Here is a 115,343-nt window from a genome sequence, read left to right as displayed (position 1 = left end):
TACATTCACTTAAGTCATAGGAGAATAGACATGGCCGATACATTCAATGTCGTCGTTGAGATCCCTCGCGGTTCGAAGAACAAGTACGAGGTCGATCAGGAGAGCGGCCGCGTGTTCCTTGACCGTACCCTGTTCACCGCTATGGCATACCCTGACGATTACGGCTACATCGAGGGCACGCTGGGTCAGGACGGCGACCCGTTGGATGCACTCGTCATGCTGCCGAATTCCGTATTCCCCGGCTGCGTGGTGGAGTGCCGCGCCGTAGGCTTGTACCACATGGAGGACGAAGAGGGTGGCGACGACAAGGTGCTGTGCGTGCCGGCCGACGTCCGCTTCGACGATATCAAGGACATTGACGATGTCAGCTCCTTCCACAAGGATGAAATCAAGCATTTCTTCGAGCAGTACAAAGCTCTGGAACCAGGCAAGGAAGTCATGCCTGGAGATTTCTGGACCGGCGCCGACGAGGCTTGCAAAGAAATCGAATCTTCTCGCGAGCGTCTGGCCGCTTCGAAGAACTAACAACCTGCGTGGGCGCAGAAGACGCTCACACCGCACGGTTGCCTCGCGCGAAGCATGATGTGTCTCCAGCTGTTCTAAGACACGTCATTCAACCATTTAAGGGCAGGCCCACCAAACCAGGAGCCTGCCCCTGTGCGTTTCTTTTCTGCCCGATCGCCACAGCACTTCCATAGTTACTCACCTACATGCATGCGTACGGGGCACGATATGCCGCATTGCGCTTCACTGCAATATCCCGGCGCTATCGTTCACTGCTACATTGAGGACAGCCATGATTGTTACCATTCTGCTCATCGCCGTTTCCGTCTCCATGGACGCGTTCGCCGTCTCGATTGGAAAAGGTCTTGCAGTGAAACGCATCCTGCCACAAGATGCCGCTAAAAATGCGCTGTGGCTTGGTGGTTTCCAAGGTTTGTTCCCCGTTTTGGGATTCTTTCTCGCTTCAACGTTTGGTAAATACATCGAAACGGTGGATCACTGGATTATTTTTGCCTTGCTTGCCCTTATCGGCGGCAATATGATTCGTGAAGCACTCAGCGATGAGGAGGAGGAACAGACGGCGCAATTTGACTGGAAGCATATGCTTCCGCTTGCCATCGCCTGCAGTCTCGACGCGTTTGCCGTAGGTATCAGTCTCAACTTGATGAGCATCAATATCTGGTTCGCTGCGCTGAGCATAGGACTGGTCACCGGAGTGTTTTCTGTGGTCGGGCTATATGTGGGACGCGCTTTCGGCGCACGTTGGCAGAAGCCTGCGGAGGTTGCGGGCGGTGTTATTCTCATCGCAATCGGTTTGAAAATCCTGCTCGAGCATCTTGGCATCATTGCTTGGTAAGCATCATTGCACGGTGAGGGGCAACACACTCTTTTCAACCGTTTACATGCATGTGTCATAGCAGATAACACCGCTGGCACCCCACTCAGACCAGCAGCATCATCAACGCGCCCAAAAACACCACCAGTCCGCTGAACATCACCGGCAACAATGCGATGCCCACCATGGCACCAGCGCCACTGGGCTTCGCTCCGTTCCGCTCGACCGAGTCCCCAGCTGACTTGCCGTACGTACCGTTGCCACATGCACCGTTGCTGTACTCGCCACTTTCATGCGCGCCGACCGCCTCCTGAGGCACTCCCCAAGACAGCACAAGCCCCGACGCACCAGCATTGCGGTACCACCAGTACGGCAATGCCATCAGCACCAGTACCACCAACGCAACAAGCGCCAGCACTGCAAGATGCATCCCGCTGATTCCCATACCATCGCGCGCACGCAGTCCACGCAAGAGCACAGGAGTAAACAGCCATCCTGAAGCCGAAGCCATCGCTGCCCCACTCAGCAGACTCGAAGACAGCGAAGCAACCATATGCGACCGTTCACGCCGCACCATCTGCGACAGAAACCCGACCACGACCAGCAGGCACCACAGCGCAAACAGCCCTAGCGCCCAGTTATGCAATGCTTCCAACAGCGCTGCCGTGTCGACGTTGCCATGCTCGTTCACGCCGTCCACAGCGTTGGCTCCACGCATGGCACCGAGCAGATCCCGGTACCCCAAGAATGCGAGTTCCACCGCGCCGACCACACTGACAAGACGATCCAGCACCGGCGCACGAGTCGGCAAGACCCCAACAAACGCAACCAGCACAAGCACCACGATATTCATAGAAGCGCCGACTTGCGCCCCCGCCCCGCGCCACCACACAAGCACTGCCAGCAGTACCAATACCACCAGCGAGACCACATGCGTCAACACTATGGGGGCGATTGCACGAGCAGCAACCGGTTCCTGCCTGTTGTGCGGTGCACTGCTGCCACCATGTGCTGCCGGCGATGCGCCTTCTGCGTTCGAGTGTGCCATAAACCCTGCCTCTTGGTACAAGACTCCAGTGGACCGTGTCCACAACCTACGACTAGAATACAGACAACCGCGCCGAATCAGCACGGTTACCAACAAGCTGTCAGTAAGTTACGATGAGCAGGGGCACACCACCACATACGGCGGTGACACCGTTACTTATTACCAACTCTTATATCCGCAATGCGGTTCTTCCTCAGTTGAAGTACCGCGGTGCACGCGGAAGGGGGAGCGATGCTCGATATCACGCTGATGACGCTCACGGCCGATCCGGCCAGCGTTATTCCCTCATTGGCCTTACTCTCCTACCGTGTTCGAGTACTGCCCACCAATGCTGCAAGCATAGTGAAACTTCCTGAGCAGACCGTGCTGCTGCTTGACGCACGGGAAGATCTGGTTCTGGCAAAAACACTGTGTAACCTGATACGTACGTCCGGTTTGACCGTTCCTATTCTTCTCATTGTGACCGAAGGCGGATTCACAGCGGTCAACGCCCAGTGGGGTATCGCCGACATCATTGTTGATTCTGCGTCCCCGGCTGAAGTGGAGGGACGGCTCAGGCTTGTTGGCGAACGTGGCTCCAACCCATCGCAGTTCACAGACTCCCAGGGGGTTGCCGAAGTCGGTGACGGGTGCATCTATGCCGGGGACTTGGTGGTTGATGTGAAAGGATATACCACTACACTTAGGGGCGAGCCTATTGATTTGGCGTACAAGGAGTTTGAGCTGCTGAAGTACTTGGCGCAGCACCCGCATCATGTGTTCACACGCTCCCAGCTCCTGCAGGAAGTGTGGGGTTATGACTACTACGGCGGTACACGTACCGTCGACGTACACATACGACGGCTGCGAGCTAAACTGGGCGGAGAGTATGAGCATCTCATCGGTACGGTACGCAATGTGGGATACCGTTTCGACCCCACCGACGGTAGGTCAGAGACCGCGCAAGCCAACGATGCCGAGCACCCCGTCGCCGGTGACACCCCAACCATCGGCACTGCCGCCACCGACTCTGCTGTCTCCACTAACCCTGCTGAATCCACTAACTCTACCGATTCCACCGACTCCACCGACTCCACCGATGCCGATCCTGCGCTGAAAGCCGGCGCCTGATATGCCCGCGACCAAAGCAACCCGCACCGGCAGCGCTGCCGCATCCCGCACAACCCACAAAGCAGGTGGAGCTGCCGCACGTAAACCAGCAACACACCGATCGAAAGAAACCAAAAAAGCACGCATTGCCCGCATGCACGCACAGTACGAAATACTGCGTGAACTCATTCCCAATCCCAAATGCGCGCTGGACTTTTCCACTCCTTTCCAACTACTGGTGGCCACCGTTCTCAGTGCACAAACCACCGACGTACGGGTCAACAGCGTTACACCAGAACTCTTCGCACGCTTTGGCGAGCCTCGTTTACTGGCCGTGGCACCTGCACAGGTGGTGGAGGACATCATCCATCCTGTCGGCTTCTACCATATGAAAGCCGCGCATATCATCGACCTATCAGCCCAGCTCGTACGCCGCTTTGGCGGCAAAGTGCCGGCCAATATGGACGACTTGGTAACCCTGCCGGGAGTGGGACGCAAGACCGCGAATGTGGTGCTCGGCAACGCGTTCGGCGTTCCGGGATTCCCGGTAGACACTCATGTCACCCGGCTTACCGGCCGATTGCACTGGCGCACTGACTGGAACAAACCCCACCCAGACCCAGTACATATCGAACACGAAATCACCGCTTGCTTCGCTCCCGAAGAGTGGACCGACCTTTCTCACCGTCTCATTCTCTTCGGCCGCTCCACCTGCCACGCCCGCCGTCCCGACTGCGCGAATTGCCCACTGAACGATACCTGCCCTTCCGCCGGAATCAACTGATGGCCGCCACAGCAGCACAACTCAGCCCCATCAGCTAGACTGCTGCAGTATGGCACAACGAGAGAAACAGCACAAACGCGGCCCGGGCATCACCCGTGCCCTCGCGTTCCTCGTTATTGTCGCGCTCTTGGCAGCCGGTGTGTGGTTCGGCGTAAGTTGGTACGGGCGCAGCCACGTGCTTCCCGACTTCTTGTCGATCAAAACCGGCCCCACTGCCACGGTGGGTGTGCACGGACCGGCTCCCAAGTCCCTCGATATTCGTGTGGCCGGCAACACCGGGGACAACGCCGACGACAATAGCCTCAACAACTCCATGCTGCGTCAAGTTCTGGTCGGCAATGTGTATGAGACGCTTGTGGGACGCGACGAGCACAACAGGCCGGCTCCCGGCATTGCCAAAAGCTGGAAGATATCCAAAGACGGTTTGAAATATACGTTCACCCTGAACGAGAAGATGCGGTTCTCCAACGGAGACACCCTTGAATCATCCGATGTCATCAACTCGTTGCAGATCAAAACCGACGGCAGCGACCCGGCTGCGGAAACCGACGGCCTGGTCAATATGAAATCGGCCGAAAACCCTACCCCTTCGACCGTTGTCATTCATCTTTCCAAGCCGAACCCAAGGCTGCTGTACGCACTCTCCACCAGCTCCGGCATCGTCTACGATTCCTCGGCCAACATCGACTATGCCAAACAGGCATTGGGATCGGGGCCGTTCACCGTCTCCAGCTTCCATAAGGGCGATTCGATCGTACTGGAACGCAACCCTGTATATTGGGGTAAAAAAGCCGCATGCCAGCAAATCACCGTGCGATATTTCAACGATACAGGCGCTCTGAAAACCGCCCTGCATGACGACCAGATTCAACTGGCGGCACTGCGTCCCTACGACAATCCGGATGCCTTCCGCGACGACCAATCCCTCACTGTTTCCACAGGAGAAACCACCTCCAAAGTGGTATTGGCACTTAATTCAGGCCCCGATTCCATCTTCTCCGACGAGCGTGCCCGCAAAGCCGTGCGCTACGTCGTCGACAACGCGGCACTGGCCAAAAGTCGCCCGCAGGCCGCAACTGTGCTTGCAGGCCCGGTAAGCCCACTTGAACCGGGATATGAGGATCTGACGGGCCGTTACCCGCCAAACCTAGCCACCGGGCGCAATAACATCAACTACTTCTCCCCGTCGTACATCGGCACATCAAAGTTCATTTGCCCGCAAGAATACGCGGATTTAGGGCAGGCTGTGGCAAACCAACTCAACCAGACCCGCCTCAACGTGGCCATCGAGATCCTTGATGACAGCGCGTTCTACGCCCGTTTGCAAAGCGGCAACTATACCATGGCACTAACCACCATGAACCGCACCGGAGACGCCGGCAACTTCGCCAATTCGTTGTTCGGCTACCAGAACAGCGAGGCACAGCAGCTTTACAGCAAAGCCATCACGGCGAACGGTGACGAGGCCTACCAGAGCGATTTGCGCGCTTACGCCAGCGTGCTGTGCGACGATGCCGCCTCGGATTGGCTCTTCACCGAACACAGCACAATAGTGTCCACGCGCGGCACCACCGGCTTCCCTGTCGACATGACCGATCAGCACCTGCCGCTTTCCGGTCTGAAGGTGAGCTGACCCAAGCTCACACACCACATGCGCCATCACTCGTGCATGTCATTATTCATGCTTAAACTTGGCCTTTATGACTACTGAGGACAACAAGAGCATCCAGGCGAACCTCTCCGCGCTGCCCGACCGAGCCGGTGTGGACGGACTCGAGGACAAGTGGCGCGCCGACTGGGACGAGAACGGCACCTATGAGTTCCGCATTCCGCGCAACAGCGACGGCAAACCCGACCGAACCGCCGTCTATTCCATCGATACCCCGCCGCCCACCGTCTCCGGAAGCCTGCACGTGGGGCACGTCTTCTCATACACCCACACCGATGTGATCGCCCGCTACGAGCGTATGCGCGGCAAGCAGGTCTTCTACCCCATGGGCTGGGACGACAACGGCCTGCCCACCGAGCGGCGCGTGCAGAACTATTACGGCGTGCGCGTGGACACCTCGCTCAAGTACGATCCCGACTTCAAACCGCCCTTCGAGGGCACTGACGGCAAGAAAGTCAACGCCAAGGATCAGGTTCCCATCAGCCGTAAGAACTTCGTGGAATTGTGCGAGCGCCTGACCGCACAGGATGAGCAGCAATTCGAGGAGTTGTGGCGCTCCTTGGGTATGTCCGTGGACTGGAAGCAGACCTACCACACCATCGGCGAACATCCGCAACGCGTGGCTCAGAAGGCGTTCCTACGCAACTTGGCGCGCGGCGAGGCCTATCAGAAAGATGCACCCGGCCTGTGGGACGTGACGTTCCAGACCGCCGTTGCTCAAGCCGAGCTGGAAAGCCGCGAATACCCGGGCTTCTACCACAAGGTGGCATTCCGCTTCGAAGACGGCACACCGATTTACATTGAGACCACGCGCCCCGAGCTGCTCGCGGCGTGCACCTCGCTCATCGCCAACCCTGATGACGAACGATACCAGCAATACTTTGGACAGTACGTCTATTCGCCCCTGTTCAAGGTGAAGGTGCCGATTCTGGCGCACCCCGCGGCCGAGATGGACAAGGGTGCCGGCATTGCCATGTGCTGCACGTTCGGCGATGTAACCGATGTGCAGTGGTGGCGCGAGCTGAACCTTCCCACCCGCCCGATCATCCAGCGCAACGGACGCATCTCGATGAGCGTGCCGGAATGGATCGAGGACGAGGGCGGCCGCTCCATCTTCGAAGAGACTGCCGGTAAGACGACCTTCTCCGCACGCCAGATCATCGTGGATCATCTGCGCGAATCGGGCGACTTGGACGGCGAGCCGACTCCCACCAAGCGTATGACGAACTTCTACGAGAAGGGTGACAAACCGCTCGAAATCGTCACGTCGCGCCAATGGTATCTGAAGAACGGCGGCACGGACATGAAACTGCGTGCCGAACTGTTGGAGCGTGGCAAAGAGCTGGAGTTCCATCCCGATTTCATGCGCGTGCGCTACGAGAACTGGGTCAACGGTCTGAACACCGACTGGCTCATCTCCCGCCAGCGCTTCTTCGGCGTGCCGTTCCCGCTGTGGTACAAGCTTGATGAGCATGGCGAAGCGGACTACGCCCACCCCATCACCCCGTCCGAGGACCGTCTGCCCATCGACCCGACGAACGATGTGCCGGAAGGCTACAGCGAGTCCCAGCGCGATGTGCCCGGTGGATTCACCGCCGAGCAGGACATCATGGACACGTGGGGCACCTCGTCGCTCACCCCGCAGATCGTGACCCACTGGGCCGAGCCGGATCAGGAGAGCCAAGATCTCTTCGAGGCCACCTTCCCCATGGATCTGCGCCCGCAGGGTCAGGACATCATTCGCACGTGGCTGTTCAGCACAGTGGATCGCGCGCATTTGGAGAACGATTGCCTGCCATGGAAGCACACGGCGCTTTCGGGCTGGATTCTTGACCCTGACCATAAGAAGATGTCGAAGTCCAAGGGCAATGTGGTAGTCCCCAAGGAGCCGGTAGACAAGTATGGCGCCGATGCGGTGCGCTATTGGGCCGCTTCCGCGCGATTGGGACTTGATGCCACCTACGACGAAGGCCAGATGAAGATCGGCCGGCGCTTGGCCATGAAGCTGCTCAACGCCGCCAAGTTCGCTTTGGCCATCGGCCGTGAGGACGACAACCATCATGTAGGCTCCCCTGCTGTTGCCTCGTGGAATCCAGCCGATGTGACCGAACCGCTCGACCGCGCGGTAATGGCGCGTTTGGCCGCTGTGGTAGAAGAGGCCACGGCGTCCATGGAAGCCTATGAGCATTCCAAGGCGCTCGAAACCATCGAAACGTTCTTCTGGCAGTTCTGCGACGACTACATTGAACTGGTCAAGAACCGCGCCTACGGCACCGCCGATTCGACCGGTCGCACGCCAAGCGAAGCGGCAGTCAAGTCCGCTCGCACCGCGCTGGGTCTGGGCCTTGAGGCATTCACTCGTCTCTTTGCCCCCTACTTGCCGTTCGCAACGGAAGAGGTATGGCATTGGATGCACGCCGGCGAAGGTTCGGTGCACACTGCCAGCTGGCCGGATGCCGCGCCATACCAGGCCGCTGCAGGAGCCGCTCAGCCTGAGGTTCTCGTCTGGGCAGGCAAAGCGTTGACCGAGCTGCGCGGTTTGAAGTCTCAGGCCAAGGTTTCCATGAAAACGCCGATTCTTTCGGCCACGCTTTGCGTGCCGGCTCCAGGACTGGCTGCCGTTCAAGCCACGCTGGATGACATCGCGGAAGCAGGGCGCGTTACTGAATCTCTCACGGTGGAGATCACAGGGGGTACCGGTGCCATCGAGAAGAATTCCGAGGGAGCCGGCGCCACTGCCACACCTGCTGCCCCGGGAATGAATTCCGGCACTGGCACTGCAGATGAGGAACATGTTGCCGTCACGCAGTTCGAGCTTGGCGAAGCTCCGGCAAAGAAGAAGTAAGGCTATTCACGCGTAGGTGAAGGTGTTTGGGTCGTGGCCCATGATGCCTTCACCATCGAGTGCGCTGATTGCAGCATGCTCCTGCTCACTCAGAGAGATGCCGAAAATATCGAGGTTCTCACGCTGGCGATCCGAGTGCACCGATTTGGGAATCACAATGGTTCCTTCTTCAATGTGCCAACGCAGAATCACCTGAGCTGGTGAAACACCATGCCGGTGCGCAATGGATTGTACGGTGCCGTCCGCTAGGTCGGCACCGCGCGCCATTGGTGAGTATGCTTCAATGGCGATGCCGTGCTCCCTGCAGAACAAGACGACTTCACGCTGCTGATAGGTGGGGTGCAGCTCGATTTGGTTGACGGCAGGCCACTCCCCCGTCTCCTCGTGGAGCCGCTCCAAGTGCTCTGGGAGAAAATTGCATACACCGAGTGTACGTACTCTGCCTTCTGCGCGCAGCTTGGACATCGCTTTCCAGCTTGCGCCGCTGCGCCAGTTGAACGGTGTAGGCCAGTGCAGCATATACATGTCTACATAGTCCAAACCCAACAGTCCAAGTTGCCTGTCGAAGGCGTGCAGCGCACTGTCACACCCCTGTTCGGAATCCTTGAGCTTGGTCGTAATCCACAGATTCTTACGCGCTTCACTTGCATTGACCCCTGCGGCACTGAGCGCACGCCCTACTCCACCCTCGTTCTCGTACCCGGCCGCAGCATCAATGTGCCGGTAGCCGGCAGCGAGCGCCGATTCCACGACCGCCTGCACGTCATGGTCACTGATGCGCAGCACACCGAGACCCACCTGTGGTATCGCGTTACCGTCACGCAATACCATTGAAGTCGTAGTGCCGCCCCTAAGTTCACGTTCGTCCATGCCCCCTCCTCGAGTGTCAATTTCAGTCTACGGAAGCAGCGGGAGAACCGCATTCGGTCGCAGCGGCATCAACGCTGTTCCACAGCAGACCGGCCACGCAGATGACCGTAGATAAGGGGTACCGCCGGCATACCGAATGATGGCAGCGAACCACAGCAACACCTCATGCAGACATATGTTACGACACTCACTATAGATAAATGGCTAAAATCACATTGAGAGATATTTGTCAGATACCTTCATCGCCTCACTGCCGTAAGCCGCACAGTCCCACCCTCGGTTATCTCGGTTATTGCGCAACATACAACATACCGGACAATGCATTCCTTTTTGTCGAATAAAATGCATCTCTCTTGGGCACGTAAAGTAGTGATTACGCATGTATGCCAACAAACTCTTTTATTTTTGTACATACAATCTGGCTAATATCCTAGACATCCGCGCCACGAGAGCGGTATGAAGTTAGTACACCAAAACATAGGAAACGATACGCTCCATGAAGCACCAACGCACCACTTCGCGTAAAACCATGAATCGTGCACTCCGATTGGTACGTAACCCCCGTGCCGCCGCTACAGCATTGACAGCGCTCACCTGTGCCATAGCACTAACCCTCACCGCCACTTCCAGCAATGCCGAACCGCTACCCGACACCTCTATCGCCAATTCTTCCAGTTCCGACACCGCCGCACCCCACCAGATCGACACCGCTGACAGCACTGCCAATATAACAGTGCCCTCCGCCGGTCAGCAAACCAGCACGCCGATTACCTCAGCAGGCAGCACCGCGGATCACACCAACACCACCGACAAAACCGCCATCAAAGCCGTCCCTCAAACACAAGACCAACCCGCCTTTACCACCGACACCACATCGGGACCAGACCAAGGCGGCACCCGCATCGCCCTGACACCACACGACCCCGCCCCGGTCAGGTTCACCCAACTATCAGCCGGCTACTACCACAGCCTCGCCCTCACCGACTCCGGCAGAATCTACACCTGGGGATACAACAACGTCGGCCAGCTCGGCGACGGCACCGTCATCAACAAAACCACCCCTACACCCATCACCGTTCCCGGCAACCCCACCATCACCCAGATCAGCGCAGGCCAATACCACAACCTCGCTCTGGACAGCAACGGCCACCTCTGGGCATGGGGATGGAACAACTACGGCCAAATCGGCAACAACACCAAAACCAACCAAACCAAACCAACAGACATCACCCCCGCAGGCGTCACCTTCGCCCAAGCCAAAGCCGGAGGCTACAACTCCATCGCCCTCACCAGCAACGGCAGAATCTACACCTGGGGATACAACAACAGATACCAGTTAGGCAACGGCACCACTACATTCACTATCCAAACCGTGCCCCAACCCATCGCCGTCCCCAACCTGCAAACCGGAGAGACCATCACCACGGTCAGCACCGGCGAATACTCCGTCTTCGCCCTCACCAGCATAGGCCGCGTCTATGCATGGGGATGGAACCTGTATGGTCAACTCGGTAACGGCACCAAAACCGACAGTCCAACTCCCAAACCCGTCAGCCTACCCGCAGGAACCCGCATCGCCACCTTGGCCAACGGACGTAACCACACCCTCGCCCTCACCGATGACGGCAAACTCTACACTTGGGGATACAACAACCAATCCCAACTCGGCAACAACGCCAAAATCGACCGAACCACACCCGTACTCATCACCATCCCAGACCTGAGCTCCGGGGAGCAGATCGATATGCTGTCCGCAGGCGAGGCCAACAGCCTCATCCAAACCAACCAAAACCGCGTGTTCACCTGGGGATGGAACAACGTCGGCCAACTCGGCAACGGTACCAGCACCAACAGTCTGACCCCCAAACCAATCCTCAACCTCACCACCCGCAGCACCATCGCCTGCGGATACAACCACACCCTGGCCCTCACTGATAGCAGCAACGGCAACAGCAACCTGATCGCATGGGGATACAACAACCAATCCCAACTCGGCAACGGCACCAACACCAACCAAACCAAACCCACCACACTCAACAGCATCACCCCGAGCACGGCCGTCACTTCCGTCATCTTCGACACCACGCCAGGTGTCGATCTCGGCCTACACCAAGCCGACGGCCACTGGATCGTCTACACCCCCGCACACCCTGCAAGCCAAGTAACCATGACCATCAACTGGACACTCGACGGGCAACCCCAAACACCCATCACCACCCCTTACACCTATACTTTCACCCCCACCTACACCGTCACCTTCGACACCAAAGGCGGCAGCACACCACCAGCAGACCAACACATCCTACAAGGCAAAACACCAACCTGGCCAAGCACCAACCCCACCAAACCAGGCAGCCTGTTCAACGGATGGACCCTCGACGGCACCACACCATACGACTTCAACCAACCCGTCACCCGCGACACCACCATCACCGCCATGTGGGGCGAATTCACCGCAACACCCCTACGCGGACCCAAAGAAGGCGGCACCCAAGTCAACATCACCCCACCAGAAAATTCCAAATTCCTCACACTCAGCTCAGGCGGATACTTCACACTCGTCAGAAGCGCCACCGGAGACGCGTACGGTTGGGGACTGGATCATTATGGACAGCTCGGCAACGGCACCATCAATGGCAACGGATACAATCTCCCGCAAACGACCATGCAGCCGGCAGGCGTCAAATATACCGATATCATCGCCGGCGGATGCTCCTCCAACGCCATCGGTAACGACGGCAACACATATGCTTTCGGGAACAACATGCAAGGCGTGGCCGGAATCGGCGACTATGAGCACATCAATCTCACCGTCCCTCAAAAGGTACAGATTCCGCAAGGGATCACACTCAGCCACATTGCCAAAAGCAAAACCACCATGTGCGTTCAGGAGTTCGCGTTGGCCGTGGGAAGCGACGGCAACACGTATAGCTGGGGCAGCAACACGGACAATACTTGGGACGAAGACGAACCGTATGATCGTGAACCGTTGCCGGGAAACGGTACCTTGGGCAACGGTGCAACCGATAATTCGTCCGTACCGGTCAAGGTTATCCTGCCAGCAGGAGTGAGGTTTGTTCAACTCGCTGCCGGTGGCAACTTTGCACTCGGCCTTGGCGATGATGGCCTGATATATGCTTGGGGAAACAATTCCCTTGGTCAACTCGGCATCAACAACCCCGCGATCAGCGAATCCGCCGCTCCTGTTCGGGTTTTGACTCCAGCAGGAAAAACCTTCACTTCCATTAGCGCAGCATACAGCTCGGCCTATGCCATCGCTTCTGACGGCACGGCATGGGCTTGGGGAAACAACACCGACATATACAACGGCTCGAACATTCTGGGCGACGGCGTTCTAGGCGACGGCACCACCACCAATCGAATGGTGCCAGTGCAGATTACCCCTGCCGGAGTAAAATTCTCGCAAATCCGCGCGGGGCAGGAAAACGTCATCGCCCTCAGCGACAACGGTACCGTGTACTCATGGGGCAGCAACAACTCACATGGCATTCAAGGCAATGGCACCACACGAGCCAACTCCACACCAACGCCAATCAACAACAGCCTAGGACAACCGTTCGTAGCCGTCCAAATCGGCATAAGCGACGTTTCTTCTTATTTCACCACCACAGACGGCACCATGTGGGCATGCGGATACAACGAGGAAGGCCAGCTGGGCAACGGCACCAACCTCGACAGCAGCACACCGGTCAGAGTCAACATGCCGTTGGTCAACGTCACGCAGGTCAAGTTCGGCACAGGCACCGGCGCCAAGCCCGGCACACGGCTTGCTTGGGATTACCATAACGCAGTCTGGACAGTAATTTCTCCGGCTTATCAGCCTGGCGAAACCGACATGACTATCACTTGGACACTAAGCAATACAGCGCAAACACCAGCGGTCTTACGGTACACGTACACCACCGCTATCCCAGCACTCAGCGCCTTACCATTCACTGGCAGCGACATCACCGCGTTGAGCATCACTGTTCTCAGCTCCACCATAGCCGCAGTGTTCCTCGGGATAGCCATATGGCTTCGTCATCGACAACTCACCGCCCTATAAGCGCACCACTCGATCGGCGATCAGCATGGCCGAAGGGCGGTGGGACACCAGTACCATCGCTTTGCCTTGTTCGGTGGCGAACGCTCGGATAGACCCCAGAATGACGGCTTCGTTCAGCGTGTCAAGCCGGCTGGTCGGCTCGTCGAACAGCATGAGGTCGGCATCTGTCAAGAACATTCGAGCCAGACCGATGCGCTGGCGTTCACCTTCAGAAAGCCTTCCGCCAAGCTCACCCACGCGCGTGTTCAGCCCCTCAGGCAGACTCTCCACCAAGTCGGACACCGACGCCTGCCTCAGCGCCTCATACAGCTGTTCGTCGCTAGCCAAGGCATTGGCAACCCTGAGATTTTCTGCGATGGTGTCATCGAACAGATATGTTTCCTGACTCATCATGGTCTGCACCTTGCGGCGGTGAGAAGACTCCACACGTGGCAGAGGTACCCCGGAAAGCCGTACCTCGCCCCCTTGCGGATCCCAATAACGCATCAGCAACTTCAACATGGTGGACTTGCCGCGACCGGAAGGCCCTTGTATGCCCAGCACACCGCTGCTCGGCACATCCATATGCCAATCGCTCATTACCGGCGATTGCGGGGCACTGTCATAGGAGAACGATACCGACTCCATGGCCATGCCGGTATATGCCGGTCGTTCAGTTCCCTCTTCACACACTGCCGGATGCTCGTCCAACAGCGCAAACAACCGACGTGCCGATGCAAAGGTCTGCGTCAAACTGGCCGGCAGCGAGTTCAACGCAAGTGTGGGGCCAAACGAACTCGACAAGAGCACTACTGCCACCAGCGCACTGCCTGCAGACAGACCACCTCCGGCAACCAGCAACAGCGCCAGAGAAGCAACCACTATGGTACTTCCGGTAACCGCTACGCCACCCAAACCGTTGAATATGCCGTTGCGCCGGCTGAGCCTGTTCTGCTCATGCCATAGTCCGCGGCTTCGGGTCAGAATGCCTTCCAACCGTTCGTTGCTGCGACCAAATCGGATGATCTCGTCGAGGCCACGCATGTCGTCAAGCATCACGTTATCAAGCGCTGCAGCGTCGCGCCGCAAGCGCCCGCCCACACCGCTCACCGCCATGGAGAACAGTTTGGGAAGCAATACGCCAACCAGCAGATGTGCCACGATGAGCACCAGCGCAAACTCTAGCCGGAGCGTGGCCAGCATGATGGTGTAGACCACGGATGTTATCACGGCTATGACCACCGGCGAGATGGTATGAGCAAAGAATATCTCCAACTTTTCAACGTCAGTGGTGATGAGCGAAACCAAGTCTCCGCTGCCTTTGCCGTCCAGTTTGGACGGAGCCAGTTTGCGCAACGCCGAGAACGCTTTGGAACGGAACAGCGCGAGCAAGCGGAAGGCCAGATTATGGTTCATGAATTGCTCTCCATACCGTGCCACGCCACGCAGCAGCGCACAGAGCACCATCGCCGCCGCTGCGACGCCGAGCGATATGCCCCACACGGGCTGCCCAACCGCGGCCAACAGCACACACACGGCGAACACCGGCAGGAACGTACCGGCAAGATGTCCGATAACACCAAAGCAGCAGGCCGCCACCATGAACGGCGCCAACGGCCCAACCTGTCCCAACAACCGACGAATCACAGCGAAAGAGCCCATCGGTTTGGCATCAGGAGAAGAGCCGGAAGATGAGAGCGATGCAGCGGTACCGGATTGCGATGCGCCCATTGAGGAGTGTACAGACGAGTGTACAGAGGAGTGCGCCGGCTCAGTTGCCAGGTCCGGAAGCTGCTCGGCAAGCTCATCCTCAGCAGGCACCTGCGCATGCAATGACGCTGCATCATCACCGTATACAGTTCGTTCGATGCTGTTCTGCCCCTCATAAAGCCGTGCATACTGACCGTGGACACCAAGCAGCTCGCTATGCGTGCCACATTCCACCACTTCACCTTGACGGAACACCACAATCTGGTCAGCCTCCACGGCGTCCGCCAAACGATGCGTGACCATAAGCACTGTTTTGGATTGCGCCAAACGGCGTATGGTAGTGACAATCATGCGCTCACTTTCAGCATCCACACTGCTGGTCGCCTCGTCAAACACATAAATGGGGCTGTCTCGCAAGAGCGCCCGTGCGATGGCGATACGCTGGCGTTGTCCACCGGACAGATTGCGCGCATCCTGATCGATACGCAGGTCCAGACCATCGGCATGCGAGCGCACGAACTGGTCGATGTGGGCATCTTCCAGCGCCTGCCACAGTTGGGATTCGCTGGCCTGTGGGTTGGCCATGAGCAGATTGTCACGCAACGTGGCCGGGAACAGATGGCTTTGCGCCGACACCAACGTGATGGTGTTTGCCGATGCAGCGGAACTCAATGCTTTGATTTCGACAGTGCCGGGCACAGAAGAGGCTGTAGACGAGGATGCAGAAGGCTCAGAATCGAAGGTAAGTTTGATGGAACCGTCATAGCCGCACATCGAACCGGCGAGAAGATCGACCGCCGTCGATTTACCTGATCCGGAGGGACCTACGATGGCCGTGAGCGAATGAGGTTTCGCCTCAAAATTCACGTCGCGCAGAGCCACAACCGGTACAGTATCGGATTGTTTGGCATCATTGCCTCTTTCACCTCTGCGCGGTCGTCCGGTTGATTTGCCGGCATCGATGCCACTGTTGGTGTAGGCAAATTCCACGTGGGTGAAAGCGACTGCCACATCATGAGCGTCATGCGGCATCTCGGCTTGCCCACGTTCTGGCACCGGTGCGTCTAACAGGGCGAAGATGCGCTTGGATGAGGTCATGCCATTCATGGCCACGTGGAAATATGAGCCGAGCTGACGCAACGGCAGGAAGAAACTCACCGCAAGCAGCACGATGACCACTGCGGCGGAAAGGTCAATGCGCCCGGTGGTGAACTGCCAAATCGCCACGCCCATTCCGGCTGCGGCACCGCCATAAGCCACCAGATCCATCGCAGCCAATGACTGCAGTTCGATCTGCAGCACTTTCATGGTCGAAATGCGAAAACGCTCCGATTCCTTGTCCATCTTCTCGCCCGCCACCGCATCGGCGTCGAAAATCTTCAGTGTTTCAAGACCTTGCAGATTATCGAGGAACGTAGCTCCCAAATCAGTGTACGATGTCCAGTATTTGCCGAAAATACGAGCGGCGGTCATCGACACCAGTCCCAGCACCACAATGATCATGGGTGAGCAGACGAGCAGCACGAGCGCGGCGGGCACACTGATGGGAGCCAGTGCCACAAACAATGTCAGTGGAGCCAATACCGCAAAGAACAGTTGCGGAAGGAAGAGCTCGAAGAAACTTTGAATCTGGTCAATGCCTTCGCCGGCGGATTGCACCACATCCGAGGTGCGCACCTGCTGCGCATACGAGGGGCCCAAGTCAAGCATTTTCTGGTACAGTTTGCCGCGCAACGCCACCTTGGATTGCTCCGAAGCACGTGTACCGAAATACTGCCCACAGCGGGTGGCGATATATTTGAGCAGTACCACCAACACAAACACCACCACATACGCGCCCAACGGTGCCGGGTCAGACTGTGCGCCGCTTAAGGATGAAAGCGTACCGTCCACAGTACGCCATAGGGCTTGCACTGATGACTGACCGTGGGAATGCCAACCCAGCTGTAAGAACAGGTTGCCGGTGAAACCCACCAAGATGAACGCAAAGGCTATGTCGGTGAGCAACGAGACCCACAGCGAAAGGACTTTGGCGGCAACCAGCCAGCCTATTTGCGGGGTAAGAGAGAAGAGACGCTTATCGAACATTGCACCAATCCGGTCAGGTGGGCGCACAAGCCAAGCTAGGCCACACGCCCACAAGGAGCCACAACGGCCTTGTCAGGTTTCTTGATTGTAGCGGAGACGAGATGCAGATTCAATACTTTATGTGGAAAAATGCATAAATGACGGTTTCAGCAACATTGTTGAATACCGCCGGTATATCCCTCGGCACTGCCGTCAGCGATGTTGCGCGGCAGAGATGCACTGATGGTGTTTTTTGACCTCGGTCGTCACGAAATGCAGGTACTGCCTGGCAATGTCCGGATCGAGATCAAGCTGTTCGGCCTGCCGTTCGAGCTGCCGCCGCTGAGCTGCCTCGCGAGACCGATCTTCGGGAGCAAAACCGGCATCCGCCTTGAGCCGCCCCACCTGCGCCGTGCATGTAAAACGCTGTGCCAGCAGTTCTACAATATCAGCGTCGATGCGGTCAATGGACTTGCGCAAGCGCCCAATGGCCTTCACATCCTCAGCAACCTCAGGGTGAAGCGCAGCTTGAGTCTCATCAATGGTAGTGACCTGCCAGTCGCCTTCCTCACTGAGCTCGCCACCAGCCATTTGAGCGCCGTCTTGCAGTCGCACAGCATCACCATTGCGCTGTGCCGCAGCTCCAGCAGCCTCAACTGCACCACTATCGTTCACCTTGCTCATGCTCTTAAGAATACCTCACTCATCCGCATACGCCGGTGGCCGGCTCACGCATGTGCAAACCGGCCACTCTCGCGTATCACTCAGGCTGCGTCTGTCAGCCGTTCTGCTGCTGAACCAAACTCTGCAAAAAGTCGCGGTTCGTAGCCGTCTTCTTCATACGCGGCACCAGTGTCTGGTAAGCCTGCTCGGGTTCCATACCGCCCAACAGACGACGCAGTCGGTACACCACAGCCAACTCGTCGGCAGGGGTAATCAGTTCCTCGCGGCGCGTACCGGAAGCGTTCACATCAATGGCCGGGAACAGGCGCTTGTCCGCCAGCTCACGGTTGAGACGCAGCTCCATGTTGCCAGTGCCCTTGAACTCCTCGAAGATGACCTCATCCATCTTCGATCCGGTCTCCACCAGCGCGGAGGCGATGATAGTCAGTGACCCGCCGTTCTCGATGTTGCGTGCGGCACCGAAGAACTTCTTGGGCGGGTAGAGCGCCTGTGCGTCCACACCGCCGGAAAGGATGCGACCGGAGGCAGGAGCGGCAATGTTGTACGCGCGAGCCAGTCGAGTCATGGAGTCGAGCAGCACCACCACATCCTGACCAAGCTCCACCAAACGCTTGGCACGTTCGATGGCCAGCTCAGCCACCGCCGTGTGGTCGGAGGCAGGACGGTCGAATGTGGAGGAGATGACCTCTCCCTGCACCGTGCGCTCCATATCCGTCACCTCTTCGGGACGCTCATCCACCAGCACCACCATCAGGTGCACCTCAGGATTGTTCTCCGAAATCGAGTTGGCGATGTTCTGCAACGTTATCGTCTTGCCCGCCTTGGGCGGCGAGACGATAAGGCCACGCTGACCCTTGCCAATGGGAGACACCAAGTCGATGAGGCGGCCAATAAACTTGTTGGGCGCGGTCTCCTGCTTCAAACGCTCCTGCGGATACAGCGGCGTGAGTTTCGAGAAGTTCGGACGCTGTCCGACCTCTTCGACCGCAGTGCCATTAACCGTATCGATGTTCTGCAACGGCACAAACTTCTGACGCTGACGGCGCTGCTCGCCCTCCCGCGGAGGACGGATGGAACCGGTGACCGCGTCCCCCTTGCGCAATCCGTATTTGCGGATCTGCCCCATGGAGACATACACATCATTCGGTCCAGGCAAGTAGCCGGAAGTGCGCACGAACGCGTACGAATCCATGACATCGATGATGCCGGCTACAGGCACTAGGCCGTCGTTCTGCTCTTCACGACGATCGTTGCGGCGCGAACGCAAGTCAGCGTCTTCACGCTCGCCGCGATCACGGTCGTGACCCTCACGGCTCTCCATGTCACGCTCACCGTTACGGCCGCGCAACCTGCGCTGACGGCGCTCACCGTTGTCATGCTCGAACCTGTCATTGTGCTGACGCCCGCGGCGAGCAAAATCACGGCCGTGCGACTCATGGAGACGACCATCCTCATCGTACCCGTCATCGCTCTTGGGAAGCGTGGCGAGAATATCGTCCAAATCGCGCACCGAGTCTTCACCGGCATTGCGATCGCGACCATCACGTCGAGCATCATCATCGCCCCGACGGCGGAAATCACGGTCGTCGCGGTCGTTATGACCACGGTTCAGTGACTCGCGGCTGCGACGGCGTCCGGATTCCAAATTCAAACCATCAAGCAGATCATCATCGCCAGCACGACGAGAGGTGCGCTCGTCATCACGCTCGTCACGGCGGGTATACACGTTGCGTTCGCGACGCTGCACCCGCGCATTCCCACGGCTGCGTCCGGCATAATCGCCATCTTCGCGAGCACGTTCCCCAGCGGCCTGACCGGAACGCTCATCTTGAGATTCAGCAACATTCGACTGGTCGTTGTCCCCGTGCGCTGCGTCTCGCGCAGTCTCTTGCTCAATCGGCAGTTGTGCCTGATCGGACTCATCGGCCGGCGCGCTCTTCTTGACATTGCGCACCGAAGAACGGGCGGAGCGTTCCTTGGCCTGAGCTTTCTCAGACGCCGTCGCCCCTGCGCTCACACCACTGGGAGCGGCGTCTCCATTGCGTGCCGCCTGCAGCGTGGCCACCAATTCCTGCTTACGCATCGTTGACGTACCGCGAAGCCCCATCTGCTTGGCGAGCTGCTTTAGCTCAAACAGCTTCATATCCTCAATATTCTGGCCTGTTGCCACTGGTAATACCTTTGATACCTTTCCGTGACTCTCGGCGCACTATCCGCCCGGGAGTTATATGAAAAAGATGCGGTACCGATACCGCGATTCAACATTCGTTACCGTCTTACCTACAAGACTTCGAACTTGAGACCACTGTACAACCCCGCTCAGACCAGAGCATGAATCGTGTGCCGTGAGCAATATGCAAACGGCGGGCACCGATTACGATGCCCGCCGATACATAGCGCAACCAACCTGAAGAGACGCTACGCCTGCTTCTCCTCATGGTAGGACTTTTCGGTATTCACCGACCACACGTTAGCCTTGGATGTCTTGCCTGATTCGATGTTGCCAACAGCCTCGATGGCCGTGGCCATGGAATGATCCTGGTTGTTGTACCGGTGCTGACCGTTGCGGCCTACGCAGTACAGATTGCCGAAGGAGTCCAAATACTCCACCAGCTCGGGCATACGGTCGTACGTATCGAAGTAAGCGGGATATGCCTTCTTGACACGCTCACGATGAGAGTCGATCACATCGTCGGCACCGTTGATGACGCGCATGCGCGTGAGCTCCTTGATGGCGAACTCGGTGGCTTCCTCATCGCTCATGTTCCAGAAGTCGTCGCCCTCCTCGCAGAAGTACTCAAGACCCACCCACACGGTGTTGTCCACGTCCTTGACGAGATACGGGCTCCAGTTGTTGAACACCTGAATACGCCCCACCTTGTAACCGGTGTCCTGCACATAAATCCAGCAATCCGGCACGATCGGAGGGTTGCCAAGTGTTGGGGTATCGGTCGTGTTCTTCAAGCGCAGGTTCTTGACCAGCAGACCCACAGTGACGAAATCGCGGTAGGGCAAGCCGTTGGCCACTGTGACCATGTCTTGTGGCACCGGCTTGGCCGCAACCTCCGCCGTCTGTCCGTCCTCTTGCGCCGCGGCACCAACTGCAGGAGCCGCCAGAGCGTTGACCAGATCCTTGATCGGCATGGAACTGATGAACTCGTCGGCGCGCAGCACGGTCTGCTGACCCTGCGAATCGCGGTATACCACAGCGCTCACTGCGCCATTCTCCTGGCGAATCTCCACCACGTTGGCATCGGTGATGACCTTCGCTCCGGCGTTGGTGCAGCGTTCTTCGACGGTTTCCCAAAGCTGTCCCGGGCCGAGCTTGGGGTACCAGAACTCCTCGATGAGAGACGTCTCCACGTCCTTCGCATCACGCTTCTTGGGCAGGAGCTTCTGCACGGCGTTCTTCAGTACCGCCACCACACTCAGGCCTTTGACGCGCTGGGCGCCCCAGTCCGCGGAGATCTCGCGCGGGTGCCGACCCCACAGCTTCTCCGTATATCCTTCAAAGAACATGGAATAGAGCTGACGGCCGAACCGGTTGATGTAGAAGTTCTCCAGATTGTCTTCGGGCAGCTTGTGCACCATCGACTTCAGGTAGCTGAACCCGGCCTTCATGGTCAGCTTGAAGCCCAGCGCCTTGAACAGGGAGGGCGAAAGGGAAATCGGGTAATCCAAGAAGTGACGGTTCCAGAAGATTCGGGAGACGCGGTGACGCTTAAGCATCACCTTGTCGGTATGCTCCGGATCCGGACCACCTAGCTCCAGGTCGTGGTGGCGGCCGAGCTTCTTGTCATCGTAGGAGGGGGCACCCTGCAGCGGCAGCACGTCCTTCCACCAGTCCATGATGCGGTCGTCCTTGGAGAAGAAGCGGTGGCCTCCGATATCCATGCGATTGCCGTTATGCTTCACCGTACGGGAGATGCCACCGAACTCACGGGTGGCCTCAAGAACCGTAACATCGTAACGTTCGGCGCCGCCGTCCTTAACCAATTCCCAGGCCGCGGTCAAACCTGCCGGACCGCCGCCGATAATTACCACGGAGCGCTTGCTCGCCATAGTACCTCCTAAAACCAAATCATGCCTACCCTACACGAACATGTGACATGTTCGCCGCCCGCGTCACCAAACGCTACGCCAGCGAGTCAGGAATATCGATATCTGTTTTCTGCACTTCTTCTACATTGACGTCCTTGAACGTCACGATGCGTACGTTTTTCACGAACCGGGATGAGCGGTATACGTCCCATACCCAAGCGTCTGTCAGCTGCACGTCAAAATACACGTCCTGCCCGGCGGAGCGCACGTTGAAATCAACCTTGTTGGCCAAATAAAACCTGCGTTCGGTCTCCACTACATAGGTGAACAGTTTGATGACATCACGGTACTCACGGTAGAGCGACAGCTCCGCACCGGTCTCGTATTCGTCCAGATCTTCTGCACTCATTGAGACCCCTCCTGCTTACGCTGCCCCAAGTTACGCCACCAGGCACGCTTCGACTTCTTCTCGTGGTTCGCCGCATAGGGCCAGCGATTGCCTCCGCTCTTGCCGGATTCGACTCCGGTTGTATCCGAGTCGATGGCAACCTCGGCCACGGCCGGAGTTGTTGGCGCAGCCGCTTGCGCTTCCGGCTCCTGCCGTTCGGAAAACTCCACATGCTGACGGATCTCCACCGAATGCTCATGGGCGGCCAAAGCCTCGGCCACACCCGGATTCTGTTCGATGACATGCATGCCGAAGGCGTCAAGCGAACGGATGGGATCGTACTCGTCAGCCAACGTGTCCATGATGATGAGGTCCTGATACTTGTCAATCTCAGCATCCCACAAGGCGTCACGCGATGTTCCGGAAGGCACGAAACCCAACGACTGGTAGACCGAAAGTGAACGGTTGCTCTTTTCCGGCACCGCCACCCAGATTCGATGCATGCCCAAACCTGAGGGCTGAGAGGCGAATCCGTAGGTCATCACACGAGGCATGGCATCCCTAGAGTAGCCACGACCTCGGTAGTCCTTGCCCAACAGCACCTGGATACGCGCCGAACGGGCCCAGCCGTCGATGTCGATAAGGAAAATCATCCCGATGACATTATCAGTGCCCTCGGCATCCACCACACCGTCGGCGTCATGGTCGGCATCCGTAAGCACTGCCCAAGCGATGGTACGGCGTGATTGGGCGTCTCCCACACCGGATTCCTGGGGCTTGCTCCCGTTCTCCCAAGCCACCGAACGCTTGACCCACGCGTGCACCAACGCCCGTTCGGACTCGCTGTCCTTGCCGGTGATGCCGGAAGCGTTGTAGTACGCCTCAAGTTCATCGAGCTTGGGCAGATCTTCCAAAGTGGCTGGACGCAGATGAATCATCTCACCGCGAATTTCGGGAATGTTCAACCGCTGCTCAAGCTTGCGCAGCGTCTCCGTATCAGCTTGATCCCCGGGTTTTTCGGCCATGCTGTTTGCCCCTTGCGATTACGTGAAAACACTTTCAGCCTACTGCATCAGTATGACTATTAGCTGGGAATTCTGCGGGACCCCGGACGCTGCAACAAACCGGAAACGAACAGACACCACAGCACTGCAGAACGGGTCTAAAAACCGCGCACAGCAGTTCAGTAGATATGCCCCAGCCGGTACGCTTTCGAGAATGCGAAGTGCCACCCGCGAACGCATTGCAGCACGGATGGCACTTCTCAGGAATGATCTTGGGGCAATGTCATCGCACAGTGACACTGCCCCAGGCATCACTCAGCCTTTGATCTTCTTCATGACCAGCGCGGTGACGGCTTTGGCGTCGGCCTGGCCGCGCGTGGCCTTCATGACCGCGCCGATGATGGCGCCCATCGGCTTCATGTTGCCGCTCTTGAGCTTCTCGGCAATGTCGGGATTGGCGGCAAGAGCCTCGTCCACGGCCGCCTCGAGCGCGCCGTCGTCGGAGACCACCTCGTAGCCGTGCGCCTTGACGACTTCGGCAGGGGTGCCTTCGCCGGCCATCACGCCGGAGACGGTCTGCTTGGCCAGCTTGTCGTTGAGCTTGCCGTCAGCGATGAGCTTCTCGACCGCGGCCACGTCGGCCGGGGTGATGGGCAGCTCTTGAAGAGTCACGCCGCGCTCGTTGGCTTCGCGCGAAATCTCGCCGAGCCACCACTTGCGCGCACCGGCGGCGCTGGCACCGGCCTTGACCGTGTCTTCGACCAGGTCGAGCGCGTCGGCGTTGACCAAGTCGCGCATCTGCGTGGCCGTCAGATCCCACTCACCCTGTAGACGCTTGCGGCGCTCCGCGGGCATCTCGGGCATGGTGGCCGCGATCTCGTCGATGTGTTCCTGCGTGATGTGCAGCATGACCAGGTCGGGGTCCGGGAAGTAGCGGTAATCGTTCGCATCGGACTTGACACGGCCGCCCGCAGTGGTTTGGCTGGCCTCGTCCCAGTGGCGAGTCTCCTGCAGGACTTCCCCACCGTCCTTGAGCAGCGCGGCCTGACGGCGAATCTCGTACTGCAGCGTGCGCTCGATGCCGTGGAACGAGTTGACGTTCTTGGTCTCGCTTCGGGTGCCGAGCTTGGTCTCGCCCTTGGGGCGCAGCGAAATGTTGACGTCGGCGCGCATGTTGCCCTGCTCCATGCGGCCGTGGGAGATGCCCAGGGCGCGCACGATGTCGCGGATGGCACGCATGTAGGCACCGGCGATTTCGGGAGCGCGATCGCCCGCGCCTTCCACCGGTTTGGTGACGATCTCGATGAGCGGCACGCCGGCACGGTTGTAGTCCACCAGCGAGTGGTCGGCGCCCTCGATGCGGCCGTCGGCACCGCCCACGTGGGTGTTCTTGCCGGCGTCGTCCTCGATGTGCGCGCGCTCGATCGGCACGCGGAAGACGGTGCCGTCGTCAAGCTCCACGTCGAGGTAGCCCTCGCCGTTGGTGGGCTTGTCGAACTGCGAGATCTGGTAGTCGCGCGGCATGTCGGGGTAGAAGTAGTTCTTGCGGGAGAACTGGCTCCACTCGTTGATGTGGCAGTGCAAAGCCAGGCCCAATTTAATCGCGAAGTCCACGGCGGTCTGATTGACCACCGGCAGGCTTCCGGGCAGGCCGAGGCTCACCGGGGTGAGCTGGGTGTTCGGCTCGCCGCCGAATTCCACACCCGCCGGGCAGAAGAGCTTCGTCTTCGTGCACAATTCCACGTGGGTTTCCAAACCGAATACCGGGTCAAATTCCTTGACGGCATCGGCGTACTTCATCAATTTTTCAGCCATGATATGGTCTCCTTCGCCGCTTCCTACTTGCCCAGCCACGGGGTCTTGAGCCCCTGCCAGATCGGGCCACCCCACTGCTCTTCGAGCGCCGCTTCCAGCGCCGCAGCCGGCTTGTACATCACATCGTCGCGCTTTTGCGGGGCGATGAACTGGAAGCCGACCGGCAGACCGTCGTCCGACAGGCCCGCGGGGATACTCATGGCCGGGGTGCCGGCCATGTTCGCCGGGATGGTGGCGATGTCGTTCATGTACATGGAGAGCGGATCGTCCATCTTCTCGCCAAACTTGAACGCGGTAGAGGGCGACGTGGGGGAAATGAGCACGTCGGCTTTCTCGAACGCCTTGTTGAAGTCGTCGATGATGAGCGTACGCACCTTCTGCGCCGAGCCGTACCACGCGTCGTAGTAGCCCGCGGAGAGGGCGTAGATGCCCAGGATGATGCGGCGCTTGACCTCGTCGCCGAAACCGGCCTCACGGGTGTATGCCATCATGTTCGCGGCGGTCTGCGGGACGCCTGCTGGCGGCATGACGCGCAGACCGTAGCGCATGCCGTCGTAGCGGGCCAGGTTGGAGCTGACCTCGGAAGGCATGATGATGTAGTAGGCCGCCAGCGCGTAGTCGAAGTGGGGGCAGTCCACCTCCACGACCTCGGCACCCATGTCTTGCAGGAGTTTCACGGACTCGTTGAACCGCTGCTCCACGCCGGGCTGGTAGCCGTCGCCGCCGAGCTGCTTGATGAGGCCGACGCGCATGCCCTTGAGGTCGCGGCGCTGGCCTTCACGAGCTGCGGCGGACAGCGCCGGAACCGGCATCGGGATGGAGGTGGAGTCACGCTTGTCGTGACCGCCGATGACCTCTTGCAGCAGCGCAGAGTCAAGCACGGTGCGCGAGACGGGGCCGATCTGGTCCAGCGAGCTTGCCATGGCGATGGCGCCGTAGCGGGAAACCGCGCCGTACGTAGGCTTGACGCCGACGGTACCGGTCAGGGCGCCGGGCTGGCGGATGGAACCGCCGGTGTCGGTGCCGAGGGCGATCGGGGCTTCAAACGCGGCCACCGCAGCGGCGCTGCCACCGCCGGAGCCGCCGGGGACGCGATTGGTGTCCCACGGGTTGTGGGTGGGGCCGAAGGCGGAGTGCTCCGTGGAGGAGCCCTGCGCGAACTCGTCGAGGTTGGTCTTGCCCAAAATCGGCATGCCGGCGTCCTTGAGCTTCTCGATCACCGTGGCGTCGTAGGGCGGCACCCAGCCTTCCAGCATCTTCGAGGCGGCCGTGGTGGGGATGCCGCGGGTCACGATCATGTCCTTGACGGCGATCGGCACGCCGGCAAGTTCCGGCAGGCCCTCGGTTTGCCCGGCGGCATGCTTCTTGTCGAACGCATCGGCCTGGGCGCGAGCCTCGTCTGCAGACACTTCCAGGAACGCGTGCAGGCTCGGGTCAGCGGACTCGATCACGCTCAGCTCGGCGTCCACCAGCTCGCGGCTGGACACCTCATTGTCCTTGATTTTCTGCGCCATCTGCGCGGCAGAAAGCTGCACCAGCTCCTGCTCGTTGCTGTTACTCATCACTCATCACCTCCGAGAATCTGCGGGGCCACAAACATGCCGTTCTCCGTGGCCGGGGCACCGGCGAGCGCCTCGTCGCGATCCAATGGCTCGACCGGCACGTCGGGGCGCAGGTAGGCCTCAAGCGGCACGGGGTTGGCGGTAGGCTCCACGTCGTCGGACGCGACCTCCTGCACCTTGTTGATGGAATCGGCGATGACGTTGAGCTCGCCCTGCATGCGGGCTGCTTCCTCATCGGTGAGCGCTATCTGGGCCAGCTGACCCAGGTGCTCGACTGTTTCTCTAGTGAAAGTAGACATAGCGCAATTGTATGCGTCGATTGTGACACGCATGTTTTGAACCGGTAAGCACGGTGTACCGCCACCAGCTTAACCCTCAAGCAGGGTGTCACGCAGCTCCTCGACCTTGTCCGAGCCAAATCCCAACGCCTGCTCGGCATAGCTAAATACGTCGCCATAGGTGTCTTCCATCAGCGCCTTGGCAGAGAGCAGGTATTCGTCTTTGACATACAGTGCCACTGCGAGTGCGTCGAGCGCATCCTGGTCGAAACCGTTACCCCGGAACTGGTCAAGAATCTCATTATTGGCTTCCACGCGGTCCTCATTGGTCTGCAGATAGTCCCGCATCACTTCCTCATCGTCCACCTCAAGTAGCCACAGCACAAGCGCCGCCGCATACCCGGTTCGGTCTTTGCCGGCGAAGCAGTGGAAATCCGTGGCTCCCGATTGGTTGGCGAGCACGATGTCGAGAAATTGCGCATACCCCTGCTGAGCGCCGGGATTGAGCACCAAGTCGCGGTAGGTGCCACGCATGTGGTCATCCACTTTATCCACATAACCCAGGGAAGCCAAGTCGTCAAGACTCACATTCTTGGTGCCCGTCTGCCCCAGCAAATCAATGTTGGTGTAGTGCGCGCCCTCAATGTGGTCTTCGGGCTGTTCCGCAATCTCGGCTGGATGGCGAAAATCGACGATGTGCGTGACATGGTAGTCTCGCGCCAACGCTCGCCGGCTGTCTTCGTCCAGGCCCACAAGCTGACCGGAGCGCAACAGTTTGCCTGAGCGCACCGTCTGCCCATGCACGTTAGAAATACCACCCAAATCCCTGAAATTAACGACGTTCATCAACCCGTTCCTTCCATTTCTCGTGTTTTCCTTCACACTAGCAGAAGGAAACGGAGCACTCCGACTACCGTCAGTTATGCGTCTTGGTATGGGTCAATGGGCAAATTGTCAGCCATGCTCCCCAGACCTACAAGACGAGACTGAGCGATAGCACCAGCGCGAAGATACGGCCACACTGCCCGCAATACCGCATTGAGATCATCATCCTCAAAATGCTGCGCCGTCACCTGATATTGTACAGTCACTTCTGCATCAACTTCACCGTCATCATGCTCTCCTTGAGCAGAATTCAATGTCTTCGTAAAACGCAACTGCAGCTCAGTCAAAATCTGGACTTCATCCCCCATCGAGGCTGACATCTTATATGCCGTACGCCACTGAACTTCAACGTCAGATGAGACATCCCCACGCAACATGCGTATGACAGCGTCGGTCTGGGTTATATCAAATCGTGTTATCTTTACTGTCATATTATTCTTCCCTCACTGGCATATAACTAGACTACGCCGGAACTGTACCTTGTAACCACTGTTTACTTGCACTGCCGCTATCTCTGGCATCAATACCTAAATCGCTTGAAACAGCTGAAGCCTTGTACTCATCTCTTATGACAGCACCACTAAAATCTGGCTGGAATCCAGAACTTTCCATCTTGATTTCCGACATCACTGCGAGCGCATATTCGTGCAGCTCAGAGATTTTCGGATCAGCATCGTAATCTTCGAAGGCAGCAATGGTCTCAGGCTCTTCTCCCGAGAAATCAGCGACCTGCTGGAGTGAAAGAGATGCTTGCCGTTTCTCAACCAGTTCTTGCTTCATCATCAGAAAATTGTGGTGATTCCTTTCGGCAAGACACAGAAAATCATCTTTAGCGTGCATATCTTCAATGCGACGTACACCGCCGTTCACTGCGCCAGCACCAGCGCCAGCACCACTGTTATTCTCAATCATCTCACACCCCCAATTCGTCTGTAATCAACCGATTATTATCTATGCAATACCGGCATCTAAGGTTGGTATGCCCCCAGTTGTTCGAAGCATATGTTTTGAATCTAGCTTGTGCGGTTGTCATTTTCAAGTTTTGTCTACGCTTGATTTCAGCATCGTCGAGCTTTTCCCAAACGCCATTTTTCTTTTCTGCTACCTCTTTTTGCGATGTATTAACAGCATAACCAACTCTGGTGCATGCGCTCCGTCACCCTTCGGCTCAGCGAAATACAGACGATAGAGTTCACCTTTTCTCCCTCGATGCCGCAGTTCCCATATATCTGGTTGCGAGATGCACGGGGATACAGGAGGAGGATCTTTTCGCCGTGTCACGGCTCCACTGCTATCTGCAATATATTGTTCAGCCGGCTTTAATTCACCACGTGCTGCAGTATTGACCACGTCACGCAGAGCCCCTTCGAGCACCATTCGACTAGCAAATGGCATCCCCGAAACAATCTGCTTAAATTCATTGTCAAAGAAGCACTGCGGACTAGACCCTTTGGTCGTGCACTTGTGAAACTGACGCTCAGCGTCAACAGGCCCATAGCATATAGACTGACTCGATACCGATGCCATCAACTCCACCTCCCACCACACCAATGTAGTGTCCAAGTTACACATAGATGCTGACCTGTGCACCGGAACGCTACACGCGAACGACAAGACGAAATCAAATCACTACTTCCACCTACGCATGAGCGGAAGGAAACTGCTCGTAGAGATGTCACCTGATCTCATCATTATTCCCCAATCCAACACTAACCTAACGCGTACGGCGGGCAGAAAGGATGACGGATACGGCGAGGAGGGCACCGGCGAGCAGGAGGAACAGCGTTACTCCAGGGCCTCCTGCGATAGGCAGGGCGGGGTGCCTGCCGGAAGCAAGTTTCCACTGCGCGTAGAGCGTCATGCCTCCGCCAGACATCGTGTATGACTGGTGGGGCTGGTACCGGACGCCCATGCCATCCGCCGACGTGTTCCACCCGGTGAACTCGTAGCCGGGGCGCTCGAACCCGTTGTCCGCCAGTTCTACCACATCGTCGGTCACGCCCGACTGCACCGGCACAGCCCCTCCGCTGGCCCCGTTGGCGAGGTAGGTCACATGCGCCGGATTCGCGCTCCACTGAGCATACAGGTCATTTAGTCCGTTGGTCAGCAACACCTGTTCCCCAGGTAGATAATTCGCGCCACTGCCGTCGGCCGCGGAATTCCACTGCACAAACGTGTACCCGGAGCGCGCATAAGTATTACTGGGAGCCGGAACCGTATCTCCCTCATACTTGTCTTGACCGACGTAGTCCATATCGCTGCCTCGCGCTCCGTTGGGGTGCAGCGAACCGCCCGCCGCGGGAACCCATATGGCGATGACGTACGTGTTATCGGTGAGAGGCGTGTTCCTGTCGAACTTCACACCAGTATCCGTGCCAGCTTCTCCGGTCAGATAATTCCAGTGCTCAAAACGATGCCCGGGCCAGATTGTAGTGCTGCCACCGTCCGGGTTGCCAGCTACCAGCCCCCAGTCGTTAAAGTTGTAGCCGACAGTGCCATATGGGTGCGCCTGACAGTCCACAGGACCCCACGGATCATTCGTGAACCCGGCTGTGTCGTAGCACAACAGCGGGTTCTTTACCCATACGGCGTGCAGAGCGACCGGACGGTCAGGCATGGTGAAATTCGCGTCGATGAGCGTGAGCCGAGCGGCTTCATATTCCGTTTTCCCCACTGCGGCAACGGCTTGGTCAGTTTCACTCCACCCCATGAACGTGTACCCGGAGCGTGTGAGTGTCGGCTGCGCCACCCGATCTCCTTCGAACAGTTCCTTCGATGCAGGCACGCTGCCGCTACCACCATTGACGTCGTAGGAGAGCGGATACTTGGGGTCGAAGGTGATGTCGTCCACATCGTTGCCGTAGTTGGGCGATGAAGAGGCGATGTTACTGAAGGTGAAGCGGGTGACAGTCTGCCCCTCCGGCACCGTATATGTGCCGGTATAGGTCTCCCACTGTCCTTCATGCTTGAAGTCGTGGGACGCGTTGGCCGCCTTCGTGGAGATGACCGTGCCCACCGGGCCGAGCGTATCGCCGTTGCCGTTCACCGAGGTGCGCGTGGCATCCTGCGCGACCTCAGCACCTACAGGCCCGATCAGCACACTCATTTTGTCCAAGTATGTGGAATCCATTGACGTGTGGCGCAGACTCCAGGTATAAACCGCTCCAGGAACCGTGGCAATGTCCTGATAGATGGCAGTGCCGCCCTGCGCTGCGGCAAGTTCCGCATATGCATTGCCGCTGATGGCGTCATGCTGTAGCTCCACACCGTTGGCCCGCTGTTCCGACCCTGCCGCCGGACCGCCGGGCGGGTCGGTCTGGGTGGAATCCCAACCGAACGCAGCGGTGTCGAAACCTTCAGGAATTGGTTTCCATCGCCACGAACCGTAATCGAAGTATTGTTTGGTGCGACGTGCAATTTGCGTATACCCGGTGACACTGGACGGTGTCATGGAAAAATCAGGATAGTCAAAATCGCCGTTGACGATGTGCTGGGGCAGCTCGAGAACATCCCCGCTCTCTTCCTGTACAGCAGCTGCCCCTGGCTCGCTTTGTGACACAGGGCTTGCTGGATTGCCGGCAGTCTCGCCCGAATGTCCAAGCGCAGTCAGCGGGGCAGCGCTACCATCACCGAGAAATCCCCCCCCCGCGAGGTTTGTATGCTCGGAAATGGGTGTGTCAGACGTAAATCGAGACGAGGAATCGTCACCTTGTGCATAAGCGGGAAGTACCTGCATGCCCAGCACCGCGAGCGACGCCAAGCCTGCGGCGAGGGCGGCAACCAGCTCGCGACTGTAGTGCGCGTTCACTTTGGCATGCCGGGCACGGCTCAATGATGTATGCATATGCAGCACCTCGCTCCTGGCTATACTGGCACAATCAATGTCAAATATAATCGAAGCCACCAACAACAAGTGCATATATGTGCAGCATCGTTAAAGGTTATGCGCTAGGCGCTAGGCGCTATACGTTAGAACAAGAGTCTCACATATGCTGCGCCAAGCAACAATGCATAGCGACGGCCGCCGCAGCCCCGGCGTTGATGGAGCGCACCGAGCCAAACTGGGAGATGTAGACCACATCGTCGGCCAAGTCGAGCGCTTTGCTCGACAGCCCAGGGCCTTCCGCACCGAACAGCAGTAAGCAGCGAGCCGGGAACGCGTAGGTCTCGATGGGTACGGCACCGTCGATGATGTCGAGCGCAATGATTCTGGCGGCTTGAGCATCGGCTTCGGCCTGCTGGAACCGCCGCACCTCGTCCACGCTCCGCGCGCTTCCTTGAGCCGCGCGCGTCTCGTCAAGTTCGATAGCGATGCCCCGCCTCCACGAAGCAACCAGTTCCTCGATGGAGGGATGGTGATCCACATGCTGGTACAGCTCGGTCATAAGCGAACCTTTGCGGTTCCATTTGTGCGGCCCGACGATGTGCACCCGGCGCGCACCGAACGCGTTGGCGGTGCGCACCATGGAGCCGATGTTGAAATCGTGGGTCCAATTCTCCACGGCCACTTCGAAACCGTGCCGCCCCTGCCGGTCAAGCTCGGTTTTGATGGCATCGACCGACCAGTAGCGGAACCGGTCAAGCACATTGCGCCGGTCGCCCTCATCGAGCAGTTTGGAATCAAACCGCACATCGAAGTTCTTGGCTTGCGGGTCATCGGGACGGGGCTCATCCGGATGCGTCTCGCCCCACGGGCCGACACCAATCTGACGGAATACCGGTTCTCCTGAAGCCTTGGCAGCGGCGGTAATCGGATTGGGGTCACGCATGGCAGCCCCCACGCAGTTCAGCTTCACGGAACACCTGCACGAACGGGAGCGTATGTCCCTCTCCGGTCACCGGCTCCACCACGTCGAGCACATCCTGACGCGCACCGCCAATCAGAGAGGCCACCGCCACCACTTGTGCGCCTTCACGTTCCACAATGCCGAAATCAAGACTCAGCTCGTTGCCGTGACGCAACGTGACCAGCGACGAGGTCTGCACATAGGACTTCTCGGAAAGCCAGGAATCCAGCAGCACCACGTGCTTGCCGGCCACATCGGGGCCTTTGACCGACGGGTATACAAAATCCATCACAAACCCGTCCATGTCCCAACCTCGAGACTGGGCAGCCTTCACCGTCGCCACCACAAGCGGAACAGCCGCGGCGGTAAGCGCACCGACAGCATCGACCCTGCCGGAGCCATACCCGTGGGATTCAAGCGCATCCAACACCACGTCGCCCATCAGTGAAGCGCCTTGCCCGCTCAACGTCACATCGAACAGCTCGCTGAACGGCTTGCCTGCCACAGCCTTTCGCAACAGTTCCTGCAGACTGTCCTTAGCGTCCATTCTTGCCCTTTCTCCTTGGAATAGCCTCAATCGTGCTCGCACCACTCATAAGGTCAGGGTACCGCCGTATCTCGCCAAACCGTGCACATTCCTTCTACAGCAGCAACGGCTATCCCGAAGCGCCGCCGGCAAGCCGCACATATGCAAACAGCCGCCCGCCTGGCCCACCACATGCAGCGGCAGGTCACGCGGACGGCTGTATAACAGGAACGCTACGCTTCTTCCTCAAGCTCAGGCGCTGTGAGTTCACGAATGTTGGCCTTCTCGGGGTCCACCATTTCGACCGACTCAATCACCTTGCTCTGATCGATTTTCTGCATCTTGCGAGCAGTGACGAGCACTCGAGACTCAAGCGAGGAAGCGAACTTGTTGTAGGCGCTCACCGTACGAGTGATGGACTGGCCGAGCTTATTGGCATTGGTGCCGAGCACCGCGAACCGCTCATACAGCTCACGCGACAAATCGAAGAGCATCTTGGCATCGTCGGTCAGACTTTGCTGCTGCCATGCGAACGCCACGGACTTGAGCACAGCCCACAACGTGACCGGCGAGGTAAGCGCTACCTTACGAGCAAACGCATCATCCATAAGCGTGGGGTCCACCTGCAAGGCCGATTCCAGCAACGCGTCGTTGGGGATAAACGCCACCACGAAGTCCGGCGACGTGGGGAACGCGTTCCAATAGGCCTTGTCTCCCAAAGTCTTGACGTGCTCACGCAGCGCCTTGGCATGCGCTTTGAGCAGGTCGTCACGCCGACGCAACTCGTCAGGGTCTGCGGTGTCAGGAATCTCGCAGGCACGCTGATAGTCCGAGTAAGGCACTTTGGCGTCAATAGGAATGCTCTTGTCCCCGGGCAGATGCACCACCATGTCGGGACGCTGGATGCGCCCCTCGGAGTCGGTGACCACCACCTGTGTGTCGAAGTCCACGTGTTCCAGCAGCCCTGCCGATTCCACGATGTTCTTGAGTTGCGCCTCGCCCCAAGCACCACGCACCTTGTTATTGCGCAAAGCCGCGGAGAGGGACGACGTCTCCTTGTCGAGCCGGGTCTGCTGCTCGTTCAGCCCCTTGAGCTGCTCGCCGAGAGCACCCATCTCATGCTTGCGCCCCTCTTCAATCTGCACCACCTTGCGCTGGAGCATGTCGAGGTTCTTCTGCACCGGAGCCAAGGCGGAGAGCACCTTGCTCTGCTCCGCCATCTGCTCTTGCTCTTCCATTTGGCGACGCTCGGCGGCTTCCTTATCGCGCTGGATACGCAGCTGCTCGGCCTTCTGCGCCTGTGCCAGTTGATCCTTGACGAACATAAGCTGCTCGTTGAGTCCGCCGGCCTTGGCGCGATACTCCACCATCTGCGAGGTCAGCTCGCCCACTTTACGACGCAACTCGTCGTTCTGGGCTCGCACTTCATCCCCTCGTTCGTCGCTGCGCGCAGCAGCCATACCACGCGCCCTGCCGAACAGGAAACCGATTATCAGGCCCACCACTGCAGCAACGACGGCAGCCACCACGAGACTCACCACAGAATTATCCATACCTATTAAGTGAAGTGCAACACATGGACTTCTCAGGTGTTTCTGAGATGATAGGTGTAACAGAGGAGGACACGTGCACATCGACTTGTTTAGAGGAGGCCTGACACTGGTTCTTGCAGCACTGGTGACATGGCTTATTATATGGTTTTTCAGCTCTTCCAGAGCATCTGTCTCAGACACCTCCCAGCATTCGCAAAACCTTCGCTCGGCACCTGTCAGGAGCACAGATTCCAGCTCTGAAAAAGTAGACATTTCCGCACTCAACACACCAATAAAACAAACTCGTCGATTATTGGTTATCTCCGCAACGCTAACAGTGTTGACACTGATACTCGCAGCACTGGCACGATTTGCGCCAAACCTTCTCCCATCTTGGATTAGCAACTCTTGGGTACAAGCCATACTCATCACACCGGTTATGTTTTATTGCGGAGCCGCCGTGCATGGCAAAGGATGGCACTCACTCATTAACCGGACACCAAGCATGGAAGTGTTGATTTCTTTAGGCACCATTGCCTCATATGTTTACAGCCTGGCGTTTTGCGTTATGGCCGGCGTGCTGCCCGATAACTCACACCCCTATTTCGAAGTCACCGGTCTGATCATCACCTTGGCACTGCTCATCGAGCTACTGACCATGAACATCACACGCAACAAGCTGCAACACCAAGAACACAGCCAAGCATCTGCGCTGGCACGTACCCCCAGCGACTCCCCTACCGCAGCCGATAATGGTGCAGCCAGTCGGCAAGACACTGCCACAAGTTCTGATACTCGACCCAATGAATCATCAGTGAGTTCCCGACGGCTCACAAGAGCGAACCGTTTCATCCAAATTTTCGTTATCGCCAGCCTGGTGGTTTCGGTGTGGATGTTCGCAATAGCGTTGGTGGCAGGGCCTCAACCCCGCCTGGCCAACGCCATCATCCTCACCGTGAGCATACTTGCCCTTGGAGGTTTTCTGCTCGCCGTCTACTCGATTTGGGAACTCACTCGTCTTGAGCGAGCGGATCGGCCGGCATCACGGTAAGCTCCAGGTGCTCTCCACCGGTCTGATCAACCAACACCGTGTCACCGTCGTGCACCTGACCCGACAGCAGCATACGCGCCATCTGATCGCCTACCTCGCTCTGCACCAAACGACGCAGAGGACGGGCACCATACGCCGGGTCGTAACCCACGTTCGCCAACCATTCGCGTGCCGCATTCGTTACCGATAGCGAGATACGACGGTCGGTAAGACGAGATGCCACCTGCTTGACCTGAATGTCGACGATGCCGCCAAGCTCGTCACGCGTAAGCGGTTGGAACACGACCAACTCGTCGAGTCGGTTGATGAACTCCGGCTTGAAGTGCGCATGCACCGCATCCAGCACTGCGTTGCGTTTCGCCTCATCATCCAAATCTCCCTGCACCAGGAACTGCGAACCCAGGTTCGAGGTCATAATGAGGATGGTGTTCTTGAAGTCGACCGTGCGCCCTTGCCCATCGGTAAGACGCCCATCGTCGAGCACCTGCAAGAGGATGTCGAATACTTCAGGATGCGCTTTCTCAACCTCATCAAACAGCACCACGGAGTAGGGACGACGGCGTACAGCCTCGGTAAGTTGACCACCCTCGTCATAACCCACATAGCCGGGAGCCGCACCGATGAGGCGCGAAACCGAAGATTTCTCCATGTATTCGCTCATGTCAATGCGCACCATGGCTTTCTCATCATCAAAGAGGAAGTCCGCGAGCGCCTTTGCCAGCTCCGTCTTGCCCACACCCGTGGGGCCGAGGAAGAGGAAGGAGCCAGTGGGGCGGTCAGGGTCCGAGATGCCGGCTCGCGATCGGCGTACCGCATCAGACACAGCCTGAATGGCTTCTTTCTGACCGATGACGCGCTGCGAGAGGAAGTCTTCCATATGCAGCAGCTTCTCGTTCTCGCCTTGCATCAGTCGGCCTACCGGGATGCCGGTCCATTCCGAGACAATGCCGGCCACTGAATCAGCATCCACATGGTCAGGCACCATAGGCTCGGTGGCCTGCCCTTGCCCGTTCTCTTCGTCCGCTGCCTGTTGCGCCAGATCGAGTTGCTTTTGCATCGCCGGAATCTCACCGTACAGAATGCGGCTGGCCTCCTCGAGGTTGCCTTCGCGCGTGAATTTGTCGGCCTCGACCCGTTTGGCATCCATTTGGGCACGCAAGTCGCCCACCTTGTTGTGGCCAGCCTTCTCCTCATCCCAGCGAGCCTTGAGACCGCTGAGTTTCTCACGGGTGTCGGCAATATCGGACTGCAACTTCTTCAAACGCGCCTTGCTGGCAGGATCCTCGGCTTTCTTCAGCTGCATTTCCTCCATTTCCAGACGTGTCTCACGACGTTGCAGTTCGTCGATCTCCTCGGGCTGGCTGTCGAGCTCCATGCGCAGGTGCGCGGCGGCCTCGTCCACCAGGTCAATGGCCTTGTCCGGCAGCTGGCGGCCGGAAATGTAACGGTTGGAGAGGGTGGCCGCAGCCACGAGGGCATCGTCGCCGATAGTCACCTTGTGGTGAGCCTCGTAGCGTTGCTTGAGACCGCGCAATATGGCAATGCTGTCTTCCACGCTCGGCTCGCCCACGAACACTTGCTGGAAACGACGCTCCAACGCCGGATCCTTCTCGATGTTCTCACGGTATTCATCCAGCGTGGTGGCACCGATCAAACGCAGCTCACCGCGTGCCAGCATGGGCTTGAGCATGTTGCCTGCATCCATGGAACCTTCAGCGGCACCGGCACCCACTATGGTATGAATCTCGTCGATGAAGGTGATGATCTGCCCGTTGGAGCTTTTAATCTCATTGAGCACGGACTTGAGACGCTCCTCAAATTCACCCCGGTATTTTGAACCGGCCACCATCGAGCCCAGATCAAGACTGACAAGCCTCTTGTTCTGCAGGGTAGTCGGCACATCTCCAGCTACGATGCGCTGCGCCAGCCCTTCCACTACGGCGGTTTTACCTACACCGGGCTCACCGATCAACACCGGGTTGTTCTTGGTGCGGCGTGAGAGAATCTGAATAACTCGGCGAATCTCCTGGTCTCGCCCAATTACCGGGTCGAGTTTGCCGTCTTTGGCCTGGGCGGTCAAATCGGTGGAATACTTTTCAAGGGCTTTGTAGTTGCCTTCGGCGTCTGCGCTGGTGACTTTCGCGCCGCCACGCACTCCTGGTACCGCCTTGCGCAGCGACTTGGGAGTAACGCCGTGCGATTTGAGGATATCGGCCGCCTCGCTGGGAGTAGCTTCGGCAATACCGATGAGCAGGTGTTCGGTGGAGACATACTCGTCCCCCATCGCACTCATTTCCTCTTCCGCCTTGGAAAGCGCCGCCGTCATTTGCCGGCTGGCTTGCGGCTGTGACGTAGACGAGCCGCTGGCACTGGGCAGCTTGACGAGCGCGTTGCGAACGGCGGCACCGATCGCCTGACGATCACCGCCAGCCGCTTCAACCAATCCGGGGACCACACCATTATCTTGACGCAGCAGCGCGTCCAGCAGATGAAGCCCATCAATCTGCGGGTTGCCCGCAGCAGAAGCGCTTTGAATCGCATCACCAATCGCCTCTTGAGCCATAGTCGTAAAGTTCTGTTCCATCAACTCAACCTTTCATTCGGGACCGGCGCGACTATGCACGCCGGTTTCGTACTCATCTGTTTGATTCAACAGCACAGATGCCGCATCTATTCCCAAAGTTGAGCGAAGTAGACTCAAGTTTATATTCGGCTGCGTTCTCAGGCATAGCATTACGCGATGTTATACGGTGACGCTATGCGTCCTTGACCACCACGTTCCGCAGCGAACCGATACCATCCACACTCACCACCGCCTCATCGCGAGCGTTCAGCTGCCCGGCCGGATAAGGGGTGCCCGTCAGAATCACATCGCCCGGCAGCAGCGTAGTGAAGTTTGAGATCTCGGCGATCTGTTCGGGAATCGAATGAATCAGATTCGCCGTGGTACCACAGGCCTGCGGCACGTCTTCGCCATTGAGCGCAAACGAGATACGCGCATCCTTCCAATCCAGGTCGGTCTCAATCCACGGACCAAGCGGGCAGGAAGTATCGAAAGCCTTGGAACGCGTCCACATCGGATCCTCACCTTGCACATCATGCAGGGTCACATCGTTCACGCATGTGTAGCCCAGCACATAATCCATAGCGTGCGCCACCGGAACGTTCTTGGCAATACGTCCCATCACCACCGCCACTTCAGGCTCATAATACACGGCGCTCGAATAGGACGGCATCACAATCGGGTCGTCGGGACCGATCACCGAAGTACTCGGCTTCATAAAGATGACCATGGGATCAGCCTTCCCCGCTTTGACCCCAGCCTCGTCAGGCGCGTAGTTCTTCGCCAAACCATAGACCTTGGAAGGAATGACCGGGGAGAGCAGGCGAATACCATCACCATCCACCGGGTAACGCTCCCCGGTGGGACTCACCTGCTGGGCACCGAGCGGATAGCCGTCGAGCGCCACCAAATAATCCTTACCGTCCGACTCGTCGGTCTGAACGAAGGCATACTGCGGAACATCATGATACGAAAAGCGTGCGATTCTCATGCCACCAGTCTACGCCAAGCTCACCGCAAGCACGCACCCCCAGCTTCAGATGAAAGCACGTTCTCCGAAGATGGCGGTACCCACACGCACCATGGTGGATCCCTCAGCCACAGCGAGTGCCATATCGTTCGTCATACCCATGGAAAGCTCACGGCAGCCGGCGGTGCCTGGCTCGCCGCTTTCGAGAATGCGGTCGCGAACAGTACGCAAATGCGCGAAACCACTACGGATGAGCGTCTCATCGTCACTGTGGGCACCTATGGTCATCAGCCCTTGTAATTCCACGCCTTCAAGTGCGCCAATCTGAGCGGCCACACGTTCCGCCTCCTGCGGATCGCATCCGGATTTGCTGGACTCGCCGGACTCGTTGACTTCCAGCAGCACGCCCACACCTGCACCGCGAGCCACAGCCCGACGCGCGATTTTCTGCGCCTCGTCCAACGATTCCACCGATTCGACAACATCGACCCACGGCAGGACTTTACCTATCTTGTTCGATTGCAGTTGCCCGATGAGATGGAACGGGATATGGTCCATGCCTTCCCCGGCGCCCTCGCCACCATTGGTATCAGCAGCGTCTGCCCTAGCTGCCCCGAGGGTAAATCCGCGTTCGGCACATGCCGCCACCAGTCCCTCGGCCTTTGCCGTCACTTCCTGCGGACGGTTTTCTCCAATCATGCGTACGCCGGCATCGATGGCAGCCATAATCTCACCGACATCGCGTGTCTTGGTGGCCGCCAACAGCTGCACCTCTCCGGAACGGCGATCCGCAGCCGCTTCGGCTTCAGCGATTTGATCGAGCACACGATGCACCCCATCCGCAATCTGGCGAGATCGCGCCTCGTCAATACGCTCATTGGCCAAATCCTTGTGTTCCATATATGCCGTCATCATCTCTCCTCAATCGGTACCACTGCTCTACGCTAGCACGCGCACAACCGGAATTTCTCTGCACAGACATAACCGCTTGCCAGCAGCAGCCAACACAGGAGAGCAACCGTTCACAAGCCGTCAGTTCACAGATCCATCAATTCACAGAACCGCCTTCACACCGACAGCAAGGCACCAAGCTCGTCGGCAGGCAAACGAATGTCGGCATGACGACGTTGCAACGCATCCCAAGAGAACTGTGCGAGCGCCTCGCGAGCCGTCATGGGAACAGGTGCCGGCACAAGACCGAGCAGCCATGCACTGTAACCGACCACTTGCTCCGGGCGCACACCAGCATCTCGCAGTATGCCAAGATCAAGCGAGTTCTTGCGCTTTGCCAAACGCTCACCCTCAGCGCTATCAATCAATGGAAGGTGCGCATACGCAGGATGAATACACGATGGCATGGAACCGGCATCAATATCAGCATCCATGAATCCAGCGGCAAGCAATGCCTCACGAATCCATATCTGCAATGCCGAAGAGCGTAATAAGTCGCGCCCTCGCACCACTTCGTTCACACCCATCAGCACATCATCCACCACTACAGCCAGCTGATAGGCATACAGTCCATCAGAGCGGAGCACCACCGTATCGCCAACTTCTTGTCCCAAGTCAAAACGCTGCGCACCAAATACACGGTCATCAAAGCGCACCAGACCCTTTGGATCGCCGGCTGCCGGTACTGCAATACGCCAGGCATGCCGCTGGTTTTGAGCAATCCGCTCATGCACCTGACTAGGCATGCTCACCGTTGCACGACGGCACGTGCCCGGATAGATCAGGAATCGGTCCCCCTCCTGCGGTGCCGAAGCGGCACGAATATCCGCTCTCGAACAGAAACAGGGATATATCAGCGGCACCCGCTCACCTGCGGCAAGCAACGGTGCCCCTTCAAAAAGCGACCGCAGCGCCGATTCGTAAAGATCACCACGCTCGGACTGGTACACAGGAGCCCCATCCCAGTCCAGCCCCAGCCACGCCAAATCATCCATGATCCAACGGTCGGCATCCGCCACAGCACGCGGTTTATCAACATCCTCTATGCGCAGCAGTATGCGACCGGGTTCGCCGGTACTCACATCACGCTGGGAACGCGCGGAAAGCCAGGCTGCCAGCATCGCCACCACATTGCCCAGGTGCATGCGCCCCGATGGCGTGGGCGCAAACCTACCCACCACAGCGGCATGGCCGTCAACATCACGCTGCGTGCCGTCCGCGTCCTTGCCACAGCGTTGAGGGGCAGCCCCGGCTCCCACTACCCTATCCACAGCTCAGAGTCCGTGGGCCACTCGTTGGGAGTGCAGCCCCTTAAGCTCATCGATTGCTCTTGCATGAGCGGAGCCGGCTGCCCATCGGCAGGACACGATGGCTCGTTATCGAGATGCCCCAAGCGGTGCCCCACTTCGTGATTGATGACCATGGTGCGGTAGCGGTCCATGGTGCCACCGGCTTCAAGCCAATGTTTGGTGCCGTGCATCCAGCGCGTTTCATTGACGATGACATTGTTGCCTACGCGGCAGCTGTATTCTGCCGAGCAGTTGGGTGAGAACGTGGTCACCAAGTCACTCTGCACCAGGTTGAGCGTCATGTCGCAATTGCCGGAATCCGTGCTGTATGTAAACACGGCACCGGCTCTAGGCCACCCTCGAGGATCGTTCAGCGTACGGAACGCCGTGTTCTCGAACTGCTCTACACTACCGACATTACCCTTGCTCGACACACAGTATGAGAACGTGTGCACCGGTTTGCCGCTCGCCTGAGCCGTTTCCTGAGCTTTCGCCACGATGGCTGCGCGTTCCTGCTCATTCAACGCCGGGTATTCGGTGATATGTTCGCGCAGCCGAAGCTCATCGGCGGCTTTCTCCTCCTCTGATTTGGCGTGCTTATCACCGTGCGCTCCCGCGGCATCCGGCGCAGCTCCGTCCTCGTTCTTGTCACCGCCATCTGGGGCGATGGTAGTGCCGGAGGTCTTCGGCGCATGCGGTTCATGCGCTGTTCCACCTACTCCAAGCTGAGCCGCCATGGCATCGATGCTCACCTGCCCTTGACCGGTCGCAGCCCACAATGCAACCGCAGCAACGGCCAATACCACCAATACCGCTATGCCGATCAGCCATCGGCGCAGTCGCTTGCGTGGTTTGGAGGTTTTCTGTTGAGCATTGTCTGCAGATGCATCCGCGTCTGCCCCCACGCCGTCCGAAGCGGTCGTATCACCCTGTTTCGAGCCCGATTCGGGGACGTCACTGTTCTTATCCGCCGCCCCTGCGCCGGAAGCAGACCCAGATAACGCACCGACTTTCAACGTCGCCTCAGCCGCACGGCGCACATTTTCCGCCGTCGCAGCTGGAGCCTGAGTTTCAGGTTTGGTTGCTTTCACCTCGGCAGAGGGCTTACCATCCTCAGGGTCTTTCTCAGCCTTCTCAGCTTTCTCAGCCTTTCCGGGCTTCTCAGCTTTCTCAGCCTTTCCGGCCTTCTCAGCTTTCTCAGCTTTTCCGGGCTTCTCAGACTTTCCCGCTTTCTCAGCTGTTCCCGCGCCGTTACCCTTTTCAGCACTGTCAGAATGTTCTGGCGCACCAGCTTGTCCAACCCGGCCGTTGTTCTTGGAAGCAACACTGTTCCCGGCCTTGCCAAGACTGTCAGCTTTCCCGGCAGATACGCTCTTATCCGCAGTACCGCCATCCGCGGCGACAGACTTCCTGCCCTTCGCCATCGCATTCTCCGGCGTTGCCAATGCATCGCCGTTCTGCTTGTTCTTGCGCGATCGTCTCTGCCTTTTCGACACTATGTTCCTCCCAGCGTACGTCACGCATGCAGCCCAAATTGATGTTGCTCATCATCGTATGGCAGGTTTATGACTTCACCACCAGCCCCACGCAATTCTCAGCTCACAGGGTCAATGTGTTACATCACAAGGCGCGACACACCGGTATTGCGTTTTTCGCAGATGCAGCGTATAGTATCCTCTTGGTTTCGCAAGATAACCAGCGCCCCTATAGCTCAGCTGGTTAGAGCAGCTGACTCTTAATCAGCGTGTCCGCGGTTCGAATCCGCGTGGGGGCACCAATAAGTGGCGTATCTGCAGGTTAGTGCAGATACGCCACTTTTGTCGTTTGCCGAGACTCATCCGTGCAGGCTAGGCGACTGTATCGTCAACCCAGCCTCCACATCATCTCACTGCGTTCAGTTGCCTGTGCCGAAACGCTTGCCGCGATGCGCCACAGCAAGAGCGCAACCAGCGACAGCCAACGCAACTGCCAGAAGAGCTACCAGCACGACGTCTGCACCAGTGTCGCTCAGACTGCTCCCGGAGCGAACCGCCTTGCCGGGATCCTGGTCTGCTCGCTTGGCGGCCGTTATCGGGCTGGCAGGCACATGTCCGAGAGTCGGAGACCCAGGTACCACGTGAGCGGGTACCGGATCCTTGCCATCTTGGAAGACGCCCATCTTCAACAGTCCGTCTTCCACAAGACCGGCCTGAGGCACAAGCGTGAACTTCTGCGGTGCAGTCACCATATGCCCGAACGGAGCCTTCACCTCGCTGACCGTCCAGTCGCCCCAAGTCAGACCGGTGACCTTGAACACTCCAGGCCTCGGGTCTTGGTCAAGTCCAGCACAAACTTGCGTTGTGCAGTCTCCGACCTCGACCGTGCTGCCGTCAGGTGCGCCCAGTACCCATATGGAACCTGCCAGCAAGGTTGTGCCATCTTTGTCGAAGCGCGACCATTCCAAGGTTCCGGGCTTGTCGGTGTTCTCGAAATCAACGGAGACCTTGTCGCCGGATTGAATGTCGAACGTACCGTCAGCGCTGGGATCAACAGGCTTGCCGCCTCGCATCACCGTTACGGCAACATGCTGGTCGTAGCCGATGTTCAAGGTCTGTACCAGCCCCTTGAGCAGGTCGTCGGTGCTGTATGCGCCAGGCGCAAGCGGCTCGGACTTGTCGAGCGTTACCGGTTTGCCGTCACGTGTTACCTGCGATCCGTCCGCAGCTGCGGAACCACCGAACCGGTAGTCACGATTGCGATGCACCGTTATCCCCGCGGGCTTGGCGGGCGGCTGCGGATTAGGATCAGGGTCGGGATTCACGTTGGGTGTGTAGGTGAAGGTGACCGCCAAGCTCTGCCCATTGGCCACAGCGACTCCTGCCTCGGTCGGCGTAATCGGATTGCCGTCCAGCAGGTAGACCGCCTGCTTGGTGTAACCCTCCACATCTGCACCGGAGACCACGTACCTTCCCGCAACCAGCGCACTCTCCTGCTGCCCATTGGCGAATCGGTACTGACTGCCGTCAGGATACGTAACATTGCGCGCGATGTCATCGGCCTTGGCCGAGCCACCAGGATTGACCACGGTGGTAACCGTGAGCGAAGCCGGTTCATCAACGTTGGCAATGTCCACCTGCACATCGTGTCCAGCAGCCACTTCGAATGTCCCATCGGCACCAGGAATGATCGACTCGCCTGTCGTACTGTCGGTGACGGTGATGCCGTCTAGACGATAACCCGCGTTGAGCAGCTGGCTCACTGAGTACGTTCCAGAGGAGACGACCGTCGAGTGCGGCGAGTTGATCGGCACGTTCACCGTAGAACCACCTGTTGCAACAGTGACCTTGGAGCCGGCTCCCGCATCGGTGCCACCATAGCGGTAGTGACCAGAGACGTTGACCGAAAGACGGGTCTGCTGCACGTAGGTGATGGTGGCAGTCACGTCCTGTCCGGATTCGATTGCCAATCCCGCTTCGTCAACCGTGAGTACGGTACCGTCCGCGAGCGCATATTGGTAGGTCGGGTCAGCGTACCCTGCAGGTGCCGGAGCTCCGGTGACCTGGTAGGTTCCGGCAGGCACTTCCTGCCTCTCACCGTTGGCGAAGGCGTGATTGTACCCATTGGGACCGGTGACTGTGCGTGCCAGAGTGTTCGGGTCCGCATCCCCGCCCTGCACCACCGTGATCACCTTGAGGTGACCCGTTTCCACAGCGGGAGGCTCCGGGGTAGGAACGTCAGGCTTGGTGTACGTGACGAAGGCTTCCAGATGTTGGCCTACGCCAACCGCCACACCACGGGCGCCGATTGCCGAAGCCGGCACATCCACCCCGTCGAGTCGGTAGCTCACACTCTTCGTGTATCCTGGCACTTCCTGCCCGTCGGCCATATAGGTTCCGGCGTTCAGATCGCTCCGGGTTTCACCGTTCGTGTATGCAGTCGTGCTGCCGTCGGGGTTCGTTACGGTTCGTTCCAGAGCAGCGGCATTGAGATCACCGTCCTGAGGCACGAGGGTTGTGACCGTGACTTGCGCCGGCTGGTCGTTGTAGGTGAGCGTCGCGATGACATGCGCACCGGCTGCCATGGCGGCTTGTGCCTGATCCGCTGTCAACACATTGCCCGCTCCATCCGTGTAGGTGGTAACCGGGGTTGAGTATCCGGCCTTGGTAGAACCAGTAACCTTGTAGGATACTCCTTCGTTCACATTCGAGGTCTGCCCGTCACCGTACTGCACACTCGTACCATCACTGTCGGTCACAGTACGTGTAAAGTCGTCTGCCGTAGCGGTGCCACCATGGGTGTTGTTGACCACCGTTCTTACCGTCAACTGCGGAGCAATGGCTTCGTAAGGCACGGTGCACGTCACGTTTTCACCGTCACGCACATTGACCTTGTTGGCATTCGCCCCAGTCATGTCAAGCACCCAGCCTTGCGAGCGCTGATCCGAGGTGCATATGACGGGATCGGTGGCGCTGAGCTGGTACCCACTCGCCATGGTGCCGGGCGCCACGCTGGTGTATCCCGCAGGCACCGATTGCGCTTCGTTCAGTTGCGTGTATGTTATGGGATTGCCGTCGGGGTCTGTCGCCGAGGGAAGGAATTCCGTCTTGGCTGCGGTACCCTTCACATTCACGTCGAACTTAAGGCTGCCGACTTCACGAGTGTCCGTGAACACAAGCGCAGGCGCGTCGAGAGCGGTGTCTTTGATCTCGAACGTCGCCGGTTCAGTGTCGGCGTTGTACCCTTCAGGTGCGCTCTTCTCGGCGAGCTTGTACGCACCCCAAGCCAAGTTGGTGAGCTGGAACTGCCCTGCCGCCGGGTTCTTGTCGGCTCCGGCGCAGTCGTTCGCCGACGCAGCCACACAGTCGTTGATCTGCTGCGTGGTTCGCTGCGGATCGGTGAGGATCCATGTGGACCCTGCCAGCAATCGGCCGTCCGCACTGTCCTGCTTTGTCCATGCGACCGACCCGGGGTTGCCGGTGTAGGTCAGGGTGCAGTTGTATTCATGTCTGTCCTCCATGGCGAGTTCGCCTTGCAGCGGGGTCATGGCTCCACCGTCCACACTGCACGCGATGACAGGCTGTGAATAACCATCCTTGGCGCCACCGGCGATGGCATAGCTGCCCTCGCCCATCAGCTCCATGATGCCGTTGTTCATCTCGTTGACCGTGCCGTCATTGGATGTGGCCGTACGGCTCACCGAAGTCGGATCGGGAAGGGCCGCACTGTAGTCGTTCTGGAACACGGTGCTCAACGTGAGCCGGGCATGCGTTGATTCGTCGGTGGGTGCCTTGGAGATGATGCACTGAACATTGGCGTCATCACCGGGCATAGTGATCGCACCGGTCGCCGAGTCTACAGGTACCGCAGGGGAATTCGGGCGGCTGATGTCGCGGCATTGCATGGCCGTGCTGTAGTCGCCGTCCTGGCTTGCGGATCCCGGTGTCAAGCTTGCACCGATGGTGTAGTCCGCCCCGGCTTGTGCCGGGCTGTCGGATATCAGCGCCGTCGCCGGAGTGGTCTGAGCTCCTCCTGCCTCTCCTTCGGTTCTCGCCGTAGCCAGGCTGTTGCCTTGCCCGTCCTTCAGCGACAGTTCAAACTGGTCGCTCGGTTTGCCGCGTCCACCAGTGGAGGCGAAATCATTGCTCGGCAGGTTGACCATCACGCTGATGACCGGAATGCGGACTGCCGCCTGATAGTCTTCGACTTCACCGGCTGGGGTGAAACCAGTCGGCTCCGGCGCGCTGTTGGAGCTCGGTACGATCCTCACTCGTTCGAATGTGGGTTGCCCGCCATCGTCCCCTGCTACGGACCGTTTGACATCAGCTGGAACCGTCCACTGCAATGTCACATTGCCGCTGGCCGGGCATGCCACGGTATTGCTGGCATCGTCCGCGCCGTCGAACGTACCATTGCGGTTCCAGTCAATCCAACCACGCACGTTGCCTGTTCCGGCGCACTTGACTTGTTGGCTGAACGTATGGTTCGCCATGTTCGGCGCGACTTCGACCACCTCATGGCCGTCGGTATCTTCGCTGACGGCAACGCCGTCCTCGTCTCCGGGTGCAGGCTGGGCGGCACCGGTCTTGTCGTCACCGTCGGCCCATTGGCTGGCGCTGTTCGCAGTTTCGGAATCCTCACGTTCACCCAGACGCGGCGTCGCCTGCGTCATGTTGGCCAGCAATCCGGACTCGTTGGCCACGTTGGTGCCGGGCTCTGTTCCTTCCTCGCGTGCTTTGGAGAGATTGTACCAGCCTTCATCCTTCTCATCCGCACTGGGGGTGATGTCCGTGCCGAGTTGTCCACCCTGCCAGCCGGGACCGAACTGCGAACTCGCGGTGCCGTAGCTTTGCGGGGCATCACCGAAGTCCAAGGCCGGCATCACGCCCAAGGCGACGGCCGTACGCCCTCCGCCTTTGACACTCACCTCGGCACTCTGCGAATTCTCCAGGAACATCGCCGAAGCCGGTCCTTTGTTGCCGTACCCGTCATTGGCGCACTGTCCGCCGTTGGAGCGGAACGTCATCGCGCCCGTATTCTGATCAAGCTGCGCCAAGGAGCTGGTATCGCAACCGTCGGTGCGGTAGCTGTCAAGCAGACGCCACGTGGGAACGTTGCCGGGCGTGGTACCGTCCGGCAACGGGCTTACGCCTATGCTTTCCGTCTGGTACCACAGCCAGTTGTTGGACTCGGCATCGGCAAACACCAGTCCTTCCAGAGGCTGTTCCTGAGCACCCTGCGGCACGGTCTCGCCGTCAAGCGTCGGCGCTCCGACGGAGGGAATAACGTATTCTTTGCAACTGTAATCAAAAACGGCAGTGCCGGCGTCGTCCCTGTTGGCCACACCCACAATGTTGTTGGCGCCGATGTCGTACATGGTTCTGAACGCGTCACCGTAGAATTCCCCGGTCCGGTAGGTTTCCAGCGGGCTGCCAGGCTTGGCGGTCACCGAGCATTGCGTGGCGATCCACTGGTCATTGCCGGCGTCGTGCGGCGTTGACCACACGGTTTTCGTGGTGTTCGTTTCAATGGTCTGATCCGGCTCCGTCGCCCATTGCAGCCAGTCGATGCTTTCCTTGTATCGTCCTTCTCCGGCGCCGGCCACGATTCTTGCCCCGTCGGTGCCACGCACCGGCTCAGCCGCCGCCACGCCTACCGCTCCGGTCAGGCTCATCGCCACCGTTCCAGCCACAGCACTGAACCATGTCAGCACTCGCTTCATCAGCGGCTTCGTCGTTGAACTCCCTGACGTTCCATGCTTCCTGGACATATCTGCCTCCTCTGCTCCTGTACGGCGTTCATACCAACGCAGTAGGCACGGACGCGCACGGTGACACTTCCAGTATGCGCCCGAAGCAGCAAGGAATATGCGTTTATGCAGTAAATGGGCCACGCGCTAAACGACTTTGGAACACAAGCCCACCGAGATATAATGGTGACTTGTGCGATGAGGCATGTACACACATCACCACCAGCTCCCGAACCCGACATGTGCCTCGCATACGCAAATGCCCCTCACACCCGTCGTTTCCGGTGATTCCACCGGAAACCGACAAATGCAAGGGGCACCGTCCAAATCAGCACACTGACCGGTCAGCCTTTGCAGACTTTACAGGAACTGACGCATGATCTCCTTGAGCGGGGGCAGCTGCGGAATCTTGAACTGCTCGCCGAAGTAGTCGAAACCGAACTTCATGTAGCCCTTGGCCTCGTCCCAAACAATCTTGCCCGGCAGCGGAGCCTCGTCGTCCGAAGCACAGTTGATGATGACCGGCTTGGTGGGGTTCTTGTACTTCTCGAACGCCTGCGCGAACTCCTCATCGTTGTGCACGTTCACGCCGATGCCGCCGCACGCCTCAGCAAACTTGGCGAAGTCGATGTCTGCCAGGTCGATGCCGTAGTTCTGCTGACCCACGGACTGCTGTTCGTACTCGATGAAGGCGAGCAGATGGTTGTTCAAGACCACCACCACAATCGGCAGCTCATACTTGACGGCGGTGACGAAGTCCTGCATCACCATGGCCATCGCGCCGTCGCCGCACACGGCGTACACCGGACGGTCGGGCATGTCGATCTTGGAAGCGATAGCACCAGGCAGAGCGCAGCCCATCGTGCCCAGCCAAGCCGAGATGATGTACTTCTGCGTAGCCTTGGCATCGATGAAACGGGCGCCGAAGGAGGTGGAGGTGCCCACGTCGATGGACCACACGGCGTTGTCGGGAGCGATGTCGCTCATGGTGGAGAAGGCGCGCGAAGGCAGAACGCCCTTGTGCGACTTGTTCTTCACATCCTCCATCCACTTGCGCCACGTGCCCATGTTCTTACGGCAAGCCTTGAGCCAGCCAGTCTCCGCAATGGCTTCACCCTTGGCGTTGAGCTGTGAGAGCGCATCCTTGGCATCCGCCACCATGCCGACCTCGACCGCATGGCGCTTGCCGATACGCGTGGGTTCAAGCTCGATCTGGATGGCCGGAATGGACTTGTTGAGATACGGTGCGTACGGATAATCCGTGCCCACAAGCACCAGCAAATCCGCGTCGAACATGGCCTCGTAGGCAGGCTTGGTGCCCAACTTGCCAATCTGTCCCAACGCGTTCGGATGATTGTCATCGATGGTGCCCTTGGCAGGCATGGTCTGGATGAACGGCATGGAGTAGCGCTCCACGAACTCCTTGGCCTCGGCCTGCGCCCCCTTGGCACCCACGCCGAAGAAGGCGACCGGGTGCTTGGCGGCATGAATCATCTCCAAGGCCTTGTCCACGTCGGCCGGGTTGATGACCGGGTGAGCGCGCTGGAACTTGTCGGCGGTAGGCTGGAAGGTATCTTCGATCTTGTGGTCCGGCACATCATCGGGGATGGTCAGCACGGCCACGCCCTGGTGCAGGTAGGCCATGCGGATGGCCTCATCCATCACGGCCGGCACGGTCTCGGGGCTGGTGACGAGCTTGTTGTACACAGCCACATCATCGAACAGCTTGGCGGTGTTGACTTCCTGGAAGTAGCCCGTATTGAGCAGGTGGGACTGAATCTCACCCAAAATGGCAACCACCGGCACGTGATCCATCTTCGCATCGTAGAGGCCGTTGAGCATGTGGATGGCACCCGGGCCGCCAATGGACAGGCACACGCCCACCTGCCCGGTCAGCTTGGCGTGGGAGGCGGCGGCGAGGGCCGCGACCTCCTCGTGACGCACCTGAGTGAACTTTACCTTGTCGCGCTCGCGGTACAGCGCCTCCACTGTGGTATCGACCGAGTCGCCGGGCAACCCGTACACGTTGTCGATGCCCCAGGCCTCCATGACCTGGACCAGCTTGTCTGCCGCGTTGATTTTCGCCATGTTGATCAACCTCGTCTCTTAGAAATCTTCGTTACTGAATCTCCTTCACCATATCATTTCGGTTCATGTTAAAATGGCTGTTTTCCGCCGTTTTTCCTTGCAGAATCTATGACTTTTATCACAAGTTTCCTTGTTCACACCCGCGTGCACGAAACGCTTGCGCCACTCGGCACAGCACAACCCCACCCGAGGCACACGCTATTCGTCGAGCTCCCAGATGCCCTTGGCGCGATTGAATGCCGACCATGCTTTGGGCCAGCCCACATAGAACGCAAGATGCGTGATCATCTCAGCGATTTCAGATTGTGTAATGCCATTGGCTTTGCCTATGGTAAGGTGCGCGTCAAGCTGCTCGGTGGCACCCATCGCGATAATTGCCGAAATAGTGATCATCGAACGGTCATGCGCCGACAGCTCACCCTCACGACTCCATACTTCGCCAAACAACACATCATCGTTCAACTGTGCGAATTGCGGGGCAAAGTCTCCCAATTGCTCTCGTCCCGCGGTTTGCTTCTTAGCCATCAATGCTCCTTTGGTAACCGTGCCGCGCCCATGCGCAGCACATCACCTGCAGCTTACGCCTTCAACCCGGCTTCAAGTCAAGCCGTTACAGTCTGTCGGCAAGCACACCGCACCATGAACCATCTCAGGCATACCGGCACGCCTATGCTCAGCTACGCATCCACCGGTTGCATGGCGACCTCAGGGGCTTTCCGCACCTTAATGGAAACCAGCGTGAGCACCAAAGCCAGCGCCGAGAGCACAATGAGCAGCAGGAACGCGTGCTCGGCACCGGCAGCCGCAGCGGCCTGCGGATGTGCAGGCATGTGCAGTTCGCTCACCGAAAGCGACATGGACAGCACCGTGGTGCCCAACGACCCAGCGTACTGTTGCAGCACGTTGAACAGCGAGTTGAAGTCAGTCTGGCGCTTGCCCTCAACAAACTTGCTGGCATCCGACATGGTGTTGCCGTAGCCGAAGTTGAAACCGAATCGCAGGAACATATACAACCCGGCGAGCAGCAGTACCGTGGATTTGCCCGTGAGCGCGAAAAGCGTAGTGGCACCGATCAGCAGCGACACGTTGGATATGACGAGCACAAGAGCCGGCCCACGGCGGTCATACAGCTTGCCGACCAGCGGAGCGACCACGGCACCAAGCAGGGAACCCGGCAGCAACAGCAGGCCAGCGGTGAGCGAGTTGATTCCCAGGAACGTCTCCGCAAAGACCGGCAGCAGGAACGAGCTTCCGATGTTGATGAACTGGAGAATGAAATAGTTCGTTCCACGCAACGCGATGATGGGTTGCTTAAGCAACCGTACGTCGAGCAGCGGCGACTTGGATCGCAGGCAACGCCACAAGAAGAGCGCGAGCGCCACTACAGCCACGGCGATAGCCAGACCGACGCGAGACGACCATCCTCCTGCCTGGCTGATTTGGTCGAAGATCTGTGTGATGCCCAGCAGCGTGAAGCACAACAGCACCAAGCCGATGCCGTCGAAGGATTTGTCGGTGCCGCTGGCTTTCAGACGCAGGCCAAGCTCACCGAGCACCCAGGCGATAAGCAGCAGTGGCAGCACGGCCACAAAGATGACCCTCCACGAGAAGTAGTGGTTGATCAGTCCACCGTATGTGGGCCCGAGCGCCGGGGCGAACGAGGTGACCATGTTGGCCAGGCCCATGTAGGTACCGCGACGACTGATGGGGATAAGGGAGAGGATGACGTGAATGAGCAACGGCGTGGAGATGCCCGTGGCCATGGCTTGCAGGAGCCGACCGACGAGCAATACCCAATAGTTGCCGGGGATCAGACACATGGCCGTGCCGGTGATGGCGATGATGATCGCGACACGGAACAGGGGGCGTGCATCGAAACGTTTGAGCAGGAACGCCGAGGTGCTCATCACCAGCGTCACCATGAGCAGATACCCGGAGGTGAGCAGTTGGATGGTGGAGAGCGGCAGACCGAATTCGCGCGTCATGGTAGGGAATGTGACGTTGAGCGAGGTTTCGGTGAGGATGCCTATGAACGAGAGCAGCGCCGAAGCGGCGATGGACAGCTTGGTGCCGGTGGGCACACGTTCTTCTTGCACGGATGTTCCTTTGAAAAGTTGTATGAGACCAAGCTTGCGTAAGCCGGCCTTTATGTAGTTTAGTAGCGGGTCGGAATTCGTTTGGTATGACGGTTCAGACATCTACATGCATCAAACGTCACGCACCGCATACAAAAACGCGGCAGCTACATAAACACGACATTACATCGCATGATGCCACAGCAGTGAACCAATTCCGACAGTGCACAACCTTACCTATTTTATCCTTATTCACCCGTTCACGCACGTTTCATTGCTGCCGGCAAAGAACCCTGCAAAGCCATTCCAAACCTCCTACCGTGGGAATCAAGAGGTTTCCATCGCAATGTGAAGGAGGCGACATGAAACACGGTAGCAAATTACTCATCGGTTGGATTGCGGTCATTCAGCTGCTGCTCTCCCTGTTTTTCGCGGCAACCATGCTGCTGGCCTCATGGTCACCAGCCGATGCCGTAACAACATGGTTAGGCAGTGAAGCCGGCCAATGGTTCACTCTGGCATCCTGTGCTTACTGTGCACTGGTGGCGCTGTGCACGTGGTTGATCATCCTCTTTGTACCTACCACTACAAAGACCTTGACGCTTACGCAAGATCGCAGCCACAAGCTCACCATCAGCAAGAAAGGCGTAGAACACAGCCTCACGGCCATGCTCTCTCGCGAGTACCCGCAGCTAGCCAACGCCGAATCGTCAGTCAAGCTTCGCCGCCGCAAGCAGGACGCAATCATCACCATCAGCGCCACAGTGGTCGAGCCGGTCGATATGACGACTTTGGGGCAGCGTATCAGCGCAGACGCCGAACATAATCTCGGTACCATCCTCGGTATCTCCGTACGCAAAGTCAAGGTGAGACTGAGGCCATACCAACCCGGCGAAACCATTGACGTGACCTAACGGCCATACACATCCACCATCAATCACCAAAGGAGGCAAAGCAATGAACACTACAACATTCGGTGCGCTGCTGGGATTCCTCATCAGCGTGGTGTGGCTGACCGTAGGGTTCCTGCCCATGCTCATCGTCCTCGTGGCCACCCTGATCGGAGCCGCGCTAGGGCATTGGCTTACCAGTAAAGGACTAGGCTCACCCAAACGCCTGGCCACCGCAATTTTGAACAAAATAGCAAATTAGGAGGATACCATGACCACCAACAACGAAACCACTCAAGAAGTACAAGGCAAACTTACCTTCGACGATGACGTCATCCGTAAAATCGTCGGCATCACCGCACAACAGATTGACGGTATCATCTCGCTCAACGGCAGCGCGCTCAACGAGTTGGCGGATGCCGTGACCAGCGGCGACGACCCGAAGAAGGGCATCAGCGCCAATGTGGGCGAAGAACAGGTGTCGCTCAAGATGAACGCCACCATCCGCTACGGCACCGACGCCAATGCGCTCTTCAAGGAAGTGACACACAAGTGCAGCCAGGCACTCAAGCAGATGACCGGACTGAACTTAGTACAGCTGGAGATGAACGTCGACGACGTGAAGACCAAGGAGGAGATTGAAGCCAAGGAAGCTAAAGACAAGGACTAGTGCAAGCAGCGCGACACAGGGGTTGAAACTCCTAAGCCATGCGCCAGGCAAAAGCCATCGCACGCATGTGTTTCAGCACCTACACCAGCCGCGCTCGGCAGGGTTCGGTTCCATGCGTCTTGAATCCGCGCAAGGAACCGAACCTTGTGCTATGTGTACGGGACGACGATATACAAAGAGGGCCACCACCTCATAGGTGATGACCCTCCCAGCGTTATTCAGCGTTTACGCTGACCCGCTATCCTGCGCTATAGCACAGCACTACTCAGCGATGACGCGCACCGTGAAGGATGCGCTGATCTCCGGGTGCAGAGCCACAGTGGCAGCGAAGTCACCCGTGGTCTTGATGGCGTCGACCGTGATGCGCTTGGGGTCAACCGCAGCCTTGCTTTCCAGCGCAGTAGCGATATCAACCGCCGACACACCACCGAAGAGCTTGCCGGAATCGGAGACCTTCGCGGAGATTTCCACGACGGAACCTTCAATGGCGGCCTTGGCTGCCACGGCGTCTTCACGGGTGGCTACGGCCTTGGCCAGACGAGCGCGCTTCAGCGACTCAATCTGAGCTGCCGCGCCCTTGCTGTAGGCGAAGCCCAGGCCCTGCGGCACGAGGTAGTTGCGAGCGTAGCCCGACTTGACCTCGACCACGTCACCGCTCTGGCCGAGGCCGGGAACGGACTTGGTAAGAATGATCTTTGTTTCAGCCATGATTATTCTCCCCTCAGCGACCGTTGCTGGAGTAGGGCAGCAAAGCCATCTCTCGCGCATTCTTGATGGCGAGAGCGATCTTGCGCTGCTCCTGAACGGTGACACCGGTGATGCGGCGGGAACGGATCTTGCCGCGATCCGAGATGAACTTACGCAGCAGTGCCACGTCCTTGTAGTCGATCTCAGTGATCTTGGCAGCCTTCAGCGGGTTCGGCTTCTTCTTGAATGGTTTGACCGGTGGTTGCGGCCTCTTGCGTGACATTTCGATGTTCTCCTTTAATACGCGTTATACGATTGGTACTGCATGCGCGGCGTGGTGCAGGCGGCGCTTACTGGCTCAGAATTCAGGCTCGTCACCATCGCCACCGAAGTCGGCACTCCCCCCGAAGGACGAGAAACCGTCGCCGGACGACGTGGAGGAACCCCACGGATCGGCCGCCGGAGCGGACTGTTGCGGAGCCTGGGAAGCGCCACCTTGGTAGCCTGCGCCGCCGGAATATCCTGCCCCGCCTTGGTAACCCCCATTGGAGTTGCCGCCGGAGTAGTTGTTTCCGCCGCCGTTGCCGCCTTGGAAGCCGCCGCCCTGTGCCTGACGCTGCACCTGGGCAGTGGCATAGCGGAGCGAGGGACCGATCTCATCGACCGTCATCTCCACCACCGTGCGGTTGGTGCCGTCATTAGCCTGGTAAGAACGCTGTTGCAGCCGACCGGTAGCAATGACTCGCATGCCTTTGGTCAAGCTGGAAGCGCAGTGGTCAGCCAAGTCCCGCCATGCCGAGCAGCGCATGAACAGCGCGTTGCCGTCCTCCCACTGGTTGGAATTGCGGTTAAAGCTTCTTGGCGTCGACGCAATCGTGAAGCTCGCCACGGAAGAGCCGCTGCCAATGGTGCGCAGCTCCGGATCCGCAGTCAGGTTTCCGATAATCGTTATGGTCGTTTCCCCTGCCACAGCGTACCTCCTATTGTCTGCCGCAAAGCGGCCTGCCAATTGTTTGCATGTACCGGTGAGACCTTTAATTATCAGGCCTCATTGTCGTACGTTTACTTGGCATCCTTACGAAGGATCTTCGTACGAATCACGGAATCGTTCAGGTTCAGCACGCGGTCGAGCTCGGCACTTACGGCCGGCTCGCAGCTGTAGTTGACCACAACGTAGTTGCCTTCGCTCTTGTCGTTAATCTCGTACGCGAGCTTGCGGCGACCCCAGATATCGGGTTCCTCAACGCTACCGCCCTCTTTAGTGACGGTTTCCATGTACTGATCGGTCAGCTTCCTGACGGCGCGCTCATCCAGATCAGGATCAGCAATGAACATCAGTTCGTATTTATGTGCAGACATCACCCACCTCCTTCGGACTCAAGTCGGCCACGGTACTTCCGCGGCAGGAGTGTGTATGCTTCAGCTTCTACGACCGACTGGCGAGCCAAACGGCCGAAGACACTTAGTTTTCAAGCTTAACTTCACACACTGACTTTGCCGACACCAAGAGCGCACGAAATGGCGCGGTTGCCTGTATATTAGAAGCTGACTCGATGCACCGTGAATCAGCGGAGCCAGAACCAATCGGAAGGCAAGACATGTCGGCGATTTTGAACGGTACTTCCAAGAAGCGCATGGCGCTCGTGACAGGCCGCGCCTATCCCAAGCAAGCCGAATCCACAGCCGCATGCCTAGGCTGCGACCTACTCGAAACTACCGCCTACGACTTCGCCAACGGTGAGATGTATGTGAGGTTCGCCCAACCAGTACGCGGAGCTGACGTGTTCGTGCTGCAAAGCCACACCGATCCCATTAACCAGTGGATCATGGAGCAGCTGCTCATGATTGACGCGCTCAAGCGCGCTTCGGCTCGCTCCATCACCGTCGTGGCGCCCTTCATGGGCTACTCTCGTCAAGACAAGAAGCATCAGGGCCGCGAACCCATCACCGCGCGTCTTATGTTCGACCTCTTCTATACGGCCGGTGCCGACCGCATTATGACCGTCGACCTGCACGCTTCTCAGGAGCAAGGCTTCTTCAACGGTCCAGTTGATCATCTCACCGCCATGCCGGTGCTGCTGGACTACGTCAAAGGTTCTCTGCCGCTCGAGAATGCAACCATCGTCTCCCCCGATGCCGGCCGCATCAAGGTCTCCGAGCAGTGGGCCGCCAAGCTCGGCGGGCTGCCGCTGGCTTTCATCCACAAGACACGAGACATCACACGCCCCAACCACGCCGAAGCTCATGGCATCATCGGAGATGTAGCCGAGCGCGACTGCGTAGTGGTTGATGACATGATCGACACCGCAGGCACCATCTGTGAGGCCGTCAACACCCTGAGCAAGGCCGGAGCCAAGAGCGTCACGCTCGTGGCCACGCACGGCCTGCTGTCCGGCCCGGCAATCGAACGCCTGCAAAACTGCGACGTGCGCGAGATCGTACTCATGGACACTGTGCCCGTGCCGGAGTCCAAGCGCCTGCCCAACATGACGGTGCTCTCCATCGCGCCGCTTCTGGCTGCAGGTATCCGTTCCGTCTTCGAATCGGGTTCAGTGAGCAATCTAATGAACGGTCTGCCTGAAGACATGGGCCCTCACAGCATGTACGCAGACTGAGTCTGACGTCTGCAACGTCCCTCGCAAAAGCCTGATACGTGCCTGTCAGCAAGGCTTCTGCGAGGGATACAAGGCGAAGCCCCAATCCGCTACCGAGAGCGCTTTTTCGCCTTTGCTTTGGCGCGCCTGCGTTTGGAATAAATATCAAACACAATCCATAGCGACAGTGCAAACGCCACCACATACCCCATGAACCCCACCACGGGAATACCGAAGATAATTGGCTTCATACCAGCAAAATAGGTGATGGAAGACCCAACAAAGAGTCCCACCACGATCAATGCCATGGTCAACCGGTTCGTCATGTCGGAAATCTGCTGCAGCGGTTCCCCCGATCCCACCAACTCCATATTGATTTTGAGCTGCCCACGAGTGAGCATACGTGCAGCGGTCTGTGAATCAGCCAAGGCCGACAGCACTCCATGCAGGGCTTTACTGCTTTCGATAGTCAGACTCTTCAGCTCTTCCTTGCCCGCTGCCCCAGTAGTCTTGCCCTGCACCAAGTGCTTGCTGATGATTTCAATCATGTTGATGTTGGGAATGAACTCGTCAAGCAATCCTTCCAGAGTGACCAGCGCCCGCCCCACAGTGGTGATATTGCTCGGCACTTCGATGCCGTGTCTCTTGGTCAGGTTCATGACCGCTTCAAGAAAGGTCGCCAGGTTGAGATCCGCCAAGTCTACGTTGCCGTACTCCTCCACAATGCCATCAAGATCGGCGAGCAGACCACCATACTCCTGCGAGCCCAGCCGTTTGCCGGTCAAACGCAGCAACCCGTCGGCCAGTCCTGGCGAATCCTGCTCACCGACAGCCATCACAATGCTGCTCAGCACTTGACGCAGACGTTGGTCGAGCCTACCCACCATGCCCAGATCAATCAGCACAATATGCCCATCAGAGATAATGATGTTGCCTGGGTGGGGGTCAGCATGGAAGAAGCCGTTATCAAGAATCTGAACGGTATAGTTGTCGACCAACTTGGTGCCGATCTCTTCCAAGTCATAGCCGGCCGACTCAAGATCAGTCACATGGGAAAGCGAAATGCCTTCCACATAGTCCATGACCACTACGTGCGCCGTGCACAAATCCATGTATGGCTTGGGGCAGTCCATGTAATGGTAAGGTTTGCAGAAGCGTTTGAACTCGTCGAGATTGCGCGCCTCCAACAAGAAGTTCGTCTCGTCCTCGAACGTGTCCCACAGCTCTTCCACCACACCTTGCAAATCCACTATCTGAGTGTTATCACCCATCATCTTGGTGGCGCCTTTAGCAAGGGAACGCAGAATGGCGATGTCTTCGGCCATGGTCTCACGCACTCCGGGACGCTGCACTTTGACCGCGACGTCCTCTCCGGTAATGAGCGTGGCTCGATGCACTTGGGCCAGCGACGCCGAACCAAGGGGCTTGGAATCTATCTCAGCAAAAATCTCTCCCACCGGCCTACCGTATTCCCGCTCCAGTGTCGCGGTAACGGTCTCGTATGGCATGGGATCAGCATCGGCACGCAGTTTGGTGAGTTCGTTACAAAAATGCTGCGGCAGAATTTCAGAACGCATGGAAAGAATCTGGCCGACCTTGACAAAGGTAGGCCCCAGGTCTTCAAGCATAAGGCGCAGGCCACGGGGAGTGACACCATGGAAGATGTCGAACCGCACCATGACCTGCGCGATCTCGCGCAACCGCTTAAGCTTGCCGCGACGGGTGAGGTGGTACCGCTCGTCAAACGAGGGTGCGCGCGTAGAGAAGAGACCTATGGTCTCCTTTGCTGCACTACTGCTCGGATGTAGCAGAGGCATCGTCACGCAGATCCTGACGTTCTTTGGTCTGTTCGGCGGTATGCTTCAGTTCAGCGTTGAGTTCCTTGCCCTGAGCCACGGTAAGCTCGCCTTTCTTGACCAAGTCGTCAACGATCTCCTGTCCTTTTTCCACCGTGGTAGCCAGCGCCCCCACACCGGCGAGGAACACTTTGTGCAGGCCTTCACCCAAATCAAACTCAGACATGATACCCTCCTTGAGAACCGCTTTCTCACGCTGCGAACCCGCAGGTACTGCCAGTCTAGCGTATACATCACAATATGACTAATTTCACATATCGAAGATATGGTGTGCACGCACGGCGCCGCACTCCTGCTGAACACCTGCACCAAAGACAAGAAAACCGCGCCGCCGAAGCGGACGCGGTTTCCATTCGCCTTCTGCCCCATGGAGAACATCCCACAGCGCGAGAGGAGAAGCCTACTTGCTGGCCGAAATCTCGGCTTCACCCTTGCCGTAGATGCCCTTGCGCACAATCAAGTAGTAAACCAGCGCAATGAGCACTACTGCGGCGCAGCCAAACAGCAGGTTGGAATAGTTAGCTGCAGCACCGGTCTTGCCGATGAACGAGAAGCCGGCAAGGCTCTGGTCGGAGATGATGGTGCCGATGATGGCCACGCCAATGGAGGCAGTGATGTTCATCGCCAAATCATTCATGCCTACACCGCGCCCGGACTGCTCGGTAGGCAGCGTGCCCAGCACGGTATCCATCACCGGGGAGTAGAGCATGCCCATACCAGCGTAGAAGACGCAGATGGTACCGGTCATCGCCCAGAAACCTGAATTGATCAGCAGGCCGGTGCCGGCCGCACCACAGATGATAAGCACTGCGGCAATGATGATGGACGCCTGACGCCCGATGCGATCCACGATGGCGCCGGAACTCGTGCCCACGATGGCAGCCACCACGAACGCCCACACGATGTGCTGCGATACCTGTGCCGTGGTCATGTGGTACACGCTACTGCCGATGGCGTTCATGATAGGCGAGGCAGAATAGTTGATGAAGTAGAAGAACAGGATGAGGAAGATGGCCTTCACCCAGCGGGTGTTCTTGAAGAAGGCGGGAGTGACGAATGGGTCGGAAGCGCGAGAGATGTAGAACGCAAATACCACGAACAGCGCCACAGCCACCAGTACCATCCACACCTTCATATAGGAGAAGTACAATGCCAGGAATGCAGAGGCAAGACCGAAAATCGTGAAACCGACCCAGTCCACCTTGTGTCCCTTCTGAGACTTGTCAGGCAAATTCTTGAGCAACGCAGGCAGGAAGAAGATGGTGACGGCGGGAATGAGGAAGAGGTACTGCCAGTGTATGGAACTGAGGATACCTGCAGCGAAAACACCGATGGCGGAGGAGAGCTGGTAGCCAGCGGTGTAGATGCCGAAGAAGATCACCTTGAGCGAAGGGCGCAGGTATTTGGTGGCCACCACTAAGTAGGCCGAACCGGTCACCTGCTCGCCGGCGGTCTGCAGAACGCGTGCGATGATGACCGTCCACAGATTCGCGGGGAACAGGAAGTTGGCCACGAAACCGAAAATCGACCCGAGGAACAGCACTATCAGACCGACTGACACCAGTCGTTTCAAGGAGATGAAGTCACCGAGCGAACCGTACAGGAAGCAGACGATGCCAAGCACGATGCTGGGCAGTGCCGTGATGAGTGAGGCTTGGGCGGGGGCGCCCACGTCTTGGCCTACCTGCGTGAATACCAGATTGAAGCCTTGCAGGCACAACGTGCCCAGGATGAAAGCGATGAGTAAGAGGATGAGAGCCTTTACGGCCTTCGCGTTCTCGGCGTCGGACACACCTTCTTTATCGGTGGTCGTGCTGGAAGCTTGTTCGTTCATGAAGAGTTCCCTTAGGAGTTGAAACGTGTGAATGCTAATGAATTGACCGGATGGTTATCGGTAGACATTGAGAATCGAGCATCTGGAAAGGGCTGCAACGTGCAGCCTTAGCATAATTTTCTATCACCTCCCTGCCAGTGCGGTGATACGAGTCATGAATTCGCTCAGGAACCGTTCGACATCGACGCCGACGGCTACCTGAGATGTCTTTACCGGATCGCGCAGCAGGTCGCCGTCGCCGATGGTACGGCCACGGGTCGCCCCTTCGGTCTCTACCTGCATATTGATGGGAAGCGTGGTAACCAGCGTGGGATCAATGGCCACCGCCACAGCGAGCGGATCATGCAGGCCGCAGCCACCCAACTTGGGCGCCGTGGTCTCATAAGCCTTGATGTAGAAGTCAGTCATATCCGCCAAGAACGTGCCGGCAGGCGTGTTCAAGTCACGCCAACGCTGGGTCTCCTGATAGGTCAGCAGCGTCTGCAGTGTCACGTCGAGGCCGATCATGGTGACTGGGGCACCGGAGTGGAACAGTACGTTCGCCGCCTCCGGGTCCTGACTGATGTTTGCCTCACTCCACGCATTTACGTTACCCGGTACGGTGAGCGCACCTCCCATAATCACAATGGAACCAATTTCCTTTGCGATCTCAGGGGCTTTGGCGAGCGCCGCGGCGATATTGGTCATCGGGCCGGTAGGCACGTAAATCAGATCACTGCCGTAGCGGTGAGCCGAATCTATGATGAAATCAACCGCCGAAGTGGTTTCCGCACTACGCGGCGAGTCAGGTATGACGGTTTCGCCAATGCCGTTCTTGCCGTGGATGAATGCAGAAACCTCGCCCACCGTGAACGATTGCTGTGCACTGGCATGCGGCAACCCAGGGTACACACCGACCTCTGGGTGCCCATACAGTTCTGTGATAGCCAAGGAATTCCGCATACTCTGTTCGAGTACTACATTGCCGTACGTGGCCGTGATGCCTATAAGCTCCACTTCCGGGCTAGATAAGGCGTAGGAGATAGCAAGCGCATCGTCCACGCCGGTGTCAAGATCAAGGATAAGTTTTTTCATTATCTAATCCATTCGAGCCAACGAAAAGTACTTGAGAAACAAATACGCTCTCAGTATAAACCCGGGTCGTGCCAAACGCGCCAACAGGCGGCATGGCAGTCCAAATGCCAGCAATTCCAACGATTCCGCAGCGTAACGAATATTGCTGTGAGACATTGCTATATTAGGAGGTAACGCCAACCCAATCCAAGCGGGACGCCCCGACCCAAGCGAGACAACCATGAACGAAACCCTTGCACAGCTCGAACACATCAACGGCTCGGTGAGCGTGGTGGGTTCCATGAACGCCGACTACACCGTCACCACTGCGCGCCTACCCGAGCCAGGAGAAACCGTAAACGGCGGAGCGTTGGAAATATTGCCGGGCGGCAAGTCCGGCAACCAAGCCGCCGCCGCGGCACGCATCGGCGCCGATGTGCGGATGTTCGGTGCAGTCGGAGACGATGCCAACGCAGATTTCCTGTTAGGAGAACTAGACCAGGCCGGCGTGGACACCTCGCATGTGCTGCACGAACACGGACCTAGCGGCACCACCGTCATCACAGTGGATGAACATGGCGAGAACACTATCGTCTATTCTCCGGGATCCAACGCTCTGGTAAGCCCGGACTATATCCAGTCCCAGCGTGGGGCGCTGCTCAGCTCCTCCGTACTCGGTTTGTGCTTGGAGAGCCCCATGGAGACCGTTATTGAAGCGGCAAGACTGGCACACGAGGCCGGGCTCACCGTACTGCTCAACGACTCGCCGTTCCAGGCGACGCTGCCCGACGAACTCGTTGCCAACTGTGATGTGCTGCTGGTCAATGAGCATGAGATGGCGCAGCTGCTTGGCGTAGGCAAGCCTTCCAACGGCGATTGGTTGGAGGCTGATTGGGATGACATTGCGCACCGTATGGCCGATTTCGGATTCAAACAAGCCATCGTCACGTTAAGCTCGGAGGGGTCAATGGTGCTGGGCGCAAACAGCCAGCACCATGAGTCAGAGATGTCCTTCACTGTGACGTGCATCGAAGCGCAGCGAGTCGAGGCACAAGACACCACCGGCTGCGGAGACGCATTCATGGGCACCGTACTTGCCGGATTGGCCTCCGGTTTCAGTCTGGAGGCCGCGGCTCAGCTCGGCTCATACGTGTCCGGGTTCGCCGCCACCGGCTACGGCGCCCAAGCCTCTTACGGTTCCGCCTCTCAGATTCAAGGTTTCTTCGACAAGTAGGATTCACGGGAATGTACGCTGTTGTTGGGCACGGCTGCTGCACCATGTCCAACAACGCTGCAGATACATTTTGAGGCAATGTCTTTGCAGTGATACCGGTTGCACAAACAGCCGAGGTAAGGTATACTGAAGCATCCGGCGTTGCCGGGGCTTGATAACTCAAGATTGGGGCTGATCGGTTTCGACGGTGACCTGCTCGCTGCAGGGAAGCGTGCCGAGAATGTAGAGTCCACTCGTGATGACCTCTACAACAAATTAAGTGCTAAATCTAATCGCACTGAGTTTGCACTCGCTGCCTGAGCTTCGCGCCAGGATTAACCAGTGAGCTGCCGCTCCGTTCACTCTCTCTCGTCTTCGGGGGGATGCTGAACGTCATGAGAAGACTTGCTTCAGGCGCTGGGCCGCAGGGCGACTGAGGGACTTTGACTGTAGATATGCTCGCCATCCTTTGCCTGCGATACGGATGGGGGCAGAAAAACTGCCATACGGCCAGCAGGCTACGCACGTAGAATTCTGCAGGTTCGGTTATCGGACCGGGGTTCGATTCCCCGCAGCTCCACAATAATGCAATCGCCACTTCGCAAGAGGTGGCGATTTTCGTTGAAATAGCAAGGGAATTTCGGGCCTTTCCTTCGCAGTTCCTATAACCCTGATTTTGTATTTCTGTTAAGTTGCCTCATTGAGTGGGATTCTATTGTTTTTACTTCTTGAATCATGTAGTGTGGTATAGGTCACTTGATGTGGCAGAGCCAACTACAACAACAAACAGTGAGGCCATAATGAACCATATGAAATTCATTAAAGCCCGGCTGGGATGCATTGCAGTGTGTGCAGCTCTAATCGGGACAGTAGCGATCACGCCGAGCGCGTATGCAGATACACCGGATACGACAGCTGATAAGAAAGCCGAACTCGTCGAAACGGGTTATATTCTTGAACCGGAGAAAATACAAACAATCGGCATGGAGGATGCCGGATCAGCAAAAATTGGAACGACCATCGGACGGCAGCAATCGGAAGAACTGCAGCCGTCTCAGAATGCGCTCCTGGAGGAGGCCTCTAGTCCTGCAGTAAAAGTGGCTTGGCAAAATCCTAAGTATGCGAATCTCACCCGTGGCGTGTATGGATCTGCTTGCTCAGGTTCCAATTACCGGGTCATCTCCAAGGCATCGCTTGGTACGATACCGGTCAGGTACACGTATTCGTATCAGTGTTATGCAGGTAGAGGGCGTGTCAGTTTTAGAATGCTTCCTCAAATCGGGTATGTAATCAGGTTGTGTCCCGGCAATAATCGCAATGCTTCGATTTGGTTTACTAACACCATGACGCAAGATAGAAGATGGTATTGGAGTGATCGCCGTCATCCTCCTACTGCGAGTAACTGGCAATGCTATACATTCAGCGGTGATAACGAGGGATATTACCAAGGCGTCCGATACACAGGCGTCTCTCTGAACGAATGAGGATTGATGTCATGTGATTGTGCGGTGGTATCGCATGATATCGCCGCACAATCTTAACTAGTCAGGATTTCCATGCCTATATGCACTCGCCGCATACCGCGGATTGTTCTCATCATTGTTGCCACCATGGGGTTGGTGCATATGTCTGGTTGCTCATTTACTAGGCCTCCGGCGCAGTCTGGCAACGATTCGAAAGACAGTGTCGGTCAGGCTGAAAGACGCAACAGCGACGAATCACGTGCCCAAAAGTCACAGGCAGGGCAAACGTATCGTTCGTTGTTCGCTGATCGTCAGCTCGCTGCTTGTGTTGCCAACAAACTCGACGTGGGCCTCGATGACGCCGTGGATGGGCAGTTGCTGGATTCGGTGAAATACCTGACCATAGACGACACCTGCGCATCGAAGACGAACAGTCAGGATTCCCCACCAGCCGACGACACAACATCAGAGGAACCCAAATCGCAAATAGACCCTACACCGCAACCGGAACCGTCCGCACCACCGTCAACGGTTCCTATCGCCTCACTTGACGGCATCGAACACTTGCGTAACGTTACCAATCTGAGCATGCACTCTGCGCAGGTTAGTGATATCAGGGTGCTGTCTAAGCTGCGTCTGCTGCGTTCGTTGGATTTGAACGGTACGAGTGTGCGCGACGTGACCAGTTTGGCGGGTTTGCCGATAGGTGAGTTGCGGCTGCCCGACACGGTTGTTGATGTGTTGCCTGTGCTTCGACTGCCGAATTTGCACGCTTTGTATGTTGCCAATCCGCGTGCTGATATCTCGGTGTTGCGCGATTATCGTCCGGCTACGGTGGGGCATCGGGGTGGTGCATACGAGGCTGATGAGGGTGAGGGGCTTGTGGTTGAGATGCCCGAGGGCACCGATCCATCGTTGGCGTCTCAGTCGGCCGGCGCGCATGTTGCGGTCAAAGTTTTCAAGCCCGCTGACGCTCTGTCCCCGTACGCTCAGCCCGACGACGCCTACACCTGGTACCGTCATTAATCGCGGTGCGTAGTTTTGGTGAAGGTTTCGCTTGATTGGCGCTGGTGGCGGGTGTGGTCTTGTAAGCTGGCCGTAGCTTATAGGCTTTGAGAGGCAGGTCTTTATGTCCGTACTCGGTATTGAACATCACTATCATCCCAAGCGCGTGATGCTGGGCCTGTTTATCACGTTCGCCGTGGTGTCGCTGATGGTATCGGTTGTTATCGTTCCGCAGTATCCCGTGCTTAACATGGTTCCTAGGTTTTTGAGGAATCATCCTGGTCAGGTGCTGCTATTTGGTGGAGCGTTGGGTGTTGTTGCTGCGTGGCGTTGGGTTGAACGGCATTGGGACCTGCTGAAATATACGTGTGCTGCCGGCGCTGGTGTGGCGGTGGTGATGGCAGCGTTAGAGCCTGAATATTTGCGTACGGGTAACGCTAGCGTAGATATGGAGTGTTTACCGGTGGCTGCTGCGGCACTGGTGTTTTGGATTGTCGGGTCTGGGGTACGTTGGTTATTGCAATGGATAGTGCCGCATGATTGGTATGAACGTGATGTGAAGCGGACAGCGTGGAAGTTGTTCTTCTTCTATTTTGTGGTGTCGGCGTGGCCGTTGAGTTTGATGTGGTCGGAGAGTTTTGGCGTGCGTTTGATGGCGGTATTTGGAATTTGTGTGTTGGTGGTGTTGCCATTGTTTGCGCTGGTGCAGGGGGTGCAGGCTGCTGGGCAGTGGGTCCGGTCAGATCATGATCTGACCTGGTATTCCACTGCCGTTGCGGCTGGTGCATTGCTTGCTATCGTGTTGCATTACGGCATAGCAGATGTTGATGATGCTGTGCTGGATGGCGTATTGTGCACGATGGTGTTAATCACGGTTATCGTCTTTCTAGTTTCCAGCTGGTGCGCATGGTCTATCAAGTGTTGGCGTATTTCGCATAAATAGGGGCTTTACTTGAAAACGAATTGTGCTAATGCCGTGGTGGCAGCCTGCACATATGGTTGATCGGCGGATCCTTTCAACAACTTTATGAATATAGGATTCACGAGCGAAGCAATGTTATCCGTGACGGTCATTTCTCGATAAAATAAGGCCGCTGCGTCTTCTTGCGTGTAAGCTCCTTGACTTGTTGCTATTACCTTAAATCTCCCTTGCAGCGATGAGAGGCGGTTGTAGCACTGAAGTAGAGTACCAGATAAAAGGTGAGTAGATACCTTACTTCTCCGTAGCGTGTCAGAAAGGCAAATAGCATCGGCATCGCAACAAAGATCAGAGAAATTACAAGAATTTGTGACTCCTGCCAACTTTAGAGATGAAAGCGGCGGTTTAGTATCCCAATCATTCCCAGCTCCAATCAAAGCTTTGGATATGATACTAAGACTAGGCGCTCCAGAGTTTTGAGTGGCAACACGCTTTATATTGCCAATTCCCGTAGCAAGATCGCCAGCCCAACCCTTCCATTTTACGGGGACAACACCAGGCAGAACATATCCGAGGCAAGTTGCTGCTAAGTGAGCCAAATCTATTCGCCCTCCTGTTCGATCTTTAATCTCTAGCCTGTCGCTGCCGACAAGATACTTATCGAGTGCAGCTATAATTTTTTTGCCAGTTGCATCATTTTCTAAAGTTGCAGCATTGTCATTTCGGAACTTTTCAACACTGACATTCCAAGCAAATACACTTTCTTTACCACCATCGCGCAGGTAGGCTTTGGCCAAGTAATTGAGAATGCCTCGGTACACTGGCAAGTCTCTGTCTACCCCATTTCCGCGCAGTTCAGCATAACGCTTTTCGAGATGCCAAATGAGTGAGAAAACATCCATATGCTGATAATCGGTGCTATTCGTGTTGATGCTCGTACCAACAGATGCTGCTGGTGTGTCCATAGTTGTAAGCGTGGATACCGCTTCTGCAGCTCCGGAGTATGCAACTTTGTCGAGATCCCATTTCCCACCGTATCCGCTGATTTCGGTAAATTGGTCAAAAGTCCACTTACCAGGCATGGGGAAACCGAGATTTCCGGAGAATCCTGTAGACATGTCAGAAATGAACATGGAAGTGGCATACCCCGCATCCTTCACGCGCTTGCAAATATTGCGCGAAGCATAGATACCAATATTGTAATTGCCTGGGATATTGTCCTTAATTGCCTTGAAATAAGGAAGAATGTTAGAATCAACCTGAGGATCCGTGGCATCGAAGTCCACGGCAAAGTAGATATGTGTCGGGGGAATATGAAGGCGTTGCGCTGCTTTAGCTGCTTGTACTGCGTGCTGTGCTCCCTTGGCCGCAGTAAAGTCGGAAAGACGAGTGGAGTACTCCTGGAAAATCGGGAAGAACTTCATTCCGCCCCTGATAATACGTTCTAGTTCCCCGGGACGGATTGCCTTGAAGTAATTACTCGGGGAGAGCTTATCTTGACCGGGTTCGGTAAGATAGCGTCCTACGATACGAAAACCGTCAGACTTGAGTTTCGCTAGCAATTCGTCGGTGACTTCGAAACGGGTGTCGCATGCGAGCGCCTTGCGGTTTGGGTCTCCTTTTGATGTGAGGAGACTCATCCATGTGGTTGGATCGACGGTACCAGTGGCACTGATGGCACAGAGTTTTTGAAAATCGGTTACTTGTGTGCTGGTGTCGTTGGTCCATGTGTTGGTTGATTCCTTGCCGAAGCCGTTGCAGGTTAGTGATGTGGTTGCGAGCCATAGCCATGATTGGTTGGATGAGGCGTTGGAGGCGGTGATGGTTTTGAGTTTTGACCGGGTTCCTGCTCCGAAGTTGCCGGTGGCATCTGCAGGGCTGTAGCCTTCGATCGCTTGAAGTACTTGGATGAGTGCGGTGTTCATTTCGCGTCCGTACAAGCCGTCGGTTGGAATGATGCCGGTGTAGGCGCGATAGGTTTTGTTGATGAATCGTTGCGCGCTGCGAATTGTTTCCTTACCTGGGCGTATGAGTTTGAATTGCATCATGGAAAGCAGAGTTTTCATGATTTCCAGGTCGACAGTGGATCCGTCACCGAATCCCATGTCGCTTTTGAGGCTCTTGATTGCGCTTCCTGTGGCTCCTTTGAATGTGCAGGTAAGGTCGCCGTATTCGGAGGCGTATCCTTTGCACCAGAGTGCGCCTTGAATGATGGCATATACGTTGCTCTTAGATGAGTCGGTAAAGCTTTGCTGTGCAATGCCGTTTGGCCAGCGGTTTTTGAACTTGGTTTGGGTGGCTGGGCCGAAGTTGTTGGCGAGCGCGGTGATGCCGAGCTCGATTTGCAGGGCTCGGGTGAGACCGTAAATGGTGTCCCAGCCGGTGATCCCGTTTTCTGTGACTTTGCCGAATCCTTGCTTTTTGCCGTAGGTGGCGTTGAGCCATTGTTGTGTTTTGAGTACCATAGCGTCTGCCACAGGTATGCTCCTTGTAGATTGTTGTGTATGGTTGTCATACCTAACGTATGCTTGGAATAGAGGGTGAGTCAAAAAACGATTACAGCTGATTAGGGCGGGATCATTATTGCCATTTTGATTCATGATTCTCAGGCCAGATAAGTGGATACGCTAAAACTTGCAGCTGAGAAGCGTTACAGCTGCTGACTTTAGAACAGCAAGCGTAAGCCTCTACAGCTCCACAGCGATACAATCGCCACTTCGTTAACAATGGCGTTTTTGTTGGCATTATAAGGGGTTTCGAATGAAAGTCCAGAACCTTTCCATGACTATTTTCCTTGCGCGGCAAAACTTAGCGGATACCTAGCGTTCGACTGATCTGCGGGGAAATGTCAGAGTGAAACATAAGGAATAAGATCTTATTAAGATAAAACAAAACACACTTAGGTAACATTAAGTATCAAAATAGGGAACTGCACCAGTTAGCAGTGTTTATCCCATTGCCCGTAACAACAATTAGATATTGCCTAAGACTGCCAGGCTTTGTCCGTCGGCAACTTCGGGCATACCTGCCACGCTGGTCAGTAAACTCACCACACCAGCTAGGAGTGCAGTACCGGCAACCACAGGCCAGTCCACACCACCGAGTGTGGCCGCCGTGGTCGGGATAGCGGCCACCGCAGCCTGCGCCATCGTCTTCACTGCTCGAACAGCAGCGGCCTTGCACCACTGCATGATACGGTTCGGCTCATACTCCTCGGTTACGTCACCCGCAGTACATAACTCAGTATCAGGATACTTATCGCTCATACCGACCTCCTAGAACTGGTTAGTGTTCAGCCTGGTCTGCAAGGCACGCACTGTGGCGGGGCCGAACGACGCGTCCTGCACCACACCCAAATGCGCTTGGACAGCACGGATAGTAGCCGGGCCAAGCAAACCATCCTGGGACAATCCAAGCTGGCGTTGCACCGCTCGGATAAGCTGGCTACCGCCGCCACCATAAGAGATCGAATACAGGTTGGGGCGAGCGTACGAACCGTCGGGCTGCACCTGACCCGAAATCACCCCGTCAACGGTGGTGCCCATGACCCGCTGCCACTGGCTGACAGTGGCTTGACCGCAATCACCATCCACCACCAGCACACCAGCCGACGGCTGCGAAACAGGAGCAGCAGATGCTGCCGGCGTACTCGACCCTGCAGGCAGACCACGCGCCAACCTGTCCAAACGAGCCAGATCATACGTACCCGGGCAGGCGGTGTTGGCCCAATGCTTGTGCGGCTGCAACGGCAGATCACCATACTGGGCGCGCAGGTCACGAATCAGCTCAGCAATAGTCGCGTAGTCCCCATCAGACTGACGAGGATTACACTCAATCGAAATGCTCTTGTCATTCCCACCGCTATTGCAGCCAACACCATCACCGCACGCCCAGGCACGATCATCAGGGTCCACCAGACAGGCCACACGCCCTGCCTCGGCCACATAGTGCGCGCTGGTCTGCCGAGCTCCGGAAGTGAACGTCTTAATCACCCCGTCAAACGTGGGATGAGAGCTGGGGTCGCCCCACCAGTGGATCGTAATCGAACTAATCCCATACGGACGGCCCTTCGTATAACACTTCGCATCGTACTGAGTAATATCTTCGTAAGCCATGACTGACTCCTTTGATTGTTTAGTTAGTTGTTGGATATGAAAAGACCACCCTCATAAGGGTGGTCAAACTTGAAACTGCAATAAAGCAATATGATTCATGGCAGGTCACGGGACAGCATCCTGCTTGCCACGCACATGGGCCTCGATAATCTCGCGATGCAACTGCGTGCCTACACCATTACCCCCCAGCGCGTGATAGGCATGGTAGATACGGTCAGCCTCGTCTTTGAGTTCGAGACTGACCGGCAACCCCAACGCCACAGTGGACGCGTGAATCTGAGCCAGCTCAGCCTTCAAGAGCACCCGAATGCCTTCCTCGAGTGCCTCTTGACGCTTCGCCCGGTCATCCTGCTCAGTTTGGGACAGCTGCCGCGCCTTAGCCTCACGCCCCTGACGAATCTGCAACAAAGCAACCACAACCAATCCCAGCACGTTGATGATCTCCACCACGACCGCTTCGGTCATCTATAAACCTCCCTTTTAGACACGTTTGACCGGGATAATCAAACTGCCTTTATGCCACGCTTTGGCCTGCACGGTAAACACCCCCGGGGTACGATACGAGATCACCGAACTACCAGTACCACCATTGATCCCGTTCTTACCCAGCTGATTAAAATCCACGTTCTCCATCAACACACCGAACGCCTCACGAGTGGCCTGCCAGCCTTGCATCTCAGCCAACGCCACCGCACCCCAAGAAGCCGTTTGAAACTGACCGTTGTTGACCCAAGCCAATGAGATCACCGCAACCCCGGTCGTAGGCCCGTTAACAAACACCACACCAGACGCATCCAACGTGTCAGCAGCCCCAACCTTCTTAGTCAAAGTAAGATTCTCAATGACCGAATAGGAGGCATCAAGACCGTTGATTTTGACCACACTGGCCTCGATGTCCACCTGCCCCTTGGGCGCGTGCAACGCGATATACGGCAGGGTCTGTGCACCACCGGCCTGCAACCGCAGGTCAGCGTTCGTAGCCTCACTATTACCAAGAGCTTGGATATCAACGCTAGTGGTCGCTCCTCGTGTGACCGCTGTAATGCTCGCGGCCGGCGTGGAACCGGTGTTGGCGAAATAGCCCATCCTCCCTGCAGTGATCGGGTCAGCCTGACCTGAGTCAGAGGTTTTCGTGTTTTCAAACTGCCAACGCGTTTGACCGTCTTTACCGGTCATCATTTTGCCGACTGTGGTCACACCGGAGGCATCAGCACGAAAAATAATCGCACCCGAGCTGTCTTTAATCCAAAACCCCGAGCTATCAAACCCGGTACGACCATCAGCGGAAACAAACTTACCCGACTTGACAATCGCCGCGGTCAACGCCCCGACCTTGGCGGTATCCGCAGCCAGGGATTGCATGTCAATGTGTAACGCCTTGATCGCATTGGCGACGATCTTGCCGGTCGTGACCGCATTGTCCGCAATCTGCGTGGTACCCACGCTGGACGGCACCAGCAGCTGATTGGCAACGATATCGTAGTCGACGAACTTGGCACCGTTCCACACTTGAATGCCGACCACGTTACCGTCCGAGACGATACCGTCCTTGTACACGGTGATATTGGCCGCCTGCCATGTATCAGCCCCACCCGAGGCGGCCTGGTTGATCTGGAAGTACACCGCCGCGCTAGTCTTGCCGGCCGGAACGGTGACGGTCTTGGTGCAATGCCTCCAGTTGGCACCGGTAGCGCCCGGGATATTCGCGGCAACGTTGCTGTCCACACCACCGTACGTATCCCATGCGGCACCTGACGTCTGCCCGTAATACCACAAACCGAAACTCAAGTTCAGCGACCCTTTGGTATGCAGCACATCTGCAGTGACTGTGTATTTTTCGCCCGCTCGTACCGGGAACGCCGTGGCGGACTCACCGATATGGTCGCGACTGGGCAGGTTGATGACATAGCTGTCGGTGCTGCCCAGCTTGGTGTTGGTGGCGGTGGCGTGTTCGATTTTCCTACCCGACGGGGTCATTTTGGGGTTCGGCCACAACGACTGTCCCACCTTAAACCACAAGTCACCCGGCACCAAACCCGTATGAGACGGCTCCGCCGCAGTCATGAACACTTTGTTCTTCGAGTCCGCAGTGGTTTGAGCACCCTGCGCGGCCGCTTGAGCACGGTTCGCGTTCGCCGCCGCGTTCGCGGCGGTCTTCTGCGCGCTGTCGGCGGTCGCTTGTGCCTGGTCGGCGACCTTCTGCGCTGCCGCGGCAACAGTCACGTCCCTCATACTCACCGCAGCAACCTGACATTGGGATGTGTCACCCGGCATACGGCGTGTGTTCAGATACAAACAGGCTTCACTGGCATTCGTTCCGTTGAACGTGATGTTGCCGGTGAGCTGCTGCCAGCCGCCGACGCTGTCCTTCTGGTGCAAGCTGGCCAGTGTGGTGTACTGCCACGTGCCCGTCCCATACCGGTATGACACCTGAAGGGAGAATACACTGTTGACATTGGCAGGCTTGCCCGTGAACTGCACCCAGCACGACAGCTGCCATGTCTGACCGGTCGATATTCTCACGTACGGGGTCGGCCAAATACTGCAGTCTTTAGCCGCAGTCGGGTTGATGTCGGTGTAGGCAACGGTAGCGTTGACCGACTGATGGTTGACTGCTTTGCCATGCTTCCAAGTGCCATTACCCGCATAGCTCTTGAACCCGTTGGTAAACATCGGGTCTGCTATTGATTCGACGGCGTTAGCCAACGCCTGATTAGCGGCCGTCTGAGCGCTGGCAGCAGCCTGATTGGCACTGGTAGCAGTAGCCTGAGCTTGCGTAGCAGTAGATTGCGCCTGACTGCTTTCAGTGATATCACGCACAGTGATATCGTCCAAGCGGTTATACGACGTATTCGCACTGATGGTCAAGGTCATGGTTGTGGCGTAGTCGGGGACGACAACGTTATTGTTGGCAAGGAAGTGCCATTTATCGTCGCCACTACCATTAACCAACTCGCACACTTTGGTGGTTTCGGTGCTAGTACCCCAGCTGACGGTCATGGTGACGGTTCTGCCGTCAGTGTATGAGCTGACCCAACCACTGATTTTAAGAACGCGTCCACTGCGCACTTCCATGGTCTGGCTGATACTCGCGGCTCCTTCCAACCGTACATGGTAGTTACCCGAGTGGGGTTTGGTGCCATTCGTGTCAGTGGCACCCTTAACGATGACGGCTTTACCGGTGACCTTCCAGCTTGTAAGGTCACCGGTCTCGAAGCCACCGTTCAGAATCTTCTCGCTCGCGTTCGTGGCGGCCATGTTCGCGGTCGCTTGCGCACTGTTGGCGAGCTGTGTGGCGCTGTCTGCCTTACCGCTCGCGGTAGTGGCCATGGTGGAAGCGTTGTCGGCGGTCTGCTTGGCATCCTGTGCGGCCTTGGCAGCAGCAGTCGACGTCTGCCCTGCCTGATCAGCGAGCTTGGCGGCATCCACCGCAGCGGCCTGCGCCTGCCCGGCCGTAGCGGTCGCGTTCGCCGCGTTCGTGCTGGCGGTCAGTGCACTGTCGGCAGCACTCTGCGCGACAGTCGCAGCAGCACCAGCCTGCTTGACCGCATCCTGAGCAGCCTTTTGCACCCGCTCGATATCCTCCGCACGCACCGTCGACCTGACAGTAACCTTAACCAAATCAGACACACCACTAGCATTCGGGGCCGGCTGCCCGGACCGATCATGCGCATCATCATAAGCAATAGCACTAATCGACAACACCAGACCAGCAGTCAACCCGCCTACAGCCTGACTACCCGCCCCTGCCAGCTCACCCAGCTCATACACCCCGCCCTTATTGTCCGTGGCAGTAATGGTGATATGCGCGAAATCCGCAGGGATACCACCCTCCAACGAGCCATCCCAATTCACCGTCACCGCACCATTCTCACTCGTGGCAGACAAGCCAGTAGGCCTGCCCGGAGGGGTCGTATCCCCCACCCACTGCGCAATACCCGAAATACCAGCAATATCACCCATCCAGGTGGACGAACCATCCCCGTTAGGCACCGCAACTGAACCCATGTTACCGGTGGTTTGACTGGTCGCCGCATCCCATGCGGCATTAGCCACATCCAAAGCGGTCTCGACGATAGGTTTGCTGGTGATATCGCGATGATTAGCCACGATAACCCTCCTTACATAGAGAGATAATCAGCCGAGTGGTGCCGGCATGACATCAAATTTCAATTGCACACGACTGGATTGGTCACCACTCATCTCCATCAACCGTGTCTCATAGCGTTTATCCGGCAGGGTCGGATGGCCGGTGATATCCAGATCGAACCTCATCCCGGGCCAGAACGAGCCCATCGGATGCAAAAGCCGCCCGTCGGCATTGGTATCGTTGACATCAATGCTGCCGGTAATCTGGATGAGCGGCTTGTTACTAGCGAGGACGCCTTGGGCTTTGCTTTGCAACTGGGTTACGTCGTTGCAGTCGGTATCTGACATGGTGGTTTCGCGCAAGACCGGCGGATCATTCGTGCCGGTGATCTGGCTCATATCCTGCGCCAATGCGGTGATCACCGCCTCATCCGTGCCAGCACCGGTAGCGTATACGCGTTGTACCGGCAGGCTGTGATTGACTTTCAGCTCCTGCAAACTGCCACCCGACGGTGTGGCGTTGAGCACTACAGGCTGCTTGTCAGCATCCAAAAACACATCCGAATCCGAGCCCGCCAAAAACTGGACTCTACAGTGCGTATCATCCGACCATCGGGGCCGGAACGTCATATCCGGCCCGCCTTGCACGTTGCTCATCTCCGTGAGCAGTTTGTTCACGCCCAGATTCTGCACATTCCACGCCTTCCAATCCATACGCTCATGAGACCCCTTCTCCCCCATATATGGCAGGTCGAACGGCAATGTACCGCCGGACTTCTGACTCGTGGCGAGGTCAATCAGAGCGCAGGCGATAGCACGAAAACTCAACCTCTGAAACGAGATCATGTCGGTGGAGTGACCGTTGAAGAATTTGCCATCACGCACCGCATACCTGGTATCCAGCAACTGAGATGCGGAAAGCAAACCAAAACTCGTATCCAGCCAACTGTCTTCCCTCGCATCGATCGCACCCCACAAGATCGGAGTACCCCGCGGGTCAGCGGACTGGGCGTCCACCCACGAGCTACACAACGCACGCCTGCCAGACGAGAGGAGATGCTCCCGCTCATCAGGAGTATCCGCGTTCAATGCTGCCCATGGCAGCGTCAGGTTCGACTCCGATTCCTCCCCCAAATTCTTCGCGGTCGTCTGAAACCCCGAATCCGAGATACTCATAGTCCACGAGAAACTGGGGATGTCGATCGGGGCGATCATACGCCCATCCCGTAGGTCACACAGCCAGTGCTTCCAACTCATCGAGACACCCCGAAATCAAACACCTGCAGGCGTTGTCCAACCCACGTACCGTGGCCGCTGCCTGAACCGTTGGCACCATAATGGTAGACCGGATACGAACCGTGCTGCCACCACTTGACCATACGAGCGGTATGATAGCCGGCAGTGACCGGAGCGAACCACGTGTGCTCGTGATGCGTCCACGCCGTACCCGACGCCACAAAATTCGTGCTCGAACCCTTCAAATCAGCATTATCCACCTGGAAGGTGCACCCCTGCTCACTGGATTGCCCGTCGCCGGCACTGAAGTTGTTTTCGAACCGGAACATCAACAGCCTATCCGTCGGCAAGGTGAAGCTGACCGCGTTCTCGTAAAACACTGCTTTATCATCCCCGTATCCGCCGTTATAGGAGCGCTGGTCCCAGTTCTGCGCAATCAACCCCATACTCGCCCCGTACGGGATGGCGTAATCCATGTCATTGCTCACCGCCACCGCCGCCGACGTACTCGTGGCCGAGGCAGGCACCTTGAAACTCCGCAGCTTCACCGCACCCACCGGCAGACCGGGAGCCGCAGGATTAGCGGATGGCGTGCCTTGCGCGACCATCGCATGCACTTTATTATCAGGATTACCAGTACGAGACAGCAAGTAAACAGTGTCGATACGCGCATACGAGCCATTGCCTGCGCTTACCGCGTTCTCGGTCTGCCCTCCCGGCCAATAGGCCTCCATCTTGCCGTCAGCATCCCCCATCGAGAGTACCGCCACACCGGCATTGACCTGATACTTCAACCCGCTCGTACCACCGGTAGCCAAACCGGACACCACGCCCGTGTTATTCCACTTGCCCGCGATGATCTTGCGCAGGGTCAGATCGTCCGTACCCTGCCGATTGGCGTCCTGCCTCACTCCAAACGCTGTAGTAGCCATAACGTTCCTCCATAAAATTCTGATAATCCGAAAACCCGTTTAGATGTATGTGTCCCGGCAGGTGGCCGTCACCCAGCCCGACCCCGCCGACAACAACTGCAACGACACCGACCCGCCAGCTGGCACCACCGGAAACTGCCTGCGCACCAGATTTCGACTGACATCCACCCCACCCATAGATGCCGTCTGCGACCTCGAGTCAAGGGTCAATGGGCTGGCACCGACACTGCCCTGATATTCCAGCGCCTTGCCACCGTGCATGATGGTCACACCGGACGCAAACCCGCCCGACACGGTCAACACCGGATAGGCTGTAGCGCTGCCGTTGTTGATCAGTAGGCCACTATCCTGCGCACCGGTATCCGACCCGAAATCAATGGGAAACTCCAAGCCCAGCCCGTCGGAACCGAAACTCAAACCGCCAGCATCAGTTGCCGACGGGAAGAGTTGCACCTGATACGCATCCCACTTCAACCGTTCAGGACGCGGACACACCATCGTCAACGTGCCTTCATCGGTTTGTTCATCCCAGCTAGAACTAAACGACGAGGAGATATAACCTATTGCATACGTATCAGAATTCACATCAGTAACACGTAATTTGCACACCTGCCCATTGTTGGATAGCACTGCGTTCATAGCAGCCATTACTTGTCTTCGCTGTTTACCGACAGCAACAAAGTGCACGCTAACAGTGCGCGCACTATAGTAGATTGCATCAGAGTTCACGTCATGAGCGCCGTTGCCACTCGCACGTTCAGTCAAATCAACTTTGGGTTCAGGAGTGTCCCACCACCCCTCGATACCGGCTTCGGTAATAACCAAAGCGGATCCATTCCCGTCCAACTCATACTGACCTGTGTGATAGAAATTGATCGGCTTGCCCGATGACGCGTACAATCTTGCGTATACTGAGTCAACCACAGTTACCTTCCTAATGTTTGTAGAGCCACGTGTGCAGCAGTACGTCCCAAAATGGTGCCGCCCACATATATGTCAGGCACCCCATGGTTCGTGATCGTTATGTTCTGTTCAATGACCTGAGACGCCTTATTAGGGGCCTCCGTATAGGTCATGCTCGGCGATGCAAGAACGGATGTCGTTCCGTCAACCAATAAGGTGCGCGTCAACGCATCCATGCTGCGATTCACCGTCTCGGCGCTATTGTCAATGCCAAGAGCCATACCTCGCCCGATCATTACACCGACTTCGTCCCTGAACACTCTGGACGGGGAATGAATACCAAGTAAATGTTTAACCCCATCAAGCGCTCCTTGGGCAGCCCCCTTGGCCGCATCCCATAGACGTCCAGCAAACGCTGTGATACCATTTTTGATGCCATCTATAATCTGCTTACCCACACTTCCCCAGTCGACGCTGCAGAAACCATCCATAATGCCTTTAATAATCGCTGGAAGCGCCGCAAGAATATGCGGAATCGCTTGTACCAATCCGCCTGTCAACGCGACGATAATTTGCATACCGGCAGATATTATCTGGGGCAGACTCGCTATTAATGACGTAACAATATTGACAATAATGAGTGGAATCTGAGCCGCAAGTATTGGTATCGCATTGACGATTCCCTCAATAAGTGAAACCAGCACAGTAATGCCAGATTGCACTATCTGCGGCAACTGTGTAGACAGCACGCCTACAATGGTGGCAATAAGCACAGGAACCTGCTCCACAAGCATCGGTATAGCACTTACTAAACCGTTGACAATACCTTCAATAATCTGCACTCCAGCAGTGAGAACGAGAGGCAGCATAGTGAGCAAACCTTCAAGCAGCGCCGCAATGAGTACAGGAATTTGCACGATAATGTTAGGGATTGCAGCAACAAACCCTTGTATAATGCCACCGAGCAGTTGCACCCCAGCAGTCATGATGATAGGCAGAGCTTCCACTATGGAGGTAAGCAACGTCATAATCATCATGGCCGTAGCAGGAATAATTTGCGGCAATGCTTGAGCGAGACCATTCACCAAACCGGATACGATAAATGCCGCACCGCTCATCAAAGATGGCAAAGATGTGGTAATCCCTGTAAGCAAACTTTGCAGAAGCAATACACCGGATTGCATGATTCCTGGTAAAGCACTAGTGAAACGAGCAACAAACTGATTGATTATCGCCGGTGCCTGAGCAGAGATTTGTTGAATCATTGTGGTCAGACTGCCGCCCATACTCTGATTAAGTATTCCCAATCCGGCAACAAGCCCAGCAAACAACCCACCGACACTGAAGAATTTCAAGAAATTACCTGGCGCAAAGAACCGTGACACTACTCCACCAACACTGTTGAGCACTGATTGCAACGGCCCGAAAACCACGATATCGAGCTTAGAGAAGACAAAACCAAACGCATCACCGAACGGTTTAACCAATCCGCCAATGCTGCCAGTGACTTTCGTGAATCCAGTGCTGATCTTGTTCACCAGACCTGTAAATAGTTCACTCTGCCCCATTGAAGCAAAGCCAACGTATAGGGGACTGTTTTCCCAGGAAAATGCCAAATTAGCTAAACCGGACGTTATGGCACTGCGTACACTCGTGAGCACATTGCTCACCGTCGACTGAAGTTTGCCTCCTTCCGAGACAAACGCATTCAGGAGTCCAGCAAACGGATTTCCTTCCAAAACAAACACGCCACGGATACTTTTGCTGAAATGCCCAGCAAATCGTGCGATTGCACCGCCAAAACCTTCGAAAGCACTTTGCAGTTTACCTGGAACAGCATTGAACATTGCAACAAGGTTGTCCATACCATCTTTGCCTGCTTGGTAGAATTTCTTGATTTTACCGAATGTCCCCATTGCCGCATCAAACTTATCGACTGCATCTGTAATTGAGTCGAACGCCGAAGCCACGCCGCTACCGTTTACCTGATTCAACGTACCGTTCAGCTGATTCAATGCCGTATGTGCAGACACTATTGCACCATTGAACATACCAATCACAGAAGCCGAAGTTACTTCAATACTTTGCTGCAAAGACGCTGCAAGCGTCTGGAGCTGAAGCTGACCGGCCGAAGCAACTGCTCCAAAAACACCTCCAAGCTCGGTTACACTGTTTTCGACAGAGCGTGAAACGTCACCAATGGCATTAAAAGCACCTGCAAGTTCAAGGCTTCCTTGCACATTGGATATGCGCAACGATGACATGAGAACAGCAAGGTCACCAAGACCAGCAGTTGCGCCTCTGACCGCCACTAGTGCACCATCTATACTTTCGCGCGCAGTCGCCGCACTGAACTCTAGACCACTGAGCTTAGCAGCAGCGTTTTCAATATCGAGAGCGCGACCGAACCCGCCTTGAGAGATAAGGTCACTCATAGCTGCAGCAATGGCACCGATGACGTTAGACCCCACACGACCAATGGACTCAAACGCCCCACCTATTGCTTTGACTAGGGTAATGGAACCAGTTTTACTTACTGAGCCAACAGCTGCGGTAATGTCATCGTTAAGTTTTTTGCCGAATCCTTTACTTGATGGTTCGACTTTTATGTATACAACATCTGTATCCCGTGTCACTATATCCCCCTTTCGTGGATTGATGAGGTCACCCCAATGTTCACAGGCAGCGACTATTGAAAATGGAACGTGCGCTGGATGCGCTCGCGACGCGCAAGACGTTGCGCTTGCTGCTCACGCGTTTCAACGACACCGGCAGCAAATGGGTCTTTGCCAGCGACCCACGGTCTCCAGTACTTTCTTTTGAGTTTTCCTTCAAGTTCAAACTTGTCCCACATCGCGATTTCAGCACCGCTGGGCACGTAAGCCCATTGGCTTATGGCAGCCCAGCAATGACTAGTATGATCTTTGAGAATCTCATGGGTAAGTGACCATGCCGTCGCAAAACTGATATTGCTCCGCGCTTCAGCATTGCCGGTCCAGACACTCCACGTCAGCGGCCGCCAAGTTGTACCGTAGTACGCCAACCAGTCCGCTGTCAGTGCCGCTCGATGCTGTTGCCAGAGGGAGATGAGATAAATACTTTTGGGTCAAGGCCAGATTCTTCCGCCCATGCTTTGACTGTTGCGGTCAGATATACCATGGCATTGTTGGTTTTACGCAAAGCCGACCAGAAATTAGGTTTACGAGATTGGAAATACGCCAGAAACACGCTCATCACATGTGCTGCGGTCTCGTCGCTCAGCTCAGTTTCGCTTTTGACCAGCATAATCATTTGAATAAGTTCGATAGGCAAATCGCTTGAGTTAAGGTTCGGCAGATCAAGTTTGACTCCAGCTACCTCAAGGTGTACGTCGTCATAAACGGTATCGCCGTCACTGATGTCAACATTTACGTGTGTATATTCGCTCATCAAATCCTCCTAAGGTGTAATAACAAAAATCCCGCCGCGCATGTAACGCAGGCGGGAATAAACAAAATGGGTGCACCCGACTTACTTGGCAGCCCCATCCGTCTTTGCAAGAGATGCGGTCTTGGCCGTCTTATTGGACTTAACCGTCTTCATAAGACCGCCCGATTCACCGTCAAGATTCTGAGAAGCAACCTGCCCAGGCAGAAGCCCATATGCATGGAACATGACGCCATCCCTCCCCTTCAACATGTTGAGTGTAATGTTGTAGGTCACAGTCCCTTGATTGTTGAATGTAATGTCCTCACGCTCAGAGACCTTCGCCCGTTCACCGCACATGACGATCGGGTTACCATTCTGATCAAGTGCGGCCAACACGAAGCCGTATTCCGTGTTTGTGCTAGCGTCCTTGACGTGCAGCGCACCATCAGCACCAGCAGTGGTGCCAAAGTACGCCTCGACGATATCCTTAGAACTTTCGATGCCAGGAATCTGCAGCGTCCAGTTACCGGGAGTGCTCTCCGAGACTACAACATCACCATTGTGAGCCTTGATCTCAGTCGCCTCGCCCGGTTCGGGATGAAGTGTCATCCCATCTTCAGAATTGTACCCAACAGGCTTTTTCCCGTTCTCCGGCGTCCATGCCGTCGACGTTGGCATGGTAAAAGACTCACCCTTCTTATAAAGAAAAAGAGCATAGTCTTTAATAAGTTTCACCAAGTCGGCATTGTTGCCGCTGGTAATGTAATCGGTAGCCATAAATGAACCTTTCATATTGACATGCGTTGACGTGCATACACATCAACGGAATCGCGTAATAGCAGAGAGCCCAATGTTCCATAGGAACCTCACCGCCAACACCAGCCCAGAAACAGACTGGCAACATTCACTTGGCGAAAAGAAACAGGAAACTTTCGGGATGCAATGCGTTAGTATTGCTCACCATCACATGTATGACAGCATCAGCATTGGCTCATCCCCGCATCGCTGGAAATAACCAACACTAATAGTTTGCACGTTTACACCCACCGAGTCAAATAACGATTACACTACGGTACCGGCAGCGTCACAGACATAAAACCCAGCTGTCACGACAGCCTATGCTTGAAGCAAGATTCACCACCATCATGTCACCTATTGAGCGCCATCCACACATCCCATACGCGAAAAACCGGTTTCCCGTCTTGCACACCTACCGGCTTGATGACACCGCGCTTTTTCCATTGCGAGATAGTCTGTCTCCGTACCACAATGCCGTTAGTCGCAAGCAGCCGCTCTATAGCCGCTGCCGTACCTTGCGCATGATCTCCTTGAGCCAAGGCACAGGTGAGCAGGTGCTGCTGCTGAACATCACGTATCTTAAGTTCAGCATGACACTTGCACACAAGCCAACCCGCTTCAAGTTCAGTGTCTGCAACCCACAACCAACGACCACATTGCGAGCAAGTCCCGATAAGCCTACGCTCATCCGGCGGAGTAAGCAGCATATGCATACGCGACCAGTACGATGCAGCAAGCGCAATAATCCGATTGAACTGAGGATGATCCGACAACCTGTCCACACGACTCGCTGCAGCATTCAGCAGACTTACCACAGATTGTGTACGCCCAAAACGCAATGCCAGTACCTTACCAAGACGTCGCGCAAAAACGTCAATCTCATCAGCAAGTTGAAATGCCGGCATATTGACTGGTATAGGCGCAACGGTTCGCGAAGCATGCCCACTCGATACAGCCACCACCTTTGATTTACGAGAGGCCACACTCTCCAAATCAGGTAAATACCGCGCCAGCAGACGCAGATTATTAGTCAACTTGGTAGTGCAATTACAGCAGTAAGCAGCATGTCTCACATCTTCCGTACTCACAATTTCGATATTTGCCCCACAATGAAGACAGTGCCTCATAAAAACTCCCTATTACTTAATCGATTGAGCGACATATAGTGCAGCGTATGAATTCATAGCCGCGCACAGTGCATGACGTTCCGGAAAGATGCCACAACAAGCACAGCCACATTATTCCCCGCCGTACTGCGCATCGAATCCAAGCTTGGCCAGTGCGGTCTTGCCAGATATTCCCTGGTTGAGCTGCACCGCCAAAGCGACAGCCAGTTCATCTGGCTGTGCATCATCCCCTCCACGTTGCAAGAGACCTAGCACATGCGAACACCGATACGAGTGCGTGTGCACTTTAGGTTCGACCACACTCGTATCGTATGGAGAATGAGTTGATCTCATAGGTCGTTCGCCAGTTAACCAAAGCATGAATCTCGCATCCCAGTCTCGCAGGCGCCGACCGTCAGCCTTGGCCCAGAGGCGGAACCTGTCTACGGCTCGACGCAAGTCAATATCACGCTCGGACGCATATTGTTTAGCTTCAGTGGTGGGCGACCAGTCGTCAGCCAGCTGAGTGCGAGTCTGTTTAGGTTCCGATTGTGGTTTCAATTTGCTATTTTTCGGAGGATTATAAGAGGGTATTGATGGGTTATCTAATGGTTTGGGTGACGCAGACGTCACCCCGCGGCGACCATCAGCGTCACCCCGTATAGCTGCGCGACCTGACACGGATGCCATATCGCAGCTAGAATCACGGTCTGAGGTACATGCCGCTTCGTCAGTGTGCCCCATAACCAGATCCCACACTACAGGCCTGCGGTCTTCTCGGATATGATGAACGACTTCCTGATTACCCCTGCGTATCACACCAGCTTCAGCCAGAGAGCGCAAATGCCGACGTACACTCCGTTCACTCACTCGTGCCGTATGCGCGATACTCCGCACACTCGGATATGCTTCCGACCCGTCCGACTTAGCGTAATCGCCAAGGATTACCAGTATGAGCCTACTCGTAGTATCTCCTCCTACCGGCGCATCTCGAAGTGCCCAATTTGTCGCTTGTATACTCATTGTGTCCTCTTCTTCAACTCGGATTCTTCATACCAAACTGCCGCTCGCACTTCTCATGCATATCAAGCAGATAAAAGGCGCTCCACAGCGTGACGCTCGGCATGGCTGCGTGCATCATGCATACCGGTAAACATGAGATATCTCCTTAGCAACGTCAATACCCGCCGGCGTGAGCCGATAACGCACACATCGGTTATGCGATTGGGTTAAACCGTTGCGATCTATGCGTTCAACCAGACCCATACCGCATAGTTCGTTGAGACGAGTGCGTATGGTGCTTTCACCCATGGGCGGCGCTGCAGGAAACTGGCGATATTGGATGCGTTGGGCTTGAGTGGATACTTTCCACCCCTCAACCGGCTCTGCTTTAACTCGGTGCAATTCAAGTAGCGCCACGAGTGACAGGCGCTGCTTAGCTCTCATATCAGCGTGCATCATCGGTCTGGAACCACTATCAAGCATGGTATCGGTGTAGATCCGATTAGCTGCGAAGTCAGTCATGCCAATCTCCGAACGCATCCCACAAAGAAGACAACATCATAAACTCTATTGACGCAGCAGAGTATTTCTTGCTTGCGTTTATACCATTTCTGACCATTGAAACCTATCTTTCTTTTTGTTCATCAACCTTTTGCTCAGCGACATCACAGATGCTTTCCGTGATGTTCTTTACATTTCACACACATCAATTACGCGAAGATTTGCTTTTCATGACGATTGCAGCACCTGTCAGCTTTTGCAGCGGAACGTTGAAATGTTGAGCAATGTCATACAGCTCATCTATCGTGAAGGCGCTTTTGCCTAGCAGACGACGGTTGAGCGTGCTTTGCGATATCCCGGTGGCTTCGGAAAGTGTTTTTACACTTTCACGTCTGCTGCCGAGCAGTGCACGCACATTGAGGGCGACTATTTGACTGAGCGATGAGTAGTTCATGTGAACTACTGTAGTTCATGTGAAATGAAAGTGTCAAATATTTGACTATTTTTGTCATTTTTGACATACTTTATGCCATGGTTGATTCACAGATATCTACGTACGGAACTTGTGTCGCTAAAATTTTGCGGGGCCGCATCGCCTTTACCAGCATCTCTCAGTCCCTGCTCGCACAAGTCGTCGAAGTATCCCAATCACAACTATCAAAGATCCTCAAAGGAACCCGCTCCATGAGCCTCGATGTGTTCGTGGGATTATGCGCAGCCTTAGGTCTCGAAATTACAGACGTCATCAACGAAGCCAACGACATGATGGCACGATTATCGTCAGAACCGTACATTCCTGCAGCACGCATGCAAGTAGCCGACATCAATGGCGCCCTGCAAGAACCAGAAAATCTCGAATGGGACGCCGAGGATTTTGCCTACTTTGTGAAGCCATCCCCCGAGGAAATACAAGAGATGCAGGAGTGGCGAGAGACCATTGCCCAGTGGAAATCCACCAACACACCCAGCACCTTGCACAATCCCGGCTCACACTCTCTTTTGGGAGAAAAGTTATTCGGACACCAAGATCAGCACAAATCCAGCCAGACTTCAGCCCCTGCCGCGAAACCAGACCAATTCACACCATCATCCATGACCGAAGAAGAAAAGCGAGATTACGTACTCGCCAAAATGACACGTTCCGATGTAAGCCTTGCTGCATACGACGACACCAACAAGAATGTTGAAAAGGAGTACTATGCCGATGCAGGGGCGTGAATTCAATATCAAGCCACACACTACATATGAGCAACTGCGCCGTTACGCCGACACACTGGATCTCACAGTATGCACAACACCGCATTTGCCAAACAATCGTTGCGGTTGCTACGATGAGCAAACGCACACCATCCTCATCGACCGCAGCCTCAATTACACGCAGAAACGCTGTACATTAGTGCACGAGCTCATCCATTGGGAGCACGCCGACGACGCGTGCAATCCAGCATGGCGAACCTCATGCGAAATTCGCACACGCCGCAAAACAGCTACAGCACTCATCTCACCAAATGAATATCAAATGCTCGAAGGCATATACGATAGCGACCCTTGGCAGATAAGCCGTGAACTTGACGTCACCAAAGCCGTATTGACCGACTATCAATCACTACTGAGAGAGCAGCGCATACAACGCAACCTCGATTCCGACATCGGGTTGTATGCAGATGCCTGGCACTGATAGCACCGTCAAACACAGGACTCTATATACAACCATAGAACCCGACATCTTTCCGCCCACCCAGATACAGCACCATTGACCACCACATTTATATAATTGAACCAGTATGACTACCATCAAAGAAGTGGCCAGAGCGGCCGGAGCATCAGTGACCGCAGTTTCCATGGTGCTCAATCATCGTGAAGCTGGACATGTCAAAACCGAAGTCGCCGAGAAAATTCGCGAGACCGCACAACAGATGGGATACAAGCCAAATCCCCTGGCCAGGTCGCTGCGTACCAGCAGAACGCGCACCATTGGATTTGTGAGCGAAGAGATTGCCACAACACCATACGCCGGCGAAATTGTGCTCGGTGCACAGGATGCCGCCAGCGAACGCGGCTACATGCTCCTTCTGGTAAACACTGACGGCAAAGCAGACGAAGACGACGAGCTCGCCGGACTGAAACGCTATGGAGTGGATGGCTATCTGTACGCCAAGATGTACGATCGATCCACACAGCTGCCATCTGCCCTCGAAGGCAACCCTTCGGTTATCATCAACGCGAACGACAAGAGCCACACTGTCCCCAGCATCACACCGGACGAGGTGCTCATCGGTCTCGACGCCGCCCGTCGGCTCATCGACGCAGGGTGCCAGCGCATCGCCTACATCGGCTGCTCCGACCCACTGCTCGCCGAACCACTGCGCCGCCAAGGCTACGAGCAAGCACTACATGAAGCCGGCATGGAAGTAAACCCCGCACTGGAGATCGCAGTCCCCAACAAAACCCCGTCCTTAAAGGCAGTGACCGCGTTATATGAGCAAGAGAAACCGGATGCGTTCTTCTGTTTCAACGACGCTCGCGCCTGGTCGGTATACGAGTGCGCCGCACGTCACGGTCTGACCATCGGCAAAGATATCGCCGTAGTGGGCGTGGATAATCATCGTGTCTTTGCCGAAACCTTGTCTCCCAAACTCACCACCATCGCCCTACCGCACTATGAGATGGGCTACTGGGGAGCATGCAAGCTCATCTCGTTGATCGAAGGACGCGAATCGACCGGTGCAGGCACCGATGCCAGCGGGAGCAGAGACAACACGAAAACCGCAGATAGCGCAAACAGCAACGATGGTTCAGTCACTGATAGCGACGGCGACAACCTCACCAACAATGCTACCGATAACGGCGAAGTCAGCGGCATTCGTCGTGTGCATCACATCATTCCGCCGATTGACGCGCCCGACCCGGTACGCATTCATTGCCCCCTCATCGAGAACGATTCCGTACCACGCCACTGATTCGGTGCCGATTCACGCCGTCTTCGACGGTAATTCATATCCCGCCAAACCAACGGAACAGCCAAGTACTCACAGAACGCGCAAACATGGTGATTGTGCCGCACAAGCGTGATATTTCGAGCGTTGCGGCAGGCTTGACGACACGTGAAACGTTTCCAGCTTGACGTAAAACGTTTCTCCTCATATGATTAACCCAGCAGTCACGAATGCAGCAGCGCCGCACTTCGTAAACCGCATTTCCTACACGCCGCGCCGAGGCGCCGTGAAACGAAAGGGTACATAATGGCAATCAACGCAGCCAAAACATACCGGAATCCCTCGTACCTCGAGAGTTCTTCCGGAATTTTCATGTTCTTCTGCTCCTGGGGCATCTGGTGGTCCTTCCTCTCCCGGTGGCTCACCGACCCGGTCCACGGGCTTGGCATGACCGGCGCTGAACAGGGGCAGATCTATTCGATCAACTCATTCGTCGCCCTGTTCATCATGTTCGGATACGGCGTCATCCAAGACAACCTCGGCCTCAAGCGCCGCTTGGTCGTCATCATCTCCTGCATCGCCGCGTTCATCGGCCCCTTCGCCCAGTTCATCTACGGCCCCATGCTCGCCGCCGGCGGCACCACACGCTTCATCGGCGCGCTGCTCGGTTCCCTGGTGCTCTCTGCAGGCTTCATCGCCGGCTGCTCCTTGGTCGAGGCACTCACCGAACGGTACAGCCGCAACTTCGGCTTTGAGTACGGCCAGGCACGCGCTTGGGGATCCTTCGGCTATGCCATCGTGGCGGCCATCGCAGGCCCGCTGTTCAACATCAACATGTACCTGAACTTCTGGCTCGGGTCACTCTTCGCCATCGGCATGCTGTGCATCTACCTGTTCTGGCGCCCGGCCGAGCAGAAGGAAGCCCTCAAGAAGGAAGCCGATCCAAACGCGCCGCGAACCAACCCCACCGTCAAGGAAATGATTTCCGTGCTGGGCATGGGTTCACTGTGGGCACTCATCGTCTTCATGTTCTTCACCAACACGTTCTACACCATCTTTGACCAGCAGATGTTCCCGAACTACTTCACCTCGCTCTTCTCCACACCCGAGACCGGCAACACCACATACGGCGCACTGAACGCCATCGAGGTATTCCTAGAGTCGGTGTGCATGGGCATCGTCCCGGTCATCATGGACCACATCGGCGTGCGCAACTCCCTGCTGCTGGGCGCTCTGGTAATGTGCGTGCGCATCGGCCTGTGCGGCTTGGCCACCGAGCCGATTCTCATCTCCGTGGTCAAGCTCTTCCACGCCATCGAGACCCCGCTCTTCAGCCTGCCCGCGTTCCGCTACTTCACCCTGCACTACAACACGAAGCTTTCGGCCACACTTTACATGGTCGGCCTGCAGATTGCCTCTCAGCTGGGACAGGTCATCATGTCCGGCCCGCTGGGCAAGCTGCACGACGTCATCGGCCCGCAGAGGACGTTCTTCGCCATCTCCGGCATTGTGTTCGCAGCCCTTGTCTACGGTTTCTTCATCATCAAGAAGGACGATCAACAGGTGGGCGGCGACCCATTCATCCGAATCAAAGACCGCAAGAAGGCCGAAGCGGCACAAGTCTGAGACCAGCCACCGCACCATGCGACCCTAAGCAACGCCTTTGCACCGCACCCCCAGTGCCGGTGCAGGGCGTTTGCCGTCTCAACATCGCCGTTCACAACAGCACAATCCGCCGTCAGTCACCGATACGCGTGACCGTCATCAACACGAAGGAAACATCATGAGCAACCCTGTGTTCCACCAAATCCACGACCACGACCAGGAACTCGCCAAAGCAGAGGCGAGCGTCGAAGAACTCGCTCTGGAGCGTAACGACCGCTGGTACCCCAAGTTCCACATCGCCTCCAACGGCGGCTGGATCAACGATCCGAACGGCCTGTGCTATTACAAGGGACGTTGGCACGTCTACTACCAGCTGCACCCCTACGGCACCCAGTGGGGCCCGATGCACTGGGGCCACGTCTCCAGCACCGACATGGTCACCTGGCGCCGCGACCCGATCGCCATGGCACCCAGCCTCGAAGAGGAGAAGGACGGCGTGTTCTCCGGCTCTGCAGTCGAGGACGACGAGGGCAATCTGAAGTTCTACTACACCGGCCACCGTTGGACCAACGGCCGCGACGACACTGACGGCCAATGGCAGGTCCAACTGCTCGCCGAAGCAGCCGACGACGATGCCACCAAGCTGGACAAGAAGGGCATGGTCATCGACTGCCCACGCGACAAGGTGGATTCCCACTTCCGCGATCCCAAGGTGTGGAAGCAGGACGGCGTATGGACCATGATTCACGGCGTGAGCACTTCGGACAAGAAGGGTCAGATCTGGGTCTACACCTCCGAGGACATGATTGATTGGAAGTTCTCGAACGTGCTCTACGAGAACCCCGATCCGGACGTGTTCATGCTTGAATGCCCCGACTTCTTCCCCCTCACCGCCCCTGACGGCTCCGAGAAATGGGTAATCTGCTTCTCCGCACAGGGAGCCCGTCCCAACGGCTATATGAACCGCAACAAGGACAACGCCGGATACATGATCGGCACATGGAAGCCGGGCGAGGCCTTCCAGCCCGAGACGGAGTTCCGCCTGTGGGACGCCGGCGCCAACTACTACGCGCCGCAGTCGTTCGAGGCAAACGGCCGGCGCATTATGTACGGCTGGATGAGCCCGTTCGACGGCAATGCACCCATGCAGTCCGACGGCTGGTGCGGGCAGATGACACTGCCGCGCGAGGTGTTCCTCGGGGAAGACGGCGATGTGCACACCGTGCCGGTGCCCGAGATTGAGCGCCTGCGCATCAACACGTTCAACCACGTACCGCGCACCATCGAGACCAACGAAGAGGCTTTGGTGGACGAGGACAAGGAGGCCGTGGAGATTGAACTGAACATTGACCTGAAGCACTCCACTGCCGAGCGCGCCGGACTGAAGGTGCACGCCACCGACGACGGCTCATACACCTATGTGGCGTTCGACGCGCAGGCCGGCACTGTGGTGATCGACCGCGCTGCAGCCGCACGTGGAGACCGCGGCTACCGCGCCACCAAGCTGACTGAAGAGGAGCTGAATGCTGACGAGCTGAAGCTGCGCGTGTTCGTGGATCGCGGCTCGGTTGAGGTATACGTCAACGACGGCCACTACACGCTAAGCTCCTACTCCTACCCAAGCGAAGGCCCCCGCGCCATCAAGCTCACCAGCGAGTCCGGCGTGCTGGCGGTCAACCAGCTCACCGTGCACGATCTGCGCAGCATCGGCCTGGAGTAAGGGTTGACACGTTGTCTTGTGTCGTTCGGGGTTGTAGGAACTAAACGTGATGTTTAAGTTCCTATAACCCTGCTGGCTCGCGTTGTAAGCAGTACGAGACGGTTTAAACAAGCTGCTGGACTTGTGTAAGCTTTGCTGTTGCTTTGTCTTCGCACGGCAGAGCGGCATAAAACTAACTCAACACCGCACAATCCGCCCAACCGGTGCTGACTTTTAGTAGAGCAGCGCCGGTTGGGCGGATTTGTTATTACCCGCTAAAACAGTTTCGCCTATATCCCGCTAATCTCTAAGTGCGTACGCCAATACCGTACAGACTGCCCGGCTACGGGATGAAATGAAGGGTACCGTTCTGATGAGATATATCTTGCTCTTCACCGATATATTGCGCAAATCTTCGCGAGAGTTGAACCAAACACCCGAGCGTATTGCGAAGATGAAGGCAGCTGGCGTTGCTTGCGTAGTGAGTTTCGTAATTGCGCAGTATTCTGCTTGCAATCATCTCCACCTTGCTTGCAGCTTCCCTACGAACTGGCATACTTTCACAGACGATGAGGAAAATCGACAACAAGCCTGCGTAGTCGTACACCAGCTGCGATTTACTCACCGTGCTAGGAATCGGCTTGGGAACTTCACCGTCGAATAAGTCGCGCAAACATGATTGCACAAAATCTTTTGGGTTGAATCGCTCTCGTCTGAGCGTGCCGACGAGCAAGGGCACACTGTGAGATGATGCGTTGCGAAGCCTGCGAAAATTACCAAAGAGCTTGGTTATTTTGTCTTCATGGTTTGCCTGCTTTAGGTACGTTTGGTACGCATCCATCAGTTCAGAAAGGCTGAACACTTCCCACAAATTCCATATTTCAGGATCTCTAAAGTACCGTTCAATCAGCGCATCTGAATATGGAGAATATCGTAAGCCGCTTCCTTGATCAGTGGCATGATTGTTGTACGACCCATTAAACACAAATTTATGGTTTGCATCTACAAGTTCAGCGACATCGCGACCGTCATAGATACCATCTCGCATCAGCATATTATTGAACCGCATTTTCAATCCGTGTTCAACATTGCTCGCTATATAACCAATTGCAAGACGAAGTTCATAATCAATGACGGCCAAATCTTTGATAACAGCAAAGTCTAAATCGTTATATAATCCGTCATCATCTTTGGAAAAATTTGATGCGTACCGTTTGATTCGAAACAAATAGGTATTCGTAACGAGGTATTGCCGAGCTTCATTCTCGTCACATATTTTGAATGCTACGCCATCATCTTTGAGGTTGCATATCTGTGCGTCTAGGGCAGTTTCAATTGGAAGTACCGCACTCATTGCAACCCCTTCCAAATAAACTAATAGGGCATCCGTCAGAGGCAATTACAGTCTCCGGCGCTGCCCTATTAGTGGAAATCGAAAGCAAATACTCACGACCTCTTTTTTTCATTGTAAAATATATTATCAAATATTTCATCATTACACGCCCAAATTCGCAATGCCATAGCAGATTCTAAGGTAACACATTTAGTTCCTATAGGCCGACAATCTTACTTTCTCAGCGCGCAATAATTAGGAGTTATCCACTTTGGTGTGTATCCTCTTAAATACGGATTGGGAGTACCCGGTCGGCAAGAGGATTCAACAGTTAGCACGTTGAATCCTCTTGCTTTTGGTAATTACCCTCGTTGCAGCTGAAACCATTTTGTGAATATGTATCCACACAGCCCTCACCTCGGCCGGGCGGCGGCTGTGGTGCGGGCTTGGGCGGCGGTGTTGTCTAGGTGCGCCAGCTCGGTGCGTTGCGATTCGCTTTGGATGGAGACGAACGCGCCGTAACGGTGTTCGGCGGCGGTGCGGATGAGAAAGTCGGCTACGGCTGGGTTTTTGGGCAGCATGGAGCCGTGGAGGTAGGTACCGATGACGTTGTTAACGCGAGCGCCTTCGGTGTGGTCTTCACCATTGTTACCCGTACCTTCGGCATCCACATGGCCCAGCGGCGTGGTATCCGTCCCCTTGCTGAGGAACGTTTGACCGGAATGGTTCTCGTAGCCGATGATGTCGCCGAACTGGTCGGAATGGTCTACCAAGTTGCCAATCATGCGCTGCTCGCGGCCTTGTGAATACACTCCCAGAATGCCGATACCATCCAGCTTGGTGCCGTCGACGGTTTCGAAATAGTCACCGAACAGCTGGTAGAGGCCGCAAATCATGAGCATGGGAACGCCGTCTGCTGCCAGCGAGCGCAACGTGTCGGCTCGTTTGAACAGGTCGTCCGAAATGTTTTTCTGCCCGGTGTCTTGCCCGCCTCCGCCTAGGACCAAGTCCACCTGCTCGGGCCAGGTGTCGCCTTGATTGTAGTGGTGTATGCGCGGCTCGTAGCCGTACAATGCCAGCCGGCGCTGAACGGTGAGCAGGTTGCCCCAGTCACCATAGATGTTCATGTCGTTGGGGTAAAGGGAAACCACGTCGATAGGGCGAGGCGACGAATGCAGCGACTGCTGTTGCCCGTCGACAGCACTGCTATCAACGTTCCTGTCGTTGTTTTTGATTGAGTTCGTATCTTGCTTATCGCTCATTTCCCTACCCCCGCGTCGCTCACATCTGCCATGGTCGCCAGTTCGGCCCGCACCCGCAGCATGGCGGTATACGTGCAATACACGCGTTTCGGCTTGCCTAAGCCGTCGGTAACGAACCGGCGCACCGCACCTTCCAGATCGGTATCGACACCGTGCACCGGCACCTGGTCATATTCCAGCCTTAACGCCATATCCCACGCGCGCACGCCCGAAACTGACTCCACGCCGCTCGGCCGCAACGCGGTGAAGTCCACATCCCACAGCCAGCTCATGTCGCGCCCGTCGGCGTATTCGTCATTGATGGCGATCATGGTCTGCGTATCGTCCGCTTTAGCGCCAGTCTCAGCCCCGGCCAAAGACATGCGGAATCCCATCGGGTTCTTGACCAGCAGCAGCTCGACCGGAGCCCCGTTCACTTCGATGACTTCGCCACGCCCGAACGCCGGGGTGACGTGCGACAGCACCTGCATCAGTCGTTCGTCTTGCGCTCTGGGTTCGCTTTTCACCTCGCGCCCCGCGTTCACGTCGGCCATTACGGCCCGCACCACAGCGAGCGCCGCAGCAGCGTTGAAGAGATTGTGCAGCCCTTCAAGCCGCACGTCGGTGTCGAAGAGTGCGTCGTCCATGACGAATTCGGCGTGATGATCCCCCACTGCTTTGAGCACTACGTCAGCAGTGCAGCGGGACTGTGCTTCGCTTTGTTCTGCGCTGACTTCCCCGCGCGCCACATCAGCAATGTTGGGCGGCGTACCAGTATCCGCACCCTCACTAGAGGCATGCATGTCGTCGTCCGTAGGGAACTGTGCCCGCAACGAGTTGTCCAAGCCGAAATACCGAGTCTGTGTGCCTGACGGAGCATGTTCGGCGAGCGCTGAGATACGCCGGTCTTCCCGGTTGAGCACGAGTGTGCCGGTGGTGGCCTGCGCCACTTTGCCCAGCAGCCGCGCAGTGTTGTCGATTTCACCGAACCGGTCCAGCTGGTCGCGCATCACGTTGAGCAGCAGGGCGTAACGCGGTTTGCATTGACGTACAAAATGTACGGCATACGCTTCGTCCAGTTCAAGCACGGCGATGTCGGCGTTGAGTTTACCGTCCAAGCCCACCTCGGTGAGCAGCGCGGAGACCACGCCTCTGGTGAAGTTCGACCCGGTGGGATTGGTGAATACCCTGAGCCCCAGGTCGGAGAGCATGGAGGCAACCATGCGGGTAGTGGTGGTTTTGCCGTTGGTTCCCGAGACAAGCACAACACCGTAGGGCAACGTTCCGAGTGTACGAGCCAAGAACCCAGGATCAATCCGTTCCACCACTTTGCCAGGGAAGGCGCTGCCACCATGTTTGAGCAGTCTGGAGGCTGCACGGACGGCTTTGCCGATGGCCGGGGTGGCGAAGGAGTTCCACTGGCGTTCCCCTGTCTGCTGGTTAGCCGTAGTGTTCATCTCACACCCCCTGCTGGTAGTCCTGCGGCATGTCCTTGAACTTCGAACTGGCGCCGAGGAATGCCAGATTGAAGGTGTCGGTGGGGCCGTTACGATGCTTGGCCATGATGATGTCCGCCTCGCCCGGCCTGTCTTCCTGGTCGTAGAAGTCTGGGCGATGAACCAGAAACACCACGTCGGCGTCCTGCTCGATGGAACCGGATTCTCGCAAGTCGGAAAGCTGGGGTTTGCGGTCGTTGCGCATCTCGGGGCCACGGTTGAGCTGGGAGAGGGCCACCACGGGCACTTCGAGCTCTTTGGCAAGCAGCTTGAGCGCGCGGGAGAACCCGGACACCTCTTGCTGGCGGCTTTCCTCGCGCTTGCCTGAGCTCATAAGCTGCAGGTAGTCGATGACCACGAGTTTCAAATCGTTGGTTTGCTTGAGACGACGACATTTTGCGCGAATTTCCATCAGGCTCATGTTTGGGCTGTCGTCGATGAAGAGCGGCGCCTCCTGCATTTTGCTCCAGAAGTTGTTGAGCGTGTTCCACCGGTCGGGAGTGATGTCTTCGGCGCGACGCATGGCGGTGAGCGGAATGTTGGTTTCTGCGGAGATAATGCGCTGCGCCAGTTCCACTTTGCTCATCTCCAAGGAGAAGATGACAGAGGTCATGTTGTTGTGGAGCGCGGCACTGCGTGCAAAGTCCACGCCCAGTGTGGATTTGCCCATGGCCGGGCGTCCTGCGACCACGATCATCTGGCCAGGCTGCAAGCCTTGGGTCACATCGTCAATGTCTCTGAATCCAGTGGGTACGCCTTTTTCCAGCTCACCGTTCTGCAGCTTGTCAAGCTGTTCGAGCGTATCTTGAACTACCGGGCCGATGGCGCTGTAGTCCTGCCGCACCTTGCCGACGCTCATCTCGTAGATCTCAGACTGCGCCAAGTTGACCACATCTTCGGCCTGCGAGCCTTCGGCCGAGTAGCCCAGCTGGGCGATTTTCGTGCCAGCTGCAATCACGTTGCGCAGCACGGCACGCTGATGCACGATTTCGGCATAATAAGTAGCGTTGGCGGCGGTAGGCACCGAGGCGACCAAGCTATGCAGATAATCTGCGCCACCTACCTTCTCCAAGTCGCCGGACTTGAGCAGCTCGTTGGCCACGAGCACGGCATCCACCGGTTGGGAGGCGGAGAAGAGGGTGATGATCGCTTCATAAATGGTCTGATGCATGGGCTGGTAGAAGTCGGCCACATCAATGGTCTGTGAGACCTCGCCGATGGCGTCTTTGCTCATGAGCATACCGCCGAGCACCGCCATCTCCGCGTCGTCGTCGTGAGGCGGGATGCGGTCGAACAGCGGGGAGCCCGCACCGTTGCCCGCCGCACCGCCTGCGTTGGAGCGGTTGGCGTTCGACGCATACCCGTTCGAGCCCTGTGTTGAGCTCTCGTCCCAAGAATTTCCATCTGCCATGCCTTAAGTATAAGGAGCACGCCGAAGAAGAAGGCCGAAACTTGGGCTGCAGGTGAATGACACGCGCGGGCAATCAATGTGGACAGAAAAATGAGTTATCCACATTTAGGCGCAGACGGCGGGGATAACCGCGTAAGTTATCCACAACATGGGTATAACTCTGTGCACAACTTGGGGATAGTTTCCACACCACCGTCTTTTGGTTGCACAATGCGCTTCGATATGCTACAGCGCAGAATAAGCGACTTCAGATGTGCATCCACTGCTCGCCGCGCGCACGCAATCCGTTGAACAACGAACGCCCGCCGATAAACACCACGCCGAACACCGCCCACAGCAATACCATCGCCACACTGTCCCCGATGTGTACGGTCTGGCACAATGCATCCAGCGCAAACAGCAACGGCAGATACACCACAGTGACCACCGAACAGGTCACGGCCAAATATATATAGTCCCCAGCACCGATGAGAATGCCATCCAGCGCCCACATCCAGCCGGCAAGCGGCAGCGCCAAAGCGACAACCACCATGCCGACACGGATAAGCGACTGCACACCCGGCACCGAACTGAACATAGGTGCAGCCAACGCACCGAACAGGGCAGTCGCCACGCCGATGGCCACGCCACCCACCAGACCGGCCTTCGCAGCAATATCAGTCAGCGCGCGTGCCCGGGCGCGCTGCCCTGCCCCAAGTTCAATGGCCACGAGCGCCTGCCCGGCAATGCCGATGGCATCGAGCATGTTGAGCACGAAATTCCACGTGGAATTGACAGCCTGATAGGCGGCAAGCACTTCGGTACCCATGTGCGTGGCAAGCACCACCGTGGCCACCAAGCAGATACGCAACGCCAACGTGCGGATAAACAAGGGCAGTCCGTCGCTGGCCGTATGCATGATGCCCGCCACACGAGGCGCCAAACGTGCCCCCGACTGACGCGCCCACACCAAAGCCGGCACAGCCAAGAACAATCCCATGAACCATTGCGCCACAAACGTAGCCAAACCCGAACCGGCCACGCCCCAGTGGAACACGAAAATGAAAAGCACATCAAGCACAGTATTCACCACGGCTCCGCTCACCGCCGCCACGAGGGTGATACGAACCTTTTTCAAACCACGGAAAATACCGTTCGCCGCATAGACCAACAGTATGCCCGGCAACCCTAAAATAACCGCTCGTAAATAACTCACCGCATTGCTCAGCACCTCTCCGCCGGCACCCATGGCCTGGCACAGCGGAGTGGCAAACCCGAACAGCAACGCTGAAACCACCACACCGATGACCAACGCCAGCCACATGCCGTCCACACCGGTTTCGAAGCCCTCGCGATTGCGCCCGGCCCCCATGAGCTTGCCCACACTGGACGTAGTGCCATAGGCCAAAAAATTGCACAGACCCGCTGCGGTGAGCATGATGGTGCTGCCGATGGACAGACCCGCAAGAGCCGCCGTACCGATATGACCGACCAACGACGTGTCGATGAGTACGAATAGAGGATCGGCAATAAGCTGGCCGAACGTGGGCACCGCCAAGGCGATGATCTGCCGGTTGATGCTGCTGCGTTCTGCGGCGTCTATGGTCTGCATGGCCTCAACCATATCGCATCAGCCAAGATTGAGGCGGTTAATTTCCACAGGTGAAACGGTACAGTGCCCAACCTTCGGATTCGGGTGCCACATTACCGAAGTCCTTCACTTTGACCAGCGTGCCATCCTCCACATACCGGTCTATGAGCCGTTGATCATGGAACACGTCGTACTGCTGCTTGAAGGTAAACAACCCCAAGCTCGGCGCTTGAGGCCCCATGGAGAGGAAATAGACCGGACCGTGCGCAGACTTTCCCAAATCGGTGCGACTCCCCGAGCCGTCAAGACCGACAGGGCACACCGCACCCAGCGCCTCGGCGCCGTTGCCCGAACCGAAGGCATCCTCCACCTGACCGAACACCGCACCATTCTGCTCGTGCATAGCGTTGTAAACGGGGTACAGCATATTGGCGCCGTACATTGCCTCCGCATACATCGAACCGTTCATGGGATCGGAAACAATAAGCGCTTCTGTACCGGCGATATCTACGGTCTGGCGCAACACCTTCACCTTGGCCGACGTGAGCTGGTCATCCGGAGCCTTACGATCCAACTGCATGTTGTAGCCCACCGATTCGCTCAGCTGCGTGCGTGTGGTGTTACCGAACTGGACGACCAGCGTCAGAACTACCAGCAGCACAGCAGGAATGGTCATACTCCACGAACGCTCACGCGTACGTGCACCCCACACAGCAGGCGCAAGCCGTTTCCAGTCCATCTTGGCGAGCGCGCTAACTGCGAAGACGAGCAACGGCACCAGTGCGATCGGCAGCATGGTGAGAGGACGGGTCTCGGCGCGGTACCAGGCGGCCGCCACAATGTTGGGGAACCATCCAGTGAGCGCAGCCGAGCACACGTACACCAGGCACACCAGCACCACATCCATCAGCATGGCGAGGGCATCCTTACGAACGCGCACCGTTGCAGCAGATGAGGCAGAGTCAGAATTGGAGGCGGAGGCGCCGGAAGCGGCGGGAGCGTCGGAAGCGGAAGCAGCGCAAACTGGTTGCACCATCACCTGCGGCCGAACCGCCAGCATCAACACCACCGCTAGTGCCACTACCACGGCCACAGCCATCACCCCTCCGGCAAACCCGGGGATATTGTCGGAGATGAAGACCTTCAACGCTTCGCCGAGGCTGCGCGAAGGCGTATACGTGTGGAACCAACTGGAGGGGTCAAGGTAGCGCGTCGACGTGTAGTGCGAAGTCATGTAGCCGTAGAACACCACAGCCAGCACCGCCACCGCCGCCACCGCACCTGCGATGAGCTTCCACGGTAGACGCAGCAGAATATACGGCGCCATGAGAAGCAGCCAAGTGAAGGCGATGCGCGGGTGGGCGAAGATGTCCAGCGCACCCAACGCCACCACTGCCGCAATCCAGCGCACGCGATTGCGTCGCTCGGCAATTGCGTCAAAACAGCGCAATGACACATACAGCCAGAAGGGCAGCAGTGTGGTGGCCAGACCGTAGGAAATCAAAGGCCCCTGCGCCAACATATAAAAGGGATGACTCGCGGAACTCACCGCCAGCACCGGCACGGCGAGCATCATCACACACGAGAACGGCCGCCAGTCGCGCGCTTGCCTGTCAACTTTCCTCGTCCAGTATGAGGCCAACAGACTCATGCCGACAGGCCACAGCACACCTGAAGTGAACAGCCATACCACGTTGAACGCCGCATAGATGCTGATGTGGGCGCCGAACAGGTTGCCAAGCGCGATCAGCCCAGCCGCTGCGAGATGGAACATGGGCGGGTAGTAGGCATCGTTGGGCCACAGGTGCAGCGCCGCAGCAGGACCGAACTTCAGAATCTTGCGAATAAAGTAGTAGTGAGCCGGCGCGTCAATCTGCTGCAGCGGTTCATTCCACGCACCAGCGGCATTGGGAAACCATGCGATAACGATGCACAACGCGATGCCCACGCCCAGCACGGCGCTCAGCGGCAAGGAAAGGGATTTGAGACGACGGGTCAGCTTCATACCGCATATCCTAGCCGAGACGAGGCACACGCACCTTCCCAGCGAGCGCTCACCCAATTCCAAGAATTTCTTCTTATACTGGCCAGCAGGCACAATAGAGGTTTTGAAAGCACACGAGAAGGAGCCCGCATGTTTGTTGTCAGCAACGCTTGGGAAGCCTTGAAGCGCCACCCTTGGCGCAACCTGTTCACCGCAGTGCTGGCCGCCCTGGCCATGTTCACTGGTGTATTCGCACAATCGACGCACGCCGCCGACGCGCAGGTACATGGCGACGAATACAACGCTCAGCAGACCACGGCGGTCGTCCGACCCTCGGCACAGACCTTGGCTAAACGCGACGATGCCGACCCGAACACCACGAAAAGCTATCTGACGTACAAGAAATACTCCACGTACGCCTCGGCACTCGACCAGGCAGGAGTACAGGCACAGTACAGTTTCGCGGAATCGATGCCAGTGCGCCAGAACGGCAGTGTCAAGGCCGCGCCCGGCACCGCGGATCAGCCGGCCGATCGCACCGGAGGCGAGTTCACACTTACCGCTCTATACGACAAATCCGGCATCTCCATCAACAAGCTCGGCCGGTTCACCATCAAGCAAGGCAAGCAGCTCGATTTCCAGTCCGCCGGCAAAGCCGACGCACTCGTGTCCACTGCGCTGGCCGAGCGCAACCACTTGAAAGTCGGCTCCACCTTCACCGTGGGTGCTCCCAGCGATGCCGGAACATCGTATGATGTCAAGGTGGTAGGCATCTACCAGTACACCGACGCTGCGCCGGCAGGACGTGACAATTCAGCGAAGCTCGCCAAGAACAATCGAGACAACGCCATATACACGTCCGGCACCTTCCCGATTTTCGCCACCTCCAACGACTCGGTCGACGATTCCACAGCCAAAGGCTGGGACGTCCCTGAATTCGATATCGCGTTCACCATGCAAAGTGCCGACCTGTACCCCACATTCGAGAAGACGGTGAAGCAGCTGGGCATGCCCAAGGGCTACGAGGTCAGCTCCCCCACGCTGGAGCGCTACAACGAGTCAGTGGCGCCGTTCACCAAGTTCGCAGGTAACGTGCGTTCGGCATCCATCGCGATTTATGCGGTGGCCGGACTTGCCATGCTCGCATTGTTGGCTTGGAACCTGAGCGGCAGGCGAGATGAGATCGGCATGGACATGGTCATCGGCGTAACCCGCTTGCGTATCGGCTCGCAACTGGCGCTCGAAACGCTGCTGCCAACACTGCTGGGCATGATCGTAGGCGGCGTGGCAGGTGCGCTGAGCGTCAAACCTCTTGGAAGCGCACTGCGAGCCGGACATGACATCACACTCACCGGTGATTGCTGGATGGCGATGTGGTACGGCCTTGGGTTTGTTGCCATCGTTGCCATCATCGCTTTTGCCAGAGGGTTGGCGGCACGCACCGACCGTCTGTTTGATACAAGAACGACACCCGACGCAGCACAAGACGACAACGAGGAGGCCTGATATGAGCGACGATACCAAGGACAACATCGAACCAACCTCCGCCGAGCACGAGAGCGGAGAAACCCGTAAGGACGAAGGCTCGGTCAACAACGAAGGCTCAGCTAAGAACGAGGATGCAGCCACGAACGAAGCCAAGGGTGCGAGCACCAGCGAGCAAGCGAGCAGCGAAACCACCACGCCGAAGGCTCCCGCATTCACCGTTGACGACGAGTATGAGGACGACCCCTACGTCGTAGAAGACACGAGCGATCGCAGTCTTGACAGCTTTGCCCAAGAAGCCTCTGCACTATTCAAAGCCGCCCCAGCACTGACGTTTGACCATGTGACTATCACCGACAAGAAGACTGGCCGCAGCCCGCTGAGCAATGTGTACTGGCGTTTTGAAACCGGCAAACTGGTGGCGCTCACCGGTGCCGACGATGAGCAGCGCAGGGCGTTCATGGCTGCGGCCGGCGGATTCATCCGGCCGAACCAGGGCCAGGTCATGCTCAAAAGTGCCAGCCTTGCCGACCTGGAAATCAACGAAATTCGTGGGCATCGGCTTGCGCTCATTCCACAACAGTACGCGGTGTGGAATGAGCTCGATGCGCTGAGCAACGTCACCCGAACCATGAAGGCGTCCGGCCGCACGTTCCTCAACCCCATTCCCCAGATTGCGCGTCAACTGTTGAAAACGGTGGGGTTTGACGAGGCAGTGACCGGTGTGCCGCTGATCAAGGTCAGCGAACTTAACAGACGGCGCGTGGCTGTGGCCCGTGCTATCTCGTGCGATGCCACGGTGATCATCGCCGACGATCCGTTGCACGGTTTGGAGCGCGAGGATCAGAAGACGCTGTTGGCGCTGCTCAAGCGTTTGGCTCATCAAAAAGATCCGCGCCGCTGTGTCATCGTTCTGGACGAAATGCAATCTGATGATGTGGCGCAGACGGACACCAACAGCGACGGCTCCTCCGAGTCTGACGCAGACACCACCGCAGACCGCAGCACAGCACAAAACCGGCCGACCAGCCTGCTCGCCGACAACTGTGATCAAACGTTCGCCTTCGACAACTAGCAACTCCTTCCCACCAGCACGCGGTCAGCCTGAAGCACCACCCGCAAAGAGGCACCACACTTCAGGCTGGCTGCGCAACTGGCAAAACACGAGATTCAACTACCTCGTTCCCTGCCAATGGTGAACGCGCAGGCTCATCTACGTTCAACTTATGCACATCGCCCTCACTCCCTACTGCACCGCTCATAGACTTTCGCTTTGACGCATGCTGACGATATCTACTACCCTCAACCATGGTAGCTCGGCTTCCGCGAGATTGTTCTTCGGCCGGGTGCAACGCATATTCGATACGTACCCCTACCTCAAGCGCATAATCGGTCAGTAACGATACCAGCCCAGTTTTGCCCGTTTCAATTTGCGATATGGCAGACTGAGTCACACCCATTTCCTCAGCCAAATCAGCTTGCGTCATGCCGCGCTGTTTACGCATCGCCACCAAGTCGCGTAACAGGTCGTCGCCCGCCTGATACAAGTCATACGCCAGCTCACGATAGTCATAATCGGTCTCGAGAGTCATCTCTACCCCTCCCCAATATTAGTTATTCTTATAAATCTACCACAACCTCATATCACCGCACCTCCGCACACTTCCTATACCGTTCACACACCCGCATAGCGACATCGATTTCAGCATTCCGCCTCGCACGAATCACCGCATCATCGCCACGCACATCTTTGATATGCATATGCAATCCCACAACTTGCGCTGGCATTGGAAGCGGCTCGTACACATAGTGCCTGATTTGCTCCGACACAGCACCACGCAACAGTCTCATGTCACGGTAGAACCTCAACTCAAACATGGAAATTCCGTCATATGCTCTCACAAGCGAGCAAACCTCGTTACCTGGGATCACCCCGCCTCTTACCACACTATCGAGCTTCGCCTCAATAAACGCTTCGGTTCTCAAACGATACTTATCAAACCACTTCGTCCCCAGCCGCCCCCATGCAAATTCTTGATTAGCAGCCCTCAAGGCAAACCATACAGCTAGAGCATGCTGCCAGCTCTCGCCCAAACTGCGAGATACCGGCTGACCTGCCCAAACATAGCGCACCGGCTTACCGCCTGAACAACGACAACCAAACTTCTCCATACGCCCTCCCGTCTTACATCAGTACAAGTCGAGCCTAACCTGCACAATCAAGACCTTGGGCGGACAGGTGCAATATAAGTAATCACTGCTCTAGTTGCATGCCGAAACGTGCTGCGAGCGCCGGAATATCTGGGGTACCGTATTGACGAACTAGGTCAAGCCACTGGCGCTCGTTCGCCTCGCCAAACCTGGCAGCTTTACGTGCGTAGGCCTGCGCGGTCAGGAAGCGCGGCGGTATGGATTTGCTGTTGTATTTATCGGCCACCATTACCACCTCTTGTTCGAGGTTCATCGGCGCATAATCATCCACCGGCAGCGGCAAGCCCTGCGCTTCCACCTGCTCGCGAGTAAGCCCCACGCCAGTATGGTTGCGCGCAAACTGCGCTACCGACTCATCCACACCTTGCTCGAGCAGCCACCGGTAACCTCGCAGCCCGTGCAGCACGTAGTTTGGCCCGTCGAACTTGAGCTCTTGCCCGTCGGTACCGTCGTTCGCCAGCACCAGATAGGTGCCGATGTCGTGCAGCATTGCTCCCAGCACAGCCAGCGATTCATCCAGCAGACGCGGCGGCATCTGACCGCCACTCACCTCGTCCGTTGCCGGCACGGCATCGCCTTGTGCGCCGGCCGGCAACGTGCAGCGCCGCACAAACAGCGCGTTCTGCCGCTGCACCAGCTGCCTGGTAATCGTGGCCACCACCACACAATGGCCATGAATCAGATTATACGCAGCCTGTGAAGGAGCGATGCGATGGTGCAGTTCATCAGCCTGCGCCAATGTAGGAACGAAATCAGTCATGCTGTTTATTGTAGGCACACTGCTCGCGCATATCACGCGCGTCAATCAACCATACGCCCGACAACACACCAACAACAATATCGAGTGACAGCCATCCGCAGAACGACACAACTTGATTCTCCCTGCAGCAGCGCTGTCACTCGTGAACATCACAGCGATTACTCATCACTGTTCTTATGTTGATCTGCGATATGCTCCAATGCCATGACGATAATCATAAGTAACCACACAACCGGGTAAGCAAATGCTCCCCAGAACTGCGAACCGGTAAGCCACGACACGACGTGAGCACTCACCAACGCCAAGCCGAAGAAGCCAACAGCAATATAGATTGTTGCATTATTTTTCATAGGAGGCACCCAGCAACATCGGCACCATGCTGAGCAGTTTTTGCAATGACTTCAGCCTCATCCATGGAATTCACTGTCGAGGCAGCGGCCGTACCTGTGCAAAGCGCAGGGATAGTTAAGACTGCAACCGCAGTCGCGATTTTATACTTTAGCGGGATTTTTTTCATGGCGGTCTCCTTGCCGTCGTATTTATGTACACGTCATCTGTGTACATAAAACATAATATACCTAATGAGCAATTTTAGGGGCAGAATTCCAAATCACGCAGAAGATCTGCTAAAAATAACCGTAAACAAACTTTACACATCTCCAGCTGAGAGCCTTATCCCGTTCGCTATTCCCAAACAACAACCATCCAAAACCGCCGTACCAACTCCTACTCGTCATCTACGCCAACCATCTGACACAAAGATTCCTAAACAGCGATACAACCAGTCAGCAGCAAACACTGAAAGCCTCTCACGGATCTCATACGCATACATTATCCACACACCCTACTAATTCTAAGAGCTCATCCAAGGAACACTAAAGACAAGAGATATGTGCCAGAAGTTGAGAGATCAGCAAACATCAGCCATATCCTAAATGAATGAGCCACTCAGATCGAAATCAGAACCACACCTGCACTCATCGTCATGCAAGCAAGCTGCCACCATAAGGAAAATCAACTTGACAAACAACCGCAATGTGCCATATTCTATAGGCAATACGTCATGTGACGTTATGCCATAACAAGGAGGTATGCATGGACGTGCAGAAGTGCGCATCACAACTGGTCAAGAGCACCGACAACAAGCTGAGCGAAGTCTACTTCGTAGCCTGCGGCGGCTCTCTGGTGGACATGTATGTGTCGGACTACTTCATCAAAGCGGAATCGAAGAAACTGACAAGCGGCCTGTACACTGCGAACGAATTCGTTCACGTGCCGCCTGCCAAGCTCGGCAAGAACTCGGTCGTCATCCTCTGCTCGCACAGCGGCGGCACCCCTGAGACCTTGGAAGCCGCGCGCGTGGCCCACCAGGCCGGGGCACAGACCGTCGGTCTGACCTACAACCAGAAAGCCGATCTGCTGCCGCTGTCGGATCACTCGTTCGTCTACGAGTGGGGCGACGAGAAGAGCGTGCACAACAACCCGATGGCCATCATGCTCGACCTGACCGTCTCACTGGTCAACGAGGTTGAAGGCTACGCACATTACGAAGCCTTCCGAGGCGCCATGAACATCATCGACTCCGTGGTCGCCAAGGCCGAGGACGCAGTCGTGCCCCGCACCAAGGCCTTTGCCGAACGTTACAAAGACGAACCCATGTTCTACACCATGGCTTCGGGCGCCTCCTACGGCCACGCGTACGGATTCTCCATCTGCTCGCTTATGGAGATGCAGTGGCTCGACGCCGCACCCATCCACTCGGGCGAATTCTTCCACGGCCCGTTCGAGGTGACCGACAAGGACACTCCGTTCATCCTGGCCATGGGCTTGGGCCGCACGCGCGAACTTGACGAACGCGCCTTGAAATTCCTCAACCAGTACGCCGAAAAGGTCGAGGTTGTGGACGCCAAGGAGCTGGGGCTCGACGCAATCGACGACTCGGTTAGCGAGTACTTCAACCCGGTGCTCTTCTACAGCGTGCTCAGCAAGTACCGTTACGCACTCTCCATCGTACACAACCACGATTTGGACTCACGGCGCTACATGGGGAAGGTGGAATACTGATTATGACAGGCACAACAAAGGTGTTGGGTCTGGGAGACCAAGTCGTCGACCAGTACGTCAACCTGAACGTGATGTATCCGGGCGGCAACGCCCTGAATTTCGCAGCGTTCGCCAAACAGCTCGGGTACGATTCCGCCTTCATGGGCGTATTCGGCGACGACCGTGAAGCCCAGCATGTCAAAGACAGCATCGACAAGCTGGGCATCGACCGAAGCCACTGCCACACCGAACATGGCGAGAACGGCTGCGCGAAAGTCAACATCGTTGACGGCGACCGTGTGTTCGTCGGCAGCAACGAAGGCGGCATCGCCGGCGAGAAGCCGATTGAATGCACGCAGGACGACCTCGACTACATCGGTTCGTTCTCCCTCATTCATATGGGCATCTGGGGCAACAGCGATCATATGCTACCGCAGATCTCCAAGCTGGGCGTACCGATCTCGTACGACTTCTCCGACGAGTTCACCAACGACACACTCGAGGCGCTGCCGTACGTGCAATACGGCTTCTTCTCGCTCGACATGCCCGACAACCAAGTGGAGGTGCTGCTCAAGCATCTCTTCGCCCCGTCCAACAAGGTGCTGATGGCCACACGTGGTTCCAAACCCACCATTGCGTACGACGGCGAACGCTTCTACGAGATGGCTCCGCACGTGGTGAAGGCGGTCGACACCATGGCCGCAGGCGACTCTTCGCTTACTGCGTTCCTGCTCTCCCACGAGATCGAGGGGAAGGGGGTCGAGGAAAGCTTGAAGGACGGTCAGCGTTTCGCCGAGCAGGCGGTGCAGTTGAACGGATCCTTCGGCTTCGGCACGCAGATTCACGAGTGAGGGATACGGCTAGACTGTCCGGCCGACTTCGACATTGCGCCCCTCTTGGTATCATGAAGTGAGAGTTCATATATGTGAGGGGTCAACATGCTCGAAGGCAGTGCTGCGGTGCCGATGTACCTTCAGCTCAAGGCCTCGCTGCTGGCCGACATTCGTTCCGGCCGCTATCAGCAGGATGAGATGATCCCCTCAGAACCAAAACTCGGCGAACTCTATGGCGTCTCGCGCATCACCGTACGCAAGGCGGTATCCGAGCTCGTCGAGGAGGGATATCTGGTCAAGCGGCAAGGCAAAGGCACCTTTGTGCGCCACCACACCATCGATCGGAAAATCGCCTACGTTTCGGGATTCAGCGAAAGCGCCGAACAGGCGGGGTTCACGGTTTCATCGGTGTTGTTGCGCTGCGAAGAAACCCCAGCCACAGACGACGTGGCCCACAAGCTGCAAGTCAGTCCCGGACAGCCGGTGCTCTATACCTGCCGCAAGCGGATGGCGGACGGCCGACCGGTGATGTTGGAAAACAACTACTTCCCACTTCCCCGGTTCGACTTTCTCAAACGTGAGGATCTGACCGGTTCGTTGTACCGTCTGTTAACAGACAAGTACGGTATTGAGCCGATACATCCCAAAGAGACCACATTGTCCATGACCCTCGCCGATGCGGACATGGCCCGGACCATGGATACGCTGCCCGGCACCCCTTTCTTCAAAGTAGACACGTTTATCTGCGACCAAGACGACAACCCCATTCATGCGGGTTGCCAATATTTCCTAGGCGAACTGTACACGTTTAGCATCTGAGAATTTCGGTTTGGCGATCGCCCGTTGGCGCAGCCATACCTTCTACGGTTCGCCTCAATCAGCGAAGGAGCTGAAATGAGAACCATAGTCAGGTCCCGTCATATCCTCGACGGGACAGGAACCGAGCCCTACCAAGGATACTTGGAGTTCAATGGACCGACATTAACCAACGTCACGAAAGGATGGAAATACGGCCCCGTTGACGACGGCACCACCGTGGTCTGCGCGGACGACGGGTTCGTCATGCCCGGCATCCACGACAATCATGTCTTCTTCTCTGGCTGGCTCGCCGCCAACTGTGGGGTAGACCTCTCTCACGCCGCAACTGTGCAGGAGGCCGTTGACATCTTCGCAGACCAGCTGAGGGCACATCCGGATACGCCGGTGTATGCACATGGGTGGGATTCGAATGCTTGGGCAGAGCAGGTGACCCGAACCATGCTCGACGAAGTTTCCGCCACAGTACCGTTGCTGGCCATCAGCCAAGACCGATCCACATATTGGATGAATAGCGCAGCAGTCGAGCGTTACGGTTTCACCGAAGGCGATGCCGCCGCAGAAAAACGGCACCGGCTCATCGCCGAGATGGTCCAGGACAAGGCTTTTGTGAACACCGGGTGGAACAAGTTCCAACACATGCTCCTATCTCGCGGAGTGGTGTCTTGCAAAGACATCGTCTTCGACGATTGCACGGTGCACGAAGCCATTGACGACCATCAGCTCGCAGTGACCATGACCATCGAGGCGGTGGCACATCCGTTCGACCCCGATGCCCTGCAACGTCTGAGCAATCGCGACTTTGGCTCGCACTTGCAGTTTGGCGGCATCAAGTTCATGGTTGACGGTGTGGTGGCCGATGGCACAGGCGACATCTACGGCGAATACCGTGACGGTTCCACCAAACCTGCCATCGACTACACCAAACTCGAAGACAGCGTCGCGCAGTTGGCCGAACGCGGCATCTCTTGCTGCCTTACCGCCGAGGGCGACCGGGCGATAGACATGTCAGCCGATCTGCTGGCCAGGCACGGCAACGAGAACACACACCATTCAATCAGCGATCTGGAAATGGTCACGCATCATGCGGCTCTGACCATGGAGCAGGCCGGTATCACCGCCGAGATATACCCGCAGATTCTGGGCCTCAATCCCTCGCTCGACGAGGCCTATATGAGCCAGACCATAACAGGCGAAGACGGTGGCAATTTCTACCGCTACACCAACCTGACCGAAGCCGGCACCGCGGTGACATGCGGCACGGATTGCCCACTGTTCGTCACGTCGGTACCGCAGTCGCTGCTGCGAGCCAGCCGCAGACGTTTCGACCACGGCGAAGAACGATGGTTCCCGCATAAGGCCATGCCCACCCTCGACCTGCTCGACGCATGGACGCACACGGGGCGCAGCGACGAACATCACGAGCTGAAAGAGGGCTCCCCGTCCACCTTCGTGATATTCGACCACGACCTCGTGGGATGCAGCGACCGTGAACTGGCCGCCACCTGCGTGCAGGCCACATACGTCGACGGAGCTTTGGCTTACCAAAGCTGACCTCCCGCCGGCGGTGCAGCCCAACCACTGCGCATCAGCACCATTCGCGGCATGGTGCGCCACCATGCCTTTGTCCGGCCGATGCCGGCAATCGCCGATTCCGTCGGCCACCGCGCCGACATCCTGACAACCCAACAACCCAACAACCAATCAATGACAAAGAGAATACAAGGAATGAAATGAAAAAGTTTATGGAGAAAATAAGGCATATCGGTTTTCCACACAGTTATGCGCTCATGTTCATACTGCTGATTGTGGCGGCAGTACTCACTTGGGTCATCCCCAGCGGTGAGTTCGACACCAAAAGCGTGACCGTAGACGGCAGCGCCCGCGACGTGGTGGTTCCCGGAACCTACCATCAGATTCCCAAAGAGGGCCATACGCAAAGCCTCTGGCAGGTACTTGAAGCACCGAGCAACGGCATTGCCGCCGCCGTCGATGTGATTGCGTTCGTGCTCATCCTGGGCGGTGCCTTCGGCATCATTTTGAAAACCGGCGCCATCGACCGCGGCCTGCGAGCGCTGTCCGACTTCCTTGGTAGCAAAGGCATTCTGGTCATTCCGCTCATGATGATTCTGGTCTCGCTGGGTGGTTCAACATACGGCATGAGCGAGGAACTCATACCGCTGTTCATCATTTTCATCACGTTCATGCTGTCGCAGGGATTTGACTCGCTGACCGCCATCCTCACCCTGTTCCTGGCCAGCCAAGCCGGCTACATCGGTTCCACCATCAACCCGTTCAACGTGCTCATCGCTCAGGGGATCGGCGGCATCCATGGCAATCCCCTACTGTGGATGCGCATGGTGTGCTGGGTGATCATCACGGCAATCTCCATCGCCTTCACCATGCACCACGCCATGAAAGTGCGCAAGAACCCCGAATCCTCCATCGTCTATGACACCGACCAAGCACTGCGAGCAAAACTGAGCGATCACGGGACCAACAAGAAAGGGGAACTGTCGAGCGACAACGATGAGTTCACCACCAACGACAAAATCATCATCGCCATCTTCGTGGCCGGACTGGTGCTCATGGTGTACGGCATTCTGGCGCAAGGCTGGTACATGACCGAAATCAGCGCGCTGTTCTTGGCCATGGGCATCATCATCGGCTTTGTCGCCCGTTTCAAAGTCAACGAAATCTGCGACAGTTTCGTCGCCGGTTGCGCCGACTTTGTCTACGCGGCCGTCATCATCGCACTGGCTCGCGGCATCCTGGTACTCATGGAGAACGGTGCCATCATCGACACCATCCTCAACGCGCTCGCCGGAGCACTCGGCGGCCTGCCCAAGCCGCTGTTCACCACCATCCTGCTGGCCGTGCAGAGCATCATCACGCTCTTCGTGCCTTCCTCCTCAGGGTCTGCAGCACTCACCATGCCGGTGATGGGACCGCTGGCCGACCTGGTGAACATCAACCGCGATGTCATCGTACTGAGCAACCAGTTCGGCAACGGCTTGATGAATATCATCAACCCTACCGGCGGCGTACTGCTCGCAGGACTTTCGGTAGCCGGTATCGGGCTCGGCAAGTGGCTGAAAATCGGCAGCAAGATCTTCGGCATCCTCTTTGTCGTTGCAGCCGTACTGCTCTGGGCCGCCACACTGGTGATCTAGCAAGCGGGGGTGCTGCGGGAGAAGTTTGTACGACGAAAAATGTCGTTCACGCTTCCCACAACACTCAATCCCAACACCATGCAGACGCCATATAGACCAAGTTGAGTGAGCGGTGGGCGGATAGTTTCCGTCCACCGCTCACTGTATTCGCACATCAAAGACTGCGATTGGGAAAACTTGAACGCGGAAATGTGTCCACGTTCCCCGCAGTACCCCAATCTCCGCACTACGCAGAGTGTTGTGCTTCTTCATCGCCTGGTCTGATTGCGGCCAAACCGTAGAGTGTTATACTGTATGTCATGCGCATCGTAATACACCCTCACGCCTATAAGCACGGTCTGTCAGAACAGCAGATCGTAAGCGCCTATGAGACAGGGAGCCACGGCATGCGTATCAGACAAAGAGACAGAGACGCCGACCCGCCACGATGGGCGATGATCGGTTTCGACGCACAAGCCAAACCCATCGAACTGGTCGTCGTCGAGGGCGCCGGCGACACGAACATCGTCATCCACGCGAACTACCTGACCCAGGGGTTCCGAGATGAATTGGAAAGGAGCAGATCATGAACAACAACAAATACATTGCCTCGGATGGCACGGTCTTGACCGACGCACTGGTCGAGAGACTGGCCGGGGAGGCCGAACAGGGCTTCCCGAACAGCGAATTGACACCGGTCACAGGCAGACCATGGGAGGCTCCACGCGAACCAATGCGCAGCCACGCCATACGTATGCCCGACTCACTATGGGAACTCATCAAGCGAGATGCCGACCGTCAAGGCATGAGCGCCAGCGACTGGGCAAGACAGACCCTTGCAAGCGCTTTGGTCAAGTAAAGACGATTGTGAAGTTTGAGCACCCACTCGTTTCTCGATTGTCTTGTTTTCGCTGGTCTTTCAGCGTTTCGAGATGGAGCGGATGACGGGAATCGAACCCGCGTAATCAGTTTGGAAGACTGAGGCTCTACCATTGAGCTACATCCGCGTGCCGCCGTGTACCGGCAGCAAAGTCATTGTACACGACCCCCAGGTCAGTTGCACACGCACCGTATCCTCTCCGCACTCAGCAAGAGAGGATACGGCCATGAGTCACTACTGCTGACTGATCCGCTCATACTCGGCGAGTGCACGGGAAGAGAGATCCTTGGCCACGTCAGCGCCGACCATCATGGAGATACCACCCAAGGGTGCGGTCTTGAGGAACATGACAATAAGCTGGCTTTCGGGGATAACCGGACGACCATACTGCTCGTCGAGCTCGGCGATGACCTTGTCAATCACTTTGGAGCCAACCGGATCGGCCTGCCACTCGCCGAAGGTGGACCATTCGGTGAGCTTCATCTTCTTGCCGTCGTCGTCCAGATCCACAATCACCGTATCGGCGATATCTCGCGAAGAGGTGCCGACTTCAATGCCGTAGGAACCGCCCTCGACCTTCCAATCTTCAAACTGCTCGGACCAGTAGGCAAAGGCGCGCGAGTCCAGCTCAAACTCGACTTGGGCGGACTCACCGGCTTCAAGATGCACCTTCTTGAACGCCTTGAGTTCGTGCACAGGGCGAGCCACCTTGCACTTGGGCGGTGCCACATACAGCTGCACCACTTCAGCACCGGCCTGCTTGCCCGTGTTGGCAACGCGCGCAGTGACACGTGCCGTCTGCCCGCCGGTCTTCTCGGCATGCACATCGCCGATTCCGAATGTGGTGTAGCTCAGGCCGAACCCGAACGGGTAGGCCACACTCTTGTGGAACGTGTCGTAGTATCGGTAGCCCACGAACACGCCCTCGCCATAGTCCACATGCCCTTCTTCGCCCGGCCAGTTCATCATGGTCGGATCATCGTCCAGGCTGTTGATAACGCTCTGGGCGAGCTTGCCGGACGGGCTCACATCACCGAAGACGACGTCGGCGGTGGCAGCGCCACCGGCTTGGCCGAGCAGCCAACCTTCGAGGACGGCTTTGGCGGAACCGGCCCACGGCATGGATACCACGGAGCCGTTGGAAAGCACCACGACCACGTTCTTGTTTACGTCGGCAACAGCTTCGAGCACCTCGACCTGCTTGGCCGGGATGTCGAGCGTCTCACGGTCGAAGCCCTCGGATTCGGCTTGTGCAGGAAGCCCAAGGAAGAGCAACACGGTATCGGCGCTCTGTGCGGCAGCCACCGCCTCGTCTGTCAGGGCAGGATCCTGCTGAGCATCGTCGAGTGTGAAACCGGGAGCGAACCGGGCTTCAACCCCACGGTCTTCGAGCGCATCAAGGAAGCTGGTGAGCTTGTTGGGGTTAATGAGCGAGGAGCCGGCACCTTGGTAACGCGGAGTGCGAGCGAACTCACCGATCACAGCCAAGCTGGCACCTGGCTGAATCGGCAGCAAATCGTCGTCGTTCTTCAGCATGACAATGGATTCGCGAGCGGCTTCACGTGCCACCTCGTTGTGTGCATCCACGTCGTAACGGTAGCCGGCAGCACCCTGTTCCATTGCCGGACGAGCTTTGTTAACCAGATCAATCATGCCTTGAGCCATACGTTCCAGCTGCTCGGCACTCATTTCTCCGTCGCTCACTGCATGCACAATCTCGTCGTCGGTGCTGGTAGGCGGCATCTCCAAGTTGAGCCCTGCATTCAGTGCGGCCGTGCGGTTGTGCACTGCACCCCAGTCCGACATAACCAGGCCTTCAAAACCCCACTCCTTGCGCAGCACGTCGGTGAGCAGCCAACGGTTTTGCGAGGAGTATTCACCATTGATTTGGTTGTACGAGCACATGATGGTCCACGGCTGGGCTTCCTTGACGATGTGTTCGAAGGCAGGGAAGTAGATTTCGCGCAAGGCACGCTGCGAGATGTTCGCACTGACGCGCAGGCGATCGGTCTCTTGGTTGTTGGCCGCAAAGTGCTTGACCGATGTGCCGATGCCTTTGGACTGGATGCCCTCAACCTCGCCCACAGCCTCATGACCGGTCAGGTACGGGTCCTCACTCCAGAATTCGAAGCACCGTCCGCCGAGCGGATTGCGCTTGATGTTGATGCCAGGCCCCAGAATGACTGCGACCTGTTCCTGCACGCACTCCTCGCCCATGGCTTCGCCGGTGCGCTTGATGAGTTCGGGGTTCCAGCTGCTGGCCATGCCCGCCGCGGGCGGGAAGCAGGTGGCAGGAACAGCCGCATCCACATCCATGCCCTCGAGGTTCTGGGCTTTGCGCAGACCATGAGGCCCGTCGGTAATCGTGTAGTTGGGCAAGCCTTTGGCTTCTACCTTGCCGATGCTCCAAGGGTTGGTGCCGCTGGTCAGCGCC

Annotated in this window: 93 protein-coding genes, 2 tRNA genes, 1 other RNA gene and 2 pseudogenes (1 of these 98 only partly in view); 33 read left to right on the top strand and 65 right to left on the bottom strand. The window is 56.9% G+C overall.

All coding sequences use genetic code 11. The features are described 5' to 3' along the window. Positions 1–30: 30 nt before the first annotated feature. Both ACSYSO_RS01730 and ACSYSO_RS01725 read left to right on the top strand, forming a co-directional pair. Positions 31–525 (top strand): inorganic diphosphatase, encoded by a 495-nt coding sequence (locus ACSYSO_RS01730; protein WP_489760547.1) that lies wholly within the window; start codon positions 31–33, stop codon positions 523–525. 271 nt (positions 526–796) lie between these two features. Next, the gene (locus ACSYSO_RS01725) at positions 797–1,360 is read left to right on the top strand and encodes a manganese efflux pump MntP (RefSeq protein ID WP_489760548.1); all 564 of its coding nucleotides are present in this window, start codon (positions 797–799) and stop codon (positions 1,358–1,360) included. 85 nt (positions 1,361–1,445) lie between these two features. Here the strand turns inward: ACSYSO_RS01725 and ACSYSO_RS01720 are convergent, their stop codons facing one another. Further along, positions 1,446–2,387: a hypothetical protein gene (locus ACSYSO_RS01720; protein WP_489760549.1), complete on the bottom strand. Its 942-nt coding sequence runs from the start codon at positions 2,385–2,387 to the stop codon at positions 1,446–1,448. Between the two features lie 231 nt (positions 2,388–2,618). Between ACSYSO_RS01720 and ACSYSO_RS01715 the strand changes: the two genes are divergently transcribed. The 4 genes from ACSYSO_RS01715 (at position 2,619) to valS (ending at position 8,774) form a co-directional block, all read left to right on the top strand. Further along, positions 2,619–3,497, top strand: a complete 879-nt coding sequence (locus ACSYSO_RS01715) for a winged helix-turn-helix transcriptional regulator (RefSeq protein ID WP_489760551.1) — start codon at positions 2,619–2,621, stop codon at positions 3,495–3,497. 133 nt (positions 3,498–3,630) lie between these two features. Then, positions 3,631–4,260, top strand: coding sequence for an endonuclease III (gene nth / locus ACSYSO_RS01710; RefSeq protein WP_489760553.1), 630 nt, complete (start codon positions 3,631–3,633; stop codon positions 4,258–4,260). Positions 4,261–4,309: 49 nt separating this feature from the next. After that, positions 4,310–5,893: an ABC transporter substrate-binding protein gene (locus ACSYSO_RS01705; RefSeq protein WP_489760554.1), complete on the top strand. Its 1,584-nt coding sequence runs from the start codon at positions 4,310–4,312 to the stop codon at positions 5,891–5,893. Between the two features lie 67 nt (positions 5,894–5,960). Continuing rightward, on the top strand, positions 5,961–8,774 hold the full coding sequence (gene valS / locus ACSYSO_RS01700; protein ID WP_489760556.1) for a valine--tRNA ligase: 2,814 nt from the start codon (positions 5,961–5,963) through the stop codon (positions 8,772–8,774). A 6-nt stretch (positions 8,775–8,780) separates the two neighbouring features. Here the strand turns inward: valS and ACSYSO_RS01695 are convergent, their stop codons facing one another. Then, positions 8,781–9,644 (bottom strand): aldo/keto reductase, encoded by an 864-nt coding sequence (locus tag ACSYSO_RS01695; protein ID WP_489760557.1) that lies wholly within the window; start codon positions 9,642–9,644, stop codon positions 8,781–8,783. A 496-nt stretch (positions 9,645–10,140) separates the two neighbouring features. Here ACSYSO_RS01695 and ACSYSO_RS01690 point away from each other — a divergent pair, with 496 nt between their 5' ends. Further along, on the top strand, positions 10,141–13,710 hold the full coding sequence (locus ACSYSO_RS01690; RefSeq protein ID WP_489760558.1) for an RCC1 domain-containing protein: 3,570 nt from the start codon (positions 10,141–10,143) through the stop codon (positions 13,708–13,710). On the opposite strand, the gene ACSYSO_RS01685 is transcribed toward ACSYSO_RS01690, so the two are convergent. The 17 genes and pseudogenes from ACSYSO_RS01685 to ACSYSO_RS01605 form a co-directional block, all read right to left on the bottom strand. Continuing rightward, positions 13,705–17,487, bottom strand: a complete 3,783-nt coding sequence (locus ACSYSO_RS01685) for a thiol reductant ABC exporter subunit CydD/CydC (protein WP_489760559.1) — start codon at positions 17,485–17,487, stop codon at positions 13,705–13,707. The two genes, ACSYSO_RS01690 and ACSYSO_RS01685, sit on opposite strands and share 6 nt — an antisense overlap. 192 nt (positions 17,488–17,679) lie before the next feature. Continuing rightward, the gene (locus ACSYSO_RS01680) at positions 17,680–18,150 is read right to left on the bottom strand and encodes a chorismate mutase (protein WP_489760560.1); all 471 of its coding nucleotides are present in this window, start codon (positions 18,148–18,150) and stop codon (positions 17,680–17,682) included. Between the two features lie 94 nt (positions 18,151–18,244). Beyond that, on the bottom strand, positions 18,245–20,320 hold the full coding sequence (gene rho, locus ACSYSO_RS01675; protein ID WP_489760561.1) for a transcription termination factor Rho: 2,076 nt from the start codon (positions 20,318–20,320) through the stop codon (positions 18,245–18,247). Between the two features lie 248 nt (positions 20,321–20,568). Continuing rightward, entirely contained in the window at positions 20,569–22,212 is a 1,644-nt protein-coding gene (locus ACSYSO_RS01670; protein WP_489760562.1) for an NAD(P)/FAD-dependent oxidoreductase, read from the bottom strand. Between the two features lie 73 nt (positions 22,213–22,285). After that, a complete protein-coding gene (locus ACSYSO_RS01665; protein WP_489760563.1) occupies positions 22,286–22,600 on the bottom strand; it encodes a DUF2469 domain-containing protein in 315 nt (104 codons plus the stop codon). Then, positions 22,597–23,604 (bottom strand): GNAT family N-acetyltransferase, encoded by a 1,008-nt coding sequence (locus ACSYSO_RS01660; protein WP_489760565.1) that lies wholly within the window; start codon positions 23,602–23,604, stop codon positions 22,597–22,599. The genes ACSYSO_RS01665 and ACSYSO_RS01660 overlap by 4 nt, the downstream gene beginning before the upstream one ends. Positions 23,605–23,898: 294 nt before the next feature. Continuing rightward, positions 23,899–25,398, bottom strand: coding sequence for an Asp-tRNA(Asn)/Glu-tRNA(Gln) amidotransferase subunit GatB (gatB, locus tag ACSYSO_RS01655; RefSeq protein ID WP_489760566.1), 1,500 nt, complete (start codon positions 25,396–25,398; stop codon positions 23,899–23,901). Between the two features lie 23 nt (positions 25,399–25,421). Further along, on the bottom strand, positions 25,422–26,960 hold the full coding sequence (gene gatA / locus ACSYSO_RS01650; RefSeq protein ID WP_489760567.1) for an Asp-tRNA(Asn)/Glu-tRNA(Gln) amidotransferase subunit GatA: 1,539 nt from the start codon (positions 26,958–26,960) through the stop codon (positions 25,422–25,424). Continuing rightward, positions 26,960–27,259: an Asp-tRNA(Asn)/Glu-tRNA(Gln) amidotransferase subunit GatC gene (gene gatC / locus ACSYSO_RS01645; protein ID WP_489760569.1), complete on the bottom strand. Its 300-nt coding sequence runs from the start codon at positions 27,257–27,259 to the stop codon at positions 26,960–26,962. Before gatC ends, gatA begins: the two co-directional genes overlap by 1 nt. 69 nt (positions 27,260–27,328) lie before the next feature. Continuing rightward, positions 27,329–28,084 (bottom strand): tyrosine-protein phosphatase, encoded by a 756-nt coding sequence (locus ACSYSO_RS01640; RefSeq protein ID WP_489760570.1) that lies wholly within the window; start codon positions 28,082–28,084, stop codon positions 27,329–27,331. A 74-nt stretch (positions 28,085–28,158) separates the two neighbouring features. Further along, the gene (locus ACSYSO_RS01635; RefSeq protein ID WP_489760571.1) at positions 28,159–28,554 is read right to left on the bottom strand and encodes a hypothetical protein; all 396 of its coding nucleotides are present in this window, start codon (positions 28,552–28,554) and stop codon (positions 28,159–28,161) included. 31 nt (positions 28,555–28,585) lie between these two features. Beyond that, positions 28,586–29,035 (bottom strand): hypothetical protein, encoded by a 450-nt coding sequence (locus ACSYSO_RS01630; protein WP_489760573.1) that lies wholly within the window; start codon positions 29,033–29,035, stop codon positions 28,586–28,588. Positions 29,036–29,837: 802 nt separating this feature from the next. Beyond that, positions 29,838–31,967: an InlB B-repeat-containing protein gene (locus ACSYSO_RS01625; protein ID WP_489760574.1), complete on the bottom strand. Its 2,130-nt coding sequence runs from the start codon at positions 31,965–31,967 to the stop codon at positions 29,838–29,840. A gap of 139 nt (positions 31,968–32,106) precedes the next feature. Then, positions 32,107–32,430, bottom strand: coding sequence for a TrmH family RNA methyltransferase (locus ACSYSO_RS01620; RefSeq protein WP_491702039.1), 324 nt, complete (start codon positions 32,428–32,430; stop codon positions 32,107–32,109). Further along, a pseudogene (locus ACSYSO_RS01615) lies at positions 32,421–32,892 on the bottom strand (RNA methyltransferase); the annotation flags it as partial. The gene ACSYSO_RS01620 and the pseudogene ACSYSO_RS01615, both read right to left, overlap by 10 nt. Next, entirely contained in the window at positions 32,885–33,457 is a 573-nt protein-coding gene (locus ACSYSO_RS01610) for an orotate phosphoribosyltransferase (RefSeq protein ID WP_489760576.1), read from the bottom strand. The pseudogene ACSYSO_RS01615 and the gene ACSYSO_RS01610, both read right to left, overlap by 8 nt. Before the next feature lie 212 nt (positions 33,458–33,669). After that, the gene (locus ACSYSO_RS01605; protein ID WP_489760578.1) at positions 33,670–34,989 is read right to left on the bottom strand and encodes a DNA recombination protein RmuC; all 1,320 of its coding nucleotides are present in this window, start codon (positions 34,987–34,989) and stop codon (positions 33,670–33,672) included. A gap of 484 nt (positions 34,990–35,473) precedes the next feature. Here ACSYSO_RS01605 and ACSYSO_RS01600 point away from each other — a divergent pair, with 484 nt between their 5' ends. After that, on the top strand, positions 35,474–36,019 hold the full coding sequence (locus ACSYSO_RS01600) for a hypothetical protein (protein WP_489799093.1): 546 nt from the start codon (positions 35,474–35,476) through the stop codon (positions 36,017–36,019). Here ACSYSO_RS01600 and clpB read toward each other — a convergent pair. From clpB to ACSYSO_RS01575, 5 genes are all read right to left on the bottom strand, one after another. After that, complete coding sequence (clpB, locus tag ACSYSO_RS01595; protein ID WP_489760582.1) at positions 35,979–38,603, bottom strand: ATP-dependent chaperone ClpB; 2,625 nt, start codon at positions 38,601–38,603, stop codon at positions 35,979–35,981. The genes ACSYSO_RS01600 and clpB overlap by 41 nt on opposite strands. Before the next feature lie 172 nt (positions 38,604–38,775). Beyond that, positions 38,776–39,573, bottom strand: a complete 798-nt coding sequence (locus ACSYSO_RS01590; protein WP_489760583.1) for a fumarylacetoacetate hydrolase family protein — start codon at positions 39,571–39,573, stop codon at positions 38,776–38,778. Between the two features lie 45 nt (positions 39,574–39,618). Next, complete coding sequence (locus ACSYSO_RS01585; protein WP_489760587.1) at positions 39,619–40,464, bottom strand: YggS family pyridoxal phosphate-dependent enzyme; 846 nt, start codon at positions 40,462–40,464, stop codon at positions 39,619–39,621. Between the two features lie 155 nt (positions 40,465–40,619). Further along, a complete protein-coding gene (locus tag ACSYSO_RS01580; RefSeq protein WP_489760588.1) occupies positions 40,620–41,684 on the bottom strand; it encodes a glutamyl-Q tRNA(Asp) synthetase in 1,065 nt (354 codons plus the stop codon). Between the two features lie 77 nt (positions 41,685–41,761). Beyond that, the gene (locus ACSYSO_RS01575; RefSeq protein WP_491701884.1) at positions 41,762–43,288 is read right to left on the bottom strand and encodes a DUF3152 domain-containing protein; all 1,527 of its coding nucleotides are present in this window, start codon (positions 43,286–43,288) and stop codon (positions 41,762–41,764) included. 204 nt (positions 43,289–43,492) lie between these two features. On the opposite strand from ACSYSO_RS01575, the gene ACSYSO_RS01570 reads away from it, so the two are divergent. Next, positions 43,493–43,569: transfer RNA gene (locus tag ACSYSO_RS01570), tRNA-Lys, on the top strand. A gap of 117 nt (positions 43,570–43,686) precedes the next feature. Here the strand turns inward: ACSYSO_RS01570 and ACSYSO_RS01565 are convergent. From ACSYSO_RS01565 to ACSYSO_RS01550, 4 genes are all read right to left on the bottom strand, one after another. Next, on the bottom strand, positions 43,687–49,038 hold the full coding sequence (locus ACSYSO_RS01565; protein WP_491701883.1) for a CshA/CshB family fibrillar adhesin-related protein: 5,352 nt from the start codon (positions 49,036–49,038) through the stop codon (positions 43,687–43,689). 339 nt (positions 49,039–49,377) lie between these two features. Continuing rightward, a complete protein-coding gene (locus tag ACSYSO_RS01560; RefSeq protein ID WP_489799099.1) occupies positions 49,378–51,105 on the bottom strand; it encodes a pyruvate oxidase in 1,728 nt (575 codons plus the stop codon). A gap of 198 nt (positions 51,106–51,303) precedes the next feature. After that, complete coding sequence (locus tag ACSYSO_RS01555; protein ID WP_491701882.1) at positions 51,304–51,630, bottom strand: carboxymuconolactone decarboxylase family protein; 327 nt, start codon at positions 51,628–51,630, stop codon at positions 51,304–51,306. 152 nt (positions 51,631–51,782) lie between these two features. Then, positions 51,783–53,201 (bottom strand): MFS transporter, encoded by a 1,419-nt coding sequence (locus ACSYSO_RS01550; RefSeq protein ID WP_491701881.1) that lies wholly within the window; start codon positions 53,199–53,201, stop codon positions 51,783–51,785. Between the two features lie 341 nt (positions 53,202–53,542). On the opposite strand from ACSYSO_RS01550, the gene amaP reads away from it, so the two are divergent. From amaP to ACSYSO_RS01535, 3 genes are read left to right on the top strand one after another with little or no spacing between them, the layout of a single operon-like run. Further along, on the top strand, positions 53,543–54,094 hold the full coding sequence (gene amaP / locus ACSYSO_RS01545; protein WP_489799104.1) for an alkaline shock response membrane anchor protein AmaP: 552 nt from the start codon (positions 53,543–53,545) through the stop codon (positions 54,092–54,094). Between the two features lie 43 nt (positions 54,095–54,137). After that, on the top strand, positions 54,138–54,332 hold the full coding sequence (locus ACSYSO_RS01540) for a DUF2273 domain-containing protein (protein ID WP_489799106.1): 195 nt from the start codon (positions 54,138–54,140) through the stop codon (positions 54,330–54,332). Between the two features lie 9 nt (positions 54,333–54,341). Next, the gene (locus ACSYSO_RS01535) at positions 54,342–54,740 is read left to right on the top strand and encodes an Asp23/Gls24 family envelope stress response protein (protein ID WP_489799107.1); all 399 of its coding nucleotides are present in this window, start codon (positions 54,342–54,344) and stop codon (positions 54,738–54,740) included. A gap of 261 nt (positions 54,741–55,001) precedes the next feature. On the opposite strand, the gene rplI is transcribed toward ACSYSO_RS01535, so the two are convergent. From rplI to rpsF, 4 genes are all read right to left on the bottom strand, one after another. Continuing rightward, positions 55,002–55,448, bottom strand: a complete 447-nt coding sequence (rplI, locus tag ACSYSO_RS01530; protein WP_491701880.1) for a 50S ribosomal protein L9 — start codon at positions 55,446–55,448, stop codon at positions 55,002–55,004. Between the two features lie 13 nt (positions 55,449–55,461). Continuing rightward, positions 55,462–55,710 (bottom strand): 30S ribosomal protein S18, encoded by a 249-nt coding sequence (rpsR, locus tag ACSYSO_RS01525; RefSeq protein ID WP_489799111.1) that lies wholly within the window; start codon positions 55,708–55,710, stop codon positions 55,462–55,464. Positions 55,711–55,785: 75 nt separating this feature from the next. Further along, positions 55,786–56,397, bottom strand: coding sequence for a single-stranded DNA-binding protein (locus ACSYSO_RS01520; protein ID WP_489799113.1), 612 nt, complete (start codon positions 56,395–56,397; stop codon positions 55,786–55,788). A gap of 92 nt (positions 56,398–56,489) precedes the next feature. Next, positions 56,490–56,786: a 30S ribosomal protein S6 gene (gene rpsF, locus ACSYSO_RS01515; RefSeq protein ID WP_489799115.1), complete on the bottom strand. Its 297-nt coding sequence runs from the start codon at positions 56,784–56,786 to the stop codon at positions 56,490–56,492. A 239-nt stretch (positions 56,787–57,025) separates the two neighbouring features. Here rpsF and ACSYSO_RS01510 point away from each other — a divergent pair, with 239 nt between their 5' ends. After that, positions 57,026–58,042, top strand: a complete 1,017-nt coding sequence (locus ACSYSO_RS01510; protein WP_491701879.1) for a ribose-phosphate diphosphokinase — start codon at positions 57,026–57,028, stop codon at positions 58,040–58,042. Between the two features lie 89 nt (positions 58,043–58,131). On the opposite strand, the gene ACSYSO_RS01505 is transcribed toward ACSYSO_RS01510, so the two are convergent. From ACSYSO_RS01505 to ACSYSO_RS01490, 4 genes are all read right to left on the bottom strand, one after another. Next, complete coding sequence (locus tag ACSYSO_RS01505) at positions 58,132–59,838, bottom strand: ABC1 kinase family protein (RefSeq protein WP_491701878.1); 1,707 nt, start codon at positions 59,836–59,838, stop codon at positions 58,132–58,134. Next, positions 59,813–60,043 carry a phasin family protein gene (locus ACSYSO_RS01500; RefSeq protein WP_489799121.1) on the bottom strand — a complete coding sequence of 77 codons (231 nt, stop codon included), beginning with the start codon at positions 60,041–60,043 and terminating at the stop codon, positions 59,813–59,815. The genes ACSYSO_RS01505 and ACSYSO_RS01500 overlap by 26 nt, the downstream gene beginning before the upstream one ends. Before the next feature lie 234 nt (positions 60,044–60,277). Next, positions 60,278–61,711, bottom strand: a complete 1,434-nt coding sequence (locus ACSYSO_RS01495) for an MFS transporter (protein WP_491701877.1) — start codon at positions 61,709–61,711, stop codon at positions 60,278–60,280. A 123-nt stretch (positions 61,712–61,834) separates the two neighbouring features. Further along, positions 61,835–62,785, bottom strand: coding sequence for a nucleoside hydrolase (locus ACSYSO_RS01490; RefSeq protein WP_491701876.1), 951 nt, complete (start codon positions 62,783–62,785; stop codon positions 61,835–61,837). Positions 62,786–63,005: 220 nt separating this feature from the next. Here ACSYSO_RS01490 and ACSYSO_RS01485 point away from each other — a divergent pair, with 220 nt between their 5' ends. From ACSYSO_RS01485 to ACSYSO_RS01465, 5 genes are all read left to right on the top strand, one after another. Continuing rightward, the gene (locus tag ACSYSO_RS01485; RefSeq protein WP_491701875.1) at positions 63,006–63,998 is read left to right on the top strand and encodes a ribokinase; all 993 of its coding nucleotides are present in this window, start codon (positions 63,006–63,008) and stop codon (positions 63,996–63,998) included. A 167-nt stretch (positions 63,999–64,165) separates the two neighbouring features. Then, positions 64,166–64,560: a transfer-messenger RNA gene (gene ssrA, locus ACSYSO_RS01480) on the top strand. Between the two features lie 226 nt (positions 64,561–64,786). Continuing rightward, positions 64,787–65,461, top strand: a complete 675-nt coding sequence (locus ACSYSO_RS01475; RefSeq protein WP_491701874.1) for a hypothetical protein — start codon at positions 64,787–64,789, stop codon at positions 65,459–65,461. Positions 65,462–65,602: 141 nt separating this feature from the next. Continuing rightward, entirely contained in the window at positions 65,603–66,466 is an 864-nt protein-coding gene (locus ACSYSO_RS01470; RefSeq protein ID WP_491701873.1) for a hypothetical protein, read from the top strand. Between the two features lie 103 nt (positions 66,467–66,569). Continuing rightward, positions 66,570–67,388, top strand: coding sequence for a hypothetical protein (locus ACSYSO_RS01465; protein WP_491702087.1), 819 nt, complete (start codon positions 66,570–66,572; stop codon positions 67,386–67,388). A gap of 5 nt (positions 67,389–67,393) precedes the next feature. Here the strand turns inward: ACSYSO_RS01465 and ACSYSO_RS01460 are convergent, their stop codons facing one another. From ACSYSO_RS01460 to ACSYSO_RS01400, 13 genes are all read right to left on the bottom strand, one after another. Continuing rightward, entirely contained in the window at positions 67,394–69,841 is a 2,448-nt protein-coding gene (locus ACSYSO_RS01460) for a glycoside hydrolase domain-containing protein (protein ID WP_491701872.1), read from the bottom strand. 495 nt (positions 69,842–70,336) lie between these two features. Then, on the bottom strand, positions 70,337–70,630 hold the full coding sequence (locus ACSYSO_RS01455) for a holin (RefSeq protein WP_491701871.1): 294 nt from the start codon (positions 70,628–70,630) through the stop codon (positions 70,337–70,339). A 9-nt stretch (positions 70,631–70,639) separates the two neighbouring features. Continuing rightward, the gene (locus tag ACSYSO_RS01450) at positions 70,640–71,479 is read right to left on the bottom strand and encodes an N-acetylmuramoyl-L-alanine amidase (RefSeq protein ID WP_491701870.1); all 840 of its coding nucleotides are present in this window, start codon (positions 71,477–71,479) and stop codon (positions 70,640–70,642) included. 105 nt (positions 71,480–71,584) lie between these two features. Further along, positions 71,585–71,944, bottom strand: coding sequence for a hypothetical protein (locus ACSYSO_RS01445; RefSeq protein ID WP_491701869.1), 360 nt, complete (start codon positions 71,942–71,944; stop codon positions 71,585–71,587). Positions 71,945–71,959: 15 nt separating this feature from the next. Then, complete coding sequence (locus tag ACSYSO_RS01440; RefSeq protein ID WP_491701868.1) at positions 71,960–75,589, bottom strand: carbohydrate binding domain-containing protein; 3,630 nt, start codon at positions 75,587–75,589, stop codon at positions 71,960–71,962. 27 nt (positions 75,590–75,616) lie between these two features. Continuing rightward, complete coding sequence (locus ACSYSO_RS01435; RefSeq protein WP_491701867.1) at positions 75,617–76,825, bottom strand: hypothetical protein; 1,209 nt, start codon at positions 76,823–76,825, stop codon at positions 75,617–75,619. Beyond that, positions 76,822–77,736, bottom strand: coding sequence for a hypothetical protein (locus ACSYSO_RS01430; RefSeq protein ID WP_491701866.1), 915 nt, complete (start codon positions 77,734–77,736; stop codon positions 76,822–76,824). Before ACSYSO_RS01430 ends, ACSYSO_RS01435 begins: the two co-directional genes overlap by 4 nt. A 39-nt stretch (positions 77,737–77,775) precedes the next feature. Then, positions 77,776–78,384: a hypothetical protein gene (locus ACSYSO_RS01425; protein ID WP_491701865.1), complete on the bottom strand. Its 609-nt coding sequence runs from the start codon at positions 78,382–78,384 to the stop codon at positions 77,776–77,778. A 278-nt stretch (positions 78,385–78,662) separates the two neighbouring features. Next, positions 78,663–81,275 (bottom strand): phage tail protein, encoded by a 2,613-nt coding sequence (locus ACSYSO_RS01420; protein WP_491701864.1) that lies wholly within the window; start codon positions 81,273–81,275, stop codon positions 78,663–78,665. 53 nt (positions 81,276–81,328) lie between these two features. Beyond that, complete coding sequence (locus ACSYSO_RS01415) at positions 81,329–81,682, bottom strand: hypothetical protein (protein WP_491701863.1); 354 nt, start codon at positions 81,680–81,682, stop codon at positions 81,329–81,331. Between the two features lie 11 nt (positions 81,683–81,693). Next, on the bottom strand, positions 81,694–82,068 hold the full coding sequence (locus ACSYSO_RS01410; protein ID WP_491701862.1) for a hypothetical protein: 375 nt from the start codon (positions 82,066–82,068) through the stop codon (positions 81,694–81,696). A gap of 81 nt (positions 82,069–82,149) precedes the next feature. After that, positions 82,150–82,824: a phage tail tube protein gene (locus tag ACSYSO_RS01405; protein WP_491701861.1), complete on the bottom strand. Its 675-nt coding sequence runs from the start codon at positions 82,822–82,824 to the stop codon at positions 82,150–82,152. A gap of 371 nt (positions 82,825–83,195) precedes the next feature. Next, positions 83,196–83,879, bottom strand: coding sequence for a hypothetical protein (locus tag ACSYSO_RS01400; protein WP_491701860.1), 684 nt, complete (start codon positions 83,877–83,879; stop codon positions 83,196–83,198). A gap of 165 nt (positions 83,880–84,044) precedes the next feature. Here ACSYSO_RS01400 and ACSYSO_RS01395 point away from each other — a divergent pair, with 165 nt between their 5' ends. Beyond that, positions 84,045–84,224 carry a hypothetical protein gene (locus ACSYSO_RS01395; protein WP_491702086.1) on the top strand — a complete coding sequence of 60 codons (180 nt, stop codon included), beginning with the start codon at positions 84,045–84,047 and terminating at the stop codon, positions 84,222–84,224. A gap of 558 nt (positions 84,225–84,782) precedes the next feature. Here the strand turns inward: ACSYSO_RS01395 and ACSYSO_RS01390 are convergent. The 3 genes and pseudogenes from ACSYSO_RS01390 to ACSYSO_RS01380 all read right to left on the bottom strand — a co-directional run. Further along, a pseudogene (locus ACSYSO_RS01390) lies at positions 84,783–84,974 on the bottom strand (helix-turn-helix domain-containing protein); the annotation flags it as partial. A 114-nt stretch (positions 84,975–85,088) separates the two neighbouring features. Then, positions 85,089–85,475 carry a hypothetical protein gene (locus ACSYSO_RS01385; RefSeq protein WP_491701859.1) on the bottom strand — a complete coding sequence of 129 codons (387 nt, stop codon included), beginning with the start codon at positions 85,473–85,475 and terminating at the stop codon, positions 85,089–85,091. Positions 85,476–85,659: 184 nt separating this feature from the next. Then, entirely contained in the window at positions 85,660–85,908 is a 249-nt protein-coding gene (locus tag ACSYSO_RS01380; RefSeq protein WP_491701858.1) for a helix-turn-helix domain-containing protein, read from the bottom strand. Positions 85,909–85,949: 41 nt separating this feature from the next. On the opposite strand from ACSYSO_RS01380, the gene ACSYSO_RS01375 reads away from it, so the two are divergent. From ACSYSO_RS01375 to ACSYSO_RS01355, 5 genes are all read left to right on the top strand, one after another. Next, the gene (locus tag ACSYSO_RS01375; RefSeq protein ID WP_491701857.1) at positions 85,950–86,672 is read left to right on the top strand and encodes a helix-turn-helix domain-containing protein; all 723 of its coding nucleotides are present in this window, start codon (positions 85,950–85,952) and stop codon (positions 86,670–86,672) included. Between the two features lie 85 nt (positions 86,673–86,757). Then, on the top strand, positions 86,758–87,132 hold the full coding sequence (locus tag ACSYSO_RS01370) for an ImmA/IrrE family metallo-endopeptidase (protein WP_491701856.1): 375 nt from the start codon (positions 86,758–86,760) through the stop codon (positions 87,130–87,132). A 106-nt stretch (positions 87,133–87,238) separates the two neighbouring features. Further along, positions 87,239–88,414 (top strand): LacI family DNA-binding transcriptional regulator, encoded by a 1,176-nt coding sequence (locus ACSYSO_RS01365; protein WP_491701855.1) that lies wholly within the window; start codon positions 87,239–87,241, stop codon positions 88,412–88,414. A gap of 282 nt (positions 88,415–88,696) precedes the next feature. Further along, positions 88,697–90,016 carry an MFS transporter gene (locus ACSYSO_RS01360; protein WP_491701854.1) on the top strand — a complete coding sequence of 440 codons (1,320 nt, stop codon included), beginning with the start codon at positions 88,697–88,699 and terminating at the stop codon, positions 90,014–90,016. A 157-nt stretch (positions 90,017–90,173) separates the two neighbouring features. Next, on the top strand, positions 90,174–91,715 hold the full coding sequence (locus ACSYSO_RS01355) for a glycoside hydrolase family 32 protein (RefSeq protein ID WP_489799137.1): 1,542 nt from the start codon (positions 90,174–90,176) through the stop codon (positions 91,713–91,715). A gap of 322 nt (positions 91,716–92,037) precedes the next feature. Here the strand turns inward: ACSYSO_RS01355 and ACSYSO_RS01350 are convergent, their stop codons facing one another. From ACSYSO_RS01350 to ACSYSO_RS01325, 6 genes are all read right to left on the bottom strand, one after another. Beyond that, the gene (locus ACSYSO_RS01350) at positions 92,038–93,048 is read right to left on the bottom strand and encodes an Abi family protein (RefSeq protein WP_491701853.1); all 1,011 of its coding nucleotides are present in this window, start codon (positions 93,046–93,048) and stop codon (positions 92,038–92,040) included. Between the two features lie 392 nt (positions 93,049–93,440). Then, a complete protein-coding gene (locus tag ACSYSO_RS01345) occupies positions 93,441–94,289 on the bottom strand; it encodes a type 1 glutamine amidotransferase (protein ID WP_491701852.1) in 849 nt (282 codons plus the stop codon). Continuing rightward, a complete protein-coding gene (locus ACSYSO_RS01340) occupies positions 94,286–95,725 on the bottom strand; it encodes a MurT ligase domain-containing protein (protein ID WP_491701851.1) in 1,440 nt (479 codons plus the stop codon). Before ACSYSO_RS01340 ends, ACSYSO_RS01345 begins: the two co-directional genes overlap by 4 nt. Before the next feature lies 1 nt (position 95,726). Continuing rightward, positions 95,727–97,175 carry a replicative DNA helicase gene (gene dnaB / locus ACSYSO_RS01335; protein ID WP_491701850.1) on the bottom strand — a complete coding sequence of 483 codons (1,449 nt, stop codon included), beginning with the start codon at positions 97,173–97,175 and terminating at the stop codon, positions 95,727–95,729. 247 nt (positions 97,176–97,422) lie between these two features. After that, positions 97,423–98,766 carry an MATE family efflux transporter gene (locus tag ACSYSO_RS01330; protein WP_491701849.1) on the bottom strand — a complete coding sequence of 448 codons (1,344 nt, stop codon included), beginning with the start codon at positions 98,764–98,766 and terminating at the stop codon, positions 97,423–97,425. A 37-nt stretch (positions 98,767–98,803) separates the two neighbouring features. Beyond that, a complete protein-coding gene (locus ACSYSO_RS01325) occupies positions 98,804–100,750 on the bottom strand; it encodes a DUF6541 family protein (protein WP_491701848.1) in 1,947 nt (648 codons plus the stop codon). A 129-nt stretch (positions 100,751–100,879) separates the two neighbouring features. Between ACSYSO_RS01325 and ACSYSO_RS01320 the strand changes: the two genes are divergently transcribed. Together ACSYSO_RS01320 and ACSYSO_RS01315 are read left to right on the top strand one after the other, a co-directional pair. Beyond that, positions 100,880–102,235: an FtsX-like permease family protein gene (locus tag ACSYSO_RS01320; protein ID WP_491701847.1), complete on the top strand. Its 1,356-nt coding sequence runs from the start codon at positions 100,880–100,882 to the stop codon at positions 102,233–102,235. Position 102,236: 1 nt separating this feature from the next. Beyond that, positions 102,237–103,289, top strand: a complete 1,053-nt coding sequence (locus ACSYSO_RS01315; RefSeq protein ID WP_491701846.1) for an ATP-binding cassette domain-containing protein — start codon at positions 102,237–102,239, stop codon at positions 103,287–103,289. A 61-nt stretch (positions 103,290–103,350) separates the two neighbouring features. On the opposite strand, the gene ACSYSO_RS01310 is transcribed toward ACSYSO_RS01315, so the two are convergent. From ACSYSO_RS01310 to ACSYSO_RS01290, 5 genes are all read right to left on the bottom strand, one after another. Beyond that, positions 103,351–103,806 carry a helix-turn-helix domain-containing protein gene (locus ACSYSO_RS01310; RefSeq protein WP_491701845.1) on the bottom strand — a complete coding sequence of 152 codons (456 nt, stop codon included), beginning with the start codon at positions 103,804–103,806 and terminating at the stop codon, positions 103,351–103,353. A 52-nt stretch (positions 103,807–103,858) separates the two neighbouring features. After that, on the bottom strand, positions 103,859–104,386 hold the full coding sequence (locus ACSYSO_RS01305; RefSeq protein WP_491701844.1) for a hypothetical protein: 528 nt from the start codon (positions 104,384–104,386) through the stop codon (positions 103,859–103,861). Between the two features lie 82 nt (positions 104,387–104,468). Then, the gene (locus ACSYSO_RS01300) at positions 104,469–105,185 is read right to left on the bottom strand and encodes an HD domain-containing protein (RefSeq protein WP_491701843.1); all 717 of its coding nucleotides are present in this window, start codon (positions 105,183–105,185) and stop codon (positions 104,469–104,471) included. Positions 105,186–105,343: 158 nt separating this feature from the next. Further along, the gene (locus ACSYSO_RS01295; protein WP_489799161.1) at positions 105,344–105,535 is read right to left on the bottom strand and encodes a hypothetical protein; all 192 of its coding nucleotides are present in this window, start codon (positions 105,533–105,535) and stop codon (positions 105,344–105,346) included. Continuing rightward, positions 105,532–105,702: a hypothetical protein gene (locus ACSYSO_RS01290; protein WP_489799163.1), complete on the bottom strand. Its 171-nt coding sequence runs from the start codon at positions 105,700–105,702 to the stop codon at positions 105,532–105,534. The genes ACSYSO_RS01295 and ACSYSO_RS01290 overlap by 4 nt, the downstream gene beginning before the upstream one ends. Before the next feature lie 578 nt (positions 105,703–106,280). Between ACSYSO_RS01290 and ACSYSO_RS01285 the strand changes: the two genes are divergently transcribed. From ACSYSO_RS01285 to ACSYSO_RS01255, 7 genes are all read left to right on the top strand, one after another. Then, positions 106,281–107,249 carry an SIS domain-containing protein gene (locus tag ACSYSO_RS01285; RefSeq protein WP_489799165.1) on the top strand — a complete coding sequence of 323 codons (969 nt, stop codon included), beginning with the start codon at positions 106,281–106,283 and terminating at the stop codon, positions 107,247–107,249. A gap of 2 nt (positions 107,250–107,251) precedes the next feature. After that, positions 107,252–108,079 carry a PfkB family carbohydrate kinase gene (locus ACSYSO_RS01280; RefSeq protein ID WP_491701842.1) on the top strand — a complete coding sequence of 276 codons (828 nt, stop codon included), beginning with the start codon at positions 107,252–107,254 and terminating at the stop codon, positions 108,077–108,079. A gap of 87 nt (positions 108,080–108,166) precedes the next feature. After that, positions 108,167–108,880 carry a GntR family transcriptional regulator gene (locus ACSYSO_RS01275; RefSeq protein WP_489799168.1) on the top strand — a complete coding sequence of 238 codons (714 nt, stop codon included), beginning with the start codon at positions 108,167–108,169 and terminating at the stop codon, positions 108,878–108,880. Between the two features lie 75 nt (positions 108,881–108,955). Further along, entirely contained in the window at positions 108,956–110,431 is a 1,476-nt protein-coding gene (locus tag ACSYSO_RS01270) for an amidohydrolase family protein (RefSeq protein ID WP_491701841.1), read from the top strand. 179 nt (positions 110,432–110,610) lie between these two features. Continuing rightward, positions 110,611–112,050, top strand: coding sequence for a YfcC family protein (locus ACSYSO_RS01265; RefSeq protein WP_491701840.1), 1,440 nt, complete (start codon positions 110,611–110,613; stop codon positions 112,048–112,050). A 299-nt stretch (positions 112,051–112,349) separates the two neighbouring features. Continuing rightward, positions 112,350–112,619: a hypothetical protein gene (locus ACSYSO_RS01260; protein ID WP_491701839.1), complete on the top strand. Its 270-nt coding sequence runs from the start codon at positions 112,350–112,352 to the stop codon at positions 112,617–112,619. After that, the gene (locus ACSYSO_RS01255) at positions 112,616–112,888 is read left to right on the top strand and encodes a hypothetical protein (protein ID WP_489799176.1); all 273 of its coding nucleotides are present in this window, start codon (positions 112,616–112,618) and stop codon (positions 112,886–112,888) included. The genes ACSYSO_RS01260 and ACSYSO_RS01255 overlap by 4 nt, the downstream gene beginning before the upstream one ends. Positions 112,889–112,962: 74 nt before the next feature. Here ACSYSO_RS01255 and ACSYSO_RS01250 read toward each other — a convergent pair. Both ACSYSO_RS01250 and ACSYSO_RS01245 read right to left on the bottom strand, forming a co-directional pair. Next, positions 112,963–113,036 (bottom strand) — tRNA-Gly (locus tag ACSYSO_RS01250). A gap of 107 nt (positions 113,037–113,143) precedes the next feature. Further along, positions 113,144–115,343: the 3' portion of an exo-alpha-(1->6)-L-arabinopyranosidase gene (locus ACSYSO_RS01245; protein ID WP_491701838.1), read on the bottom strand. Its footprint extends 56 nt past the window's final position; 2,200 of the gene's 2,256 nt are visible here — the last part of the coding sequence; its start codon lies off the right edge, out of view; its stop codon occupies positions 113,144–113,146.

It is taken from the genome of Bifidobacterium sp. ESL1130 (genome assembly GCF_058507935.1).
This window is presented reverse-complemented; position numbering and strand designations above follow the sequence as displayed.

What these genes read in the sequence shown, in the direction of transcription:
- ACSYSO_RS01730 (WP_489760547.1), top strand. Translation starts at nt 31, where the DNA reads ATGGCCGATACATTCAATGTCGTCGTTGAGATCCCTCGCGGTTCGAAG.
- ACSYSO_RS01725 (WP_489760548.1), top strand. Translation starts at nt 797, where the DNA reads ATGATTGTTACCATTCTGCTCATCGCCGTTTCCGTCTCCATGGACGCG.
- ACSYSO_RS01720 (WP_489760549.1), bottom strand. Translation starts at nt 2,387, where the DNA reads ATGGCACACTCGAACGCAGAAGGCGCATCGCCGGCAGCACATGGTGGC.
- ACSYSO_RS01715 (WP_489760551.1), top strand. Translation starts at nt 2,619, where the DNA reads ATGCTCGATATCACGCTGATGACGCTCACGGCCGATCCGGCCAGCGTT.
- nth (WP_489760553.1), top strand. Translation starts at nt 3,631, where the DNA reads ATGCACGCACAGTACGAAATACTGCGTGAACTCATTCCCAATCCCAAA.
- ACSYSO_RS01705 (WP_489760554.1), top strand. Translation starts at nt 4,310, where the DNA reads ATGGCACAACGAGAGAAACAGCACAAACGCGGCCCGGGCATCACCCGT.
- valS (WP_489760556.1), top strand. Translation starts at nt 5,961, where the DNA reads ATGACTACTGAGGACAACAAGAGCATCCAGGCGAACCTCTCCGCGCTG.
- ACSYSO_RS01695 (WP_489760557.1), bottom strand. Translation starts at nt 9,644, where the DNA reads ATGGACGAACGTGAACTTAGGGGCGGCACTACGACTTCAATGGTATTG.
- ACSYSO_RS01690 (WP_489760558.1), top strand. Translation starts at nt 10,141, where the DNA reads ATGAAGCACCAACGCACCACTTCGCGTAAAACCATGAATCGTGCACTC.
- ACSYSO_RS01685 (WP_489760559.1), bottom strand. Translation starts at nt 17,487, where the DNA reads ATGTTCGATAAGCGTCTCTTCTCTCTTACCCCGCAAATAGGCTGGCTG.
- ACSYSO_RS01680 (WP_489760560.1), bottom strand. Translation starts at nt 18,150, where the DNA reads ATGAGCAAGGTGAACGATAGTGGTGCAGTTGAGGCTGCTGGAGCTGCG.
- ACSYSO_RS01670 (WP_489760562.1), bottom strand. Translation starts at nt 22,212, where the DNA reads ATGGCGAGCAAGCGCTCCGTGGTAATTATCGGCGGCGGTCCGGCAGGT.
- ACSYSO_RS01665 (WP_489760563.1), bottom strand. Translation starts at nt 22,600, where the DNA reads ATGAGTGCAGAAGATCTGGACGAATACGAGACCGGTGCGGAGCTGTCG.
- ACSYSO_RS01660 (WP_489760565.1), bottom strand. Translation starts at nt 23,604, where the DNA reads ATGGCCGAAAAACCCGGGGATCAAGCTGATACGGAGACGCTGCGCAAG.
- gatB (WP_489760566.1), bottom strand. Translation starts at nt 25,398, where the DNA reads ATGGCTGAAAAATTGATGAAGTACGCCGATGCCGTCAAGGAATTTGAC.
- gatA (WP_489760567.1), bottom strand. Translation starts at nt 26,960, where the DNA reads ATGAGTAACAGCAACGAGCAGGAGCTGGTGCAGCTTTCTGCCGCGCAG.
- gatC (WP_489760569.1), bottom strand. Translation starts at nt 27,259, where the DNA reads ATGTCTACTTTCACTAGAGAAACAGTCGAGCACCTGGGTCAGCTGGCC.
- ACSYSO_RS01640 (WP_489760570.1), bottom strand. Translation starts at nt 28,084, where the DNA reads ATGAACGTCGTTAATTTCAGGGATTTGGGTGGTATTTCTAACGTGCAT.
- ACSYSO_RS01635 (WP_489760571.1), bottom strand. Translation starts at nt 28,554, where the DNA reads ATGACAGTAAAGATAACACGATTTGATATAACCCAGACCGACGCTGTC.
- ACSYSO_RS01630 (WP_489760573.1), bottom strand. Translation starts at nt 29,035, where the DNA reads ATGATTGAGAATAACAGTGGTGCTGGCGCTGGTGCTGGCGCAGTGAAC.
- ACSYSO_RS01625 (WP_489760574.1), bottom strand. Translation starts at nt 31,967, where the DNA reads ATGCATACATCATTGAGCCGTGCCCGGCATGCCAAAGTGAACGCGCAC.
- ACSYSO_RS01610 (WP_489760576.1), bottom strand. Translation starts at nt 33,457, where the DNA reads ATGGACGCTAAGGACAGTCTGCAGGAACTGTTGCGAAAGGCTGTGGCA.
- ACSYSO_RS01605 (WP_489760578.1), bottom strand. Translation starts at nt 34,989, where the DNA reads ATGGATAATTCTGTGGTGAGTCTCGTGGTGGCTGCCGTCGTTGCTGCA.
- ACSYSO_RS01600 (WP_489799093.1), top strand. Translation starts at nt 35,474, where the DNA reads ATGGAAGTGTTGATTTCTTTAGGCACCATTGCCTCATATGTTTACAGC.
- clpB (WP_489760582.1), bottom strand. Translation starts at nt 38,603, where the DNA reads ATGGAACAGAACTTTACGACTATGGCTCAAGAGGCGATTGGTGATGCG.
- ACSYSO_RS01590 (WP_489760583.1), bottom strand. Translation starts at nt 39,573, where the DNA reads ATGAGAATCGCACGCTTTTCGTATCATGATGTTCCGCAGTATGCCTTC.
- ACSYSO_RS01585 (WP_489760587.1), bottom strand. Translation starts at nt 40,464, where the DNA reads ATGACGGCATATATGGAACACAAGGATTTGGCCAATGAGCGTATTGAC.
- ACSYSO_RS01565 (WP_491701883.1), bottom strand. Translation starts at nt 49,038, where the DNA reads ATGTCCAGGAAGCATGGAACGTCAGGGAGTTCAACGACGAAGCCGCTG.
- ACSYSO_RS01560 (WP_489799099.1), bottom strand. Translation starts at nt 51,105, where the DNA reads ATGGCGAAAATCAACGCGGCAGACAAGCTGGTCCAGGTCATGGAGGCC.
- ACSYSO_RS01555 (WP_491701882.1), bottom strand. Translation starts at nt 51,630, where the DNA reads ATGGCTAAGAAGCAAACCGCGGGACGAGAGCAATTGGGAGACTTTGCC.
- amaP (WP_489799104.1), top strand. Translation starts at nt 53,543, where the DNA reads ATGAAACACGGTAGCAAATTACTCATCGGTTGGATTGCGGTCATTCAG.
- ACSYSO_RS01540 (WP_489799106.1), top strand. Translation starts at nt 54,138, where the DNA reads ATGAACACTACAACATTCGGTGCGCTGCTGGGATTCCTCATCAGCGTG.
- ACSYSO_RS01535 (WP_489799107.1), top strand. Translation starts at nt 54,342, where the DNA reads ATGACCACCAACAACGAAACCACTCAAGAAGTACAAGGCAAACTTACC.
- rplI (WP_491701880.1), bottom strand. Translation starts at nt 55,448, where the DNA reads ATGGCTGAAACAAAGATCATTCTTACCAAGTCCGTTCCCGGCCTCGGC.
- rpsR (WP_489799111.1), bottom strand. Translation starts at nt 55,710, where the DNA reads ATGTCACGCAAGAGGCCGCAACCACCGGTCAAACCATTCAAGAAGAAG.
- rpsF (WP_489799115.1), bottom strand. Translation starts at nt 56,786, where the DNA reads ATGTCTGCACATAAATACGAACTGATGTTCATTGCTGATCCTGATCTG.
- ACSYSO_RS01510 (WP_491701879.1), top strand. Translation starts at nt 57,026, where the DNA reads ATGTCGGCGATTTTGAACGGTACTTCCAAGAAGCGCATGGCGCTCGTG.
- ACSYSO_RS01505 (WP_491701878.1), bottom strand. Translation starts at nt 59,838, where the DNA reads ATGCCTCTGCTACATCCGAGCAGTAGTGCAGCAAAGGAGACCATAGGT.
- ACSYSO_RS01500 (WP_489799121.1), bottom strand. Translation starts at nt 60,043, where the DNA reads ATGTCTGAGTTTGATTTGGGTGAAGGCCTGCACAAAGTGTTCCTCGCC.
- ACSYSO_RS01495 (WP_491701877.1), bottom strand. Translation starts at nt 61,711, where the DNA reads ATGAACGAACAAGCTTCCAGCACGACCACCGATAAAGAAGGTGTGTCC.
- ACSYSO_RS01490 (WP_491701876.1), bottom strand. Translation starts at nt 62,785, where the DNA reads ATGAAAAAACTTATCCTTGATCTTGACACCGGCGTGGACGATGCGCTT.
- ACSYSO_RS01485 (WP_491701875.1), top strand. Translation starts at nt 63,006, where the DNA reads ATGAACGAAACCCTTGCACAGCTCGAACACATCAACGGCTCGGTGAGC.
- ACSYSO_RS01475 (WP_491701874.1), top strand. Translation starts at nt 64,787, where the DNA reads ATGAAATTCATTAAAGCCCGGCTGGGATGCATTGCAGTGTGTGCAGCT.
- ACSYSO_RS01470 (WP_491701873.1), top strand. Translation starts at nt 65,603, where the DNA reads ATGTCTGGTTGCTCATTTACTAGGCCTCCGGCGCAGTCTGGCAACGAT.
- ACSYSO_RS01465 (WP_491702087.1), top strand. Translation starts at nt 66,570, where the DNA reads ATGTCCGTACTCGGTATTGAACATCACTATCATCCCAAGCGCGTGATG.
- ACSYSO_RS01455 (WP_491701871.1), bottom strand. Translation starts at nt 70,630, where the DNA reads ATGAGCGATAAGTATCCTGATACTGAGTTATGTACTGCGGGTGACGTA.
- ACSYSO_RS01450 (WP_491701870.1), bottom strand. Translation starts at nt 71,479, where the DNA reads ATGGCTTACGAAGATATTACTCAGTACGATGCGAAGTGTTATACGAAG.
- ACSYSO_RS01445 (WP_491701869.1), bottom strand. Translation starts at nt 71,944, where the DNA reads ATGACCGAAGCGGTCGTGGTGGAGATCATCAACGTGCTGGGATTGGTT.
- ACSYSO_RS01435 (WP_491701867.1), bottom strand. Translation starts at nt 76,825, where the DNA reads ATGAGTTGGAAGCACTGGCTGTGTGACCTACGGGATGGGCGTATGATC.
- ACSYSO_RS01430 (WP_491701866.1), bottom strand. Translation starts at nt 77,736, where the DNA reads ATGGCTACTACAGCGTTTGGAGTGAGGCAGGACGCCAATCGGCAGGGT.
- ACSYSO_RS01425 (WP_491701865.1), bottom strand. Translation starts at nt 78,384, where the DNA reads ATGGCTGCTATGAACGCAGTGCTATCCAACAATGGGCAGGTGTGCAAA.
- ACSYSO_RS01410 (WP_491701862.1), bottom strand. Translation starts at nt 82,068, where the DNA reads ATGAGCGAATATACACACGTAAATGTTGACATCAGTGACGGCGATACC.
- ACSYSO_RS01405 (WP_491701861.1), bottom strand. Translation starts at nt 82,824, where the DNA reads ATGGCTACCGATTACATTACCAGCGGCAACAATGCCGACTTGGTGAAA.
- ACSYSO_RS01395 (WP_491702086.1), top strand. Translation starts at nt 84,045, where the DNA reads ATGACGTTCCGGAAAGATGCCACAACAAGCACAGCCACATTATTCCCC.
- ACSYSO_RS01385 (WP_491701859.1), bottom strand. Translation starts at nt 85,475, where the DNA reads ATGACTGACTTCGCAGCTAATCGGATCTACACCGATACCATGCTTGAT.
- ACSYSO_RS01380 (WP_491701858.1), bottom strand. Translation starts at nt 85,908, where the DNA reads ATGAACTACTCATCGCTCAGTCAAATAGTCGCCCTCAATGTGCGTGCA.
- ACSYSO_RS01365 (WP_491701855.1), top strand. Translation starts at nt 87,239, where the DNA reads ATGACTACCATCAAAGAAGTGGCCAGAGCGGCCGGAGCATCAGTGACC.
- ACSYSO_RS01360 (WP_491701854.1), top strand. Translation starts at nt 88,697, where the DNA reads ATGGCAATCAACGCAGCCAAAACATACCGGAATCCCTCGTACCTCGAG.
- ACSYSO_RS01355 (WP_489799137.1), top strand. Translation starts at nt 90,174, where the DNA reads ATGAGCAACCCTGTGTTCCACCAAATCCACGACCACGACCAGGAACTC.
- ACSYSO_RS01350 (WP_491701853.1), bottom strand. Translation starts at nt 93,048, where the DNA reads ATGAGTGCGGTACTTCCAATTGAAACTGCCCTAGACGCACAGATATGC.
- ACSYSO_RS01345 (WP_491701852.1), bottom strand. Translation starts at nt 94,289, where the DNA reads ATGAGCGATAAGCAAGATACGAACTCAATCAAAAACAACGACAGGAAC.
- ACSYSO_RS01340 (WP_491701851.1), bottom strand. Translation starts at nt 95,725, where the DNA reads ATGAACACTACGGCTAACCAGCAGACAGGGGAACGCCAGTGGAACTCC.
- dnaB (WP_491701850.1), bottom strand. Translation starts at nt 97,175, where the DNA reads ATGGCAGATGGAAATTCTTGGGACGAGAGCTCAACACAGGGCTCGAAC.
- ACSYSO_RS01330 (WP_491701849.1), bottom strand. Translation starts at nt 98,766, where the DNA reads ATGCAGACCATAGACGCCGCAGAACGCAGCAGCATCAACCGGCAGATC.
- ACSYSO_RS01325 (WP_491701848.1), bottom strand. Translation starts at nt 100,750, where the DNA reads ATGAAGCTGACCCGTCGTCTCAAATCCCTTTCCTTGCCGCTGAGCGCC.
- ACSYSO_RS01320 (WP_491701847.1), top strand. Translation starts at nt 100,880, where the DNA reads ATGTTTGTTGTCAGCAACGCTTGGGAAGCCTTGAAGCGCCACCCTTGG.
- ACSYSO_RS01315 (WP_491701846.1), top strand. Translation starts at nt 102,237, where the DNA reads ATGAGCGACGATACCAAGGACAACATCGAACCAACCTCCGCCGAGCAC.
- ACSYSO_RS01310 (WP_491701845.1), bottom strand. Translation starts at nt 103,806, where the DNA reads ATGACTCTCGAGACCGATTATGACTATCGTGAGCTGGCGTATGACTTG.
- ACSYSO_RS01305 (WP_491701844.1), bottom strand. Translation starts at nt 104,386, where the DNA reads ATGGAGAAGTTTGGTTGTCGTTGTTCAGGCGGTAAGCCGGTGCGCTAT.
- ACSYSO_RS01300 (WP_491701843.1), bottom strand. Translation starts at nt 105,185, where the DNA reads ATGACTGATTTCGTTCCTACATTGGCGCAGGCTGATGAACTGCACCAT.
- ACSYSO_RS01295 (WP_489799161.1), bottom strand. Translation starts at nt 105,535, where the DNA reads ATGAAAAATAATGCAACAATCTATATTGCTGTTGGCTTCTTCGGCTTG.
- ACSYSO_RS01290 (WP_489799163.1), bottom strand. Translation starts at nt 105,702, where the DNA reads ATGAAAAAAATCCCGCTAAAGTATAAAATCGCGACTGCGGTTGCAGTC.
- ACSYSO_RS01285 (WP_489799165.1), top strand. Translation starts at nt 106,281, where the DNA reads ATGGACGTGCAGAAGTGCGCATCACAACTGGTCAAGAGCACCGACAAC.
- ACSYSO_RS01280 (WP_491701842.1), top strand. Translation starts at nt 107,252, where the DNA reads ATGACAGGCACAACAAAGGTGTTGGGTCTGGGAGACCAAGTCGTCGAC.
- ACSYSO_RS01275 (WP_489799168.1), top strand. Translation starts at nt 108,167, where the DNA reads ATGCTCGAAGGCAGTGCTGCGGTGCCGATGTACCTTCAGCTCAAGGCC.
- ACSYSO_RS01270 (WP_491701841.1), top strand. Translation starts at nt 108,956, where the DNA reads ATGAGAACCATAGTCAGGTCCCGTCATATCCTCGACGGGACAGGAACC.
- ACSYSO_RS01265 (WP_491701840.1), top strand. Translation starts at nt 110,611, where the DNA reads ATGAAAAAGTTTATGGAGAAAATAAGGCATATCGGTTTTCCACACAGT.
- ACSYSO_RS01260 (WP_491701839.1), top strand. Translation starts at nt 112,350, where the DNA reads ATGCGCATCGTAATACACCCTCACGCCTATAAGCACGGTCTGTCAGAA.
- ACSYSO_RS01255 (WP_489799176.1), top strand. Translation starts at nt 112,616, where the DNA reads ATGAACAACAACAAATACATTGCCTCGGATGGCACGGTCTTGACCGAC.